The organism is Veillonellaceae bacterium, from assembly GCA_025992895.1.
Classification (GTDB): domain Bacteria; phylum Bacillota; class Negativicutes; order Veillonellales; family Dialisteraceae; genus Dialister.
Map to the genome: position 1 here is coordinate 1476200 of DAJPGA010000001.1, position 115343 is coordinate 1591542.

A 115343-nucleotide genomic window follows, 5' to 3' on the forward strand; every position below is an offset into this window, starting at 1 on the left:
ATCAACAATAATCTTTCTGCCCGTAAGACCGGCATCCCCCTGAGGTCCGCCTATAACAAAACGACCGGTCGGGTTGATCAGGTACTTGGTGCTGTCATCAATAAAATCAGCCGGCATAACAACCTTGATTACATGTTCAATAAGATCTTTCTTGATCTGATCAAGTGAAGTTTCCGGATTATGCTGTGCAGAGATTACAATGGTATCAATATGTACAGGCTTGCCGTCTTCATATTCAACAGTAACCTGTGTCTTGCCATCCGGTCTCAGATAAGCAAGTTCTCCATTTTTTCTGACTTCTGCCAGTCTGCGGGAAAGTCTGTGAGCCAGAGCGATAGGCATCGGAAGGTATTCCGGTGTTTCATTGGAAGCATAGCCGAACATCATTCCCTGATCACCAGCACCGATATCATACTGGTCAGCCTTGGACTCTTTTGCTTCAAGAGATTTATCCACGCCCATAGCGATATCCGGAGACTGTTCATCAATGGAAACGTTAATGCCGACACTATCAGCATCAAAGCCATAATGTGCATCGGTATAACCGATTTCACGAATCGTATCTCTTATAATTTTAGGAATCGGTACATAGGCCGTTGTTGTGATTTCACCAAAGACATGTACCTGTCCTGTTGTAACCGTTGTTTCGCAAGCAACTCTGCCATTTGGGTCCTGTTCCAGGATTGCGTCAAGAATTGCATCAGAAATCTGATCGGCAATTTTATCAGGATGTCCCTCTGTTACAGATTCAGAAGTAAATAATACTTTCTTAGCCAATTAAAATCCCTCCTTAGGATTAAATATAAAGGTAATTGGGTAATAAAAAAACTCTCCTGCAGAAGGAGAGATGGTTCTCTCATCTGTCAGCTGCTGCTGTTGGAATTAGCACCGGTTCTAAAAAGAATGGTTGCTGCGGCTTCCTCGGGCCAGTTCCCTCTACCGCTCTTGATGAGTTATTTTCATATGTTTCTATTATAACGGGAATGTCATTATTTAGCAATAGATTAAAAATAACAATTAGATAACATAATCAAAAGAGACCCTCACTTTTATAAGGAGGGTCTCTTTATTGTAAACGTCAATTTATGCCTTCGGCAATTTTCTCGATAATAATATGTCCCAAATCATCTTTAGTCATTTTCGGATATTGCTCAATATGGCCATCTTTATAGATAAGAGCTGCTATATTAGTTGAAACATTGAATCCTGCGCCCTGCTGCGCAACATCATTAGCTACAAGGAGGTTCAGGTTTTTCTTTGCCAATTTAGCTTTACCGTATTCAATGACATCCCTGGTTTCAGCCGCAAATCCTACAAGGAACTGATGCGTCTTTTTTTGCCCTAATCCGTAGAGTATATCCGGATTCTCTGTGAGTTCTATATTGAGATGATCATGCTGTTCTTTCTTTATTTTATTGTCGGCCCGCACGGCAGGACGATAATCAGATACAGCTGCAGCCATGACAAGTGCATCACAGTCGTCATACTGGGCATTAACTGCCTTTTCCAGTTCCCTGGCATCATGGACATAAATCATATGAACACCGACTGGTTCTGGCAGAGCATGTGTACAACTTACAAGGGTAACATCTGCATCTTCCAGTGCAGCAGCTCTGGCAATGGAATAACCCATTTTACCGCTCGAGCGGTTGCTTATGTACCGGACGGGATCGATATCTTCCTGAGTTCCGCCTGCAGAAACAACAATTTTCTTTCCCTTCAGCAAATGCTTGCTGTAGAGTGCCTTGTAAATGTGTTCCATGATAACATTCAGCTGCGGGAAGCGGCCTTTCCCCGTAACATTGCACGCCAAATGTCCGGACTCCGGTTCAACAAAAATATATCCTAAAGATTCCAGTTTGCGTATATTAGACTGGACGATGGGATTCTCATACATATTAGTATTCATTGAAGGAACAAATACTACTTTCGCCTTCGTTGCCATAATCGTAGTAGACAGCATGTCATCAGCGATCCCATTGGCTACCTTTCCAATGATATCAGCTGTTGCAGGCGCAATTACAAATACATCTGCAAGACGGGCAAGAGCGATGTGCTCAACATCCCATTTATTAATATTTGCGAACATATCAACAGTAACATCATTGCCGGAAAGTTCTCCAAAGGTAATCGGAGTAACCAGCTTCGCTGCATGTTCTGTTAAAATACAATGAACATCAGCTCCATTCTGCCTGAGCTGACTTACAAGCCCTGCTGCTTTATAGGCAGCTATGCCGCCGCAAACACCAACAACTATGTGCTTATCTTTAAACATTATTAGCCCTTCCATCAAAATTCAGGAATAGAAGTCGTTACCACCCTGCTTGTATTATTTCCCGAATGAATAGGTAATTTTTGAATTATAGATTTCTTCCAATGCGATCGTAACAGTTTTTTTATCAGCTGCATCTGGAATCAATGCAGGCTGCCCGTCAGTAAGTTCTCTGGCTCTCTGAGCCGCCAGAGTGACCAACGTATATTTGGAATCTACTTTCTTAATAAGACTGTCGATTGAAGGATAACACATCATTTTAAAGGTACCTCCTTATTTATATATTGCTTGAAAATTGTTTCAATCTGCCCCTCATTATGGCTGAGTTTGCATTTCTCTGCCTCCAAAATAGCAGATGTTTTATGAACTGCGTCCTCTAAAATATCATTAACGACAATATAATCATACTGATGAGCCATTGCAAGCTCGCTTGTTATTTGGGCCAGACGCTTTTGAATCACTTCTTCAGAATCTGTTCCTCTGTTATGGAGACGTCCTGATAAAACATTCAGCGAAGGTGGAACAATATAGATGAATACTCCGGTAGGATAACGCTTTTTTACCTGCATTGCTCCCTGGATATCAATTTCAAGAAGTACAGACTGTCCTTTATCAATTAAATCCAAAACATACTTTTTGGGAGTACCATAGTAATTATCATATACTTTTGCATACTCCAAAAAGGCATCTTCTTTGATCAGTTGTTCAAACTGTTCTTTGGTTCTGAAGAAATAACTTTCCCCTTCCACTTCACCTTTTCTAGGCTCCCTGGTGGTCATTGATACAGAGTAATGCAAATCTGGATACAACTCGCGAATTGCACTGCAGATGGTACCCTTCCCTGCACCGCTGGGACCTGAAACCACAAGCAAAATACCCTTATCGGTTTTCCCTGACATGTCCATCAATTATCATCCATTCCTTCACTGATCGCCGTATCTTTATTCATAAGTCTGTGAGAAATCGTTTCTGGCTGTACTGCTGATAAAATAATCTGACCGCTGTCCATAATCAAAACGGCACGTGTTTTTCTGCCATAAGTTGCATCTATTAATTCGCCCTTATCTCTTGAATCCTGAATCATTCTTTTGACCGGAGCAGATTCAGGGCTGATGATTGCCATAACACGTGCAGCTGCTGCCATATTGCCAAATCCAATATTAATTAAAGAAAAACTCACTTTTAACTCTCCTATTCAATATTTTGTACTTGTTCTCGAATTTTTTCCAATTCTGTCTTAATCATTATAACACAGTCAATGATATCATTGTCATTCGTTTTTGAACCCATTGTATTGACTTCCCGGTTTATTTCCTGCAGGAGGAAGTCGAGCTTTTTCCCGACAGGCTTACTTTCGTTAAGTATTTTCTGGAACTGATCCAAGTGGCTGGAGAATCTGACAACTTCCTCGGTGTAATCAGTTTTATCAGCGAAAATGGCGACCTCTTCCAAAATCCGCCTTTCATCAATTTCCTTATTCTGGTCATCAAATATCTTTTCTATCCTGCTCCTTAAGCGGGTTTCATAACTCTTTATGACATCGCCCTGCCTTGCCACAAGATAATCATGCTTCCCGCGCAGCCAGTCGATCCTTGCCATCAAGTCTTCCCTTAAGTTGCATCCTTCTGTTTCTCTCATACTGACCAGTTCCTGGACAGCTTTTGCAATGGATTCTTTGAAAAGGGAAGAAACTTCATCATCTGAAACTTCTTTTTTCTCCGTTTTAATCCACTCATCCCTAAACAGTAAGACATCAGACAAATCAAGAGGTCGCTTCGACAGCTTTTTATTATGCGCAGCTTTCGATAACACCTTGATATAATTTCCAAGGACATCCTCATCCACATGAATCAAATTTCCATCAGGGTTTTCAATTTCCTTAATGGAAACATAGACATTAAACTTGCCACGTGAAGCATTCTCTTTGATGACTTGCCGTGAAATGTTCTCCAGATTATTTTGATTCGAATAATCGCTTTTGAAATTAATTTCAAGAAAACGGCTGTTTACAGACTTTATTTCCGTAACAATTAGAAGATTATCACTTTTAGCAGTACCTGTGCCAAAGCCGGTCATACTTCTCATAATACAATCTTCCTCCTATGCTCCACTAAACAGCCCGGATTAAAGGCTGATATCCCCTTCAAATACTTTGACTGCCGGTCCCGTCATATACACATGATCCTTGCTGCTTCCTGCCCAGTCAATATGGAGACTGCCTCCATCAAGATCTACGTCGGCGTTCTTGTCAGCAAAACCATTCAAAATAGCTGCTACGACAGCTGCACAAGTCCCCGTACCGCATGCCAGAGTAATTCCGGTGCCTCTTTCCCAAACCCGCATTCTTAAGTGGTTCTCGGAAAGTTTTTGAACGAATTCCACATTGGTTTTATTTGGAAAATGTGCATCAATCTCCAATTGATGACCTTCTCCCGGAAGGTCGATCGCATTTACATCATCAACAAAGATAACACAGTGCGGATTTCCCATAGATACACAGGTAACCTGATAATGTTTGCCTGTCCCGCCATTAATCAACGGCTTATCTACAACCGTCCCATCCCCGAAGCCAAGAACAGGAATTTCCTTCGCTGATAAGTGCGGTACGCCCATATCAACGCGAACATTTCCATCATCCAATAATTCAGGATATAAGATACCCGCTCCGGTTTCTACAGATATTTTCTTTTCGTTGACCAAGCCCAGTTCGAAAGCCCATTTTGCAAATGCCCGTATACCATTTCCGCACATTTCTGCTTCCGAACCATCGCTGTTAAATATGCGCATTTTTAAATCAGCGGTTTCTGAAGGTAAAATAAAAATAACACCATCAGCACCAACTCCGTAATGACGGTCACATATCAATTTGGCATGATCAGAAATCGATTTTATATCAGGATTTTCAGCAGCGTTGACAAACACAAAATCGTTTCCACAAGCCTGCCATTTGGTAAAATACATAATCTGCCCTCCAAATATATAGTAACTGGATATTCTAAAATATTTTCAACCAGTTTTGGTGCTCAGTTAAAATTGTACCATTATTAGCGAAATATTATCAAGGTTAAAATCCCTGTTGATTGACTGATAACTCGATATTCCTCTTATTTTGGCCTGTTTTAAAGACGCCCGGGAGAATTTCTCGAAAATCGGATATTAAGAAGCAAGAAATTATGGATGACTGATGAATTTCAATCCTGGTTCTCCATCCATGATATACTTGTTTTGACGACTCATTACGATTGACATAGAGGAGGAAAATTATGCAAATCGATAGTAGTACTCTTTATCTATATGTGAAAGAATTGAATAAACTTTTAATTTCCTCACAAATACGTCAGATTCATCAGATAGATCAGAAAATATTCGACCTGGAACTATTTCGTCCAAATAGTTCTCCCCTGCATTTGATCATTAATCTTCATACCCCGCCTATATTTTATATTTCATCTAAGAATCGTCGCCTGCAGTATATCGCATCACAAACATTCTGCATGACCCTTAGAAAGTATCTTGAAGGCGCCAGGATTTCATCCATCAAGCAACTGGATATGGACAGGCTGATTACCATATCGGCAGATCGAATTGAAACAGCCGGAGAAATTATTACAAGGACGTTGTATCTTGAATTAATTCCATCAACGCCAAATCTGATCTTATCTGAAAACGATATTCTTATCGATGCCTGTTCAAAAGGGAAGAAATTAAACCGCCGGATCATTCCAGGGGAAAAATATACTCCGCCAGAAAATTCAAACAGATTAAATTTCATGGATTTTTCTGAAACAGAATTAATCAACATTCTGACATATTCACAAAATACTGCCGTTCCTCTGAAAGAATGGTTCTTTTCATCATTCAATGGGTTTTCAAAGCCGCTTCTTGATGAACTGCTTTACCGTTCGGGTCTGACGGAATCAACATTAACTTCCAGCTTGAGCGAAGAGAATATAAGAAAATTGGCGGATGAGCTGATTTCGATTATTTCAGAATTGAAAGAATCGGACACCCTGCATGTATATCGTGTGAACGGAAAGCCTCTTGTATCCCCCATACTTCTCACATCTTTGAACGGGCCTCATGAGGATAAGGATATTGTATCGTGGATGGAATCTTATATGCTGGAAAGCAACAGTACGATTGCTTCCACCTCACAGGAATGCAGAAAACTTCTAAATTCACTGATAAAGAAAGAAACACGTAAAAAAGAAAAAATTTCTTCTGAATTAGAGGAAACCAATCTTACCGAAACGTATAAATTATGGGGAAACCTGCTGTCAATTCATTCCAACGAAAAAGTAAATGGCAGAAAATCCCTGACCGTGCCGAATCTTTTCAGCGATCCTGTTTCCGATATAGACATCCCTCTCGATCCGCAGCTGTCAATCAATCAGAACAGCCAGATCTATTTCAAGAAATACGCTAAAATGAAGACAAGATTCAAGATAGGTATGGAAAAAGTAAACGAATGTGAAAAACGATTGGAATACCTCCAGGAATTGAAATACTTCCTTGAACAAGCCAAAACGAAGGATGACATTTTATCCGTTCAGAAGGAATTGAATGTATTTTCGGGTAAAAGAAATCTGCATAAGGTACCATCCAAGAAGAAAGTTTCAATTAACGAGGATCATTTTACACAGCTGACCATAGATGGTTTCAAAGTACTCATTGGCCGCAACGACACACAGAATGATTCGCTTACCTTTCATAAGGCGTCAAAAACTGATTTATGGTTCCATGTAAAGGATCTGCCTGGATCCCATGTTGTTTTAGTCACCAATGGAGAGACAGTCCCTGAAGATACTATCAATAAAACAGCCTCCATCGCCGCATTCTACAGCAAGGGAAAAGACTCCGGCAAAACGGCCGTCGATTATACATACATTAAGTATGTAAAAAAAATGCCTAACAGTACACCGGGGCATGTCATATTTACACACCAGAAGACAATTATGGCAGAGCCTAAAGAATTTAAATAAAACCTAGTACTTCCAACCCTGAAAGCGCAGGATTCGTCCTGCGCTTTTTTATTTCCCCTGCCGCATGCAATTTCCAATTTCCTGCAGAGCAACTTGAAATTTTAAAGTATTTTCCTCAGAAATTTTTAACTAAATTCATTGAATGCTAGAATAAATTTAAAGAAATATGTGGAGGTGCCCAAAGTGAGCGATACTGAAAATAAAGAGAAAAACAATCACAAATTCAAATCCCAAAATAATCACTTGCCTAATGCTGATAAAGATTCCAAGGATTCACCTCATGTCAAAATGCATAATCACTCTGCTGAAGAAATGCGCCCCTATACCGAGGATGCAGAAAGTGTTAAAAGAAGCTCTTCCGATATAGTAAAAGATGAAAGACGTATTTTTGGACATTTTCATAGCAGCAGCATGCCTCTGGATACCTATAATTCCAAAGGCAGCCCTTCTATGACAAATGAAGAGTGCGATTACTGCGGAAAAGAGCTGGATCAATGTCATTGCGATCTTTTAGACAAGAATCTTTCCAAGCTGGAATATCACTTAAATGGCCTGGATTGTATGGAATGTGCCGCTATTATCGAAGGAAAGATCCGTCAGCTTCCGTTGGTCCTTTATGCAGCCGTTTGTTTTAGAGATAAGGATCTCTACCTGATTGCCAAGGCGCCTGAAGATATCATTTACCCGCAGTTAGAAAAAGTGTGCGCAAGTGTAGATGAAAATATAAAAATCACCAGGCACACAAATGCTGGCAAAGCATCTTATAAGACCAAGACATACGAAATGCCCACACTGGATTGTGCTGCATGTGCTCTCAAATTAGAGAAGTTAATCAATAAGCAGCCTGATGTTATTTCGGCTTCTATCTCTTACGCTACCAAGACGCTTAAATTGACAGCTGAAGATCCTGATTCCTTGATTCCTGAATTAACGGAAAAATGTAACGAAATCGAGTCTCCTACAGTGATCCAGGAACAGCATGCCCAGCTTGAGGAGAATAGTTCCCACGGAATCCTTGACTGGATCAAGCAGGACAAAGTACAGCTTGGAATAGGCGGGATCATTTTCGTAGCAGGAATGCTCCTGAATTACAACCTGATCAATCTGCCTGTCACTCAGGGAATCATTGACCTTCTGTTTGTTATTTCTTACATCATTCTTGGCGGTGAAGTACTGCTTAATGCGGTAAGAAATATCCTGCACGGAGAATTTTTCGATGAAACATTTTTGATGTCAATAGCAACTTTGGGCGCCTTCGCCATTCATGAGTTCCCCGAAGCAGTAGGTGTTATGTTCTTCTACCGTATTGGTGAATACTTCATGGATCTTGCTACCGATCAAAGCCGTGAACAGATTATGGAAGCCGTCGATTTAAGACCGCAGATGGTAAACTTGATTTCCTCTGAGAATAATGTAACTGAGATTCCTGCTGAGGATGCCAAAGTCGGAGATTATCTCCTGATCCGTCCCGGCGACCGTATACCGCTTGACGGCATCGTGGTCAAGGGAGACTCCCAGATTGATACGTCCGCCATTACCGGGGAATCTGTTCCAGTCACTGTTCGTGTGGGAGATTCATTGGATTCAGGCTGCATAAACATGACTGAAACCGTTGTTCTGAAAGTGCAAAAGATACTGTCAGAATCCATGGTAAGCAAAATACTGAATTCCGTTGAAAATGCAGTTGCCAATAAGCCTAAACTGGATAAATTTATAACCAGATTTTCCAAGGTTTATACTCCCATTGTCGTTGTCATTGCATTAATAACAGCCGTTGTTCCCCCATTATTATTCAATCATCCCTGGTACCCGTACATTTATACAGCCCTGACATTCCTGGTTATCAGCTGCCCCTGCGCTATAGTAATATCCATTCCGCTTTCCTTCTTTTCCGGTATTGGTGCTGCTTCAAGAGAAGGCATACTTTTTAAAGGCGGAACGAGTATTGAAAGCCTTTCTACGGCCAAAGTCGCTGCACTGGATAAAACAGGAACAGTAACAGAAGGCTCCTTTAAAGTCAGAAAAGTATTAACAGTACCTGATATTTCCAGAAATGAATTACTGTCATTAGCTGCAAGTGCAGAATCATATTCTACACACCCGATAGCCCGCTCTATCGTAACTGCCGCCGACCTGGACGAAAACCCGCTTGATCAGGTAGATTCTATACAGGAAATCAGCGGATCGGGAATCATCGCATCTATCAAAGGTGATAAAGTTTATGTCGGAAATCATCTTTTACTGGAAACATCCGGAATTGATATTCCATCAAAGTTTAGTACTTTAGAAACCGCAGGGCCGGAAATCTTTATTGCAAAGAACAATAAGTTCTTAGGCAGGATTGTTGTATCTGATGAGTTGAAAGAAGATGCAAAAGAGGGCATCAAAGAACTCAAGAAGTTAGGGATCACCCCTGTCATGCTGACTGGAGACAACAAGGAAGCCTCCCAGTTTATGGCAGATAAGGCAGGAATTTCCGAAGTATATGCGCAGCTTAAACCGACTGATAAATTCGAAATCATGAAAACTCTTCGTGCAAAATTTGGACCGGTTTTATATGTCGGTGACGGGATCAATGATGCCCCGGTTCTTGCAGGATCCGATGTAGGTGCGGCTATGGGCAGTGGTTCTGATTCTGCAATAGAAGCTGCCGACCTCGTGTTCCTTAATTCGTCTGTAGAAGCGATTCCAAAATCAGTCAGGATTGCCAGAAAGGTACTACGTACAGCAAAAGAAAATATTACCTTTGCTATCTTAGTTAAGGTGCTTGTACTTGTAATGGGCCTTCTGGGTTATGCAAATATGTGGTTTGCAGTATTTGCAGATACCGGTGTAACAATCATCTGTGTCCTTTACTCCATCCGTCTTCTCAAGATTAAATTCTAAAAATAAAAAAGGCTGTGGCAAAATGTGTAATCGTTTTGCCACAGCCTTTTTTTATTTCAATTTACTCAGCAGGAGATTCCATAGTCGTTGAGCATTTCTTTGACATGTTCACGTTCACTGTCAGATGGTTCTGCAATTGGAAGCCTGAAATGTCCGCCAGGAAGTCCGATGAGATTAACTGCAGTTTTTACTGGAATCGGACTAGCAACAAAGAACATTCCTTTCATAATCGGATACATCTTAATATGAAGCTGCAGTGCATCCTGTAAACGTCCTTCTTCAAAAGCTTTAACCATCGCAAGGAGATCGTCCCCAATAACATGGCTTGCCACGGAAATAACGCCTACTCCGCCTCCAGCAAGAATCGGGAGTGTAAAAGAATCATCCCCGCTGTAAATCATGAAGTCATCCGGAAGCAGTGTCTTTTCCTTTGTAACCTGATCCCAGTTGCCAGTTGCATCTTTAATACCAACGACATTCGGGCATTCATCAACAATTCTCTTGATTGTTTCAGGAAGAATGGATACACCGGTGCGTCCCGGAACATTATAAATGATAATCGGAAGATCAACAGATTTGGCAATAGCAGTAAAATGTTCATACATTCCCTGCTGGTTGGGTTTTACATAGAATGGAACAATGACAAGTCCGCTGTCGATACCTGTTTCTACAGCCTTCTTTGCAAAAGCGATTGATTCCGTAGTGCTGATTCCGCCAAGATTGCCCATAACAGGAACCTTTTTGCCGGAAGCGTTGCGGCCTACTGCATTGACAACTGCAGTATACAGTTTAATCTTTTCATCGGCAGTCATGGTAGCCCCTTCACCTGTGGTACCACCAACCAGAATTCCTTCGGAGCCATGTTCTACCAAGTGTTTTGCAAGTGTCACGGCACCTTCATAATCGACTTCACCATCAGCGGTAAATGGTGTGATCATTGCAGTTATAACACGCCCAAATTTTGCATTAGCCATTTTTTACTCCTTAGTTTTAATATCCTTTTAGTCAAATGACACACTTAAAGTAATTTTATTTAATAACATCATGTTCAATCATATATTCAGCAATCTGAAGAGTATTTAATGCAGCACCTTTGCGGATCTGGTCGCCAGATACCCATAAGTTTATTCCATTTGGTGATACAAGGTCTTTTCTGATACGGCCGACAGCTACATCTGTTTTATCAGAGGTATCAAGCGGCATCGGATATTTCATGTTCTTTATATCATCGACCAGTTCCACGCCAGGGAAGTTTTTGATTGCTTCTTTAACAGCATCTATCGATAAAACATCTTCCGTCTCAATATAAATTGATTCTGCATGGCTTCTTACAACTGGTACTCGAACGGCAGTAGGAGTAATTCCGATAGAATTGTCATGAAGAATTTTATGTGTCTCATTGACCATCTTCATCTCTTCCTTGGTATAGTCATTATCAAGGAAAATATCAATTTGCGGAATTACGTTATAAGCAATCTGATAATGGATCGGAAGACTGGCAGAAGGAAGAATCGTTGGTTCATAGTGTTCACCTTTGGCAACAGCAGCCGTTTCATTATACAACTCATCTATACCTTCCTTGCCAGCACCGGAAACTGCCTGGTATGTGCTGACAACAATGCGCTTAATGCGGGACAGGTCATGAATCGGTTTCAGTGCCATAAGCATGATAATCGTCGAGCAGTTCGGATTTGCGATGATTCCCTTATTCCAAAGTATGTCTTCCGGGTTTATTTCCGGAATTACCAGAGGAACTTCGGGATCCATTCTGAATGAGGAAGAATTATCAATAACCACTGCACCTCTTTTTACAGCTTCAGGTGCCAAAACCTTGCTGATGTTTCCGCCGGCAAAAAGTGCAATGTCAACATCTTCAAAAGACTCCGGCTTTGCTTCTTCCACAACGTACTCTTTACCGCAGACAGAAATCTTCTTCCCGGCAGAACGAGCAGATGCCAATAATTTCAGAGAGCTGAATTTGAAATTTCTTTCTTCAAAAAGCCGGATAAATTCCTGTCCGACGGCACCAGTGGCTCCTAAAACTGCGATTCTTGGATAGCGATTCATAAAATGCACCTCATTATTCTAAATAATTTTCAAGCCCGTAAACAAAACCATCTGTAGTCATGACCTTTCTGCAAGCCATCATAACTCCAGGCATAAAAGACTTTCTGTCTAATGAATCGTGTCTCAAGGTAAGAAGTTCCCCATATCCTCCAAAAAGAACTTCCTGATGAGCAACATATCCTGGAAGGCGGACAGAATGAATCGTAACTCCTTTATACTTGCCGCCTCTTGCTCCGGGCAGGCTTTCCTTTGTTAAATCTTCTTCAGGTTCTTCAACCCTTGCATCTGCAATTTTTTCTGCAGTCAGTTTTGCAGTTCCTGATGGTGCATCATATTTTTTGTTATGATGCAGTTCAATGATTTCCACGTTGGGCATATATTTTGCCACTTCTGCAGATAACTTCATCAGCAGAACCGCTCCTAAAGAGAAATTAGGAGCGACCAGACCATTTGCATGATGCCTGTCAGCAATTTCAGAAAGGATATCCCTCTGTTCAGCGGTCAGGCCTGTAGTCCCGATAACGATATTAACGCCATTTTCCAGCACGAACTTTGCGTTCTCAAATATAACCTTAGGGCTGGTAAAATCGACTACAACATCCGGTTTATTAACTGCAAATGCCTCTTGAAGCGAGGATACAATTTTAATTCCGTTTGCGCCCGTACCAACAATTTCGCCTAAATCATGTCCTGCTGCGCCCGGATCAACTGCACCGCATACATCAAGGTCATCTTCGCTCAGAATAGAACGAACGACTTCACTTCCCATTCTGCCACTTGCTCCATTTACCAATACATGAATCATTAAGATTCCCTCCTTCAGATAACCCATTGACTTATGCACAAGCATTTAATGCCTTTTGGGGATAGTCTTATAACATTGATTGAAACTATCGTAGTATAAAAATCAAAAAGCGTCAATATCCTATTTCAATTATTTAAGTGAATCCCATATGCATAATAAAAAGGATTCCTGATCAAATATCAGGAATCCTTTTTATTTAGAAATGAAATATCATTTCAGATTTTATTCACCTACAGGATAAACACTTACCTGTCTCTTGTCTCTGCCAAGACGTTCGAATGCAACTCTGCCTTCTGCAACTGCAAACAGAGTATCATCCTTGCCGATCTTAACATTCAGACCCGGATGCAGATGTGTGCCTCTCTGTCTTACGATGATATTGCCTGGTTTAGCAATCTGACCAGCATGCATCTTTGTTCCCAGACGCTGTGCGTTGGAATCACGGCCGTTCTTTGTGCTGGATACACCTTTTTTATGAGCGAATAACTGAAGATCAAATAATAACATAGAATTCACCCCTCTTTACTTTCCAGTTTTAGTTTGTCGGGATACATAGTTTGAATGATTTCTAAACCATGCTGCAAAGTCTTCATCAGTGCCTGCGTCTCATTATCCCTGTATGAAACGAGGGATACGTTTAAGAACCCGCTCTCTGAATGAAAACTTCCCTCTTTATGAAGTACATCTTGAAGTCCAGATGCAATTGTCAGTGTTATTGATGAGATAGCTGCGCAGACAAGATCATATTCACTATCGTCTGTATATCCATCGGCATGGCCTGATACATCAAACTTGTGATAGAACCCATCTGTGTCCAAATACATCCTTACTGTAACCAATTAGCCCTCGATTTTCTTAATCTGAACTTTTGTAAATGGCTGACGATGACCCTGACGACGACGATAGTTGGATTTAGCTTTATATTTGAAAATGCGGATCTTTGCTTCTTTGCCCTGTTCAAGAACAACGCCAACAACCTTAGCACCTTCAACGTTTGGCTTGCCAATCTTTACGTCTTCACCGGATACCAGAAGAACGTCATCAAATGTTACTTCGTCGCCCTGTTCAGCGATCAGTTTTTCAACACTGATTACTTTTCCTTCTTCAACCTGATACTGTTTTCCACCTGTTTTGATAATTGCGTACATATGTGCACCTCCCTCTACTATACTCGCCGATTCAGGTAGCTGTCCTGCAGCATTTTAATACCCTTCTCGTGCGGTTGCGTCATGGCACCTAGTACAATGACTTTACTATTATACCTTCTGTCTTCATGAAAGTCAAAGATTTTTTCATATCAAAGATAAATTTTCAGTTGCACATTTTCCGTATGAGTTTTTTCGTAATACTGCTGAAAAATTCCTGCCCTTCAAATCTGACAAAACGGATAGGTTTGGAAATACCGCGGACACGAAGTATGTCAGAATGCAGGAAATCAAATGACATAGTACCATCGAGTGAAAGCTGGAGCGTATTTTCTCTTTCAGGGACCGTAATTTTTACTATATCGGTATCATTCAAGACCATGGAATATCTTTGCAAAGTATGCGCGCAAATCGGTACTACTGTCATTCTGATATCTGAAGGTCCCAGCACCGGTCCTCCGCAGGACAGCGAATAACCGGTCGTACCAGTCGGGGAAGATACAATCAATCCATCGGATGCGTATTCCTGAATGAAATGATCATTAATTGAAAGCTGTACCCTGACAAGCTGGCCTATTTTATTATGACCGATAACAACATCATTTAAAACATCTGGCAGTATCTCTATTTCTCCATTTGCATGCTCGATTTCAGAATGAAGGAAAAGTCTGGATTCCTTCAGGTACTCTCCTTCAAGAATAAGTTTAATCCGTTCCTTCATGTCATCAGTAGTGATGCTGTTTAAAAAGCCCAGATCTCCCAGGTGAATGCCTGCTATCAAAGTATCATAATCAGAAAAAGTTCTTGCTGCTCCAAGAAAAGACCCGTCACCACCGACAGAGAGAATGCAGTCCGCATGCGCAAGCTCTTCAATAGGTACATAGGAATCGCCCAGGTCAAGGCCTGATTTCTCTATTTTTTGTTTCATCGAAACTGGAAATTTATATGGAGTCCCTAAATCATCTAATATAGAAATCAATCGCTGAAGAACCCGATTGATTCCTTCTTTTTCAAGATTTGGAAAAATGCCAAATATCATACTTGCCCCTTTAAAAGATTATTATGTGCTTCTTCTACAACAGCATTAATATCTTCATCATTAATAAGAACTTGTGGAATACTGCTTCGAAGGTAAGACAGGAACTCAATATTCCCAGATCCGCCCTTAATGGGCGAATAAGTCAGTCCCCAGCAGAAATATCCGGATTCTTCAAATGTTTTTAATGTGTCACGAATAACTTCTTTGTGAACTTCGGGATCTCTTACAATACCACCCTTGCCAACTTTCTCCCGGCCCGCCTCAAACTGAGGTTTGATAAGAGCAGCAATGGATCCGTCAGGTTTCAGAATAGATTTAACAGCTGGAATAATCTTTGTCACTGATATGAAAGAAATGTCTGTGCATACAAAATCAACGGGCTCCCCTAAAGTTTCCAGGGTCACAAGTTTAATATTTGTTTTCTCCATATTAATGACTCTCTGATCTGTTCGAAGCTTCCAGTCAAGCTGATTTGTTCCAACATCAATAGCATATACCTTTACCGCGCCATTTTGCAAGGCGCAGTCAGTAAAGCCTCCCGTAGAGGCTCCGATATCAGCCACAACTTTGCCATTCAGGTCAATTTTGAAAAATTTCAGTGCTTTCTCGAGTTTGTACCCGCCTCTGCCAACATATGGCATTATATGCCCTTTTATCCTGATTTCAGCATCCGAAGGAACTTTTGTCCCTGCTTTGTCAACAGGCACATTATTGACTAAAATTATGCCTTCCATAATATGCCGTTTTGCATTTTCCCGGCTGTTAAAGAAGCCCTGCTCCACTAAGAGAACATCCAGCCTCTCTTTTTTTACCTTTGGATTCGCCACTGCTGCTCCTCCCGTTTCCAATTAATTCGCTCTGTCTAAAACATAATCCGCAAGATCATTTAACCGCTCAAACGACGATCCCAGCTTTGATATAGCAGCCTTGGCCCGCTTATTTTCATCATTTGCCAATTCCTGGGCTTTTCCTTCTCCAGAATTGTAACATATGTGGACTTTAAGCTCTTTTGATCCTGCCCTGGCAGCTTGCCCATTTCCTTTAAACTTCCATGTACATCCAGGAGGTCATCCGTAATCTGAAAAGAGCAGGCCTAAATGAACTGCGAAATCATGAAGGGACTTTTTCATCTCTTCATCGCATTTTGCGATTAAGGCCGCCATGTCAATGGGTGCACAGATCAGGCATCCTGTCTTCAATGAATCCATCTTCCTTAATTCGGGAAGACTGCTGGAATGACCTTCAGAAATGATATCAAGCGCCTGCCCTCCGACCATTCCATCCGGACCTGCAGCTTTTGCTAAAATCGAAATCAGATGGCATCTCGTATCAGGAGAAATATTTTCCTGATTGGATATCAATTCAAAAGCATATGTTAGAAGACCGGCACCTGCCATAGTTGCCATACCCGGACCAAAGATTTTATGATTTGTCAGTTTTCCCCTGCGATAATCATCATTATCCATGGCAGGAAGGTCATCATGGATAAGGGAATATGTATGGATACATTCTATAGCACAGGCAACCTTAATATAAGACTTTGCCTCTAAGCCGAATATTTCCAAAAGCATCAGGAACAAAGCAGGCCTTAAACGCTTTCCTCCTGCAAGGAGACTGTAATTCATGGACTTATACAATTCTGAACCATTATCAGCAAGCAGATGCGCCAGCTCCTTGTCAATGTCCGCTTTCTTTTTGTTTAATAAGCTGCCAATCATTTAAATCCCCCTTTGCCATATCCCATATTTTATAATCAAATTCAAGTAAACCAGAACAAAAACAGTATCTATTCACAGACAGGTGTCATTAGTTCAAATGATAGACGATATTAAATCATCTGATGATCCATATCAGGAGGAAGAATAAATCATAAATGCGCCGAACGCGTTGCCTGAAGCATTATCACTGCTGTACCTGGGCGATGCAAAATAGGGTTTTAACATTTTTTCTCTGCAAATATCATTAACCCGATCCCTTAAATAAATATTTGACATGACACCGCCAATAGATACAAAAGGGGCCCCCTTTTCAAAAGGATAATTCAAAAGTTCTTTTTCCAAAGAATCTCCAATATGACATAAAAGCCCCTTTGCTATATCGGCCTTATTATATTGACTGCTCTCAATATCATGCAGGCATTGATTTTCCTGTCCGGAAAAACTAAAAGCATTCAGAATTTTAGTCATAGGCAAAACATAGTTCTTGTCTTTTCCTTCCATGGCAAGTATTTCCAAATGCTTCCCCGCGGGAAACGGCAGCCCCAGAGCAACTCCGATCCGGTCAATCAGCTGCCCGGCGGTAATATCTCTTGTCGTGATGAGCTCTTGTATTTCAATCTTGTCTTGTTTCCAGACACAACGCAGTACATCCTGAGTACCACCAGAAAGATGCATCAAATAGAAATCTTTTCCCCATAACTCAGGTGCCTCCCTGATTGCAGAGAGAGCATGATTTTCCTGATGGCTGAATTGATACATCGGGATATGAACTGCCGCAGATAGTGATTCCGCCAATCCTTTTCCAACGAGAAAAGCGGGCATAAATGAATCTGCCCGCCTCCTTGGGAATGAAGAAACTCCGATGGCAGATACATCCCCTAAGAATGGAGATATTCTCTACATCAATACCGGTAAATTTCTAACATGTTGATAGACCATATTGGACTGAGACAGTCCACGGCCGCCCATCTTAACTTTAAGGATAATTCTCTCTTCACAAATCAAGCCTTTTTCTGAATCATAAACAGCAAGCGAGGTAGTGTAACAACTTGTGTCAATACCAAGAAACTTACTCATTATTTCTCCTTCAATGCCTGATCCAGCAAACCGTTAATGAAAAGGTAAGAATTTTCACCACCATAGATCTTGGCAAGTTCGACAGCCTGATTGATAATCATATTCCGTTTATCCGGTGCACCCAATTTCAGGTATTCAGCAATTGCCGTTCTAAGAATGTTCTTATCGACTACATTTAACTGCTTCATTGACCAATTGATGAGATGGCTTTCAATCATGTGATCAATCAATTCAGAATGACTCTGGTATTCTTCGACCACTGCTGAAGCGTACTCCATATCCGCTTCGGATAAATCAGCAGTTTCCCCACTGATATTTTCACTTTCGGGATTCAGTTCTTTGGAATACAAAACTTTCAAAGCATACTCTATTGCATCTTTATTGCCCATTGCAACCTCTTTCAATCAACTATTTCAGTGATAGTAATATCAATTCCATAAATCATTTCCTCCGTGCAGGAGGCTAAGACATCTTTCACAGCAGCCTGTATACGTTGAGCGGTTTGATTGACTTTACAACCTGAATGCAGAGATAAGGAGACAGCAACTTCTATTCCCTTTTTGCCATTTCTCCGGATCAATAAGCCCTTATGGCCCTTAAGACCGAAAGCCTGGCCGATTCCCTGCATCAAATAGGAAAATCCCTCAGCAGTAAAAGCGGCAACTTCTGGAAATGAAAGTACTTTCTCTTCGATTCTTCGGTAAACCTCTTCTTCAGGAACAATAGAAACAGAATCTTCTTCTGACATTTTATCGCTCCTTATCAAACACAACCTTTTGAACGTTAACGTTGACTGCAGTTACTCTAATCCCGGCAGAATCCAATATTTCTTCCTTAACAATTTCTTGAAGATTAAGAGCAATAGCAGGAATCCGGTCTCCATGATAAACAGCAACGTATAAATCAACCACTATACTCTTATTATCAATGGAAACACGAATTCCACGAGTTTCTTCATCATTGATGACAGATGAAATTGCATGAGAAAAACGATCATCCATCGCATAGATTCCCTTAACATGCAACGTAGCTGCCTGTGCAATACTGGCGATGACCTGATCTGAAATTCTAATTGTGCCTAACGAATTCTTTATCTCTGCAGTTTCCATGTTAGTCTAAACAACTCACTTTACACGTTCGATATATGCGCCTGTACGTGTATCAATACGGAGCATTTCACCTTCGTTGATAAAGAGCGGTACAGAAACAATATAACTTGTTTCCATTTTTGCCGGCTTGGAACCGCCGGTTGCTGTATCGCCGCGGATGCCTGGTTCTGTTTCAACGACCTTGAGTTCAACAGAGTTTGGAATATCGACGCCGATGATGCTGCCATTGAAGAACATGACAGTGCATTCCATTTCTTCTTTAAGGAAGTTGATCTTGTCGCCCAGCTGCTCTTTGTTCAGCATAATCTGTTCATATGTTTCGGTATCCATGAAGCAGTAGGAACCGTCAGCTTCATATAAATACTGCATCGGCTTGCGTTCTACCTGAGCATTCTGCAGTTTGATGCCGGCATTGAATTTACGTTCAACAACAGATCCTGTCTGCAGATTTTTCAATTTGGCACGAACGAATGCAGCACCCTTGCCTGGTTTTACATGCTGGAATTCCACGCACTGCCAAACCATTCCGTCAAGTTCTACTGTTATGCCTGGACGAAGATCATTACTAGAAATCATTTACTTTTCCTCCTACTAAACCCTTAAAAATTTTTTGGGGAACTTCGTTAAAACTGAAATTCCATCTTTTTCTATTGTGACCGTATCTTCGATACGAACTCCACCTACTCCCGGGATATAAACTCCAGGTTCTACCGTTTCAGTCATTCCGACCATTAAAACGGAATGGTCACGCGGTGCCAGGACCGGCGCCTCATGAATCTCAAGTCCTACGCTGTGACCAAGCGCATGAGTGAAATAACTATCCAAAGAGAATTTTTTCAGGTATTCTCTGGCCAAGCGATCCACATCAGAAGCAGTCTCGCCCGCTTTAAGCAGGCCTTCTATATACTCTACACATCCCAGCACTTTATCATACATGAATTGCTGCTGGTCGGAAATTTCTCCAACGGCAACAGTTCTTGTGATGTCGGAATGATATCCTTTATATATAGCGCCAAAGTCAAAGGTAATGAGATCCCCTGACTCAATCACTTTATCTGTCGCTGTTCCGTGCGGATACGCCCCTCTATAGCCAGAAGCAACAATCGTATCAAATGATTTCCCTTCAGAACCTTCAAGCAGCATGGAACTTTCCAAAACAGCCATCAATTCCCGCTCCGTAACTCCGGGCTTGATATATGGAATCGTCTTCTTGAATCCTTCATCCGAAATCCGGCAGGCTTCTGCAATACACTTAAGTTCTTCTTGTGTTTTTATCTGTCTGATATTGTCCAATGCGCAGACTTTAAATTCTACATTATCCATCACACCAGAAAAGCTCAGATAGGCACTGTATGAAAACGGAGATTCAACGCCTATGCGCTTGACCTTGTGCTTCTGAGCGAGCTCGGCAATAACACTCGGTAACTTCCCTGCATGATTTATAACTTCAAATCCGGCCGCTTCTTGTTTTGCTTGTTCTGTATATCGGCTGTCAGTAAGAAGATAATCGGCATCTTTAGTCAGAAATAAAAAACTGTCTGATCCCGTAAATCTGGAAATATAATAACAGTTTTCATTTTTTTGAACGAAAACTGCATCCAGACCGCTATCCTTCATAAAATCAGAGATTCTATCTTTTAATAACATGCATAATCACTCTTTTCCATTACCCTCTAATAATACCGTATCAAGAACTTTTTGTCCATGAAAATTCAAGGAATTGGAAACAGGCTGAAAACAGGACTCTATGCAGCATACTATTATCATTCCTTCAAATGGCTGACGCCATTGAGCGAATCCAATACATTCAGGCCATTGTTGAAACACTTGATAACAGATACGCTCGCATTATCTAAAGAAAGATTCCATGCTCTGGCTATCGGAATATCTATGAAGGAGCATATAATCATTCGAAGCACTACGCCATGGCAGACGACTGCATAAGTCTTATCATCACCTGACGAAATGAGTTTCTCTATACATGCAGCAGCACGCTTCCTGCATTCTTCGAAAGATTCACCATTAGGGAATTTGAATGTTTCAGTATGTGTGAACATCTTCTCCATGGATCCTGGCCAGCACTTTTCTATTTCCTTAAAGTTTTTTCCTTCCCATTCTCCAAAATCAAGCTCATGGAGATTCTCTTCTATTACCAGGGGGAGATTATGAGATATGGCAACACCTTGTCCTGTTCTGACAGCTCTTTTTAAAGGACTTGAAATTACAGAGTCCAGCTTGATATCTCTGAAATAATCCTCAATTTTATCAGCCTGAAGGATTCCCTTCTCACTGAGCTCTACATCGGCGATTCCCTGATAGCGTCCCTTTTTGTTCCATAAAGTTTCGCCATGACGGATAAGATAAATAGTTATCATTTAGCAAGCACCTCATGTAATGCATTAATGAGTTTATTATTTTCAACATCAGAACGCACGGCTACACGGAAAAATGAATCATCCAATCCCTCATAATTTCCGCATTTCCGGATAATAATTCCGCGGTGAATCAGTTTTGCCTGAAGAGATTCAGCATCCATTCCTTTATCAAGCAGCTCACAAAGGACAAAATTTACCGTTCCCGGATACACCTTGATCTCTGGAAATTCCTTCAGTCCTTCAACAAGTTTTGCTCTTTGCATCTGGCAGAATGAAATGGATCCTCTTATATATTCATTATCCTTGACCGCATGCGCCATGTACAGCTGAGCTAATCCGTTGACATTCCAGGGAACAAGATTCTGATTGACCTGATCATGAATAGCCTGCGGAAGAAAAGCGCAGCCTATACGCAGCCCGGGAACTGCGTAAAATTTAGTGAGCGAAGTAACTACAATGACATTTGGATGCGTCTCACTCAGATTGCGGTAGGAATATCCATCTCCCACAAAATCAATAAACGATTCATCTATCACAAGGAAGCTGGATGCAGCATCCGCAATCCCTATAAGCTCCAAAAGATCCTTGGAGTCCAGCAGCAAGCCGTCGGGATTATTAGGATTCCCAACGTATATCAAAGAATTCTGCTGAATATTATTTTTTACTTCTTCAATGAAAGCTTTGAAAGATGAAACTGGTTCACTCAATAAGCTCAGGACTTTTGCCCCGGATGCTTCTGCGGATAATCTGTATTCACTGAATGAAGGCGCAGGTATCAAAACCAGATCCGGATTGATGATTCTCAGGATGGCATACATCAGCTCAGTGGCACCATTTCCAACCACGATATTGGTTTCATCGACATGGTAACGTTCTGATAAAGCTTTAATGAGGTCTCTGCATTTAACATCCGGATATCGCAAAGTTTCCTTTTCCCAGCCTGCTTTTAAAGCAGCTTTCCCTTTAGGCGATAATCCAAGAGGATTTATATTGATGCTGAAATCCAGGAATTTATCTCTTTCCTTATCCGAAAATCCATAAATATCTCCGCCATGTCTACTCTTTGTCGAACTCATTCGCATCGCACTTTCTGTCTATGATTCCTTGATTAATAATTTCCACAGAATCTAAATATGAAAAATCCTTTCCCATATATTCATTTATACTCTGCTTCATATTTTCAATATCACCATCGGCTGAAACAATCAGTCCTAAAACGGTTCCGCTATGCGCACAGATAATTCCCTTACCTCCAACCTGCATCCCAACTTTATAGAAACGGTTGAGCTGTTTCTTATATAAAATCTTCTGGTTTGCAAAAGCGCTGATGGAGGATGCTCTTCCTATTTCATCAATGGAACCGTTCTGAATCCCCTTCCTGAACAGGTCAAGGGCTATTTTAATATACTTTTCGTTTTTCTTCTGAAGGTCGACCAGATCCGCTCTGGTATTAAAATCGACTGTATCTATCTCTCCGCCGCAGTCATAAATCAATATCTTAAGAGGCGGGCAGTCTCCGATCAGCTGGATGAGCGTACCGCCGCGATGATCAAATCGTACTATCCCGTTGAAAAAAGTGGCGTCACTTGGTTCTATGGAAAGTGCAATGTCCGCTATTTCATGCGCTGTCAGCCTTTTCCCGCAGGAAAGTGCAACAGCCTGAGCGACTGCACTGATATCAGCAGTGCTCGATGCCATTCCTTTTCCAGGCAGGATATTAGATTTCAGCCTTATAGGAATATCACGTTCTTCCTCGCCCAGATAATTCAGCGTTTTCTTTACAGCAAGAGCCGCCTTCTTCGGTAAATGATCTCCCGGACCATCGAATTGGCTCATTGCGTAAGAATATCTGTTAATCGGACAAGTCACCATAAACGATATTCCATCCATATATCCCTGAATAAATTCTCCGCAGGATCCCGGAGAACTGACTATATATGCCATAAGTCCCCTCTAATCAAAAGAACCACAAGGAGCGCTATACCTGCTTCTGTTATTTCTGTAACAAAGCCGTAAGTGTCTCCCGTAGTTCCGTCAATCTTTTTGACAACCCAGTTATTTAAGCCAAGTCCAATCATGATGGAAATCCCCATAATGAATAAATAGCTGAATCCAAAATAAAACGCAGGCAGCATCGAAAAGAAAACTGCCCAAGGCAGCGTGTACTTGGAGTGATAAGCAGCAAAAGCCTTCCCCATACCATATGGTCTGGCATAATTATAATTGCAAATGCTTATAACCAGATTCAGTCTCCCCAATGTAGGCATGGCAATAAGGAGCATCAGCATGGCCTGAGTATTATCCACATATCCTAAACATAGTGTTGTCAAAAAAACATAAATCAAAATCGACAGCATGCCAAAAGAGCCTATGAGACTATCTTTCATAATCTCCAGACTTCTTTCCTTTGACCTCCCGGAAAAAAGCCCGTCAGATGCGTCCATAAGCCCGTCTGTCAGCGTACCGCCGGAAATAAAAATTTCTCCAATCACCAGGAGGAATCCCGTTAATATGGGTGTATCCAAAGGCTTCGTAATCTGAAAAATCAGAATGAGAAAAAGCCCTATAATCCATCCAATCACAGGAAACCACATGACACTTTTACCGAATTCCTCATCTTTCCAGATTGCTTTGGAAGACAAATGAATCCGTGTCAAAAACTGGAGTCCTACAAGAAAAGAATTCATTGTAAATCACCATGTGAAGAAAATAACAATTGACTCGAATATAACAAAGATCGCTGTTGCCAGATACATCATTATGATAGATTTCTTAATATGAAACGCCTTAAGTTCTACCTTGGGATCCCCCATGTACTCTCTAAATTCAGCAACTCCGTGATAGTAGTTATATCCGCCCAGTCTTACATTCAAAGCTCCTGCCATCGGCGCCTCCGCATATCCTCCGTTAGGACTCGGATGTTTGCGGGCATCTCGCCTGGTTATAGCAACAGCATTTTTCCAATCCAGCCTTAAAATATAAGCACTTGCTGCAAAAAGCAAAAATGTTATTCTTGCAGGAATATAATTCAGAATATCATCCAGTCTGGCGGCAATACGGCCAAAATAAAGATATCTGTCGTCTTTGTACCCAAGCATGGAATCCATAGTGTTTCCGGCGCGATACAAAGCAGCGCCAACAGGGCCGAAAAGCATGAAATAAAACAGAGGCGATATAATTCCATCAGTTGTATTCTCGGCAATAGTCTCTACTGTTCCTCTTACGATATCAGCTTCCGACAGGTTATCCGTATCTCTGCCAACGATCCAGCTGAGTCTTGCCCGTGCCTTAACCAGGTCACCGTCTCTCAAAAGATGGTAAATCTCCAGTCCATCGCGGGCAAGGGCTCTGGGGGTAATAGTGACATAGAGAATCAACGCACTCAGCGAAAAATAGAGAAGAATTCCGCCTTTGTGTCCCAGGTACACAAAAAATGATGTGATCAGGCCGACAGTCAAAAGAACAAGACAGACTGTCAGAAAGCCCCTCAGCATTAAATCTTTCGGCGCAGCCGGCTTCTTGGGATACAGTTTGTTTTCAATATAAGAAATTAAGTTCCCTATGAGCACAACGGGGTGATAATCAGATCTAGGATCCCCGTAAACTGTATCAATAATGCATGCTGTGATCGGAATCACAGCATACATTAAAGAATAATAAAAATCACTCACTTATTCATTCCTCAGGATTTCATAAACAGTATCCATATCAAAATGCTTCCTGACTGAGTCTGCCAAGCGGTCATACTCAGATTCTTTATACTCTCTATAACGGAATTGAATCGGAAGTTCACTTAATCCTTTTCTCTTGCGCAAAGCATTAATAATGGCACGTCTCAATTCATCATTATCGAAAACGCCATGGCAGTATGTCCCGAATACATTATGTTTTTCGTTGATATAGCCATCATTCACATCAACATCCTTGCTGCTGCGGCTGGTAATGTGGAATAAAGTCTGGGCAGGTTTATTGAGTGTAGTTTCACCCATATGTATTTCGTATCCCTTTAAATCACTGCCCTTAAACTGCATATCGAGGAATGGCAAATCGTCACAATCAAAATGAACCTGATATGTGTTCTTTACCCCCTGCATAACTGTCGTATACGGGAGCAGTCCCAAACCATCGACTTCATCATTCTGGCTTTCCACATGATCCGGATCGCTGACTTTTTCACCAAGCATCTGGTAACCGCCGCAAACGCCGATTACAGGAGTTCCCTGTTCTGCCAGTTCGCAGATTTCCTTTGCATAGCCTTCCCTCTTCAAATAGAGGAGGTCTTCTGTAGTATTTTTACTTCCCGGGATGATGATTAAATCAGGATTTCCAAGCAAATCTCCCTTTTGTACAAAGCGTACATTGACATCCGGTTCACGATTCAAAGCGTCGAAGTCTGTAAAGTTGGAAATTTTAGGAGTCTGGATCACTGCAATATGGATATCCCTCATAACGTGATCGTCCGGGATTTCCTGCAGGGAAACGGAATCCTCATCATCAATGCCGAGTTTGTTTAAATAAGGAATAACGCCTAAAACAGGTATACCTGTACGTTCCTTCAAAAAGGTCAATGCAGGCTCGAGAAGTTTGATATCTCCTCTGAACTTGTTAATGACAAGACCTTTAACGAGAGCCCGTTCGTCTTCATCAAGCAGTTCCAAAGTACCGACAATAGATGCCAAAGCACCGCCGCGGTCGATATCTGCTATCAAAAATACCGGAGCATTGCATTCTTTAGCAACTCTCATGTTTACTATGTCATTTTTCTTCAGGTTCACTTCCGCCGGGCTGCCTGCACCTTCTATGACCATGACATCATAGTGGGATTCCATATATTCTATGCTTTCTTTTACAGAAGCCCAGGCTTTCTGGCTATACTGGTTCTGGTATTCGGACGCAGAATAGTTGCCTCTGGATGTACCAAGAATAATGACCTGCGAGCATGAATTGCCAGTAGGTTTCAAAAGGACAGGATTCATCTGCACAATCGGTTCAGCACCTGCAGCCTCAGCCTGTGCCACCGTTGATCTTCCTATTTCTCCGCCTGAAGGGGTAACGTAGGAATTAAGCGCCATATTCTGTGCTTTAAAAGGTGCCGTTTTGTATCCATCCTGAGCCAGAATCCTGCAAAATGCCGTAGTCAAAATACTTTTGCCTACATGTGAACTGGTTCCCTGAAACATTAATTTCTTTGCTTTTTTCATGACAGCTCCACTCCTCTGCTTTTGAGCTCAACAGTAATTCCAGCAACCGAAAGGTATACCTCATCCGCTTTTTTTGCAATATACTGATTTGCCAGGCCGACAAGATCCCTGTATACTCTTCCCATTGCATTAGCCGGGATAATCCCCATTCCAAGTTCGTCTGAAACAAAAATAATCTCCCGGTCAGAGACTAAAGATATTTCATTAAACATTCGATCCAGATCATTTTCCAATAAATTCTGAAGCTTCTCCAAATCCGAAACGCCTAAAACCTCAGCATCTATATTACTGATATGATCCATCAATAAATTGCTTACGTACATTGTAATGCAGTCAAATAATATAGAATCTGTTTCATTTAATACAGTGCCTATCTGATTCCCTGCTGTATGCATGATTTCATAAGTTTTCCAATCAGACGGCCGTCTTTCCTTATGAAGGAGGACCCTGTATTTCATTTCTTCATCTAAAATCTGACTCGTTGCGATGTATCCCTTCCTTTTCCCTGTAGAATGATACATCAGCTTTTCGGCAAATTCACTTTTTCCGCTGCGGGCGCCTCCTAAAACAAGAAAGATCTTATTCCCCATGAACGTAATTCACCTCTTCCGGATTTGATATATTTTAAAATTATTTTTAATATTTATATAATAACATATGTCAAATTCTATCGCCAATAAATAGCCTTTTATCGATTGTTGTCTATAAAATATAGGAATTCATTGAATTTTCGTCTTGTCATGTTTTCATGTTTCTGAATTGATAAATCAATAGATAAAAGCACATAATTCTTAAATGCAGGGTTCAAGATACTTGCATTAATATTATGGTGTTGTATTATTATAAAGGATTAAAAAGATAGGAGTGATGATTATGTCAGAAGAATTAAATCAGGATAAATATACCATAGACCTGATGAAAACACTTTGGGAAAATACATTCAGGGGTACGATTTTTGACTATAAAAATCAGTACATCGCAACAGTCAGGATTGTATTCAATATCCCGTTAGACAGGGATTTGGTTCCGGATAATGCGCCGGAGGTTTCTCCTGCAATCATCGTATTAGTAGAAGATACGATTATTAGTCCGATTGATGTCGTTTCTTTTGAGCAGACCATTACTCCAATTCTTGTCAAGAAATTAACGAGCAGATATTTCCAGCCCGACCGCGTAATGTTCTTCTATCCAAGCCCGGCAGAAGGTGCTGAAACAAAAGAACGTTAACTAATGCGGCAATCTATATAAATAATAAAAAAACGGATCTCAGATTTTTCTGAGATCCATTTTTTATTATTCCGCAGATAGGAGCATCGGATAAAGCGGCTGTCCGCCATTATAAATTTCGAAGGTCAAATCTGGATAGTCTTTCTGGACAAGCTCTATTTCCTTGTTGCAGCGCTCTTCTGTCAATTCATCCCCATAATAGACCGTTATGATTTCCGTATCCTCAGTTGTGATATTTCCAATCGTCTTCTCAAGGCAGTCGTGAAGATCATTGGTTGCCACTACTTCGTGATCCTTAACCAGTCCCATGTAATCATCTTTATGGATGACTGTTTTCCCAACAACACTGTCTCTTACTGCAGTGGTTATTGATGCGCTGCGAATTTCCTTCATTCTGTCCGACATGTTTTCCATGTTTTCTTCGACAGATGCATCTTCAGAAAATTCCATGGCAGCTGCAAGCCCTTCCATAGGATTGGCGGATGGAATAATATTCACCTTATCGCCAAGCATTTTCTGGAGCTGCTGGGCTGCCAAAATGATATTCTTATTGTTCGGAAGAACGATATACTTTTCATAATGGCCATTTTCGATTCCCAGGCTGATTTCCTGAACGGATGGGTTCATAGACTGCCCGCCGGAGATAACATCGCAATGCAGCTTTTCATACAGTTCTTTCCAGCCGTTTCCGCTGACAACGGCAAGGACGCCAAGTTTCTTTTTAACAATGGCTTTCTGCTTATCCTTATTCTTATGGAACTGGTCTATCATATTGTCGCATTTAATATCATGCAGCGTTCCCCAGTCAGCAGCCATATCAAGTACATGGCCCGGACGCTGTGCATGAATATGGACTTTAATAAGATTATCGCCCTCAGCTACGATCATAGACTCGCCCCAGGCTTCCAGTCTCTTCCTGACCTCTTTAGCCGGCAGTTTGCATGGGCTGATGATAAACTCCGTGCAGTATGGATATTCAATGGAGAACTGCTCTCCTTTGGCTTCCAGTCTGCTGATGACAGGTTTTACCTCGATATCTATTTTCTCAACTTTTCCGGTCAATCCATTAAGGCATCCCATCAAGAAGAATATCAGTCCCTGTCCGCCTGCATCGACAACATTTGCATCCTTCAGTATCTGAAGCTGTTCAGGTGTCTTGGCCAGAGCTTCATTCCCGCAGGTGATGGAAGCTTCCAGAATCTTGCTGAAATCAGTTTCTGTCCGGATGACTTCCCTTGTGCCTTTGGCAATTCCTCTGGCAACAGAAAGGATTGTACCCTCAACCGGTTTTGTGACGGATCTGTATGCATAAAGTATCCCATACTGGAATGCCTTGCTCATCTGTCCACAGGACGCAGTTGTTTTGCCGTGTAGTCCCCTGCTGATCCCATGAATAATCTGGGACAGGATAACACCGGAATTTCCTCTTGCGCCCATAATAGCGCCGGCTGATGCTTTTTCCGCCATGATGCCGATCGGTTCACTTGGATCCACGTCAGCAATCATGCTGTACATGGATTTAAGTGTATTAAGCATGTTATTTCCCGTATCTCCATCTGGTACAGGAAATACATTCAGCTGATTCAGAATTTCATATTTCTGCTGGAACAACTGATATGCACCTATCAACATATTTTTAAAATAAACACTATCAATTGTAGTATACATAACTTTGGCCCCCATTATTTGGCACTTTCAAAAATAATACCCAGCAGCCCAGGCCCAAGATACGACGCCAGAACCGGCGTCCCGGTCGTAAGAGTTACCTCATTTTCGGGATATAACTCTTGCAGTTTAGCCTGCAGGGATTTTCCCCCCTCCTCGTTTTCAATATGTACAACTCCGATTCTCTTGCAAGGGGAATTTTCTTCCAAATACTTCATCATGGATGCAATCGCCTTTTTCTCAGTACGAACCTTGGCTAAAACATCCACTTCGTTATTTGGATTCAAATAGATAACAGGACGAATTTTCAGGATACCGCCTATAAGGCTTGCTGCCTTGCCAATACGCCCGCCTCTGTATAAATAATCTAAAGTATCTACTGTAAATTCAGTCCGCATGCGGAATGTCAAATCAAAAAGCTTCTTGCATACTTCATCAAAAGCCAGATTGCTCTGTGCGAGTTCTATACCATCCTCAAGAAGCTGGTACATTCCAATGGCAGTCGTCCTGGAGTCCAGCACGCAGATATTTTTGCGTCCGGACTGTCTGGCAGCTAAAACAGCCCCATTATAGGTTCCGCTTACTGCAGACGTTAAGCACAGGACGATGATAGGATCTTCTTCTGGTACATTTGAGAATGCCTGAAGAAAATCACCTGTGCTCGGCTGACTCGTCGGTACGGTTTTCTTATCACGTTCTGAACATTCAATGACCTTTTCTATTGTTACATCACTTTCAGGTAAATATTCCTGATCGATAGAAATAGTCAGGGGAACAACATGTACGTTTTCATGTTGTTCTAGATAACTTTCAGGAATGGCAGAGGTGCTGTCTAACAAAAAATGTATCATATGGCACGGTCCTTCCTATTACTATTTATTCTTATCTTTTTGGGCCTTCTTCTCTGCTCTTCTTTCCTCGAACTCCTTAAGAAGCTGCTGATAATCATCATCATCGTAGCCATTCGTAGCCAGCATGTATTCGCTGATCTTTTTTCTCTGGAGAGCAACATTCATGGCAGACAGTTCAAAGGGATCTAATGAAATCCTGGCAAGCATTTCGCCAGTAGAAGAATAGCCGACAATACCTTCTCCTAAAAGATCTACCAGTTTTTCTTTCTTTACTTCTTCACAAAATGTATGGAAAAAGGTCTCAGCCTCCCGAATCATTCTTGCTTTGATGCGTTTATATTCTTCAGCTTTATCACTGGGTATTCTGAACCCATCTATCTCTGTATATTTTTCTGGTAAATTGAACATGGTATCTCCTAAATGAAATTATATTAAACTATCACAATTTAAATATATCGCCCGAAACACTTTTGGTCAAGTTTTTGTATGGATAAGCAATACTGTTCATTTTCGTAAGAATCTGAATTATCCGGTCCTGAAGCCTTACCATCCTGAAATGCCAGTCAATTAAAAATAGACATCTGTAGCACCGGCACCGCCATTTTTAGCATCTGCTTCATGAAATTCCTTGATGAAATTCAGTGTTCTTAAATGCTCATGTATACCTCTTCGCAAACTTCCGGTCCCTTTTCCATGAATAATGTGAGCAAAAGATACTCCTGACATAAAGCAGTCATTCAGGAAGCGGTCCACTTCCGGAATTGCTTCACTGACCGTCTTTCCTATTACATTCAGGGATGTGTGGACTGTATTAACAGAAGATGTCTGGTGCTGTTTCCGTATATGCCTGGCTGCTATACCGGCTTTGGGAGCATTGTTCCCTTGTGTGAGCGGTTCAAAGCAATGAGCCGCTGATACGCTGACCTTGTGCAGCCCGCATTGTACACTGATCTGGCTGCCTGAAATATTCTTTATTACGCCATCACTATCGAGAGTATCTATAAAGACACGATGCCCAACCTTTAATGTCTTGGGGTCGATCGGCTCTCTCCTCTGATAATTCTTAGGCATTTTCAGCCCATCTATTTTATTCCTTGCTGAAGAAGCGATACTATTAACGTTTCCTCTCTCGATTTCTGCAGCATTCTTTTTCAGATCTTTAATAATGATTTCAGACTGAATCCTGAGATTACGTTTAATGTTCTCGGATTCTTCCCTTGTTTTAGCCAAAATGCTTTCACGTTTGGCATTAAATTTATCGCTTTCCTCCAAGAGCTTGTCTTTCAAACTCCCGATTTCTTTCATTTGGCTCTGAAGATCGGTACGCTCTTTTGATAATTCCCGACTTTGGGCATTGAGCTTGGCCATTACTTCTTCCATGTTATTTAAAGGTGACGTTTTCTTTAAATCTTCCGCTCTTTCTATAATCCCATCAGGAATCCCCAGTCTTTTGCAGATATTGAAGGCATTACTGCTCCCTGCCATCCCTATTACCAGATGGTAGGTAGGCACAAGAGTGATTTCGTCGAACTCAACAAAAGCATTTTCCAATCCCTCTGTCTCATATGCCAATTTTTTCATTTCATTAAAATGAGATGTAATAAGAGACGATACATTCCTGTCATTTAAGTATTCAGTAATCGACTGTGCCAAAGATGCGCCTTCAATCGGATCAGTCCCGGATCCCAGTTCGTCCAAAAGAACTAAATCATCCGAATTGACATTCTTCAAAATATCTGAAAGCTGCGTTACATAACTTGAAAAAGTTGATAAGTTATACTGAATGCTCTGATCATCACCTATGATGGCATAAATATGCTTGTATACGGGAAGTGTTGAACCTTCATCAGCCGGAATGAAAAGACCGCATTGATTCATGACGGAAAGCAGTCCGGCAGTTTTCATAGCGATAGTTTTGCCGCCGGCATTGGATCCGGTAATGATAAGTATGTTGAAATCCCTTCCAAGCGTCAGAGAAACCGGTACAACTGACTTTTCAGGAATCAAGGGATGACGTGCATTCTTTAGGTTCAGTATTCCCTTTGGCGAATATACTGCCCTTACGCCCTTCATATTCAATGCAAGTTTAGCTCGTGTCAGGATAAATTCCAGTTCAGAAACAACTTTGAAATCCTTGCTGATAACATTCACATTCTTCTTTACATTATCGGTCAGGTTCTTCAGGATTATCTGAATTTCCTGAGCCTCTTCCACAGAAAGTTCTGCAAGGTCATTGTTTAACTGGATCGATTCCATCGGTTCCATGAAAAGAGTTTGTCCCGTTGAAGATCTGTCATGAACAATCCCCTTAAATTTATACCGGTATTCTTCCTTTACCGGGACGACATATCGTCCGTCTCTTTGTGTAATAATGGAATCCTGGAAGTAAGTGGAATAATCTTTATTCACAAGAATCTGCTGAAAGAAATGCCGGATTCTCGACTTGATACGATCCTTTTGGGAACGTATCTGGGACAGCCTTGGAGATGCCGAATCCTTCACTTCCCCATGCTCATCAAACACCCTTCCAATCCGGTCAGTAAGACGATCCAAAGGCTCAATGAGCCGTGAGATTTCCTCTAATACCGGATACCTCAAATGTCTTTCCCCTGCGAAGTACAAATTCATGCTCTTATACGTCAGAAGGGATGAATTCAAATCAATGAATTCATTAGAACGCAGGATAACATCTTTTTGTGCTTTCTCTATGATTTTCCTGATATCATGTGTTTCTCCCAAAGGAGAAGACACTTCTCTTTGAAGCAGTATGACTGCTTCCTCCGTTTCTGTAAGCTTTTGATCGATAATTTCCGGCATTGATGACGGCGTTAATTCGGATGCCATTATTTTAGCCATGGTTGATGGGGCTAGTTCTACTAACTTGCTGCGTATCTGATCAAAATCTAAGATGTCTAATACATCCTGCTCCAATTTACAACACTCCTTTGAAAAAGTGACCACGGCTTATCTTACGGCTGTTTCCTCTCTCTGAAGGATCTGGCGGCATTTTATTGCCATTCAGTATTTGCACATAATCACTGCACACATCGCTTACAGATTCATCAATGCCCCTGAAATCCAGACATAATGCGTTAATTCCGCTCTCTGCAAGCTGTGAAATATACGGTCTCATATCCAAAATGCTTGAATTCTGGATATGCATATGGCACCATTCATCAGTTCTTACGGGGAACAGTCTTCCCGTATCGTCCTTAAGGAAATAGCGTTTCTGCTGGCAATATCCCGGACAGTGGGATTTATCGATATCTCCGCAAACTGAGTTGATCACACAATATTCTGACACCATTAATTCTGTGCGTCCATACGCATAGACAGCTAAAGGTATCCTGCTGTCCTTTCTGATCCCTCTGATCTGGGGTATCGTCAGTTCCTGGGACAGCAATACGCCGCTGAATCCCCATCGGGTCAATGTATCTGCTGCTTCGCTGTTAAATATATTCAATGAAGATCCGGCATACACTGGTATCCCTTCATGTAAATCCTTAAGCCATTCAAGTGCTCCTAAGAATTCAACCAGAATTCCATCCGGTTTTACATTTTCCAATATTTTTAAAAATCTCCGGGAAGCCTGCTTTTCGTATTTATCTCTGACAACTCTCGGTGTAGCAAAAATAATCTCAGCATCATTATTTTTGCAGAATTCGGCAGCTTTTATATAATCATCCATCTTCACTGGTACATGATCAAAGGAATCGCCGCCGAAAATAAAACCTTTTATTCCCTGTGAAACAGCTTCCTTTATATGTCTCAGGGAATTCGTTCTTACCCAGATCCGGGCATCCTTCTTTTCATCCAGAGTTTGTGAAATATTCATACCGGTCCAGTGTCCTTCACCAGTCTTTATATTTTCTTCATGCCTTTTTACCCTGATATCCTGCAATTCAAGAATTGCATCCTGTCTCAAATGGTTTAAAACACTTTTAGGCAGCAGACATCCCTCATTGCTGACTTCCAAGTCGTTTAATTCGAACACAGTATTGCCAAGCCTGGATAACTGCTCCCGGACGATGCTGTCCTGTGTAGCTCCATGCATTGCGGTTTGAGCAATATAAGAAGACGTAATTCGGGCAACATTGCCGTCCTGATCACGAATGCTTAATTCCACATTTCTGTCCGGCACGGCAGACAAAGAAGCATCTATTAATACTTTTTGATCCATATCCTTTAATGTGTAGGAATTCTTTTCCGAATCAAGAATCCAAAAAACCTGCCCCTTTGCCATAGGTCTTATTTTTGTTTTGACCTGATAGATCCCTCGGCCTTTCCTGTATACATTTTCCATCGGAACAAATTCAATTGTTCTTTTATTTGAAATAAATGTAACGCCGGTAGCAGATTGTCTTCTTACATCAGCTGCAGATACAAACTCAAATTCATCATGACGGATATTCCTTACGAATCCGGCTTCAATGCCCCGGTTTCCCGGTGCAAATTCCGTTGCCATGTCAGCACTGATATCATCATCCAGGTAACCAGTCGTATATCCGCGGTTAAACTCAGATTTAAGCCGGATGACTTCCGTGCCTTGATCTTTAAATACAGCGCCCTCCTCAGCCGCATCAATTGCTTTCCTGTAGGCAGAGACCGTGTTATACACATACTCCGGACTTTTCATGCGTCCTTCAATCTTTAAAGACTTAACCCCTGCATTCAGCAGCTGGGGAACAGAATCAAGACCGATCAAATCTTTGAGGCTCAATATATACCTGATATACCTGCCCTTTTCCTTATTGATAGTCTGTCCGGAAATATCAACAAGTTCATAAGGTTTTCTGCACGGCTGGGCACATGCTCCCCTGTTTCCGCTTCGTCCGCCGCTAAAGCTGCTCATCAGGCACTGCCCGGAATAGCAGACGCAGAGCGCGCCATGAATAAACACTTCAATCTCGACACTGCAGGAAGAAACAATATTCCTGATTTCCGTAAGTGACAATTCACGTGATAAAACAACGCGCTTGAAGCCTAAAGATTCAAGAACCTTGACACCGGCCAAATTGGAAACCGTCATCTGTGTGCTGGCATGAAGCGGAATATTAGGCGCCAGCTCTTTTATAAGATCAATACAGCCGAGATCCTGTATTAACAAGCCATCAATATTAATGGAGCTCAGGAATACCAGATATTCTTTCAATGACTCCATTTCAATATCACCGATCAGTGTATTCAGAGTGACATAGACGGCCACTCCTCTGGTATGAGCCAGACGAACGGCATCCTGCATTTCTTCAGGAGAGAAATTACCTGCAAATTTACGCGCACTAAAACTCTTTCCTCCAAGATAAACCGCATCAGCGCCTCCATCCAAGGCAGCTATTAAATGTTCTGGTGAGCCAGCAGGTGCTAATAATTCCATGATTATCCTAATTCCTCCATAAAGCTGAGTACTAAGCAGAAACTGTACTCAAAATTGTAATCCGGCATTTAAATTCATTCCATATTAATGGGCAATAGATAATATTCAATCTCAGATACGATTATAAAATAGTAAGAGGAGATATTCAATAATATGAATATCTCCTCCACACAAAATCAATTCTATTTAAGATTACTTTACTTCAGATTCGTATCTTCCCAAAGTAAAGCAAAGATCTGAAAGTCGATTAAGATAACGTATGTCCACTTCATTTACAGGTTCTGATTCATTAAGTCTCCACATTGCTCTTTCAGCTCGTCTGACAACACTTCTTGCTGCGTTCAGGAAACTTTCACTCTTTGTTTCACCTGGAACGAGGAAATGATCCAACGGCTGTAATGATTCTGTGTAACTATCAATCAGACGTTCCAACTCAGTTACGTCCTCTGGCTTGATATTAGGTTCATTACCTACACTGGCAACATCAGCCATGAGCATCCAAAGATCTTTTTGCAGCTTATAAATTGTAGATTTTACATTTTCATGAACTGCAAAAGCCCTTGCCTGCCCAAGAACGGAGTCTGCCTCATCTACCGAGCCATAGGCTTCAACGCGTAAACTATCTTTAGAAACACGCTCTCCGGTATAAAGACTTGTTTTACCTCTATCTCCTGTACGCGTGTATACTTTCGACATAAGATCACCTTATTTCTTTAATTCAGGGAACCAAAGACCGATTTCTCTTTCTGCTGTTTCTGGAGCATCAGATGCATGAACGACGTTTTCATCAATAGAAGTTGCGAAATCACCACGGATGGAGCCTGGTACAGCTTTCAGCGGATCGGTAGCGCCGTTGATCTGGCGGACAGCAGCAACTGCGTTTTCACCTTTGATAACCATAGCGAGTACAGGACCAGAAGTGATGAAAGCGATAAGATCCTTGAAGAATCCTTTTCCTTCATGTTCTGCATAATGTTTCTTTGCCAATTCTTCCGGAACCTGAATCATTTTAATAGCTTCAACTTCCAGGCCTTTTCTTTCAAAACGGGAGATGACTTCACCACAAATATGTTTTTTAACACCATCCGGTTTTACAAGAACAAGAGTTTTTTCAATAGCTGACATAAAACGCCTCCTTAAAAATAATTGTCTTAATGCATTCTTGCTGCGATTTCACGCAGTCTTTTCACACGATCCGCCGTAGACGGATGCGTAGAAAATAAATTTTCAATACCACCAACCGCAGAAAGAGGGTTAATGATAAACAAGCCACTAGTAGCCGGCTTAGCACCGGGCATAACTACATGATGGGCATAATTATCCAGTTTTTCGAGAGCACTGGCAAGTGCAAGCGGCTTTCCTGAAATTTCAGCGCCTGATGCATCAGCCATATATTCTCTGGAACGGGAAAGTGCGAACTGAATCAGCGTTGCTGCCAATGGAGCAAGCACTATTGTAACAATTAATGCTACAGGATTCATACGTTCGCCATTCTCATCACGCCCGCCAAAAATTGCGAACCACTGTGCCATCTGTGCAATATAGCCTATTGCCGAAGCAATAGATGCTGCTAGAGTCATTATAAGTGTATCATGATGTCGAATGTGTGACAACTCATGACTTATTACTCCGGCCAATTCATCTTTATTTAATCTGGAAAGAAGTCCTTCTGTTATTGCTACTGCTGCATGATTTACATTACGGCCAGTTGCAAAAGCATTGGGGACATCTGTAGGAATTACATAAAGTTTCGGCATAGGTATCTTTGCATTCTGGCAAAGCTTTCCAACCAGATCGTACAATTCAGGAACATCCTGAGGTGATACATACTTGGCATCATACTGTGCCAAAGCAATTTTATCACAGTTCCAGTAAGTAATAAAATTAATGCCAAAAGATACCAGAAGCATTGTAAATGCTCCCGATCTGCCGCCAAAGGCACCGCCAATTGCCATTAGGATTACGCTGAGCAGTGTCAGCAGAATAACTGATTTGACTCTGTTCAAATGAAAGACCTCTATTCATTGAAAATAATAAATATGATAAGGTAGAAAAATGGTCGGAACGACATGATTCGAACATGCGACCTCTACCACCCCAAGGTAGCGCTCTACCAAACTGAGCTACGTCCCGACAGATACTACAAGTACTAGAATACACAGAATCTGCGTTTTTGTCAAGTCAGACCGCACTGATCCCGGACTGGTCAAAGTCAAGCACGATATATGAAGATGTTATTCCATGATGCTTGAAAGCACTCACCATGCTTTCACCAACAAGATGTGCTTTATCCGATGGCGAAAATGCAATAATGGTAGGGCCGGATCCGCTTATCGTCGCTCCATAAGCACCAGCTTTTACACTGCTTCTTATGACTTCTTCCGAACCTGGTATAAGACCTAAACGGTAAGGAACATGGACATGATCGTCAAGACCAAATTTAAGATATTCCGGCTTGTTATACATAAAGGCTGCCATTAAAAAAGATACGGCACCTATGTTATGGACAACATCGCTTCTGACATAAGATGCAGGCAAAACCGCACGAGCTTTTTCTGTATGCAGCTCAAAGTCAGGTATAGCGACGACTGCCTTCCATTGAGAGGGAATATCAATACGCTCAGCTACAACATTTCCATTCTCTATAAGAGCCATGCAGAATCCGCCTAAAATGGCAGGAGCTGCATTATCGGGGTGGCCTTCCATTTCAGCCGTTATATCAAGAAGTTCTTTCCTGTTGAAAGGTTCCCCCATCAGCAGATTCGCAAGGAAAACCCCGGAGGCAAGTGCTGCTGAACTGCTTCCCAATCCCCTTGCAAAAGGAATTCTGTTAATCAGGTACATACTGCCGCCAGGAAGGGTGCGTCCTGCTTTGGAAGCGGTAACATCCATGGCCTTAATAATCATATTATCCAGGCCTGCAGTAATCTGATCGACGCCTTCACCTTCTGCATCGATCACCGTATCTGCAAGCTTGACATTCTCATCAGGTACGAACTGTACCACATTATAAAGTCCCAGAGACATTCCCAGTGTATCAAATCCGCTCCCTATATTCGCTGTTGTTGCAGGGACGCGGACTATATATGTTTTACCTTTTGCCATCATCCATTACCCTTATGATATTTGCAACCTGCCTCATGCACGGAAGTACCTGAAGCGCCTTTTCGACATGAATAATATTTTCCCGCGGAGTTTCTTCGGTAATAATCATCAATTCAGCTGCGTCCTCAATCCTGCTCTTCTGGACAACTTCTCTGATACTGATATTGTTGTCGGCATAAGCAGCAGCAATCTGTGAAAGCACGCCTGTCATGTCATCTACAAGAAGCCTGAAATAATATGCATTTTTCAGTTTAAGAGAAGAATAGAAGGGAATACGTTTCGTTTCAGTAAGCATCATTTCGGTTCCAGTTGAATGATTTAAAATATGCTTTGCTGTGCTTATGACATCTCCCATAACTGCGCTTGCTGTAGGAAGGGATCCGGCGCCTCTGCCATAAAACATTACATCCTCGACAATATTGCCAGTGACGTAAATCGCATTATAAGATCCCTTGACAGATGCGAGCGGATGATTTCTAGGAACAAATGCCGGATAGACATTGAGAGCTATGCCGTTTTCCTGCCTCATAGCGACTGCAAGAAGCTTTATCGTATAATTCATCTCGCTGGCATACTGGATGTCTTTTTGTGAAATCTTTTCAATGCCTTCTACAAGAACATCGTCAAATGTGACATTGGCACGGAAACCGATAGATGCAAGAATGGCAAGTTTTCGCGCTGCATCATATCCGCACACATCATTGGTCGGATCAGCTTCGGCATATCCTTTTTTCTGTGCAACCCTCAGCGCATCAGAATAGCTTACACCGGAATCATCCATATCTGACAATATAAAGTTGGTCGTTCCATTTACGATACCGATGATGCTTTCTATCTGATTTGCCGCTAAAGAGTCATGCAGCGGCTTTAAAATCGGTATTCCGCCTGCTACACTTGCCTCACAGGAAAAGTTTACTTTATTTTCAGTGGCCGTATGCATAATTTCCGGGCCGAAGAGGGCTACCAGATCCTTATTGGCACTTACAACATTGATCCTATGGTTGAGAGCTTCAAAAATGTATTCTTTCGCAGGATGGATTCCCCCCATCACTTCAATAATGATTTCCGGGGCGGCATCTATAACACAGTTGAAGTCATCTGTTACGACAACATCCTTCAGGATATCCAAGTCTCTGTATTTTTCAGTATTTCTTACAAGAACATGCGTAATACGAAGCTTGCAGTCAATCTGATCTTCAATAATCTTGCCATTTCTCCGTATTACCTCAGCAACACCGCTGCCTACAGTTCCAAAACCAAGTAACGCAATATTGATTTCTCTCATGTTAATTCTCCTCTTGCCTCAAATATCAGAGACTGGATTCCTTTCATTTCCTTGATCGTCTCCTGTAAATATTGAAGGTATGATAAAGATTCCTCAGTCTTTATTGTTATAGTAACCGCAACGAGCTTCTCTGCAGGGATACCCCTGTTTAGAGAAATAATTTCATTCCGGTCCTTGGCAATTCTTCTAAGAACCCGGTTGAAAACTGCAAAATCATCTGACATTACCAGGAAAAGAACGACTATCTTATCTTTTTCTGTTTCAAATGCAGGGGCAACATGGTCTTTATATTTATAATATGCACTTCTGCTGATATCCACTTTTTTCACGGCTTCATTAATAGATCCGCAAGTCCCGTCCTGAAGCATTTCTTTGACCCGGATTGTTTTTTTATGGCTTCAGGAAGTATTTTAAGATCTACTAAATAAAACTGTTGATCCTTTTTCTTCATAAATACTCCTTGATTTAAATAATTGAATGATGCTCTTCAACATCAAATGCATTCAATATGCCCGGTATTTAACAAATAAAAGGAACTTCAGAGATTATAAGATGAATCATAGATCCCTGTATGAAATTAACTCCACATCCTTTTCTTTGAGCTCGTTCTTTAATCGGAGCGAAAGCAAGGCCTTTAACTCATCCTCACCATGATAACCCCAATGGAATGTTGATTCCATCAATTGCGAGTTTGCAGCGGGATGACACATAAACTCGGTAACACCTGCTTCAAGCTTCCCGGCAGCATCATACATCCGCTGCTCGTAGAAATGCCCTCCATAAAGCATTCCGAAAAAATGATCATTTGATTTGATTCCTGCTTTCTTCAGACTGGCACGATGATTCCTTGCCATCAGAGACAATGCATTTTTAGCAGAAAATCTGAATAAACTCTTTGGCTTGAAAGAAAGGCCAAAGGTAAGACTTTCATCAGGAACACGCATGCAGTGTATCTTGTATTTCTTTGCCAGGCTTAACGCGATGGGGAAAAAATGATTCCACATATGCATATGCTGATGTCCATCAATATGCGTGACCGGAAGCCCTGTATCAAGAATCTTTCTTATCTGGGCATCCCATTCATTATATACATCCTCTGCGCGTATCAATCCCTTCAGATCACGCAGGATCAAGTCAACATAATTATTGCAAAGCACGCCATTATCCCAAGTTATGGAAGGGACCTCAGCCTGAGGCAGCACTGTCTCCAACCCGCCAACAAGAGTCAAATGAATTCCTATCCCTATATCCCCCATTGTTTTGGCCATAGCAACAGCATCATCAAAGGCGCGTCCTCCAGCCATAATTGAAGTACTTGTCAGTATACCCGATTCAAATCCCCGATAAACTGCTTTATTCACAGTCTCGTGAATTCCGAAATCATCGGCATTAACAATCAACCTTTTTTTCATAGCTACTCCAGACCCTGAAAATGTACAGCATCAACCGGTACATTTTCTTTTTTAAAACACATCATGAATATACGTTCCCAAAGCTTTATTTTGTCAATCTTTGAAATGAAACAAAATAATTGCAGATGCTATGGCAACATTTAATGACTCAACACCGGCAATCGGTATATATACATTAAAGTCTGTCATTGCCAGAATTTCCGGACTGATTCCATTTCCTTCATTCCCGAATACAAAAATACAATCCTCTGGAACATTCGCCTCTTTATAAGGCAGCGCATTTTTTAATGCAGTCCCAATGAATGGTATCCCGGATTTCTTCAGACCCTGCAGAAACTCCAGTGAAATATTTTCGTAGACAGGGATTCTTAAAATGCTTCCCATGGAACTTCTGACTGCTTTGTCTGAGTAAGCATCTGTGCAGCCTTTCGTAAGAAGAATCCCCTTTACTTCAGCAGCTGCCGCAGTCCTGATAATAGTACCGATATTTCCCGGATCCTGTATGCTGTCTAATAAGACATATCTGCCTTTCATGGGATTCTTTAAACGCGCGGGATCAGGCACTTCCTTTTTTACTATAAGAAGTATTCCCTGACTGTGTTCCGTAGATGATATTAATTCCATTAATTTATCATCTATAAGCAGTAATTTCCAATGGAGAATTTTCGCACGTTCAAAAAACTGATTTAAACTTGAATCATCTGCATACCGTGCTGTAAAAAAGCATATGCAGTCTTCAATTCCTAAATCATTGGCATCATGAACACTACGGATTCCCTCCATAACAAATAATCCAAATTTGTCCCTGTATTTCCGATGCTTCAGCTGCATCGCGCATTTTATCCATCTGTTAGTCTGACTTGTTATTAATTCCATAGTGAATACCAATTAAGCTTACATAAAAATACTCCAGCCGCTGGTTAGAGCTTCAATATCTCTTTTGCCTTATCGTAAACCGTAGAAACAGCGATTGAACTCATTTTACCATCGCCGGCCGTCAAGATAACACTGTTATCATTGCCATAAGGCCCGCTTCTGTCGGCTTTCGTAGGACCAAACAAAGCAATGATCGGTGTATGCATTGCATTAGCGATATGCATTGGACCCGTATCGCTGGAAATATGCAGCGATGCCATCTTTTCGAGTGCAGCCAGTTCGAGAAGGTCTGTTTCACCAACAAAATCAACTATATATGATGATGTGTAATAACCGGTAATTTTCTCGGATAAATCCTTCTCGTTTTTTGTACCCGATATGATTGTATAAATCCCCAGGGCTGAGAATTCTTTTGCTAATTCACCCCAGTATTCTATCGGCCATTTCTTTTCCTCACCGCGGGTCCCCGGGACAATGACGACATAATCCCCATCGACACCATGCTGGGCCAGCTTTGCCTTCACAGTCTCTTCCTGCTTTGAGCAATCCCTGATCGGGAATTCGATTTCATCACAATTACATCCCAGGTATCTCATTACGTCAAGGAGCTGTTCAATAATATGTCCATGCTTGTGAGGCCCTGAAATCGGTTTGCTTACCAGGAAGCTGCCCTCACGTGCATCATTATACCCAATCCTTGTGCTGCATCCGGAAAGTGCTGCAATAACTGCGCTTTTGGCTATCATTTGAAGATCTATGACCAAATCAAACTTCCTGCTGTGAAGTTCTTTCCTGACAGATAAAAGATACTTTAAATCCTTAATCTTTTTCCTATCAACCAGAAATATTTCATCAATCCAGGGAAGTTCAGGAAGAATCTTTGCAAACGCAGGATGAACAGCCCAAGTTATACGGGCCTCCGGGAAAGATTTTCTCAGAGCATACAAAGAAGGAAGTGCATGAATGATATCCCCCAAAGAGCTCATTTTAACAATCAATATGTTTTTATATGTCTTCCTTGCCATTGTCTTTATATCCTAAACCAGCTAATTTTTGATATACAAAATCTTTAAGATTTGTCCCATCAAACAGGAATCCTTTAATACCAGCCGCTTCTGCGGCTTTAATATCCCTATCGGAATCACCGAAAAGGAAAACTTGATCCTTGGGAAGATTATACTCGTTTATTGCCCTGATAATCATCCCTGGAGCGGGTTTTCTGCAGTCACAGACAACATCGTACTTCTTCACAGGTGCACCTGGTAAATGGGGACAATAAAAAAATTTCGTTATATTCCCGCCTAATTCACGAAAAGAAGAATTCATTTGCTCATGAAGCAATTGAACGTCGCTTTCTGTATAATAGCCTCTTGCTACACCGCTTTGATTTGTAGCGACAAAAAGAAGCCATCCGTCCTCTGTCAGCCTGGCAACTGCTTCACGGGCTCCATCAATCCATTCTAATTCATCCCAGGAATGTATATATCCCTTATCCTTATTAAGTACACCATCTCGGTCAAAGATTATCGCTTTCTTAATGGTGTTCATTGAATTTACCATTCCATATCATCAATAATCTGACAAATAATATGTGCACATAAAATATGCATTTCCTGTATTCTTGCAGTAACATCAGCGGGAACTACAATCGCAACATCACACAAAGATTTCATCAATCCGCCCTCATGTCCTGTAAATCCGATTGTCTTCATTCCCTTGCTGCGAGCTGTCTTTAAAGCTTCATTGACATTTTTGCTGTTTCCGCTTGTCGATATAGCCCAGAGCAGATCTCCTGAAACGCCTAAACCGCTCACCTGCCTGGAAAAAACACGATCGAAATCATAATCGTTCCCTACCGCAGTCAAAATAGAAGAATCTGTCGTCAGAGCTATGGCAGGAAGTGATTTCCTCTCATTATGATATCTTCCAACAAACTCAGCTGCAATGTGCTGAGAATCAGCTGCACTTCCTCCATTACCGCAGACAAGTATCTTATTCCCGGACTGAAGTGTATGCGCGCATAATGCAGCCGCTTCTTCTATAACCGGTGCAAGCATTTTAGTTTTATTCAAAACATTTTCGTGTTCTTCAAAACACTTCAATATCAAATCATTTGGCATCATTATTATCCTCTGTCTTTTTAGTCTTCGCAGTATCAGAATCAGCAGATTTCGCCTTCGAACTCTTCATTAATGCTTCGAGTTCACTCATAAAACTGCCGATATCCTTAAACTCGCGATAAACCGATGCAAACCTGACATAAGCAACCTGATCCAGTTTTCGTAATTCTTCCATAACAATATTGCCAATCATTTCGGTAGAAACTTCCTGGCCAAGATCGCTTCTAACTTTTCGCTCAACAACATCAACAATATTTTCAATTTGCTCCGAGGTGATATTTCTCTTTTCGCAAGCTCTGATCAACCCGCTTCTCAGCTTATTCCTGTTAAAGACTTCACGTGTTCCATCTTTTTTGATAACGCGAAGAGGCGCTTGTTCTACAGTTTCATAGGTGGTAAAACGTCTTCCGCAGGAAAGACACTGGCGGCGTCTGCGAATGGATGCACCATCATCTGTATCTCTGGAATCTGTTACCTTGGTGTCTGCACTGCTGCAATAAGGGCATCTCATGTTTATCTCTCCTTAGATTATAGAAAGTGGAAGAAAAAGCCACACTGCAACCGCGGTGTGGCTTTTCAGGTTATAGCTTATTTTCTGAGGAATTCCGGAACCGCAATACCCGGGTTGGGGCGTACAGAATTACTGAATCTTGGCCCAACAGAATTAGGTGATGGTTTCTTTTTGTCGCCGAAGCCAGTAGCAATAACAGTAATCTTTACTGTATCGTTATCAAGATCCGGATCGACAGATGTTCCCCAAATGATATTAGCATCTGGATCAGCAGCTTCTGTAATAATTTGAGAAGCTTCATTAATTTCGAAAAGACCGAGGTCTTCATTGCCTGTAATATTGATGATAATCCCTTTTGCACCATCAATGCTGCGTTCAAGAAGCGGGCTGTTGATTGCCATGGTAGCTGCATCGCTGGCTCTGTTATCACCGGTGCCGATGCCGATTCCCATTAATGCTTCACCCTGATCGCTCATGATGGTCCTGACATCTGCAAAATCCAGGTTGATGATTCCAGGTACTGTAATCAAATCGGAAATACCCTGAATTCCCTGACGAAGAACATCATCTGCTGTTTTGAATGCATTCTTGATTGATGTTTTCTTATCAATAATACCCATCAATTTATCGTTAGGAACGACGAGGATTGCATCAACATTGTTTTTCAAACGTTCAATGCCTTCTTCAGCGTTCTTAGCTCTAACCTTGCCTTCAAAGGAGAATGGCTTGGTTACAACTGCAATAGTCAGCGCGCCTAATTCCCTTGCACACTGCGCAGCTACAGGAGCAGCACCAGTTCCTGTGCCGCCGCCCATACCGGCTGTGACAAATACCATATCGGCTCCGGTCAATGCCTTGGTCAGATCTTCTCTTGATTCCTCAGCTGCCTGTTCGCCAACTTCCGGTTTTGCTCCGGCGCCCAGGCCTTTTGTTAATTTTTCACCGATCTGAATTTTTGTTTCAGCTTCAGATTTATTTAAAACCTGCAGTTCAGTATTAACGGCAATGAATTCAACACCTTTGACCTGTTCATCGATCATACGGTTTACAGCATTGTTTCCGCCGCCGCCAACACCAATAACTTTAATTTTTGCAATTTCAGATTGTTCCATGTTCGCTCCTCCTCCAGGATATTTTGCGTCATGTATTGACCTAGTTCACCTATATTCACGTCAGTTATATTTTACATTGTACAATAATTTAAGTAAGTTCGCCACATCTATAGAAAACATTCCCAAAAGAAACTAAAAGAATATGAGCTATTTCTTTAATTTAATATAAGGCGATGCAAGATTGGCGTCTACAAATTCGACAGAGAGACCTCTGGCCTTCACATCCCCGACCATATCTTCCGCAAGTTCGGCCTGTTTATCGATCTGCGATCCGTTCCCAAGCCGGACAGTTATACCATCTCTGGTATAAGCGATTATATTCTGCGGATTTCCTATATTGATTTCCGAAAAGTCCTGTACACTTTCAGGTTTTAAATGATTCAAAAACTGCATGGCCTTATCTATTTCATCACCGCTGACATGATCGCCGATCAGCAGATTTCCGAAACGTTTTCCTGTAATCATCGGTACACTGACTTTATGGATGGATTGAACGGTTTCCATAACAAGTCCGGTCTTGTCAATAAAGGCATATCCATAATCATCCTGTACAACGGCCAGAGGAATCCGGTCTGTTATATCTACATCGATTGTAAGCGGGGAGACTCGTGTGACATTGACCTTTTCGACTCTATAGTCATGAGATAATGCATCTTCTATCGCCGATCCGCTTACCCGCAGGGTATTCACAGGAGTCTTTATCTTCGCCTCAAATAAAACATCATCCAGTGTAATCGTATTCGATCCTTTGATGACTATACTCCCAAGGGAAATCGGAAGGAAGAAAAGACTTGCAATAAATACACATATAACGGCAGCAGTCAAAATAAGAATTTTCTTATAATTTAAAGTGCTTCTTTTTCTTCTCCGCCGAGGTTTAGGAGAACTTGCAGTATTAATAGTATTGCTTACGGTCTCCTCGTCTGTCGAGATTGCCCGCTGACGATTTTCGTTACTGTCAGCATAGCTGCTGCGTGTTGTTTCCCTATGCTGTTCTTTGCGAAAATCATTGAAGCTCTTAAAATTATCCATAATCTCGTTTACCCATAAAAAATGCTTAAACTTTGTTTAAACCTGCTTCCAGGAGAATCTTTTCACAAAGTTCAGGGAAATCAATCCCGGCAGCTGCTGCCGCCTTTGGAACCAGACTTGTTGCTGTCATCCCCGGTATTGAATTCGCTTCCAGAATAAAAGGCCGCCCTTCTGAATCCAGTTTGAAGTCAAATCTTACAACACCGGCACACTCCGCTACTTTATAGCCTTTTTCAGCAATGGATCCCATTAAGCCGGAAAGTTCTGCGGGAATATTGGCCGGCACTATATAATCGGTTGCTCCCTTTGTATATTTTGAATGAAAGTCATACTGACCGGAGTGAGGACAGATCTGTATGACCGGCAGTGCATGTCCGTCTAGCACAGATACTGTGAATTCAGCTCCTGCCAGATAAGATTCAGCCAGAATTCGCGGCTCAACCTGGAAAACCCTCTGCAAAGCTTCATGAAGATTTTCTTTTTCTCTTACAATCTCAATGCCGATTGTTGAACCCTCACAAGCGGGCTTCAATACTACAGGGAAAGAAAATTCATTCAAGATTTCCTTTTCTACAGCATCAATACCTTCACTTAGATAATACGCCTGGGACTTCGACATAGGAAGTCCTGCCTGCTTGAATATGCGGCTTGATACGATTTTATCCATAGTGATAGCACTGGAGGTCACACCAGAACCGGTATATGGTATTTTAGCAAGCTCAAGGACGCTTTGAATAGTTCCGTCCTCGCCATACTTGCCGTGGAGTGCAATAAAGACAACTTCAGCTGACAGTCTTTTCAGATCTTCGACCACATGGTCCGGTATATATTCACAAGGTGTTACGTTATACCCTAATGATAAAAGTGCATCTGCTACAGCTTTACCTGTTTTTCTGGAAATTTCGGCTTCCGTAGACGGACCGCCCATTAAAACGACAATCTTACTATTTTTTGTAATCACTTGCTATTCCCTTTTCCTTAATCAATTCTATCAATTTTTCGCCAGCGGTATAAATATTACCGGCTCCCATGGTTATAAACATGTCATGAGGCCTGAGGAAATCATATAACTTTTCCGGCAAATCATTAACATTTTCTACGTAATAAACTTCCTTGTCAGGGAATTTAGCCTTGACAATTTCCGGAATCAGCTTTCCATCAATTCCCTCTATAGGCTTTTCACCGGCACTGTAAATATCCGTAAAGAAAATAACATCCGCATCCACGAACGCATCAGCAAACTCGTCCTTGAGAAGTTTTGTCCTTGAATATCTATGCGGCTGAAAAGCGCAGACAATCCTGCGGCTTCCCGTTTCTCTTGCGCCCTTTAAGGTCGCTTCTATTTCTGTGGGATGGTGGGCATAGTCATCTATGACCCAAAGATCACCAATTTTAGCCTTTGTTTCGAACCTTCTCTTGACTCCGCAGAAATTACTCAGTGCGGCAGCAATCTTGTCAAATGGAATTCCGCAGTATAACGCAGCCGCAACTGCCCCCAAAGCGTCTCTTGTATTGTGAACTCCGGGAATCTGCAGCCTGATGGTACCCAGGTTATCGTTTTCGTGAATCACATCAAAGCAGAAATAGCCGTTTTCATATTTACGGTTGACTGCCATGTAATCAGACTTCACATCGATACCGTACGTGATTATTTTCTTGTCAATGGATGGTATTACTGCACGAATACCTTCGCTGTCATTGCAAAGAATAGCTGCTCCCGAAGCATCATGAATTTTTTCTATAAACTCGACGAAGGCCTTCCTGATATTTTCGATGCTGCCATAATGGTCCAGATGATCATCTTCGATATTCGTAACAACAGTTACATAAGAATTGAACTTCAAGAATGAGCCATCGCTTTCGTCGGCTTCAGCAATGACATAATCACCTTTCCCTAAATAGGAATTACCATTGATATAACTTGCTGATGCTCCCAGAACGATAGTAGAATCTTCTCCAGATTCAAAAAATATTTCTCCGATCATGGCGGATGTCGTCGATTTCCCATGAGCTCCTGCTACGGTAATAGCCTTTCCCCAGCTCAAAACAGATGCAAGTACATCCGATCTATGGAATACCGGAATCCCGAGCCGCTTTGCTTCGACCAATTCAGGATTATCCTCTGCAATTGCGGTTGAAATAATAACGCAGTCAGCCCCATGCACATGTTCAGCTTTATGTCCAATGAAAACTTCTGCCCCCCTGGATGCGATATCTTTCAGGAAATCAGAATTATTCTTATCTGAACCCTTAACGGCAAATCCTTTATCCAGCAGAATTGCCGCTAATGCGCGCATTCCCATTCCGCCAATTCCAATGAAAAAAACAGTTTTATAATTATTTAAATTCATTTTTTTGTCTTCCTTTGTTCCGCCAAAGTTAGAGCCAGATGGGCTATATCTTCACCAGCATGAATCTTCCTCAAACCGGTAACCTTCTGCGCCATATTTTTAAGCTCTTCGGGATTATCCATAAGAAGTTCAATTTTATCAATCAATGCTTCATCCGTTAATTCTTTGTCCAGAATAACATAAGCCGCTCCATTTTTCTCAAACACCCGTGCATTGAATGTCTGATGGTCTTCAGCAGCGTACGGATACGGAACCAGAATTGACGGAAGTTCTCTTGCTGAAAGTTCGGCAAGGCTGATAGCTCCGGCACGGCAGATGATCAAATCAGCAGCAGCCAGCACTTTCGGCATCTGATACTCATACTCAACAATGTGGCTTACTGTATCGTTTGACTTCTCATCCGAATTTTCCAGTTCTTTCAGAACATCCTGATATCCAAGAGATCCTGTAACATGGTAAAGCAGAATATCACGATCTCCCCTTCCAAAATGCTTATGCACGCCGATCATCGCATGATTGATGCTTCTTGCTCCGCGGCTTCCGCCGGTTATGAGAACCATAAATGTATCCTCTGATATTCCCAGCTCTTTTCTTGCATCAGATCTGTTATAAGCAAGAATATCCCTGCGGATCGGATTTCCTGTATAGACGCATTTACCTGCATCAGGGAAACGTTTTTCCGCTTCTTTATATCCTAAGGCAATGCGATCAACAAACCGGCTCAGGATCTTGTTGGTTATCCCTGGAATAACATTCTGTTCCTGGATCAATGTCGGAATCCTCTGGAGCGCAGCCGCCATAAGGATCGGACCGCAGACGTATCCTCCGGTGCCAATGACTACGTCAGGATTGAATTCCTTCAGGATCTTCTTTGCCTTGAATACGCTTTTGGCTGTTACTGCAAGGTTTGCAATATTTTTTACCGTAAACGATCTCTTCAGGCCGTATGCATGGATTGAAGCAAATTTATAACCTTCCTTAGGTATTATTTTCGATTCCATCCCATTAGGCGTTCCTACGAATAATATCTCCGCCTCTTCAATTCTGGAAATTTCTTTTGCGATTGTTATTGCGGGATATATATGTCCTCCGGTTCCGCCTCCGGATAAAATTATCCTTTTCATTACGAATTCACCGATGCTTAAGCTAAACTATTAACGATACGCTTAAAGTCCATTCCACGTTCTTCCATATTATGATACATATCAAAAGAAGAACAAGCTGGAGAGAGTATTACGATATCACCAGGTTTTGCAAATTCCTGTCCCTGTTTGACAGCGTCTGCCATGCTGTCTGCCCTGTGGATAAATGCTTTTGAAACGCCCGCCTCTATTGCAGCTTTTTCAAAGCGGTCAGCAGCTGCTCCTAAAAGAATTAATTCCTTGACATGTGTTTTTACAACGCCCATGAATTCTGTAAGATCTGTGCCTTTATCATATCCCCCCGCAATCAGTATAACGGGTTTTGAGAAAGCTTCCATGCCTTTAATGGCAGCATCCGTATTCGTTGCTTTGGAATCGTTATAATATGATACTTCATTGATTGTTCTTACGAATTCTATTCTGTTCGGAAGGGGTTCAAACGCTTTTAATGATGAAATTATAACTTCCGGGCTGACCCCGCCTTCATTAGCAAGGAATGCGGCAGCCAGGCAGTCTTCCATATTCTGGGCGCCCTTCAATTTCAAATCATCAGAAGAGCAAAGACGAATATCCTTGCCATTACGACGGATTACGAGAGTCTTCCCGTCCATGAATGCGCCTTCTTCCACCTCATGCTTTGTTGACAAAAGACAGACATGTGTATGCTTTTCTGCCTCATCTTTTAATCCGTACACCAAAGGTGATTCTGCATTCAGCAGAAGGCAGTCCGACTTGTCCATATTTTCAAATATGCGCGCTTTAGCGGCAATATAGGCTTCCATTGTATGATGGCGTTCAAGATGATCCGGCGTTATGTTCAATATGACAGCAGCCTTTGGCTTAAATGATTTTATGAATTCAAGCTGAAAGCTAGAAACTTCAGCTGCAATGAGCCCGTCAGAAGGAACCAGTTCCGCCTCACGGCTCAATGATATTCCAAGATTTCCTGCAAGAGCAAAAGGTTTTCCGGAATGGCTTATCATACTCCCCAGAAGTGTTGTTGTTGTTGTCTTGCCATTTGTTCCGGTAATTGCCAGAATCGTAGCTTTGGTGACCCGATAGGCCAGCTCTATCTCGCTGATCACGGGAATTCCCTTTTTTACAGCAGCTGCAACGATGGGATTTTCAGCTGGTATGACAGGAGATACTACGACAGTATCTATCCCATCCAATAAACTCTCCGTCTGTGTTCCGAACACAAAAACTGCCCCGCGTTCTGACAGAGCTTCTTTCTCTTTTTTATCCTGGATCGTATCTTTCAAGTCGGAAATCAATACAGACACTCCATGCTTTAAAAGAACATGGGCCGCGCCCAGGCCGCTTATTCCTGCGCCAAGAATTAAAACATTCCTCATCTAATTCTCCTCCTGTATGATATTTTACATCAAACAGCATTTGATGCAATAGATAATAGCAGGCTTGAACATGCAGCAATACCTTCAACAAGCCAGAAGGCCCAGACTACATGGACTTCGCTCCACCCGGACAGCTCGAAATGATGGTGCAGCGGGCTCATCTTGAATACCCTCTTTCCAGTCAGCTGGAAGGAGGCTACCTGTATAATAACCGATAATGCTTCAATTACAAAAATGAACCCGATAAAAATAAGTAAAAGCTCTGTCCGCGTCATAACGGAAATACCTGCAATGGCACCTCCAAGGGCCAGGGATCCGGTATCACCCATGAAAATCTTCGCAGGGTGGTAATTGAAGAATAAGAATCCGATACATGTTCCTGCGAGAATAATGATAAAATACCCCAAATCATTATTTCCGCTCAAATAGCAATAGACCGCATATGCAGAAAATGCAATGACACAGCATCCGGATGCCAATCCGTCCAGGCCGTCAGTCAAATTAACAGCATTGGATGCTCCTACAATGACCAATACAACAAAGACATAGTAAAATGCCCCAATATAGATATCAATATTGGTAAAAGGAATAGCTATGGAGAACGGTAAATGAAGTGTATCTACAACTCCCCAGCAAAACAGAACTGCCAAAATAATCTGTCCGAGCATCTTCTGCTTAGCTGTCAGACCCAGATTTCTTTTCTTCTCCGCTTTTATAAAATCATCTAAAAAGCCAAGAATTCCATGTCCTAGTGTTAAAAAGAGAAGCCAAAGTACGGCGGGATCCAGAATTTTATTGAACAGCAGGACTAAAACAGCAGAAAGGATCATAAAAATCCCACCCATAGTCGGTGTACCATTTTTAGATCTGTGTGATTTAGGCCCTTCTTCTCTGACAGACTGACGGGCCTTTAATTTTTTCAACAAAGGAATAGCGATAGTCCCCAATACGATTGTTGTTACTACAGCTTCCAGAAGATAAATCAAATAATTCTGTTCCATTACTTTATGTAGCTCCTATCAATTATTTTGGGTATTTCTTCCATATGCATATAATGTGATCCCTTGACAAGGACCGCATCGCCAGGTTTTACAATCCCCATAAGACATTCTGCCGCATCCTCGCAGGATTCAAAGCTGAAAACATTTTCCATCCCGTTTTCTTTGGCGCCCTGAGCCAGCTCATGGCAGAGCGGTCCGACGGTAATTAAACCGTCAAAAGAAAATTGTGCAGCCTTTGCACCCGTCTTGTAATGAAGCTGCTTTTCAAACTTTCCCAATTCGCCCATATCGCCCAGTACCAGGTACCTGTGTTCTGCATTCATCTGGGCAAGCGAAGAAAATGCCATCTCCATGGATAATGGATTTGCATTATAGGAATCATCCAGAACCGTGATCCCATGAATATTCAATATGGTCTGCCGCTGTCCTATCGGTTTGAAATTTTTCAAGGCTTCAACGATATGATCCATGTCTACGCCAAGAGACAGCCCGGCCGCTGCCGCTGCCAGGGAATCATATACATTATGGATTCCTAATAAGTTTAATTTGACAGGATATTCCTTACCCAGATATACGCAGGTATAGCAGGTTGATTCTCCGTCATAAACGACATCCTTCGCCCTGATGCTGCACGCTTCGCCCAATCCATAGTAAACAACGTGATTGCAGAGGGTTCCCATGCGGCGGACAAAGGGATCGTCGCCATTTAGGATGGCGGTTCCATTTTCCGGCAGATTTCGGATCAATTCACTTTTAGCCAATGCAATATTTTCCTGGCTTCCCAAAATGCCGATATGGGAAGTACCTACATTGGTGACAATACCCATAGTAGGGCTTGCAATAGAGCATAGCTGATCGATCTGGCCTAAGCCTCTCATGCCCATTTCTGTCACGCAAACTTCAGTTTCTCCGGTCATGGATAACAAAGTTTGTGATAACCCGATTTCATTATTAAAATTTTTCTGCGTGGACGTTATTTTATAGACAGAAGACAATACTGCAGAAAGCATATCCTTTGTCGTCGTTTTTCCATTGGAACCAGTTATTCCAACAACAGGAACAGAGAATCTCATACGATGAAAATGTGCAAGCGAAAACAGTGCAGATAAAGTATCCTTGACACAGATTACAGTGACAAAGTTCCCCCACTCTTTCAAAAGTGCAAGGTCAGAAACCATTACCGCAGCGGCTTTTCTGGAAACCGCTTTGCTTACATAATCATGTCCATCAAAATTATCGCCTTTGAGAGCGATGAAAAGTTCGCCTTCCCCAATGGTTCTGCTGTCTGTGCTGACACCGGAAACAAAATCTGTATTTCCCTTCTGTATCAATTTTCCATCTGCAGCATCAAGAAGTTCCTGTATTTTAAAAGAAGCCATCATTTCACTTCCTTCAGCGCGTTTCGTGCTTCTTCTCTATCATCAAAATGAATCGTTCTGTCCTTTAGAATCTGGTAATCTTCATGTCCTTTTCCGGCAATAATTACAATGTCGTCATCTTTTGCAAGTGAAACAGCCCGCTTAATTGCCTCGCGGCGGTCAGCAATGACTTCGTAATAGAGATCAGGTTTATTCTTCTTTACCTTTTCTACCCCCACGACTACATCATCTATTATCTTTTCTGGATCTTCCGTTCTTGGATTATCACTTGTCACGATTGAAATATCAGCATGCTCTGCTGCAATGCTTCCCATAATAGGGCGCTTCATTCTGTCGCGGTCACCACCGCATCCAAATACTGCGATAATTTTTCCCTCTGTGATTTCACGCGCCGTACCGAGTATTTTCTCCAAACCATCCGGCGTATGTGCGTAATCGACAACTACCGCAAATGACTGTCCTTCATCAATAAGTTCGAAACGTCCTGGAACTGACTGAAAATCTTTAACCGCTTCAATCGCATCTTCCATGGAAATGCCTTCATTCAAGGCCGCACCAATAGCGCCTAATGTGTTATAAATATTGAATCTGCCTGCAAGACGGGTCTCTATTTCATAGTCATTCCCATGATAGCACACCTTAAATCTGGATGATTTTCCTGTGAATTGGCTGTCATACGCATAAAGTTCAGCCGAAGAATCATTCATACCATAAGTATGAACCGGGCAAACCTCTGTATTAACAGCCTCTATCATGGTATCGGCATACGGATCATCAATATTGATCCAGGCAGATTTTCCAGTTTTATGCTGATTCCCAGAAGAAACCATTTCGAAGAGCATAGCCTTGGCTTTTGCGTAGTTTTCCATGGTCTTATGGAAATCAAGATGATCTTCAGTCAGGTTTGTAAAAACAGCATCATCAAATTCGCACCCTTTAACTCTCCCCAGAACAAGAGAATGCGATGATACCTCCATACAGACATGGGTCACATGCTCATTAACCATCATACTGAGAAGTCTCTGCAGATCGATTACATCCGGCGTTGTATTATGTGTCGGGATTTCCTTATCTCCTATGAGAGCATGTATTGTGCCGATAACTCCCACCTTATTTCCTGCTTTGTGAAGTATATGAGCTGCAATATGCGTCGTAGTCGTTTTTCCGTTCGTTCCCGTCAAAGCGATCATGCGCATTTTTCGTGAAGGATAATCAAAGAAGAAGGGAGCCATATCTTCCATTGCTTCCCTGGTATCTTCTACATAAACAACCGCGATATCATCCGGTACATCAATCGGTTCCTGGGCAACAATTGCGACGGCCCCCTCGGCAGCAGCTTTGGATGCAAAATCATGCCCGTTTACATGGGCACCGCACAGACAGATAAATAAGCTGCCTTTTTTTACTTCTCTTGAATCAGCTGTGATATCGCTTACTACAGTATTTAAATCGCCTTGAATCTTAAGACAATGTGTCTTCTCTAGCAGATCTCTCAGAATCTTCAAAGTACAATCACCCCTGTTTTTTTAGCTAAGCGTTATTTTTTATAATAACGTAAATTGTATCCTAGCACAATAGCGGCCTTATTAAAAGGCCGCTATTGTGCTAGGATTATTAAATTTAGCTCTCCTGGCAACCTTTGGAATTGCTTGGTTATCATGGGATTTCAACTATCTCTTGCTGCATTCAGCCCTGGCGCACTTCAACACCGTCTTCGTGACCGTAAAGTGCATGCGCAGGCAAGTCTCATTCCCAGATTTAATTCCGCAATTTTCTGTATTCTGACAGGAGCTTCAAGTTTTGATACTTCCAGCTTTAAAACTGCATTGCTTTTTGTCATTTCCATAACAGCACTGCGAGATTCAAGCATCACATGTTCTTCCTGCGCATTGATCCCCTGGAGGAACAGCATAAGAACAACCGGCATGATCATCATCAATGCTGCATAGAAAACTCTTTTTATCTGAAGGGAGAATAATGTATCACGTTCACTGCTGCGCCCTATACCTGCATCACTTACAGAATAATCGGCAGCTGCAGTATAACCAAATCTGACCATTTGCGCATTTTGATATAACATAGTACATCTCTCCCCCGTAAAAACAACGCATCAAGAACAATGCGTAAGAAAACTACTTGTCCTCTAACTTTTCAACAACTCTTAAAACAGCACTTCTTGCACGCGGATTATGTTCAAGTTCTTCCTTTGACGGCTTAATTGCCTTCGAAACCGATTTGACAACAGCCTTATGCCCGCAAACACAAACAGGCAGATCCGGAGGACAAATGCATCCTCTCTCCATATCTTTGAAAGTTCTTTTTATAATTCTGTCTTCAAGTGACTGGAATGTGATAACACCTAATCTTCCCCCTGGTAAAAGATGTTCCACACAGTCTTCCATTGTCTGTTTCAATATTCCTAATTCATTATTGACTTCTATTCGAATGGCCTGAAATGTTCTTTTGGCCGGATGAGGCCCTGTCCGTCTGGCATTTGCTGGAATGGCAGCCTTGATGATATTGACCAGTTCCTCTGTCGTTTCAATCGGTTTTTCTTCCCTGAATTTGCATATAAACTCAGCGATTCTATTTGCCCAGCGCTCTTCCCCATATTCCCATATGATTTTTTTCAGCTGACTCTGCTCGTAAGTATTGACTACTTCATAAGCAGTCAAGGGATTGTCCTGATTCATCCTCATATCCAGGTGCCCGTTATTCATGTAGGAAAAACCACGTGAACCGTCATCGAGCTGGTGCGAAGATACACCGAGATCAAACACAAAACCATTGACTTTAGAAATCCCCAGATTATCTAATATGTCATTTATATTCGAAAAATTATCATGAACCAGTTTTACACTGCACTTGGCACCTTTCAGTCTTTCGCCGGCTGCTTCTATCGCTTCTTCATCCTGATCGACCCCGATTAAAAGGCCGTCTGACGAAAGCCGTTCTATCAATGCCAGCGAATGGCCGCCGCCGCCAAGGGTGCAGTCAACGTATATACCTTGAGGGTCCGTTACTATCAGATTGATCATCTCATTGAGCAGGACAGTAACATGTTGAAACTCCATCATAAACTCCTTTTCTGCTTCATTAGAGATCGAAATTCAGTGGCAGATCCAAAGAATCAGCAATCTCAGCAACAGATTCTTCTCCGTTTTCGTCCGCATCCAGCAATTCCGGATCCCAAATCTCTATAATTGCCCCGGTTCCTATGATGCAGACATCCTTTTTCAACTGAGCAAATTCACGTAGATGCGACGGAATTAAAATGCGTCCCTGCCTGTCACAAGATACTTCAGTACCTCTGCCAATCAAATGGCGCATAATTTTTCTTACTTTCTGATTTGTAAATGGGAGTTTCTGCAGCTTTGCTATTAACGAATCCCATTTTTCTTTTGGATATATGCATAAGCACTGATCCAATCCGGGGGCCAGGATAAAAACATTGCCAAGTTCTTCTCTAAATTTGGTAGGAAGAATCATACGTCCTTTTGAATCAATCGTATGTGAGTATTCATTCATGAACATATTCTCTTCCACCTCCCCCATATTTACCCACATTCTACCACAAATCCCCACTTTTACACAATTAAAATGTTCATAATATGCAAATAATATAAGACAGCTGCATCATATGCGGCATTTGACTCATGCAGAAAATAAATTACCGGGCAAGCCAAACGCTGGTCCTTCCACCTGCATGAATAACTGATTCTTCTGAAGCAATTCACCGGTGCCATTATCAGTTTTGATATTAATTTCCGGATTACCTCATCAAATTTCCACTTTTATGATGAATTGCATAAAAAAAGATGCAGCAGCTTTTTGCTGTTGCATCCTAAAAATACGTTTATCCAAAAATATTCATTTTTTAAAAGGGAACTGTTATTGAATCTTTTGTGAGATTTCTGCAAGTTTTAAAATCGATATTCCGCAGAGCCTCAGAAGCGGACATCCTGCACTTGTGACCGGTTCCCCCCGCCAGATACAGTAAAAATCCTATGATTTCTTCTGCTGTAGTACCGCTTTCTCTTAATTCTTTAACAGAAATCCCATGCTGCCTTTTAGAAAGGCGGATTCCCTGCTGATCGACTAAAAGCGGCAGGTGTGCATATGCCGGAGGAGTGTATCCCATTTTACGCATCAAAAGGATTTGATAAAAGGTGGAATCCATTAAATCGTTTCCCCGAAACACATGAGTGATTCCCATGGCGCCATCATCTTGTGAAACAGCAAGCTGATAAGCAAACATCCCGTCAGCTCTTTTTACAACAAAATCATCAAAGCCGGCTCTTAAATGTTTTGATTGCTTTCCTTTCAGCAGATCCGTAAATTCTACCCTGCAATCATCCACCTTAAATCTAAGAGAAGGGGTCTTTGTCTGGGCGGCTCTCTCCTGTTCTGTCAAATTTCTGCAATGACCATCATACGAGGATACTGCCTCATTAGCATGAGGTGCTGAACTGATTGCGTGAAGCCTTGCGCGGGAGCAGAAGCAAGGATACAACTCCCCCTGCTTCAGAAGATCCCTGCAGGTCTCCTCATAGAGATATGTACGCTGGCTCTGTATTGTATCTCCATAAGAGCAGTTCTGGCCAGGTCCCTCGTCAAAATCAAGTCCCAGCCAGGAAAGATCATCTAAAATCCCCCGTATATATGAAGGCTTGCTTCTTTGCGTATCTATATCTTCAATCCTTAAAACAATTTTGCCCTTATTCTGCCGGGTCCACAACCAGTTCAAGAGTGCAATCCAGATATTTCCCAAATGCATGAAACCGGTCGGGCTCGGAGCAAATCTCGTTCTTACCTGCATATGATTAGTCTGGAAGGGACAGGATTTTATCAAATACATCTGCGTCCTGATGAATCTTTTCTTCATTTCCCATTACGCAGATACTGGAGTGATCAATAACGCTCTGGAGCAAAGGCGCAAGTTTCCTAATATCTTCAACTGTGCAGTTGATGATTTCATCATTGACTTTTCTGCGGTTTTCAACAGAATTGCCGTTCAAATAATGAAGCATTGCGCGTTCACCCTTCATTGACGGGGTAAGCTGTATTTCATCTGCAGCCATAGTGCCAATTACGTATTTTGTCATTTCCCTGTCTGATAATTCGAGTGTCCGGATATATTCAGGAAGGTTCTTGTACGTTTCAAGTGTCTGTTTCAAGTTCGGATCTCTGTAAGAGCATAAAATCGCAGTACCATCACTTAAAAACTGGGTAAATGCTCCATACGCTCCGCCCTGGACGCGAACCTTTTTCCATAAATATTCATAGCGCAGAATGGTTTCCATAACCCGGAGTGCGCCAGTATAATTGAATCCGTATTTGCGGAAATCCCCGCCTTCACCAACATACTGGACTTTTCCGGAAGTTAAGAATGCTTCGTTCCTGTTTCCTTCGGCAAAATCAAAGGTATGCTTCTGATATGTATTTCCCACCGGCAGATCATCAGCAATTTCATATAAATGATCTTTGACCGCGCTTACTTCACCAGACCTGCCAATCGTTTCTATAAACAGATTTGATTTTGCAAAAATAATCTTTGCAACTTCTGCCAGCCTGCGGACAATCTCATCAGAATTTGCATCAAAATCACGAACCAAGTCTGACAGGAAATAGTAGTAACTCAATCCAAGCTGTTCAGCAAATGCACCCGCTTTAGAGAAATAGGAAGAAAGCCTTGTCATAACCAGTGAGCTTCCACGGCTGAACACGCTCATATCCCATTCCGATTTTTCCTGAAGAAGGATTTCTTTCAATCTTGCGGTATCTTCGAAAGAAGTATGGCTGAGAACTTCACCAATGAGTCCCATCAGCTTATCGACATTCGACGTCAGAGCTTTTCCACGGATGGCAAAAACAGGGGTATAATCTGCAGAATTATCATACTTTCCGTATGCACTGACATTAAATCCAAGTCCTCCTGTATAAGCATTGGACAGTCTGGATAACTCAATATAGCTATGTTTATCGGTATTCATACTGCATAATATTGACGTCAGCAGATTAGCATACGGGATATCTTCTTCCTTCAGCCCGTACAGTGTAAAGAAGATATTTAAATAAGTGATTCCCATTGTGTTGACTTCATAATGGAAATGACGGATACCATTCAAGTCTTCTTCAATAAGGCTGTCATCTTCGATTTCACGTTTAAGATCTTTTCTTGAAAGAAGCGGTATTGTCTTTAAAGCTTCTTCCGTTTCCATCGAAGCCTGTCTTTCCTTCAAGGCTTTTGTCGATTCAATGATTTCTTCAAGCTGTTCGTGGGAGAGACTGCTCTTGAAAGCAGCCAGTTTCTCTTCTGTCTCTTTATTTTTCTTTTCTGTCAAGCCACGTTCAGGTTTCATTGTAATCAGTACCTGGTGCGTGTTCTTGATAACGTATTTTAAAAGCAGATTTTCAAAATATCCTTTATCCAGATTATTTCTAAGTTCCTTGATATCATCAATGTACTTAAGAGCCTGCATGGGGTCTCTGTCATACAGCCAGAGATCCATTGCTCTTACTCCATACAGAAGTCCTTTCGGTTTTCCCTGGAAATCATTCTCACGCAGGATGAACTCTGTACGGTTAAGTGCTGCTTCAAGCATATTCCTGTCAATTCCCTCGAGGGCAAGATTCCTTAAGACGAGATCGACAGTTGAAATGAACTTCTCTCTCTTATCAATTTCTGAGCCAGTTACTTCGATTGTCCATACCGGCTGTTTATAGCTGTCTCCATACGCACTGGATACATCATTCCCGATTCCTGCGTCCAAAACTGCTTTCTTTAATGGAGCTCCATCCATATCTACCAGCACATAGCTCAGAATTTTGAATGCAAGAGACTCTTCCGTAGTTATATGGTCATTAAGTGCAATATATAAGGCATGTATTGTTTTCTTTTCAAGGCTTTCATTTTCAGAAATGCCGAATGGCGCTTCGACAATCTTTCTTTTCGGAAGCGGAGATTGAGTTTTGACGGCGGAATCAACATTCCTTGCATCAAAATGGCTCAGATATTCTTCATCGATGAACTTCAGTGTTTCATCGATATCCATGTCGCCGTAAAGGTAGATATAGCTGTTGGATGGATGATAGAATCTGCGATGGAATTCACTGAACTCTCTGAAGGATAACGTAGGAATGACTTCAGGATCCCCGCCGGATTCTACTCCGTATGTCGTATCAGGGAACAATTCCTCCATCGCCTTGTCTTCCATGATTGCTTCCGGAGATGAAAGAGCGCCCTTCATTTCATTATAAACAACGCCATTATAGGTCAACGGCGCATCCACATTATCCAATTCGTAATGCCAGCCTTCCTGCATAAGGATCTGTGGGTTTTTAAGGCAGTCAGGATAGAAAACGGCATCCAGATAAACATCCATGAGGTTATGGAAGTCCTTATCATTTCTGCTGGCAATCGGGTACATCGTTTTATCCGGCCAGGTTATAGCATTTAAAAATGTATTTAAAGATCCTTTGGCCAGTTCTACGAATGGTTCCTTAAGAGGAAACTTTCTGGAACCGCAGAGTGTGGAGTGTTCCATAATATGCGGAGTCCCCTTGGAATTATCCGGCGTTGTGCGGAAGCTGATAAAGAAAACCTTGTTATCATCGTTATTTGCGAGATAGAGAAGTCTGGCTCCGCTCTTCTCATGCTGCATCAAATATGCATCTGAATCCACTTCCTGTATATGTGACAGATTTGTAACACGGAAACCGTGTATTATATCTCCATTATTGAATTTCATAGGCTTCTCCTTAAATCAAAAACTCATAAATATCGTATTATAAAGCGAATAATTGGCATAAACTCATAAATAGAAAAAGCGCAGGGACGAGACCTGTGCTTTTGTCTATTAATGGAACAGTTTATCTGCCTTCTCCTGCAGGGAAGAATTCATCATGAATAGCCTGTACCGCTTTATCAAGATCCTTGCGCAAAATAAGGCAGGAAATACTGATTTCTGAAGTACTTACAATATCAATATTGACACCTGCACGGCCCAAAGCGCCAAACATACGGGCAGCAACGCCTGGACGGCCAAGCATTCCGGCGCCAACAACGGATACCTTTGCTGTATCATCATCATAAATTACTTCTTCGACTTTTCCTTCATCTCTCATTGCATCCAAAACTCTCTTTGCGTCAGAAAGATCGGAGTCGTCAATGGTGAAAATGATATCTGTTTTATCATCGTTAGAATTTCTGACACTTTGAACAATCATGTCTACAGTGATATTGTTTTCTGCCAGTACAGAGAAAATTTTGTAAGCAACTCCTGGAATATTTCTTAACCCAAGAACAGCAATCCTTGCAGCATGAGCGTCTTGTGCTACGCCTCTTACGGTGTCATCTCTGGTTTCCATTGTACATACCTCCCGAATTATGGTGCCTTCTTCATCTGAAAACGTAGATCTTACATGAATCGGAATGTGATATTTCATTCCCAGCTCTACGCTTCTCGGCTGCATGACTCCAGCACCAAGCCTTGCCATTTCAAGCATCTCAGTGTTGGTAATTTCCTTCATTTTTATAGTTCCGGTCACATGTCTCGGATCTGCAGAGTATACACCGTCAACATCTGTGAAAATCTCGCACATATCGGCATGCATGGCCCCGGCGAGTGCAACGGCAGTAGCATCGCTTCCGCCTCTGCCTAATGTAGCAATATCACCATTTGGCATCATTCCCTGGAATCCTGCGACAATCACTATATTGCCGGCTTCCAGTTCTTTAAACACTCTATCCGGTTTGACGTCGTCAATCGTAGCTTTCCCATAACCGCCGCCTGCAACTATGCCTGCCTGCGGGCCAGTTAAGGAGATAGCGGGAACCCCGAGTTTCTTAAATGTCATTGCCATTAATGCAATTGACACTTGTTCACCTGTAGAGAGAAGCATATCCCGTTCTCTGGCATAGTTCACATCAGAAACCTTTGCTGCCAAATCTAATAAATCATCCGTGCTGTCACCCATAGCGGAAACAACAATAACGATTTTATCACCAGGTTTCCTGTCACGAAGCACACGATTTGCTATATTAAGCATTTTTTCCGGAGTCGCGACTGAACTTCCTCCGAATTTCTTTACATAAAGTGCCATATACATCCCTCATTGAATAAACAAATGTACCTACAACTTTCAAAATTTTATCATGCCAGTACAAACATGTAAAGAAGATAACTGATATTGCCAGATTTCGCTGCCTCAGTTTAAAATCCGTAAAGTATTATATTGATTTTTAATTGATTTTTATTAGTACGGATCTAATGAATTTCACAGAATAATTTAGAATTCAATTCCTTTCCGGGCTCGGATTCCCTTTTGGAACGCATGCTTGATCAAAGTCATTTCCGTAACGGTATCGGCAGCTTCTATAAGTTTGGGCTCAGCATACCGTCCGGTAAGAATGACGTTCAGCCGGGCAGGCTTATGGTTCAATAATTCCAGAACTTCATCCACATTTAGCATCCCGAAATGAATTGCATAATTGATCTCGTCCAGGACGATTAAGTCCCAATGGTCGCTTTCAAATTCCCGGCACACCATGTCCCAGCCTTCTTTAGCCAAAGCTTTTTTCTTCTGGAAAGTTTCTTCATCCTCTTCCCTGTTATGGAAGACAAATCCATCTCCCATCTGGCGTATCTCAATCCGCTGATCCACCTCATTTAAAGCCTTGACAGCATTGAGCTCTCCATACTTCCAACCGCCCTTGATAAACTGGAGAATCAAAACCTTTTGTCCATCTCCCCATGCACGGATGGCAGTTCCGAGAGCAGCTGTCGTTTTCCCTTTGCCGTTCCCTGTATTAATAAGTATAAGTCCCTTGTTTTCCATATATCCTCCTCTAAATTGATTATTATCAATTTCATATATTTCGTACATGAACCAGCTTTTACAAACGCGACTTTTTATAAGATAAGCATGATTTTATAAAATGATCGGCCGCTTTAGGATTTCCCTCGAAAGAAATGTGAAGATAGCTTGCAAGAACATTATCCTTGCTGTAGCCCTCCAAATGCGGAGTACTCTGGCGCGTTCCCTGAAGTTCATATGCATCCGGATAATCCTCTTCTTTGACGATCATCGAGAAGTGGAATTCATGTCCCCTCAACTGATCGCCCTTCCTGGCAGCTATACTGTCTTTAAGAGCTGTGGCAGTCACATAGCCTACCCGCTGAAGGTTCTTGCCCATTTTGCAGACCCCAGGGATAATGCCTGTTGTATTAAAAGCATTTCCATCAAAATCAACAATTTGACGGCACAAATACATCAAACCGCCGCATTCTGCGTAAATAGGCATCCCCTTTGCTGCAGCCTCTCTGATCGACTGCTTCATGTTTTCATTTTCCTGAAGTTTTTCCAAGAACATTTCCGGGAAACCACCGCCAAAAATCAGTCCGTCAACATCGGGAATACTGCTGTCTTCCAGCGGGCTGAAATCGACCAGTTCCGCACCCATGCTTTCTAATTTTTCTAAGCTGGATGGATAATAAAACGAAAATGCTGCATCCCTGGCAACTCCGATTTTCACAATTTTATGGTTTTCTTCTGCATTCTTATCATCATCAATGTCAAGATCCGGTGAAGAATTGGCGATAGCAAGAATCTGATCAATATCAATATATTGACTGGCCGCCTTTCCGATATCTTCAATCAGATGGCTCGTCTCAATTTCAGTAACCGGTGTCAGGCCAAGATGCCTTTCCGGCGTTTTAAGATGATCATCTCTGTGGAATGCACCGACAACCGGCATATTTATTTTTTCCATAACCTCCCTGACCATGGCCTCATGCCTGTCAGATCCCAGTTTGTTTAAAATAACACCGGCGATATTTGCTGTCTTGTCATATTCTCTGAATCCTAATGCTGTGGCAGCAATGCTGTACCCGACCGATTTGCAGTCCAGAACAAGAATGATCGGAGCCTTAAGTCTCTTTGCTATATCGGCAGTAGAACTTACTCCATTAGCTCCGCCATCATACAGTCCCATAACTCCTTCTATAATCGAGATATCAGCCCCGTCTGACAACTTCGTGAAGTTTTCCTGGAGATATTCTTCCGGAACCATCCAAGTGTCAAGATTATAGGAATCGCGGCCAGCTGCCTTCGAATGGAATCCCGGATCGATGTAATCCGGTCCTACCTTGAACGGCTGGACAAGAAGTCCTTTTTGACGAAGAGCCGCTAAAAGGCCTACTACAATCGTTGTTTTTCCGACACCGCTGTTAGTGCCTGCAATCACCAGCCTGGGACGGTTAAATGCTGTCATTAGTCCTCATCTCTCTTCGCAATAATTGTACTAAGATAATTAGGCTTATAATCAGCCGGCAGACTATCCAAGTCTCTCTGGATAATTTCATCAGGAAGTCCTGCACGGGAAACCATGACAGATCTCTTCATCATATGATGTTTCCTCAATTCTTCCTGTACATAAGCAAAATTCTTATATACCTTCATAATAACAGCGTTATCTGCGGCAGAAAGTGCTGCATCAAATTTTTCCGGTGAAGCGGTAGCGGGAATAATCAATACATTTTCTTCCCATTCCGTCACAGGCAGGTTGATATAAGAAGCGATTCCTAAAAATGCCGGAATTCCGGGAATTGTCTCAATGGAATATTCGTCGGAATCTCTGAATTCGTTAAAAATATACATGTACGTGCTGTACAGCATAGGATCCCCCAGAGTGAGGAATACCAAATTCTCCCCTTCATTCAGCTTTTGAGCAATGATTTTACGATTTTCTTTCCACTGGGCATTAACAGCTTCCATATCAGTGCTCATCTGGAATACCATCGGCAGGATTTCAACATTTTCCGGAATATATTTCTTGGCAATATTATATGCAACGGACCCATCTTTTTTCTCAGTCTTCGGTGTAATAATAATGTCCGCATTTTTAATAATTTCTACTGCTTTCACTGTAAGAAGATCCGGATCTCCTGGACCTACTCCGATTCCAAATAATTTTCCCTTTTTCATAGTATCTCCTCCTAAATAGTTTTAACTAAAATACTCTGATTTAAATTTTAACGCAAATTGAACGTTATAGGAACTCTGGATCTTGATTCAACCGGAATTCCATTTCTACGAGCTGGAACAAATCTCCAATTCTGGACGGATTGAACGGCAGCATTATCTAATGATGAATCCCCTGACGACTGCTCAACCCAGGTGGAAGAAACGCCACCATCAGCCTCTATTATAAACCCAACGACAGTCGTTCCGGTAATCCCGGCTTTTCTGGCGGAAGACGGATAGGCGGGCTCAACCTTAGACAAAATCTGAGGTCCCTCAGTAATACCATCTCCCGAGCCATCTCCGTTGCCACTTCCAGTACCCGAACCTGAACCATCACCAGAGCCCGTTCCATTTCCTGATCCCGAACCGGTGCCCGATCCCGAGCCTGTACCATTGCCATAGCCATTGCCAATGCCTGAACCGGAGCCCGCATTGCCGGAACCCTGTGCAGCATCATCTGTGGATGCCTCTTCTTCCGAGCCGGATTCTATATTTTCCGGATACACTTTATCATCTTCATAAGAAGCAGCTTTGCTGTCCTGTGCTGAATCAATATTCGATTCCCTGGACGGAGCCTGATTAACACTTACTTTATCTGTTCTAGAGCCAGGTGACCCGTGTCCTGAGCCTCCTGAAGAACCTGAGGTTGTATCCACAAGATCGACCTCTATAGGATGATTGTCCGGCGGAATTGGTATAAAAAAGTGCCCAATTGCCAGGAAAAACATTAACAGGAATCCGTGGAAAAGAATTGACTCAAAAACAGCCCTGGACCATTTATGGTTTATATTATGCATGAATTGACTCTTTTCATTTCACAATTAATTTGATTCTGTAGCAATACTGATCCTGTGAATACCCAGCGCTTTTAACTGGTCAAGAACAAAAACAAAATCTCCGTGCTGGGAATTCTTATCTGCTCTAAGCAGGACTTTGACATCATGATTCCTGCTTAATTCAATTTCCATCCTCCGCCGGAAAGATGATTTTGAAACAGCTTCCTTCTCTACGTAGATTGTCCCGTCTTCTGCGATACTGATAGGAAGTTCTTCTGTCGTTTCAATGACAGCTGTCGAAGCCTGCGGCAGATTTAGGCCTATCGATCTTTGGGTTACCATGCTAAGCATGCTCATCATGAAAAAGACCAGAAGGAAAAAGATAATATCAATCATCGGTATAATCATTATCTTCGGCTTTTTCTCATTATCAAATCGTTCAAGTTTCATTCTTACCCTCTCTTCACGAAGGACAGATACAGGGAATCCAGTGATTCAATTTGAGTAATGAATTCGCTGACTCTTTGAGAAAGATACGTATAAGCTAGAAGCGATAATATTGCCACGAACAGGCCTGTTCCAGTGCATACCAAAGCTTCTGCAACACCGCCAGTGATTGCAAAAGGCTGCCCCTGTGCCGTAGAAAGCACATTAAAGGATTCTATCATGCCTATTACTGTTCCCAGGAGCCCCATCAAGGGGGCGAGTGTGACAATGGTATCTAAATAATTCAAATATTTTTTTAACTCACCAACAGCCTTTGATGAAGCACCTTCTATCAATTCATTCTGATTAGCCTCCAGGTTTATGCATTTGATTCCATCTAGTAAGACCGCGGCCGGAATTCCACCATCCTTCTCCAGAGCATCTTCTAACTCATTAAACTTATCATTTGGCAGACATTCCCTAAGCAATTCTGCAATACCTTCTGTATTGGATCTGCACCTTTTATAATACTTATATCGTTCAATGAAAATAGCTACAACCGCAATGGATGCAATAATCAGCGGATACATCATGAATCCGCCTGCCCTAAATAAATGTAAAAAATCCATTTTTTCACCCGCTTCAAAATAATATAATTAATTACATATTAACGTTTTATTAAGATTACCATCTTATGCTGATCAAGTCAATCTTGTATCAGCATGCATGATTTAAGCAGTTAGAATTTTACCGTTTTACCACGCAAACAAAAAAACCGCGGGTACAATACCCGCGGCCTTCATTCCGGACTATTCCAAATCTGAAAAATAAGCAGCTTAATAACCATTTACCTGGCTGACTACACGGAAGTTTCCTACATCAAATGCTTTGCAGATTACATTGAAAAACGGACCTGTCAGCATTGTTCTGTAAATTTCCGACTTAGCAATCAGCATGAGATGACTGCCGTCGTAAGTTACTCTGATTAAGCCATTATTTATATATTTTTCGAAATCCTTCTCTGCCATTTCTTTTTTCAGCTTTTCAAGAGCTTCTCTCGTTTCACCTTCCTGATATTCAGGTCTTTCCATGACTGGCAGGAAGCGTACTTCGTAAATCTTATCATTATATCCCTTAGATTCAGCGGAGTATCTTTTGCCATTTTCCATTTCTTCCATTCTAATTCCTCCTCATAATAAACGTTACTACCCTAATATTATAGCATCGTACTTCTCTATATTCCAAGATAATCAATAATTAGATAAAGCCCCGTTCATTGAGACTCACGTAAATGCCATCTCCTATGATGACATGATCCAGTAATTCCATTTCCAATAATTCAGCCGCTTCCTTAAAGCGCCTCGTAACGTTAATATCCTCATCTGATGGTTCAGGTGAACCCGATGGATGATTATGAAGAATGATTAATCCGTGTGCCTTATATCGGATAGCCCACTTCATTGCTTCCTTAATATCGACAGATACCGCATCCAGGCTTCCCTGCGAAATTACTTTGTATCCCAGTAATTTATTTTTAACATTCAAAAATGAAACGATAAACTTCTCCTGTGTTTCATGACGAAGTTTCTCCATAAAATATCTGGAAACTTTCTGCGGTGAATTAAAATCAATAAGTTCAATCTTCTTATGACGATACGCCAGCCTCCGCCCGAGTTCTATTGCTGCACATATCGTTACTGCCTTGTCTTTTCCAATGCCATTAACTTCAATCAAGTCACGCCAATTAAGATCATCAAAGAAGTCGATACCATCCTGCTCTTTCGCTTCTAAAAAGTCTACCACTTCCTGAGCCACTTCCGTTACAGCTCTCCCCCGTGTTCCTGTGCGGATGAGAATTGACACCAAATCGACAAGACTTACATTCGTAGACTCTGCAAAACGTTCTCTTGGCCGGTCCTCCGGACGCATATCCTTGATCTTCATAAAAACACTCCATTTCGCTGCGCATGGCCGGTATACTTATACATGCTGTCTCCATACCTCAGAGCCATAAAAAACCAAATGAACTATTTAAATTCAGGGAACTAGAAAGGAACGATGTGAACCTTATTATAAAATCTTCTGTTTATAGTTTCTTGTATACATACAGTGATGCGAGAATGCTGAGCGCTGTAATCAGATTCAGCACAATCTTTATACCGAAATGAAGCTGCATAATAAACAGATTGAGCGATATATTTTCGATATTAAGAATTGTAAAAGACTGCGTCAGATACGGATACTGAGATAAATAAGCTCCCGTTGTCAGCACATGATTGACCGCTTCGCTCAGCAAAATTCCTGTGAATATACATAGTACCAGTGGCGCTCTTGCGCCAATCACTTTCATTCTTCTAAAACTCCTCTCCTAAAATGAATTCAATTAAAAGCTAGTTCCCATTGAAATCTTTCCTTCTACACGGTCTGCCAGGGCCTTCCCTGTTGCATCACCAGTTCTGTACTGATAAATCACTCTCCAAACAACACCCTGGTAAGTGAAAATATATTCTCTTACGCTTAGATCTGTAGTTCTGCTTTTATCGGTTTCAGCAAATGTAAAATTCAAAACCTTGGCTTTAGTATCGCCTAAAGAAACGGTTTTATTTTCCACTTTCAAACGGCTGACAGCCGGGTTGTTTTGTAAAATAGCCGGGGCTTCCTTCACCAGTTTTTCTTCATTTTCATCGCTGGAAACCTGATTGCCAGTAACTAAAATCTGCAAGTGTTCATTATGCCCCTCAGCGCTTACTTTCGCTTCACCGCGGCCGACAAGATCCACCTGTTTCCCTTCTGAAATAATTTCAAATGGCGTTGATAATGTAATTGTACTGTTTTCGCAATGAACCCTGTTCTTCCCAAAGATAAATTCATCATCAAGGCTCTCTGTCCCGCACCCGGCAAGGCTCAGACCTATAGCAGACAATAAAACAACCATCAGGACAGCAGATAATTTTGATTTTAGAAGTTTAACCATAATGACTCATCACTTTCCATATATTTTTATTTTTATGCAGATTTATCAGTTATGCCGTAAAACATCCTTGCATTTGATTTTATTCTGACATACTTTTAATATTATAACATATGTAAGCCTCGCTAAATGCGTAACTTAGAAGATTTTGAGAAACATATATGCATCGAATATATTCATTAACCTGCTATTTTTATATACCCCTGGTGCCTTGTATTTTGATGAGGAGTCATCATGAAAACAAATCCTGTAATTGGCATTACGGCTGAATGGAACCCTTTTCATTCAGGACACGCCTCCATGATTAAAGAAATCAGAAAGAGCTTCCCGGACGCTCGTATAATTTCAGCCATGAGCGGTTCATTCGTACAGCGGGGAGAGCCCGCCATATTTGATAAATGGTGCAGAGCGTCCTGGAGCATCTCTTCGGGCATAGATGCAGTTTTTGAATATCCGGCTCTTTATGTACTGCAAAGTGCCGATTCATTTTCTGAAAACGCCGTTCACCTGCTGCATGATTTAGGATGCACTCATATAGCTTTTTCTACAGAATCTCTGGATAAGAATCAGTTATTTGACATTGCCAGATGGATGCAGACAGAAGATTACACGGCAAGGCTCCATCAGGAATTGAAGAACGGTCTTCCCTACAGCCGTGCCGCATCTGCTGCAATAAACAGCTTTTCGAGTAAGCTTTACCAGGAACTGATAAAGCCTAATAATCTTTTGGGGCTGAGATATATCGAAACAGTCTCTAAGTATTATCCTGATCTTGAAGTTTTCATTACGCACCGGGATATGGAACATAATATTTCTGCCTCTGATGCAAGATCGCAGCTTTTGGAAACAGGAAGCAGCCCTTTACTGCCTCCATATATACGAGAAGACGCTGAAAAATTAATGCAGAGCGGGAATTATACAGACTTCAGCCGATATGAAGACGCATGTCTTTTCATGTCCAAAGCTTTGGGAATTTCCGATCTTTCCGATTCAGGACTTTTTACAGAAGGCCTTGAAAATAAATGGAAAAAAGAATCCGAGAAAACGACTTTCCCTCAGATGTTAAGCGGAATCAAGAGCAAGCGTTATCTTTACAGCAAGTTAAAAAGAATATCTGCTTCGCTTCTTTTATCCGGTACCCAAAAGCCGTCTCCGTTTGTCAGGCCTGATTTCCCCAGATATGCCAGGCTTCTGGCGCTCCGCCGGGAAAGCAGTGAACTGATTCATCATATTGCAATTCCCGTAATTACCTCTGCCGCCAAAGCTATGAGGACTCTTGATGAGAGAAGCCGGGAAGCGCTTTCTATAGATTTCCTTGCGACTGACATTCAGGCTTACTGCCGTCATTCTGTCATTTACAGATATTCCAATGAAGATTATTACCATTCTCCCCATATAATGGAATGATATTTTTATGGCCATTTTTACTTACACTGTGAAGTCCGCTTCAATAAATATTTCAACTTAAGAATCCTTATTCTGGCTCATTTCTCTTTACATCTCCGCTCAAATACTTTATTATGATAAAATATACTAAATTGAGAATAACGGTTTCAGGAGGACTTTCACATGGATTTCAACAACAGCTGGCCAATAGCACTAGCTTTTATTCTGTATTTGATTTTAATGATGAGTATCGGCCTTTATTACTCCAGAAGACAGAAAAATCTTTCCTCTTATATTCTGGGAGATCGAAAGCTGGGTCCCTGGCTGACTTCCATGAGTGCTGAAGCATCTGACATGAGCGGATGGATGCTCATGGGACTTCCCGGCTATGCTTACCTGCACGGTTTATCTGCTTTCTGGACAGGCATCGGCCTTATTCTGGGTACGTGGGCAAACTGGCTTCTTGTATCAAAACGATTAAGAAATTATACAGAAGTCGCGAACAACAGCCTGACAATACCTGACTACCTTTCAAACCGTTTTGAGGATACCAAAAATGGACTTCGCTTGATTTGCGCAGTGTTCATTATTCTCTTTTTCGTTATATACACTTCATCCGGATTTGTAGCAGCAGGCAGATTATTCAATACTATTTTCGGAATCCCATATTTCCATGCATTGCTTCTCGGTGCATTCGTTGTCGTTTTCTATACATTCCTGGGTGGTTTCTCTGCTGTTGCATTGACAGATTTCATTCAGGGAACAATGATGTTCTTTACGGTTATTTACGTTCCGCTTGCGGCGACAATTGCGTTAGGCGGCCCGGTTCCAACGATGGACATATTATCAGGTGAAGGAGCGGATTTCTTTTCATTCTTCCCTGCATCAACCAACATGTCGGCATTACTTATTATGCTGGTATCCTCCCTGGGATGGAGTCTTGGATATTTCGGCCAGCCTCATATTTTAGTAAAATTCATGGCCATTGGCGATGCCGATGATTTAAAGAAATCTACACACATTGCTATGCTTTGGGTTTTATTATCCCTTGGTTTTGCAATTGCCATTGGTATTGTCGGCAAGGCCTATCTCAGCACTCCACTTGAAAATGCGGATGCTGAAAGAGTATTTATCATTATGGCAAAATCTCTGTCGACCCCATTTATTACAGGCATTATATGGTCAGCCATTCTTGCGGCAATTATGAGTACAAGTTCCTCTCAATTGCTCGTAACGTCTTCGGCAGTTTCCAAAGATCTTTTCCAGGCATTTCTCTTTAAGAATGCATCAGAGAAAACATTAATCAGAGTAAGCCGCATCAGCGTATTGATTGTCTCTATAATAGCAGTCTATCTGGGTTCCGATCCAGACAGCTATATTTTCCAAATCGTTTCCTACGCCTGGGCTGGATTTGGCGCCTGCTTCGGTGCAACAATACTTCTCTCACTTTATTGGAAGCGCATGACATTAAGGGGTGCCTATGCTGGTGTACTTATCGGAGGAATTACAGTCCTTATCTGGAAGCAATTTGAATGGTTTGGCATCTATGAATTAGTTCCCGGCTTCTTCCTTTCAGCCATTTCGATCATAGTTGTCAGCCTGCTTGATAAAGAGCCGTCTGAAAGCATTCTCAAGACATTTGAAAAAGCTATTTCTCTTTCAAATAAACATAAATAAGAAATTCCATATCAAGCTTTGTTATTCAAGCTGCAAGTAAAAAAAGAGGCTGGAATCCTAAATGGTTCCAGTCTCTTTTCATTTGCGGCGAGCATTCAATAAGCCGAGTTCTGTACCGCTTACGCGGTGATGATTATCTTTCTAGACAGTAAATTACTCTACTGCTCAAGCGACGCAACCCGGAAGGTCAGCGGGCAACCTCAACCCTTCCCTATTCGGTCTTGCTTCGGATGGGGTTTACCAAGCCAGCCGGTCTCCCGACTCCTGGTGCGCTCTTACCGCACCTTTCCACCCTTACCATCATAAGATGGCGGTTTCCTTTTCTATGGCACTTTCCCTAGGGTCACCCCCGCCGGACGTTATCCGGCATCCTGCCCTGCGAAGCTCGGACTTTCCTCACGCCTTTCGGCCCGCAATCATCTTTCCTGCTCGTAGGAGTTAGTATATCATAAATATTTTCTTTATTCAAGAAAGGAATGCCTATTTATACAGTCACAGTCAGCCAGAAGAAATGAGCAGCTTGATTATCCAATGTAGCTGAAAACATCTTTTGCAACAGGGTCTTCTACAACTTCAATATCCCAGTTCTTCTCTTCAAACGTTTTGCGCAGCCGGTTTGCAAGATTTTGAACAACAGGATGCTCTGTGTAAAAATGACCGCCATCTACCACAATAATACCAGACGCATAAGCCTGCTGGGCTTCATGATACTTCAGATCCCCTGTCAGAAAAAGATCCGCGCCAAGTTTTTTAGCATCATGGATATATTCGCTTCCAGCACCGCCAAGAATCGCTATTTTCTTCACATCTTTATTAATATCACCGCTGTATCTGATGACGGGCATTTCCAGTTTTTCCTTGATATAGCTGACCGCTTCTTTGCCCGCCATAACACGAGGAAGAATGCCAATCCTGCCAAGAGAATCCGCATCAGATCCATTTTCAGCAGGGGCAAGCCCGGATACATCGCCTAGAGATAATTTCTCCGCCAATACATCATTGACTCCTCCCTTGGCAATATCAAGATTTGTATGCGCTGCAAACGAAACAATTGATGATCTGATCAGTGTTTCAATGACTTTTCCGCGATATGTGCCTAAATCAAGTTCATGAAGCGATTTAAAAAGAAACGGATGATGCGAAATAATAAGATTGACACCATTGTCAGCAGCATAGGAAGCATTTTCAGCAGTTAAATCCAAAGCCACCAATACCTTCTTTACAGGTGTATGTACGTTCCCGATCTGAAGCCCCGGGTGATCCCAACTTTCTGCGAGACTCTGAGGCGCCCACGCGTTCATGATATTAATAATCTGCTCTGCTTCAATACTCATAACATTCCCTCCAGCAACTCTCTTTCTTTCAATGCGATTTCTTTCTTTTTCCTGTTTCTATCATTTTGATTATCATCAGAAATTGAATGAATGAGAATCTCTCTCTTCTTAATTAGTTTTCTGATATGCATAGAAAAAAGCGGATCTTTTTTATAAGCTTCGGTCACGCCTACCTCTGCTTCAAACAAAGTAATTTCACGTTCAGGTCTTCCGGGAACCACTTTCATAAGCTCATAAAGACGCTCTCCTTCTATTGCCATTCTTTCTTCCTGAATCACAAAGCCATTGTTCATCAGAAAATACTTCAAGTCAGCAACATGATTCTGGGGCTGCAGAACCAGCCAATGAAGGGCATGTGCTTTTTCCGGTGAATCCTTTAATATATCAATAATCATTAAGCCGCCCATACCGGCAATCGTTACACCATCCACCTCGCCATTCTTCAACGGTTCGATTCCGGCTCCCAGTCTTATTTCTACACAATCTCCTCTGTTTTCTTTGATGATATTCTCTTTTGCTTTCACCAGAGGCCCTTTGTGTATATCACAGGCGACAGCATATGATATACGTCCTTCTTCCAGCAAATGCAATGGGAGATATGCGTGATCCGTTCCTATATCTGCCATAATACGGCACTGCGGAACCAAATTTTCAACTTCCTGGAGCCTTGGGGTTAATTTCATTTTTCCTCTTATCATATTTATATAACAAAAAAGCTGAGCAAACGCTCAGCTTTATAAATTCTATTGGTGGGCCCACCAGGGCTCGAACCTGGGACCAGACGGTTATGAGCCGTCGGCTCTGACCAACTGAGCTATGGGCCCGCATCACCAACTTATGCTATTCTAACAGCTAAACCCGAATGAGTCAAGAGTTAAAGCCAGCCTAATTTCGTGAAGCCCGATAATCAGTTGTATCGATCCCTGACAGTTATTTACAGCCCGGGTATGTCATTGATTGATCAATGTCTTTGCTGATTTTTTCAACTTAACCAATGCCTCGCCCTCGATCTGGCGGATTCTCTCTCTTGTTACATCGAAGTATTTACCTACTTCTTCAAGTGTTCTCGTCTTACCGTCTTTCAGCCCAAATCTCAACTCAAGCACCTGTCGTTCCCTGTCTGTAAGAGATTGCAGCAGTTCATCTATCTGCTCGCGCAGTAAAATTGATCCGGCCGCATCATCAGGCGCAACAGTTTCATGATCCTCTATGAAATCTCCCAAATGGGAGTCCTCTTTTTCTCCAATCGGGGTCTCCAGAGAAATGGGATCCTGCGCTATTTTCTTTACTTCTCTGATCTTCTCAACAGAGATTCCCATTGCTTCTGCCAGTTCCTCATTCGTAGCCTCCCGGCCTTTTTCCTGAAGCAGCTGCCGGGATATCCTGTTCAGTTTATTAATGGTTTCAACCATGTGCACAGGGACACGAATGGTACGCGCCTGATCTGCTATTGCTCTGGTTATCGCCTGTCTGATCCACCATGTCGCATAGGTTGAAAACTTATACCCTTTTGTATAATCAAATTTATCAACCGCTTTGAGAAGCCCTAAATTGCCTTCCTGAATCAGATCTAAGAACTGAAGCCCCCGTCCCAGATATTTTTTTGCGATAGAAACCACAAGTCTGAGATTTCTGTCAGCTAATTCCTTCTTGGCATCATCGGCTTCCTTCTTATCCTCATCTGTAGCATCAGGCAGGCTCCCTTTTTCAACCTTTTTGGCCAAAATTATCTCTTCCTCACTGTCAAGAAGCCGCATGGACCCAATCTCTTTTAGATACATCTTCACAGGATCGTCAATTGTAATTGGTCCTTCATGGCTTGGAGCTGCGCTGATTTTCTCAACTTCTTTTTTCTCAGAATTATCTTCCGAATCAAGCATTTCCAAATCATCATCAGAAGCTTCTTCATCAAAGTTGATTTCTAAATGCTTTTTATGCAATTCTTCATATAATTCTGACAGTTCTTCTTCTCCTAAGTTGTTATCGGAAATAATAGCGATAATATCCTTATTCGAGATAACCCCATTCTGAGATTTTTTCTGCAAATCTCCAATCCATTTCCCCATCTGTTTCGCTAGTTCTGTCATAATTGTCATCCCCCAAGCAGAAGACTTATTCTCCCGATCGACTAATTAAGCCCAATAATGAACTTGCATGTATAAATATAATTTTATATCAGTAAACAAGAATGAATTCATATTTATCTGAGCGACATAATTTCCTTGCTAAGCTGGATGCAGACCAGCTGCTCCTTTTTGGCCAGTTCCGGATCCGACCGCATCAGTGTCTGAACCTTTTCAGTATGTTTCCTGTATTCATCCTGCAGGAAAATTCTTCGCAGAGGCAGAATATATTCCTCCCGGGGTACAAGTCCCATCTGTTCATCATTCATTTGAAGGGCCGCCAGTTTCTCAATTCCTTCACGTGTAAGCCCTGCTTCAATCATATCTATAGTAAAAGGCTGCCCATTGAAGCTCTTGAGAAGATCATATAGTTTCTGATTGAATGGATCACAGAAACGATAGGATTCAAGTTCCTCCGCTTCCGGAGGGAAAACCAAGTATTTGATGCAGTACTTCAGCAGCCCATCCTCTAACAGCTTTCGCTTTTTTACAATGACGTCAGAGTCAATTTCCGGAAGTTCCTTTTGTGTTTTCTGGGATATATAAATATTAGAATGGTTCTTTTTGGCATAGGCCAATGCTTCGCTTCTTATCATTCCTTCATCCATATGCATATTTCTGGCCATTTTTCGGATGAAAGAATTAAACTGGAATGTATCGCCTTGTGCCAGTAATGTAGAAAACATTTCATCCAATATATGGTGCTGTCCGTCCAAAGTTGCACTGTCGTACTGCTTGCAGAGGGATTCAAACAAATAATCCAAAGCGGGTTCAGCCCTCTCTATTGCAGCAAGATAAGCTTCTCCCCCATGTGCATTAACAAATTCATCCGGATCTTTTCCATCGCCTAATTGGGCAACCCGAAGTTTCAATCCGGCAGAGCCTGCAATTTCCAAAGCACGTTTCGTCGCATTCTGTCCAGCTGAATCCATATCATAACTAAAAACAATCTCGTCAGCGTATTTTTTGAGGAGTCTGGCTTGTTCGACGGTAAATGCCGTGCCTAATGATGCCACGGCATTTGTGATGCCGTGAGAATGAAGCGATATGGCATCCATATACCCTTCAACCATGATTGCCTGCCGTTTCTTCCTGATTTCCGGCAAAGCCTGATAGAGTGCAAACAAAAGCATCCTTTTGTTGAATATCGGTGTTTCCGGAGAATTCAGGTACTTAGGCTTGCTGTCATCCATGACACGACCGCCAAATGCGACTATGTTCCCTCTTATATCCAGGATAGGAAACATACAGCGGTTCCTGAAATAGTCAAAATAAGATCCATCTTTTACTCCGCACAAGCCCGCTTCAACGAGGATATTCCCCTCTATATGCTTCTTAGAGGTAAAATCATCATAAAGACGATGCCATTCATGAGGGGCAAAACCAAGATGAAAATCTTCAATCGTTTTGGGTGTCAAATGTCTCTTCTCGAAATATTCGAGTCCTGGTTTTCCCATACGTGTTTTTGTAAGACAATTATGGAAATAATCCCCCGCCAATCCAATGACATCGTATAAACGTTTTCTTGATGATTCTCTTCTCTGTTCCTCCAGACTTAATTCCCTGACAGGCAGTTCGATATTAGCAGATTCTGCCAGCCGCTCTACTGCTTCGTTAAAGGAGATATTCTCCATTTTCTCTAAAAAAGATATGACATCCCCGCTGGCATGACAGCCAAAGCAGTAATAAAAACCTTTCTCGGGCGAAACAGAAAACGAAGGGGTCTTCTCCGGACCATGAAAAGGACACGAAGCAAAATAATATCTCCCTTTTTTTGTAAGCTCTACATAGGATCCTATGACATCTAAGATATTGACGCTGTCCTTAAGACGTTGAAGGAATTCATTACTAAAACTTGCCATATTCCTTCTCCCTCCTGCTTAATTGATATAAATCTCTTTAAGATCAGCTATCCATGAAAAGATAGCTGCATGCAAGGATCCATCCCTTATCATTCAATATTTTCAGTCTTCCTGCACTGTGATAATTCCTGCCATCTGGTCTTGAGTATATTCATGTAAATATCAGAACGCAGTCCAAAACTTGCCAGAGCATATCCGTCACTGACTTCAACCAGAAGTGTCCTGCCATCATCGGTAACGCCAAAATCCAGCGCATAGGCTGAAGGGGCTCCTTCATATCGATGAACAGCCTCTTCCATCACAGAAGGGTCCGGGAAAACATCCCAGCGGCCTTTGTAAGGTGTCAATCCGGTTATCGTACCATTTAATACCCATAGACGCCATTCAGATAAAAGCTGAACCTTTTCGCTGCACCAGACATCGATATCTTCAAGACCACCGCCAAGTTTAATCAGATCTTCAGATTTATCGAGAACTGTTCCGTGAAATCTCTTTACATCCTCAATCGGCTTAACAAAGACATGCCAGCATTCAGGATGACTCGTTATAGTAAAAAGTGTAGATTTCCAGATTTTACGTCCGATAAATGATTTCAATGGCGCCGGATAATCCAGCGGAGCCGGTTTTATCCCTAATTTTTCCAAAGCAACTTTGACATCTGAGAATGTACCGATAACCGGATCCATAGGATCATTATCAGTTATAGAATAAACCGCTTTATATTTTACAACCGGAATATGCAAAGCCTCACAGCCGGCAAATGCATTATAGCAATTTATATCATAGAATTCTCCGGTATGTTTTATACGGATGTAAGCCTTCATGGATTCTCCTCCATCTGGTAATAAGATACCTACTATCACATTTTTTATGATACCATTAAATTCATTTTTTTACCAGCCAATAGAAATCATGTAATACGTTCAGGGCAGATTCCTGGCTTGCCATTTAGCGTCTCAATATAAAAAACTGTGACAAAATTTGCAATCATTCAGCCACAGTCTCTTTTTATTGAATTATACAATTAAGGGAAAATCCACGTGCTGCAAAAGATCTGATAAAAGCCAGATGGTATTGCCGCACTCAAGGGAAAGGTTATTCCACCAGCCTTCATGTCGTCCGAGTAAAGGGAAGCCGGCATTTGCCCATTTTCTACAGCCATTTGCAAAGGATTCTACCAGAAATAGATAAATGCCACAATTGCAACAAAAAATCTATAAACTGCAAATCCGGTAAGCGTTGAATTGTTCAGGAATTTCAGGAACCATAAAATAGAAGCATACGCAACAATAAATGCGGTAAAAAAGCCGACTGCCAAAATACCAAAATCACTTGCCTGTAAATAAGGAATGACTTTGATTAAATCGAATGTACATGCAAGAAACATAAGAGGCACTGCCATAATAAAAGTAAAATCAGCGGCTGCTTTTCTGGATATGCCAAGCAGCAGACTGCCGGCTATCGTACTTCCGCTCCTGGAAAATCCCGGCCAGAGAGAAAGACATTGGAAAAATCCGATTTTCAGTGCCTGTTTAGATGTAATCCGGTCGACATCAGTGACAGTAAACTTTTTCCTTTTCTTTTCTGCGAAAATCATAAAGACGCCGCCAAGTACAAGGCCGATAATAACGGTATAAGGGCTGAACAGCTTGTGCTTTATGAAATCATGGAATATAAGTCCCATAAGACAGGCAGGAAACATTGAAATGGCAACATTCAATACAGAAGGCCCTCTTCTCCTGAACCAATGATGCGTATTCAGAATAAACTTAAATTTTTCCCTGTAAACAACCAATACGGACAAAATAGCACCAAGTTGAATAAAAACATCAAAAAGGTCTGCCAATGTACCCTCAAAACCCAGCATATGTCCAACGATAATCATATGTCCTGTAGAGGATACAGGTATATATTCTGTAAGGCCTTCTACGATGCCTACAACAACTGCGCAAAAATATTCATACACGATAATAATACCTCAAAATTATAACGACTGGTTTGACGGCTTAGCATACTGAGGGTTCTTAGCACACATAACGCTGTCCACCTTATCTTCCTTTACATAAACAGCAAAAATATTTTTTAAATCTTTCGAGAAATATATGTATATTACATAGGGTGTCCCATTTCTCAAATCAAGTTCAATTTTATCCGGTTTTCCATAAAGAAGTTCGGCAGTGGTAACATCATCCCCTTTTGACAGGCCTCTTGAAGTCAGCATCTGATTATCTGTTAAAAAGAGTGTCTCAATCAATTTGTTTTGTTTGGTAGCCTTGACGGTGTAGCCTGGATAATACCACATTTCCTCGACCGCATTGGAAACCTTCTTCACCCAGTTTTCCTGATCATCAGAGGAAAGTGCTTCTCCCAGTTTAAGTCCTGCTATATCGAAGTCATTTGCAGAGAGCGGAGACTTTGAATGCGTAACTGAGTACTCGGATGGCTGGATTTCATATGTACCTGGATTTCCGCGGCTAATGTCAATTGAACTAATAGTATCATTGTTGAGATTAAAAGCAAGTATATTATTTTCTTTTTTATATACTAAGCAGAATGAATCATCAGACTTCTTCCATAAAACTTTATCAGGCTTTCCGTACTTTCTAAGGACAGATTCCCTGTTCATTCCGGTTGCAATACCGCGTGCTGTTTTTATTGAATCTGATGTAATGACGATTTTTGAAATTCCTGTATGCCTGATTTGACTGCCTATTGAAAGATCTTTACGGTTAACATATTTATTCAGGAATGGTTTTAATGCTTCGACTGATATCCCCTTCCAATTATATTCATCATAAATTCCCTGACTTACAACGCTGTCGGGATGATGAAGCTTTTCTTTAACTGAATCAACCGTGCTGTCTAATCCTATTCCATTTACAGAAAAGTCAGTGCCAGACAGTATATCTGAATCAACTGGAATTAATTTATCATGATCCATTTCCGATAATGCCTTATCAGAGCCTGATCTGTCTTTCGAAGTTTCCTTATCATTACGGGAATCCATATTCACCAAAGCAGCTGCTGTGGTTTGATTATCAGCATCCGCCGGCTGAGCTGCCAATGCTGCCGGTGCACTCATTGCCAGAATAAAATAAGCCAAAAGAATTCCGCTTTTTAATTTATTCACAGTGCAGCCTCCTTTCTTTCTCCCAAGTCATTTACAAACATTATGCTTTTTGCAATTGATAAATGTCAAGGGCAAGCATTACACAGATGCAATAAAAAAGAGAAGTATCACTTTTCTTGAAGTTAATACTTCTCTTCTTCAAAAACACTTGCCTCACAAGTCAGATGCTTTTCATGGACTTATTTTTTGTATTTGTCCACAAAATGTCCTATTCTCTTTAACGCTTCAGCAATATTTTCACGGCTTGCTGCATACGATATGCGGATATGATTTTCACCTTGATTGCCAAAACATGTTCCCGGAACGACGCCTACTTTCTCTTCTTTCAGCAAGCGGTCGCAGAATTCATCGGCAGTCATTCCTGTGCAGCTGATATCCGGGAAAATATAGAATGCGCCCTTAGGCTTGAATACTGGAAGCCCTATTTTCGTAAGGCCTTCATAAACCATGTCCCTGCGGGCTTTGTATTCATCGTACATGGATTTGACATCAGCATCACATTCTCTTAATGCAGCAATAGCGCCATACTGGCTTGTTACGCTTGCACAGAGAATCTCATACTGATGTACTTTATATACGTCTTCGAGGGATTCCCTTGGTCCGCAGACATAACCGATACGCAGTCCTGTCATGGCATAGGATTTCGAGAAACCATTCATAACAATCGTTCTTTCTCTCATGCCGGGCAGGGATGCAAAGCAGCAATGCTCGCCTTCATATGTCAGATCGCAGTAGATCTCATCCGAAATAACAATCAAATCATGCTTTTGGGCAAAGTCTGCAATCCCCAGCAATTCTTCTCTCTCCATGATAGTTCCTGTAGGATTGTTCGGATATCCGATGAGAATCGCTTTCGTCTTCGGTGTAACCTTTTTCTCAAGTTCATCAACGGTGAGCTTGAACTCATTTTCTGCGTAAGTCGGAACCAAGACAGGTTTCCCGCCTGCAATCGACACGCATGCCGGATAAGCCAGATAGGCCGGATCCGGTATCAGTACTTCATCTCCAGGATTGAGGAATGTGGTCATCACGAGTCCTATAGCCTCGGAAACACCGACAGTGACCATGACTTCATCCTGCGGATCATAATCCAGGCCATATCTATTCTTGAAGAGCTTTGCTATTTCGGTTCGAAGCTCAATAAGCCCCCAGTTGGAGGTGTAGGAGGTTTCCTTGCGTTTAAGACTTTCAATACATGCATCAATAACCTTGTCCGGGGCAGAATAATCTGGTTCACCAACACCCAGAGAAATGACATCTTTCATTGTACTTGCAAGGTCAAAAAATTTACGGATTCCAGAAAATGGAACATTCCTTACATTATCGGAAACTTTGTTATTCCAATCCATAAGCGACTCTCTTTCTTTTCGTAAAATAGATTACCGGGTCCCTGCGACCTTTTTCCCAAGATCTTCGCACTTTTTCAAGGATTCCTTATCCGGATATCCATACGCTAAAAGCGGTTGTGCCGGAATTATAGCACCCGCAAAATGCAATTCATTATACCAAACATTCAGCCATGCACCGCGGCTCCATCCGCATGATCCAAAGATTCCCATAATTTTGCCCTTCAGAAATGGCTTTAGTTTCTCACAGAACGGCTTCATCTGTTCTTCTTCTATGACTTCAACGCCCCAGGCAGAACATCCCAAAATAATATGCGAGTACTCCTTTCCGATTGTCTCGGGATCCACATCAGCTACTGGTGCCAGCAAAACATCTTCTACAACACTTTTGGCACCAATAGAAACTGCTTCAGCCATTGCTTCGGTATTTCCTGTCGCCGAATAATAAATGACAGCTACCTTTTCACTCATATTTACATCTCCCCTTCGTCAAAAACCGGAGATTTAAAATCAAACTTGCATCAATTCTAATTGCTGCATCTGGCTGTAAAAAAGAAGCGTTCTAGTAAGAACGCCTCTTTTACTGTAATTGCAAACTTACGCTTTAGCGACCGTTTCTCCAAGTTTCTTGCAAGCTTCCAGTGCTTCATCATCCGGATAGCTGTAAGCTTTAACCGGATCAGCAGCAAGTTTAACGCCTGCTTCATCGAGTCTGTTCTTCCAGTTTTCAATCCAGTCGCCCTGATTCCATGCATAAGAACCGAAAATACCTACGGTCTTATCTTTCAGCTGTGGAAGGATATCTGCAAAGAACGGTTCGAATTCGTATTCTTCAAGTTCTTCATTTCCCATTGCCGGGCAGCCCAGAATGATGTGATCGAAAGCTGCAACATCAGCAGCAGTTGTATCACTTACAAAGCTCAATGTGGTTTCTGCACCTGCAGCTTTTGCACCTTCTTCAACAGCCTGAGCCATAGCTTCAGTGTTACCTGAACCAGACCAATAAACGATTGCTACTTTTGCCATTTTAATTCCTCCTATAAAAGATATATTAAAAATTAGTATTTCAAAATAGCCTATGTCTCTATATTACTTACTAAAGAACGTATTGTCAATTTAGCTTTATCAGCATGTCTTAAAATACCTGTCGGATACCCTGATGCGCCCCGGACTTGTATTTATTCATATTCCGTCAGAGACGTACCTGCACGGCTTAGCATAGACTCAACATTCTTTCCGGGATATTTCCTGTGCATCACCATTTTCCTGAGCGATTCAGTCACTTGAGTCTGATCTGCATCTGAGTTGATGATTCCCAGCGTCGTAAAGTATCCATCGCACTGAAGAATCACTTGATAAGCTTCATTGTAGACGATCCCCTGCTGCTTTGTCTTGATAACAAATGAACCCGTCCAATAGGAATTCTTGCCTTTTTGAACTTTCACCAGCGGTGTTTTTCCGGAGAATACGGCTCCGTCAGCAATGAGTCTCTTATTCAGGTCTTCTGCAATGACATCCATCTGTTCCAAAGCTGAATCATTCTTATGGCTGATTTCGCCAATATCCAGCAGGTAAGGAATGCCGAGACGGTGCGACATGGCCCATCCATAACTAAAATCTGGAGGGGCGCTGTATGTCATGGAATAATATTCACTGTCACTTGCCCCGCGTTTAATGAAGAAACGTTTGACTCCCCCATCGTTCATGAATGGGAGTGCTTCCTGAGCGCCCTTTGAGAATGTAATATTCTTTGGCACGCTCATGTCCCCTATGCCGCGAAGGCTGAGTGTATCACTGGCAAATGCGGTAGAAGATAAGGACGCAAGAACAAGAAAGAGAGCGCAGGATAAAATCCATTTTATAAAATTACGACGACATTTCATAAAACTGCATCCCCCTGTAATTACTGCTTATTTTTAACCTTTGACCAGGTATCGCGCAGTCCGACAATCCTGTTGCATACCATATGATCTTCTGTAGTGTCCTGATCAATAATGAAATACCCCTTACGGAGGAACTGGAAACGATCCCCAACATGATATTTGCTGATTTCAGGTTCAGCCTTGCTCTTCATGACAGTCAGGGAATGTGTATTTACTTTTTCCATGAAGTCTCTGCCGTCATCATGATCATCCGGCGAAATCAGATAGTCATAGAGTCTTGTCTCAACATCCACGGCTGTATCTGCGCAAACCCAGTGGAGTGTACCTTTCACCTTCCGGTCAGCGCCCGGGGTTCCGCTTCTGGTATCAAAATCAACCGTGCAATGTATTTCCTTGATGCTGCCGTCATCATTCTTGATAACATCCGTACATTTTACGATATAGGCTCCCTTGAGGCGTACTTCTTTCCCAGGAGACATTCTGAAGAATTTCTTGATCGGAGTCTCCATGAAATCTTCCGCTTCAATATATAAGTTCCTGCCGAATGGCACCTTTCTGGATCCCATGGATGGATCTTCCGGATTATTCTCTATATCGACATATTCGATTTTATTTTCATCATAGTTGGTAAGTACCACTTTGACCGGATCGATGACGGTCATGATTCTCGGTACTTTCGCTTTTAAGTCCTCTCTGATGCAGTATTCAAGGAGAGAAATGTCAACTACGCTGTCTGCCTTAGCCACACCTATCAAATCACAGAACTTTTTAAGTGATTCCGGAGTATAACCTCTGCGTCTAATGCCGCTGATGGTAGGCATTCTCGGATCATCCCAGCCATTTACCAGCTTTGCTTCAACCATTTTTCTAAGTTTGCGTTTGCTGGTAATCATTGTGGTTACATTAAGACGGGCAAATTCAATCTGTCTCGGCTTTTCCTTGCCGTCATAAGCCTGAAGGCACCAGTTATACAAAGGCCTTCTTTCCTCAAATTCCAGTGTGCAGATAGAATGGGTTATATTTTCCAAAGCATCCGAGAGCGGATGAGCGAAATCATATAACGGATATATGCACCAGGTATCACCGGTTCTGTGATGCGTTGCTCTCAGGATTCGATAAAGGACCGGATCTCTCATGACCATATTGGGCGAAGACATATCGATTTTGGCACGCAGACATTTTTCCCCGTCTTTGTACTTGCCGTCACGCATCTCCTGGAAGAGCTTGAGGTTTTCTTCTACAGAACGATTTCTCCAGGGGCTTTCTGTTCCCGGATGTTCCAGATCTCCTCGCGTGTTATGGATTTCTTCGCTGGACTGATCATCCACATAAGCAAGTCCCATGCGTATCAATTTGCAGGCAAATTCGTATAATTCCGGGAAGTAATCCGATGCATAGTGAACTGGTTCCTTCCACTGGAATCCAAGCCAGCGGATGTCATTCAGGATAGAATTGACATATTCTTCATCTTCTTTGACCGGATTCGTATCATCAAAACGTACATTCGTTGCACCATGATACTTTTTCCCTAATCCAAAGTTCAAGAAAATACTTTTAACATGCCCAATGTGAAGGTAACCATTAGGTTCCGGTGGAAATCTCGTCAGTACTCTTCCGCCTTCATACACATTATTTTCAATATCTTTATTGATTTCGGCTTCAATGAAATTTGACGCTTCACGTTTTTCTTCCATTTATATTCTCCTTCGTGATGATGTACAAATGAATCAATTGTATTTTTATTATTTTAGCACATTAGCACCGCTTTATAAAAGACAGCAAAACACGAACTTCCTCAGCAGGCAATACAGGAAAGATACCTTAATTAACTCATAAACTATGATATAATACGATTAACAAAATTTATATATAGTCTAAAAGCTTCAGAAAGGTGCGTAATTTTATGCAGAGACTTGTTTCATACAATATTAATGGGCAGCGCCAGTGGGGTGTACTCACAGCAGATGGCAATTATATCTATTCAGCAGAAGACTTGGAGGAGACCTATTTCATTCCTCTCGGAGAGAGTATGGAATCTTTCATCGAATTCGGTGAAGAAGGCCTCCTGAATCTGGCAAAGGTTCTGGAACTTAACAGCAATGATAAAATGATAACCCCGATTCCTCTTAATACGGTTCAGCTCGAAGTCCCCTTTTATCCCAAACGCAATGTATTCTGCGTTGGCAAGAATTATAAGGCGCATATCAAGGAATTTGACCACGCTGATGATCCACAGGCTCCTGGAAGGCCGATTTTCTTCACAAAAGCTGCCACATCAGTCATCGGACCTGAGGAAGAGATCGATGCTTACACGGCTACGACCCACCAGCTCGACTATGAAGGCGAACTTGGCGTCATCATTGGAAAACGCGGAACCAATATCTCTGAAGAAGATGCCTTAAAATATGTCTATGGCTATACCATCATCAATGACGTGACGGCCAGAGATCTCCAAAAGGCCCATGTGCAGTGGTTTAAAGGAAAGAGCTTGGATACTTTCTGCCCGATGGGTCCGACTGTCATGATCGGCGACTGGCCGGTTCCGTTTACGATTTATACAAAAGTCAATGGAGAGCTTCGCCAGGAAGGAAATACACAGGATCTGATTTTCTCCATTCCAAGACTTATCGCTGAATTATCAGAAGGAATGACCCTCCTGCCAGGAGACGTTATCGCAACCGGCACTCCGCAGGGCGTAGGAATGGGATTCAATCCACCTAAATTCCTTAAAAAGGGAGATACCATAGAAATAACAATCGACCCCATCGGAACCTTAAAAAACACCGTAAAATAAAGAAAAACTGATGCCAGAATCATTAAAATGGCATCAGTTTTTTATTTACATAATTTTGGGACCAATCGTTTAATGTTCTCCCTTTTTGATTCTTGAGAAGAACAGCCTGCATCCAAGCAGCAATTGTATGACACCAGCGGCTATATATACCTCCCGGATGCTTCCGGTCATGGAGACAAAAGACGCCAGTATCGGTCCTATCATATTCCCAAACTGCTGCGCCGTATTTGATAGTCCAAAAACGCGTCCTCTAAATGACGAAGGTGTATATTTCACCAGTGCAGCGTTAAGGGAAGGATTAACCCCAATGACAAAACAACCCACCAGGAACTGGCAAATACCGAATCCGATAATTGAACTCGGAATCGACTGTGCAATCGTAATCACACCGGCAAAGGAGAGCGTAATGAACATGGCCTCATAGTATCCGCGGCTTTGGCCGAACTTACCCCAAAGAGCTGTAGTCAAAGCGCCTGCCAGTCCGCCGCTGCTCATAATAAATCCTGAAACAAGCTCCACATCGCTGCTGTCCCCCATTAACTTGCTGACCCATAAAGAGGTGACAGGCTGTATCATCAGGATTGTTACCTGAAGCAGGAACAAAATTGCAAGCAATTCCCTTAAATGATCATTCTTCAATGCATATGATATGTCATCTTTTATTGATGTCTTTTCTCTGACAGTACTTTCCTCTCCCTTTAAAGCAGGTTCATGGACAAAGAATATAACGGCCAGCGATACGATCCATAAGAATGCTGCTGAAACAAAAAAACTTCCTCTCATACCAATAAATTTGGACAAGGCACCGCCCAAAAGAGGACCGCAAATCCCCCCGATTACAAGGGATGTCTGCGCAGCCCCTAAAGTTACGCCTATTTCAGATGACTGGACACTGACAGAAATAATTGCCATTGCAGCTGCCACAAAACCATTGGCAAATCCCTGGAAAGCTCTTGCTGCCAGAAGATGATATTCGTTTTGGCATAAACCGCAGAAAAGATAAGAAAATCCGAGCAGGATTCCTGCACGAACCGCCATTTTCTTCTTGCCACTTGTATCTGCCAATTTCCCCCAGATCGGACCCATGAGAGCTGCGACAAAAAAGCATGACGAAAATACCAGCCCTGTCCAAAGAGTCAGCTGCTCTTCCGGAACTCCCAGCTCGGAAAGGTATAGAGGAAGAAAAGGTATCACCATGGTATATCCTGCTGACACCAGAAACATACTAATAATTAATACAATTACGTTCCGTTTGAATTTCACTCTCTCCAAACTCCTCTAGAATTAAATTTTATTTTCTGGCGGACACCTCATCCATCCATGAAATTGCATCATCCATCATATTTGTCGTCACAAAGTGGCCTAATAATGGATATGTAATTCTTTTTGACGTATGGTTTACCTGCATTAAATTCTCATAGAAATGCGCCTGCGCCCTGGGATCTATCGAGATGTCGCTTTCCCCGTTTGTCATTAAAATCGGGATATCAGCCAGCTGCTTCAGATGATTAACCGGCGATCTGGCATCAACCACATCTTCCAATACCCAGTTCTTACCTACGCTGACCCCGAATCTTGCCTGGATAAACAGATGCGTAAGCCCCCAGTCACCCGAACCGTTAAATGAAACGACCCCTCTTACTTTATCAGGATATTCGCAGGCAATGCCTAAAACAGTCATGCCTCCCATTGAGTGTCCCATGATAAACGGAGCTATCTTCTCTTTGCCCGTAATAAATTCATAAAGGGAATTGTACTCTTCTATATTATTGAAAATAGTATTCCAAAATATGGGATAATCTTCTACAACATAATAATCTTCCAATGGATCCCTTTCGCCATGATGAAGAGCTTCTGGCAGGTACACCGTATATCCATTGACCGCCAGCAAAGCTGCGCGGGACATCTGTGCCAGAGCACTGCTGCTCCAGCCATGATAAAAGATGACGGGGCCCTTTTCTTCTCTTATAGGATGCACTACATGCACGGGAATTTTTCCAATATATATCTTCTCAGAGTCTAGTTGCATGATCATTTCCTTTTTTCAACTCAGGATAAAAACGATCCGTCCATTTCCAGCGATTATGGAGCCAGAACCATTCTTCCGGATACTTCCGTATCCATTCTTCCAGCCTTATATTGATCTTGTCCGTCACATTCTGTATGGCTTCCTTCTTATCAAGTCCTGCATCAGCCTCTATAGGATCCCCTATCACGATTGTATAGTGGAACGGTCCATCCTTGTGAATAAGTGCAGTCATGACAGGAAGTTTGCAAAGAAGAGAAAAATGGGCAGGTCCGGTCGGTGTCAGCGTCTTCTGGCCCATAAAATCAGATAATATTCCTGTATCACCAGGATCCTGATCACATAAGAGGCCGATGAAGTAACCCTGTTTCAGGCGGCGGAGCATATCACGGACACCAGTCTTATACTCAACCGTCTGTCCCGGCATAGACCGGTACTCGCATAAGAACTGGTCGAATCCCTTATTTTTTTGTTTCATTGCTACTGAAAGGAGCGGGTATCCATAAAGGGCAAGTGCAGCCCCTTCAAGCTCCCAGTTCCCGCAATGCGTAGCGGCCAGGATACAGCCCTTCTTGCTTTCTTTAATAGCATCAAGCTTTCCTTTCCCTTCAATCGTTACGTATTTCTTTATATTATCCTGATTGAGAAGCGGAAAGCGAAACATGGATACTCCGATATCGCCAAAACGTACGGCAGCCGCTTTGCTGATCCGGGACGCCTCTTTTTCATTATCTGTTATTCCGCATCGAATAATATTATTAATGGCCAGCTTCTTGCGCTTGGGAGGTACAAGCATCCAGAAGAAAGCTCCCAGATAATTCCCCATGCGCTGTGCATTTTTTTCAGAAAGGCTGCAGGATACGCGCCCAAGAAGCTTCATGAAATTATATGTCAGACTCATAATCATACACCCGTAAAAAATGGTAAAAATACAGGACTCTATATTTCCAATCCATAGAAATACGAGCCCTGTATCCACTGCAAAATATACTTAAATACTACTTTTTATCCTTCTGGGCTTCCAGCTGCTTTTCCAATTTTTTTACTTTTTTCATCAGTTCCGGCAGATGAGAAACCATGACTTCAACCCTGCCCCATTGAGCATGCGTTCTTGCAGGATAGCCCATATAAACGCCTGGTTCAGTAATATTTCCGATAACACCAGTCTTGCCGCCTAAAACGACATTATCTGTAATTTTTACATGACCATTGATTCCAGTCTGTCCTGCCAGGATGCAGTGATTTCCAATCGTAGTGCTTCCTGCAATTCCCGTCTGTGCAATGATAAAGCAGTCATTGCCGATTTGAACATTATGACCTACATGTACCAGATTGTCGATTTTAGTGCCGCTTCCGACAACAGTATCATTCATGGCACCATTATCGACAGCAGAACCTGCACCAATCTCGCAGTTATCACCAATCACAGCCCTGCCCAACTGGCGGATATGGGTATGATGTCCCTGTTCATCGGTTGAAAAGCCGAATCCCTGTCCTCCGACAACAGCATGCGCACGAAGTACGACATTATTTCCTAATATACTGTTTTCATGAACGACCGATCCCGGATTCAGTTCACAGCCATTTCCGATAACTGCATTTTTGCCGATATATGTATATGGATAAATCACCGTGTTGTCACCGATGACAGCGCCATCTTCAATGACACAGTACGCCATGATGCATACATTGCTGCCAATCTGAGCTTTCGGGCTGACAATAGCTGTCGCATGGATGCCCGGTTCAAAATGAGATTCCGGATGGAATAAATCAATCAACTGGCCGAACGAACGGCGGCAGTCAGGGACGACAATAAGATTTTTTGTGAAATGCTCCGGCAGTTCATCGACTAAAATAACGCCTGCATGCATCTCTTCAATATGCTCAGCATAAATTCCATGTGCAAAGGTAATGTGAGACGGTCCTGCACTTTCAGCGCTGCACACATCATCAATCACAAGAGAAGGATCCCCATGCAGAACTCCGCCTACGATCTCGGCCAATTCACCAGCTGTCTTTTTCATAGTCGCCTCACTTCGATGCGGATCCTGCTTTACTGGATCCATCCATCCTCTTTAAAACTTCATCAGTTATATCTACCGCACCAACAGGCACCGCTCTTTGATACATGACAATTCCGATGTTCTTTTCTTTAGCAATTGCACCACACTGCGCCTGAATGAGTGATTCCAGTTCCTTCTGCTTGCTCTGAACAAAAATCATGCGTTCCTGCTGGGCAGCCTGCACTTTCTTCTGCATTTCTTCATCAGAAAGCCCGGACTGCGCTTCCTGATTCAATCTGTTCCGGATTTCTGTATCTTTATCAGTAATCTGTTTCTGAATGTCTTTTACTTTTGGAGATTCATTCTCTATTTTCTGGTAATCAACGACTGCAACTTTACTCGAATTACCACAACCGGAAAATACAGCTGCACACGCAATCAAACCAACGCATGCCAGCTTTTTCCATGTAGAACCTATCATTCTGACTCCTCCTAGCCATTTTCATTTATGATTTTGCCTAAGATATCACTTGTTACATCTACAGCACTGACATTAGCCTTGTACTTAGAGAAGATCATTGTCAGATTTTTCTCTGATGCAACCCACCCGGCATCCTTCTGGATATCTGCCATAATCTCAGCCTTCACAGCAGCCATCTGCTTCTGTTTGGCATCGATTCTTGCATTCCATCCATTATTCCATTCTTCATTATTCGGCAAATTGGCAATCGCAGAATCCGATACACCATTGCTGTACTTCTCAGCCAGCTCTTTCTTTATTTCTGCTGCTGTGGACGCCGCATAAGATTCCAGCTGGCTTTCAGCAGCTTTTTTAGCATCCTGCATCCGCTTTACCTCTTCAGGCGTCCATCCTGTCATATCATTCTTTTCACGCTGAATTCTGGCATCCATCAATTCTTCGAGGCGTGCTTTTACTTTATCCTTTTCAGAACCTGAAACACCCAGAACGGTAAGCTTCATTTGCAAATTTGCCATCTCAGCCCGTTCTTCCGAAGTGAGCCCTTCAAACGAGGTTTCTCCTGATTTATTGTGAGCAGCACTGATTTCTGAATAAAGACCAGCAAGCCCTTTGTTCAGCTCATCTTCTTTCATCTTGACTTTCGTCTTGAGCTCATTCTCAGCCGCCAGCTGCACACTTTGATCCTGCATAGCCTGCTTAATTTTGGCTTGCTGCGCAGAGATTGCAATCAGACGTTTTCTTTCATTCTGATATTGATCCAGAAGATGATTGTATTCTGTTTCCAATTTGAAATATTCACTGTATTTAGGATGCGCTTTAACAAGTGTCTCTAAATCGGCCACTCCATACACTGGAGCCGGCGGCGGAGTCTCTTCCTTTTTTAAACTACACCCAGCCATAATCAGCGAAACCATGACTATTATTATGGCAGCAGCAGAACCCAAACAGTTTCTATTCTTCATTTTATGTATTCCAGTTATTTACTAGCGGAAGCGGCAGATGACTGGGCAGCCGTAACTGACTGATTCAATGCATCTGTTACTTCCTTAGTGATATCAGTACCGCCGTAAAGGACTGCGGATTTATCAACGACCAGGGATAATCCCTTTTTGGAAGCCACAGACTTGACTGCGCTTGTAACCTGGTCTTCCATATCCTTTTCGATGGATGTTCTCTTCTGATTGAACTGCTGCTGCATGTCATTAAAAAGTTTTTCCTTTTCAGCATCGCTCATGCCTGCAGATTTCGCATCAAAGTCCTTCTGCATTTCATCAGCTGTGGATTTGAGTTTCTGCTGATAGTCCATTGCCAAAGTACCATTGCTGGAAATGACTTCCCTCTGATCAACGACACCGATATCGGAGGTAGGAGCTGCATTTGCAGTATCCCCCATGGATACGACTGCCATGGCAGCAACCGAAGCAATAAACACTCCCGCTAAAGCAAATGAAAAAATCTTTACATTTTTCTTATTACCAAGAGTTGTCATCATAATAAAATTACTCTCCTTCATTGATCATGGAATCATAGGCCGTATGGGCCTGTGATTCCATAATTATATTTTCGACTAAAACCGTATCATGCCAGGACCATTTCCCGGCATGATGCATTTATAAAATCAGTATTCAAATAGGACTTAAGCCGCTGAATAACAGCTGCCCTTTTCCTTAGAACTGCGTACCAAAGCTGAAGTTGAATTTGTTTCTATCGCCATGACCATAATCCAGTCTGATCGGTCCGATCGGAGTCTGAAGTCTGATACCAACACCGACAGACCAGTTGAGAGAGTCGTCATCTGTGTACCACGGTATCTTCCCTTCATCGATTCCCCAAGTACTTCCGGCATCAGTGAACAGGACGCCCTGAACCTTTTTAGCGATTGGGAAACGATATTCAAGGGTAGCTGCATACATCTTCTTGCCCTTGAACTGATTATCTTCATAACCGCGCAGTGTATCAGATCCGCCCAAGTCAAACAGGTTGCCGTAAGATACGTCGCCGTCAATATAACCGCCCATCAAACGGAGAGCTAAGATATGGCCGTTTCCAAGAGCTTTGTAGAAACGTCCTTCTGCTGTAAATTTATAGAAATCATAATCGCCGCCAAGGCCATGACCGCCCCACTGTGCTGCAAACGAAATTCTGCGGCCCTTGCTGGCATTGAAATAATTGTCTCGGTTATCAAATACATGGGTGAAAGTAAAACTGTTCGTGGTTCCAAAGTTATCCATGATAGCTTTGTACCAGTCAGAATCATGATAATCAGTTATATTATTCTTAGCCAGATATTTGTCCATAACTTCTCCAGTTTCGAAGCCGTCATGATCATCATAAGATTCTTTGGAACTTTCGAAATTGAAGTAGTTCGTTCTATATTCGTCGGAAACATGGCCCCATGTCAAATTCCAGCCTTTTCTGCGTTTATCATATTCTGCTACTTTGTCCCCGTTGGCATCATAGTCATCGTATTCATAAATACGGTTGAATATGGATGCCCCCAGAGAGTCTCCGTTATCATTGATCCAGGGTCTGGTATAGGAAAGAGTATAGTTCTTGCCATCGCCTGCACCGCCGAATTCCCAATGCAGATTGACCTTATCGCCAGTACCTCTGAAATTGGTATCGCCCAGTTCAATAATACCTACGGTGCCATCAGCATCAGAATAACCGGCACCTACAGTTACGATACCTGTTTTCTGTTCAATGACATCGATTTCAATGATGACATCATGTTCATTGGTTTTCCCCGGGAGCAGCTTCATGTTAACGTCTTCGAAATAACCTAAGTTATACAGACGTTCCATACTTCTGCTGGCAAGGAATTTGTTGAAAGGCTTGCCCTTCTTTAATTTCAATTCTCTTGTAATAACGTAATCCTTGGTCTTTTCGTTTCCGACAATAACAATATCTTCAACAATGCCTTCAGATATATCAATATGAAGAGTCCCATCTGCCGATACCTGTACGTTCGGGATAGACACAAGCATGTATCCCTGCTTCAGATACAGATCTTCAATTTCCTTCAGCTTCTGGTTTACGAGCACGAAGTTCAAAACGCTGTCTTTCGGAATCTGCATAATAGATTTCAGATAATCACTGGTAAATACAGTGTTGCCTGAAAATTCTACATTTTTGACAACTGGATTCGAAACCAGCTGATATGTCAGTTTAACGCCTTCCGGAACGCTGACGAAAACCGGTCTGATCTGAGAGAAAACGCCGATGCTTCCTAAGGATGCCACATCATTTCGGATTCCTTCTACGGTAACAGTGGATCCCACTTTGCTTTGAATCAAAGGAGCAAGTTTCGCCTTTACTTCTTCCGGGATTCCTTCAAAATCAACAGAAGTAATTGTTTTGCCAACCTGTGCTTCAATAGCAGAATCATCATTAGAGGAAAGATACAGCGATGCATCCCCGACAGCTACAGTTTGCTGAGACTGCTGAACCATAACGGCAGGTTCTTCATTAGCCGCCTTATCCGTTTTATCAGTGATTTCCCCAACCTTGCCTGTTGCCTGTCCGCTTTTTACATCAATCATTGAGCTCTGGGACATTCCATTCTGGCTGCCTGCGATGCCCGGAGCCTGCGCATAAGCGGATGCGCCTGTCAAAGAAAACATTAGCGCAGAAAGGATGACCGCCTTTTTGTGTTTTGTTGTAATCATAAAATCCTCCTCTTTTATTTTTAATGATTTTTTCTGTTGATTTCAAATGAACTGACAGTTATTTACTGCTATTTGCTGCAAGGCAGACTGCCTCCCATACTTTTATTAATACCCCAAAACTGATTCCTATGAAGCGGAGCCGTCATACTAGAATTTGAAGCTCCAGTCAGTCCCAATATAACTGTCATGGTTACTATTATACCACGATGAAAGCCCTATACGCGAATTGAGATCGTAATGGAATCCTACACTCTTTTCATCATTGTTGACACCCATCGTAGCAGTGAGCATAAAGTCGTTAAATATATACTTCCCGATCTTTATGTAATAGTAATTATCGTTGTTATCGTTGATACTATCATAATAATCTGTCAGGCTCGAGGTAATGCTGATAAGGTCAAGCCCTATCTTGTCCTGCAGGAAATCCTGCACCCCGTTTCCGAAGATCATTGTCAGACCTGCATTGAACAGTGCGCCTTCCATGGCACCGCTGCTGTCCTTGTCCGGATTCTGATGGAGAGTCAAAAGCATCAGTATTTGTGAATCCGACAGATACGGATCGCTGTGGAATACAGTCGTCATTTCCGTTGCAGGTCCTTCAAGTTCAGCCGTTATATTATAATGACCGACTTTAGTAACTGCATTTGCACGGATGACAGGAATCAGCGATCCTGGCTCACCGCCCCAGATAGCACTGGCCTGATCTACTTTGAAGTCAGTCGTATTGATCCTTACGTCACCTTTTTCCACATTGACACGCCCCGTCACAACCGGTGCTTTAACCGGACCCATGACACTGACGTTTCCTCTGATCAGCATATCGTACAGGAGACTATTGTAAAGCCTTACATTATCGCCGACACTGACATCAACTTTTGTCAGCATATTCATCGTCGTACTGCCTGAACTTCCCAATAAAGCAAATGGAACATCTATAACGGCATCATGGATATTTAAATTTCCGCTGATGCCCATCTGGCCGAACACTTCACCGAGCGTAAAGTCGCCATCAAGGGCTCCCTTGTAATATGTCGATTTTATAGAAGGCGTATGAACATGTGCTTCTCCGCTGTATCCTGTAACAGATGCATTATTCCAGTTTATGCTGCCTTTGGCGCTTGCCTGTCCGCCGCCAAATACAGCGCTCATATCAGCATCTGCCGTCTTGCCATTAAAGGCAAGATTCAAATTAAACGGGCTGATAGGTTCGGACATCGTTGCCAGCGTAAACGATCCATCCTTTATGGTAACGCCGCCAAAGATCATTGGATCATTATATACTCCGGTTACTTTCAGATGGCCCTTGATTGGTCCATTTGCTGAAGTAACAGCTTTAGAGAACAATGCCAGTATATTCATATCTGCATGGTCAAGATTGATATCCAGATCAATCGGAACATCCGAAACTACCGGGAGACCAAACATTGCCCCGGGGATCGTACCCTTCATGCTTGCCTTGTACGCATCTCTGGTAATAAGTGCATTTTGCAGTGTAAATACATTGTCGCTCATATTGGCCATAAGCGAGAAATTATCGAATGAGATATCGCCATAGCTTGGATGATCGACGCCGATGGAAATATCAGCAACAGGCCTGGTCTTATTTCCTGACAGATAAACGCCCGCTGTCAGTGTCCCGCCTATTTTAACGTCTTTCTTGTCAAGTACTGATGGAATCCAGGATACATCCATATCGCGGGCTGCAAACTGGATATCCAGATCACCCTGGCTGTTCATTCCACCCTGGGCAGCAAGCACGCCATTTCCAACAGGAATATTCATTTTTCTTATGGACAGCGCCTTATTCATATAGGAGAAGTCTATTACTCCATCACCTACGCTTATCGTACCCAAATGACCTCCAAGTATATTGGCTTTGAAATCCACACTCGGATTGTCTAACGTACCATTGATACGCATACCGCCTTCTACAGGAATATCAACAGCATCTGTCGGTGCTTTGAAGATACGAAGGATTTCTTTTGCATTCCAGTTCTCAAACTTCAACGTTCCGTCAATCGAACCGTTTTCTACGTTATAGTTTCCTTTCCAATTAAAACTGCCGCCCTGCTGCCTAAACGAGCCTTCATCCAAAGTCACAACATGATCCCTGTAGTGAACGCCTGTGGAAACCACTCTGACAACGCTTCCTCCGACTTGGATTTCACGGCTTGCTGCAGTTCCGTCGAACTGCGGATTATCCATAGTGCCCTTTACTCTTCCCAAGAGCGATACCTTGCCTGTAATTCCGCTCTGCGGCAGCATTCTTTCAATACTAATATCATTAAAGGATGTCTGAAGATCAAGACCGTCTGGTCTTACTACGCCATTGACCATGGCTGTGCCGTCATAGATATAAGCCAGGCCGTTGGAAAGTTTGAGGCCTGAAGAATCATAGTCATATCCTGCAGAGATACTCTGGAAGAGTTCTCCCTTGATGGAACCATCCCAGGCCAGGAAATTTCCTTTTACAACAGGGTGATCGACATCTCCGGAAACAGACATATCATTTTCTATCCAGCCTGTGACCGGGTAATCGAGCTGGGCCAGCCTGAGCAGATCTTCTATACGGCTCTTTTCCGTTTTTATGCTTAAATTCAAATTATGTGGTTCTGCAATGCCTATAGTACCCTTGATCGTATGATTCTCGCTGTCACCCGTCCACTTTGCCTCAGAAATGGTCAGTGTCTTCTCATCCGCAGTAAGCCTTCCCTTCAGTGTATTGAATGCAGCTCCTTTGATTGCTCCATCAGATGCATTGAATACAACATCTGCCTGAGGCTGCTGCGGAGTACCATGAATATCTGCAGTCAATGAAGCTGTGCCGCTGACAGGGACGCCTGCTAATCCGGAAAACTGTCCCATATCAATATTGCCTGCTTCAGCCTTGATATTCATTCCCTGAGCAGAATAAACGCCGGAAGCAGTGAATGCACCATTTCCCATGGTTCCCGTCACATAGGAGATATTCGTAACGCCATTAGTGCTCTCTGCATTGCCGGAAAGCGTATCTACATGGACGCCCTTAGCAGACATATCTCTGGCATAGCCGGTAAAATTCCAGTTTCCGCTGTCATAACTTCCAAATCCGGACACATTGCCGGCTGCATAATCAGTGTACGAAAGACCTTCCCCTTTTCCTACAAAAGATCCTTTATTTAAAGAGAAAGTACCGTCTTTATAGTTTCCGGCAGCTTCAACACTGCCGTTTAATACTCCGGAAGCTCCAATACCAGCAGGAATATTTCCAAGGGCCAAATCAGTCAATACAGCCTCTCCGTTAAATGCACCAGAGGCAAGATCATATCTGCCGTCCCCGGTAATTTCCCCTGCACTTGTTTTTGCTTCCAGAGAAGGAATGATGATCCCGTCGTCCCCATAGATGAACTTAGCTTTGGCCAAGTAGATATCCATATCCTGATATCCGCCGTTTTTCAAGATGACGTCGCCGGATACATATGGATTTTTCAGTGTACCTGATACAAGTATGCTTCCTGTCAATGCCCCGCGGACCTGCTCGTCCGGTACAACCTTTTCAATTTCAAATCCATGGAAATTCAGATTACTTTGAAGCATGATTTCCGGCAGATTCCAGTTAATTCTGGCATCACCAGAAATATTTTGTCCATTGATCTTTGCTGAAACATCAGAGAAGGAAGCTTCTCCATCATAAATATCAAAAAAAGCTGCTCCATCAGCCAGAATGTAGTTTTCATAGCTCAGAGCAGCATTATTAAAATGGCCTTTTACGTGGTAAGCCACAGCGCCATCACTTCTCCAAATCTTTGCGCTCGTCACTTCTCCTGTACCATTTTTTAATTCTATTTTCTTGCTTAAGTCAGGAAATTGATTCAATAAAGGCTGCAGTGACTTCAATGAAATGCTGTCAGCTTTCAAATCCACTTCCAAATTATTCTCATCAGTATACTTAAGTGTTCCATTAAAAGGATTATCAATAAATGTTCCGTTGAAAGATCCATGGATTTTCTGATCTTTATCCCAATCAAAATTCCCCTTTAAATCATTGAAGACATAGCGATCGGAATTAGCGGTATTTACGGCAATTGTTCCGTTTTTGATTGCCACTTTTCCTGTAAATGTCCCGCTGTTGGTGTCATCAGACGGCTTAAGAATATCCTGAATATTCCAGGAATTATCTTTCCCCTGACGAAGATCGATTTCAGGATCTTCAACAGTTACACTTTTAACAAGGGATGCAACTCCGGAATCATGTACCAGGTAATCATACAGAGAAGATACTGTCCATCCAATCGTCAAATAGGACGACTTTAATACAGTATCCCCGTTATTATCTTTCAATTCCAGACCGGCGAATTGAAGATTATAACCCGGATCGAGATCCAGCTGCTCCCAGGATATGGTGCCGTTTACTCTGGCTCCGATCTTTTCGTGCAGCACAGGATCCAAGTTCTGTACAATTATTGGCCGTATTAGTAAGTAGACGAAACAGATTGCCACAAAGATGAATGCGGCAATTCCGTTCAGCCACCACTTGATTCTGCTTTTATTCAAAGTCTGCTCCCTACCAGTTCATATATTTTGAAAATTTCCGTGTATTATTTATTTTCGCTGCCTGCAGCAAACTCTGGATGGATAACAGCAGGAATTCCCATTGCATTTTCCAAAGTTGCCAGACCGATATTGTAGTTATACAAAGCGCTGATATAGTTTGTACGAGCTGTACTCAACTGCAGTTCTGCATCCAGTACATCAAGGTTCGTACCAACGCCGCTGCTGTATCTGACCGCAGCAATCTTGTACGCTTCTTCTGCTTCAGCAACGGAAGCTTCGGTTGCACGGATCTGCTCTTTAGCAGCCAGAATATTCAAATAGTCCTGTCTTACTTCAAGTTCGACGCTTTCTCTGGACTGCAGGAGCTGCTCCTGAGCCACTTTGACTGCAGCGTCTGCTTTCTTAATGGCAGCCTGCGTTGAACCACCGTCCCAGATAGGCCAGCTTACGGAGCCGCCGACGCTCCAGCCTTTATTGGCAAATCCCGGGAAATCAGAATCACTCCAGTTGTAGCCGCTGCTGACAGCTATTGTCGGCATATAGCCTGCTTTAGCCTTGCGAAGATTTTCATTGGCTACCCTTACCTGATAATCTGCTTCAACCAGTTCCCATCTGTATTTCTGTGCCAGAAGGATCGCCTGATCCATGGTAATGTCGAATTCAGGTTCCGGGAAATCCTTATCCAAAGCATTGATCTTCGTATTCATTGGAATACGCATAATGTTATTCAGGTTTGCTTCAGCAACATCTCTTGTATTATCCGCTGCAATACTTGCCTGTTTTGCATTTGCCAGGGATACATTGGAGGTCAATACGTCAAGCTTTGCAACAACACCTGCATCAAACTGCTGCTGTACGTTGGTCAGATGGCTCTGGTAATCGCTGACTGATTCATGCTGTACTTCTGCAAGCTTGATAGCTTCCAGATAATTGTAATATGCCTTGACGGCAGAAAGCTTTGTAGCAGCTTCAGTCTTGTAAACTTCAAGGTCGGAAATATTCTTAGCATACCTTGCCGCATTGATTGCGCTCTCAACAGAACCGCCCGTCCAGATCGGCCAGGTAACCTTCAGCCCGTTGCCAAAGCTGTTATCGATTCCATAGCTGCCAGTCTGTCCTTTGGCTTTTGTTCTGGATGCGCTCCATGTATTCGAGAGTGACGGATTTTTGCCAGCTGCTGCAGCACTGACATCCGCTTCAGCTTCTCTTCTCTGCAGTTCAGCAATAGTGATATCACGATTGTTCTGGATTGCCAGTGTCACTGCCCCACGGAGATCGATATCCAAAGCAGATGCTTTGGGAGCTGCCGTCTCTGCAATGGAATCTCCTAAATTCTTCTGAAGAAGTATATTGTTGAAATTAACATTATTTTCTGAATTTACCTGATTCATCTGCGCCGCAATCGCTTTTTCTGTAATTGCAGGATCGGTTGTCAATCTTGTAGGAGCAGCCTTTGCTTCTGCATTTGCTCCAACAGAAAGCGCAAGCAGAACTGATGTAAGTAACACATGGTAAGTAAATTTATTCATATATTTCCATCCCTTCTAAGACTCATTTTTTATCAGTAGTTATATCCAAGTCCTAAATATTCTCCTCCTCCGGTTTTGCTATGAGGAAGGATGGACTGGCCGATGACGAAAACGTTATCGCCTAAGTCATAAGTCCCGCGTATACGAAGAGCCAGGTCGTTCGGATCGAATAGATCAGCGGAGAATTTCCATTTTTTCTTTTCATAATCTGCACCAATACCGAGTTTATTGCGGATTATTCCCGCATGTACTCCGTAAATTCCCTTCATTCTTCCAAACATGGCATCATAGACAGGATCATTCCCAACAGATTCTATCCCGAACAGACCGTAAGAATCTTTGCCTGCTTTCAGGAAAATGTTTGGTGAGAAATCGTCTTTCTTAGTATTATATAACAATTCCCCGGAAACAGACATACCTAAATCTGCATTTCCATTCATTATATTATTAATTTTACCAGATATGTTCTTTGCATTTCCAGATATTTCCCTGGCATTTTCCGATGTAACTACCAGATTATCCATGATTGCCCTGGCGTCAGCAGCCGCTTTCCCATCTCCATTGAACTGCTTGAGCATCGAGTTGATCTGGCCCGTAATTTCTTGAATTTCTGAAGCGGTCTGTATGCCCTGGGATGTCAAAATGGCAAGATTCTGGGAAATGGCGTCGAAATTACTGATACTGTTCTTTACATTTCTCTGCGCATTAGGATCCGCAACAATTTCATTGATGCCGTTCAGCATTGTCTGCGCTGAATTGATCAGCTTATCCATTTTATCCATCGCCTGGTCAATTCCCGGGCTGGCAACACCTTCTATGGTCATGCCGTTCTGGAGATATCCGCGGTCCTGATGGCCTCCGGAAACCTTAATGAATCTTCCGCCCATGACGCTGCTGGTTTGAATGGTAAACTCAGCATCCTTAGGAATTTTGGCATCATTATAGAAGCGCAGCGATAATACCGCTTCACCGTTTTTAACTGCAATGTTGTCGACCATGCCGACTTCTACGCCGGCATAATGGATCGGGTTTCCTTTTTCGATGCCTTCCGCTTCTTTAAAATAGCCTGTTACAAGAAAACCGCTTCTGCCAAAAATAACCAGAGTGCTTAAATGAACAATGATTATTGTAAACAAAATGATTCCGGCGAGCGAAAAAGCCCCTACTTTCGCCTCAGTTGTCCACTTCATCATTCATCCCCCTCTTTCTCTATATCCGGCGAAGACGGCAATCCATTCATGAATTGTTTTATTCTCGCATCTTTTGACTGGTAAAGCACAGAAGGTTTTCCGATTTCAAGGAAAGATCCTTCATAAAGAAACGCCATCCTGTCAGCTATAAGCTCCGCTGACTTTAAATCATGTGTTACTACAACACTTGTAACATGCAGCTTTTCCTGCATATTTTTTATCAATAAACTTATATCCGTTGAACGAATGGGATCAAGGCCCGCTGTCGGTTCGTCATACAAAATGATTTCCGGTTCAAGGACAATGGCTCTTGCCAGCCCTATACGTTTCTTCATGCCTCCGGACAGGTTTGACGGCATCAGTTCTTCTGTTCCATCCAGTCCCACAAGATGAAGTTTTTCCTTGACCGCCTGATCAATCTCAGGCTCTGACAGTTTTGTATGCATCCTCAGTCCAAATGCAATGTTTTCTTTGACATTCATGGAGTCAAACAGTGCTGAATACTGGAAAACCATGCCCATATGTTTCCGCTGTTCATTGAGCTCTGTTTCAGGCATCTTTGTTATATCTCTGCCATCGATCAATATTTTGCCTGATGTTGGCTTCAAAAGCCCTATCATCATCTTGAGGAGTGTAGATTTTCCTGAGCCGGAGGCACCAAGGATAACCATCGTCTCTCCCTTATTGATCTGCAAATTTACATTTTTCAGAATTCTTCTGTCGCCGAAAGTCTGCTCGACATTAATAATATCAATCATATGCGCCTCAGAACAGTATAGATGAAAGAATATAATTTGCAGCAAAGAGCATAATTATGGAATAAACGACGGACTGCGTCGTTGCTTTGCCTACGCCTTCTGCACCGGCAGTACAGGTCATCCCGCGGTCGCATCCGACCAAAGCGACAATCATTCCAAATATGATGGATTTTATAACACCGATATATAAATCAGACGGAACGCAGAATACACGAATCGAGTGCATAAAAACATAGGAAGACACTCCGTGTGAAAGGGAGGCTACAATCATTCCGCCGCCGACACCGATTACAACGCCAAAAACATTCAGGATGGGAAGCATTGCCATACATGCGACAAGCCTGGGAACGACAAGGTAGCCGATCGGGCTTACAGCCATGCACCGCAGGGCATCAATCTGCTCGGTAACGCGCATTGTGCCGATCTCCGCAGTAATAGCAGCACCGACTCTGCCGGCAAGCACAACACCGCAAAGAACCGGGCCTAATTCACGGCCTATACCGATAGCAACAATAGCCCCGACAGTAAAATCAGCCCCGTATTTTGTAAGCTCTCCTGCAATCTGTACCGAAAGTACCATGCCCGTAAATAAAAGCGTCAGTGCAACAATCGGAAATGACAAAACACCGAGGGACAAGCACTGCTTAAATGTTTCCCTGCTACGAATCGTGCCTATTTCCTTTACCGCCGCAACCAATAAAAGGATAATGGCCCCTAATTGGTGAAATATACTGATCGTTTGTCTTCCCAAAGATTCAATAAATGCCATGTGGAGCCCCCTTCAAAAATTTATATTTCCCCGGCAGTCTATGCCGTGGGATAAGTAGTTATCCAATAGCTGCGGTTTGCATAAATAATTTTGACTTCATCAGGCTTTGTCCTTGCCTGCGCTCTTATCAGAAGCAGGTTCTGAAGTCTTGTCCGATGCTTTTTTCTCGGATGTCTGCAGCGCACTGCTGTCCATCTTCTCAATACCTTTTTCCTTTGAATTCTTGATAAGGATTTTCAGCTTACGGTCTCTGTCTTCAGGCGTAGTTACTTTGAAAGTAAACTGCCCGTCTCCATATATAACATAATCGGTCAGCACAGAGCTCTTGGCTGTCTCCTTGCTCATATCGCCATGATCTGCGCCGTTTCCTTTTCTGCCTTTCAGGTAATCAGGAACATCCGAATCATCCCGGTCAGTAATTTCTGCCTTGGTTTTTGAAGATGATGTCTTGTTATTAATTGTGCTGACTGAAGGATCCAGAATTTCAGCGACGATCTGGTTATTCTGGTCTTCTTTCTGCAGTTTGTCGAAAAGATCGTTGAAATCTTTATACACACGCACACGGTCAAGAACTTCATCCGTCAGATTATACTGCTGCTGCTGAAGAAGGTACGGAAGCGGAATCACGCCGCCGCCTCGTACTTCAAGAATCATGTCTCCAAGCGGCTGGTCGGATGGAACGGTAAATGACATCTCTTTATAGAAAACCTCTCCCCTGTATGGCTGGAGCCTGACACGGATATGGATCGTATCACCTGGGCTGACGACCATCGGATAAGCAGATGCATCTAAAAGCTGCGCTGTTTTCCTTTCGGAGGTCACCTTCATGTCTACATTGATATCTCGAAGTTCATACTTTTCAAACCTGTTCTGTTCAAGAAGCTTGACTACATTATAAATTTCATCAACACTCTTCTCCGCAGCCTCATTCGCTGACCAGAACATGTTGCTTCTTGTAAAAGCCTTTTTATTCAGGTCTTTAGGAAACAGCGTATAGTTTACAGTAACAGTTCCCTGCCCTTTTCTGTCCATTGTCCTGCTTATGGCATTATAGGCAGATGTTGCAGTCAGCGCAGGAAGCATGGATTCATTCTGAATCATGCGTACATTAAAGTCCGTGCTCCTGTTGAGATCAAGATCAAGGACATTGGAATGAAGGCGCACGGAATCCGGAGTGATACCGCTTACCCCGCTGATCCCTGCACCGCGGTCCTGATTGACTACGCCGATTTCCGCTCCTACAGATCCCAGTTTGAACGGAATATTATGGCTTGGCACAATAGTGAGTATGTATGCATTGTGCATGAAGTAACCGGAACTTCCCTTATCAAGAAATGGATGTCCGAATGCGATCATGTGGTTCCCATCTACATAGGTAACAGTCCCTACAGCTCCCAGCCTTAAGTCGCCTGTTACTAAAGTCGCAGCGACGGAACCGCCGGCTTCAAGAGGATAAGGCGCATCATCATTTTGGACCGAGACGGAAGAATATGGCACCATATTGAATTCCTTCATTTTTTCCGTAAGGAATTCCAGCCCGCTTCCAGTATATCCTTCTGCCATAAGCGGCGTATCCAAAGCCACAAAACCATTCGTATCCGGATGATCACTAGTGTTTTGATCCGTATCATTAATGGTCCACAGGCGGATCATATCAGAAATCGGTGTAACCATTCCTATCCGGCCGTTAGACTGCGGAAAGCCATATGATATGGCACCTAAAAGTTTACCGTTTATATAAACAGGACTCCCGCTCATCCCCTGGGCAATCCCGTTCGTCTTGTCAATGACAGGCCCTGAAACCTTCACTAATACTAAATCTCCGCCCGAAGCTCCTTTATGCTTGAGTATGCCCAGAACTTCCACATCGAAGGTATCAATTTGTCTTCCATGAACAACAGTCTTAGCATATCCGTGCATTCCTTCCTGCACGTCTGAAACCGGCAGAAATTCCTGTGCTGCATAAGCCTGACCCATGCCGGAAAGTGCCAGAAGCACTGCCAGCGCGAGATTTTTCAGTTTATTTTTCAGCATCGCTTATTATTTTCCCTTATCATTAATTCTTATTAGTATCGATAACAGCAACTGCCTGCTGTTTATCAATTCTCTGTCCTTTGACTACCAAGACTTTCTGCACAACACCATCAGCATCCGCCCTTGCAGCCGGAACCGGTCCGACAAGTGAATCGACCGTTACGATAACCTGTCCTTCCTTGACAACGGCATTTTCTTCCACAACAGAAGTGACAACGCCGCTTAAGACAGAGCTCTGAGGAACTTGTTCTGCGAAAACGGCAGGACAAGCTGCGCCTGCAAAAATCAGCATAGAAAGGATTCCTGCTTTTTTATTTAATTTCATGATTGCTCACCCTTCTTATCAGAATTCTTTCATTATCCATTATAAGTATTATTCTTTTTATTTTACCATCTTTTATCGTAAAACACACATCAATTTAAAATCCTTGCAGTATTCGGTTTAACATGATGTCATTAAAAACGCGTTGCATATGCAAAAAAGATATGGAATATTTTCCATATCTCCTTTTCATATAATGACGTATCAATGAAGATCCTGAAGCGAATCTCTGAATTCATTAATATAATCTAAAGATTTGCCTGCCCCGACAGCATTAATATAATTAGGCCTTTCCACAACATATGCCCGGAAACCCGCTATTTTGGAAATGAGTATATCGAGTCCCTTAAGCTGTGAGCCTCCGCCAATGAGTTTGATGCCATGTTCTCTGATATCTGCCAGGATGGCGGGCGGTGTGCGCTGGATGACATCTCTGATGCACTTGAAGATGTCATAAAGAATTGGATTGACAGCGCTTGCAATGTCTTCTCCAGTCACTGCAATCTTGACAGGAAGTCCGGATACCAGTGAAAGTCCGAATGTTTCAGAAATCCTCGGAGTCTGCTCCAGATCCCACTGTGCTCCCAAGGCGATTTTCAAAGATTCTGCTTCTTTTCTGCCAATGCGGACATGATATTTCTCTTTTACCAGGTTCATGATGGCCTGATCCATCTTGATTCCCGATCTCGTAGAGAACTGGCTGGCAATGATTCCGCGCGGTGAAAGTACGGATACCTTCGTAGATCCGCCTCCGACATCTACAAACATTGTCCCTTCAGGCGTCTTTCCTGATTCATTCATCCCCATCATTGCTGCCAGCGGCTGGTCAATCAGCACAGTCTTCCTTGCTCCCATGGCAACAGCAGCTTCCAGAAGAGCTCTCCGCTGAACACTGTTAATCCCGTCAGAGACACACATAATGAGGCGTGGATGGAAAAACATGCTCTTCAGGTATGATTTATTGACGATGGAGTTTAAAAGGTATGCTGCACCGTTATAATCAATAATCGCACCATTGCGCAGCGGACGGATGATACTGATCTCATGGGGAGCCTTTCCTTCCATTTCTTCTGCCTTAGTGCCAAATGCAAAGTATTCATGAGTGATCTCATTGCGCGCTAAAACGGAAGCTTCAGAAAATATAAGGCCTTTATACTTTACATAAAGAACAATATTGGAAGTACCAATGTCTACCCCTATATCTTCTGCGCCGAATGAGCCGATCCAGTCCATCAGCGAACTTTGACCGGAATTATCCTTTTTTATTTCTTCCGTACTTTCAGTCTTTGTCGACACGGATGATATCTGCTCCTAATCCCTGTAATTTTTCAACCAAATGATCATAGCCGCGATCAATATGATGCAGTTCCCCGATCTCTGTTTCTCCATGGGCTGCCAATCCCGCTAATGTCAGGGCTGCACCTGCTCTGAGATCTGTTGCACGCACAAAAGCTCCTGTCAGGAAAGGAACGCCCTGAACGATAGCGCAGCGGCCTTCCACCTGAATGGATGCTCCCATGCGCTGGAGCTCACCGACATGCATGAAACGGTTTTCAAAGACAGTTTCAGTAATTTTGCTGATCCCGTTTCCAATTGTCATTAAAGCCATGAACTGGGCCTGCAGGTCAGTCGGAAAACCAGGATAAGGAAGTGTCTTTATGTCTGTAGATCTGATCTTTCCATCACTAACGACGCGGACACTGTCAATTTCCTTTGTCACTTTAACGCCTGCTTCATTCAGTTTGGCAAGAAGCGGCTTCAAATGTTCTGTCAGGACATTTTCTATGACAACATCGCCGCCTGCCATAGCAGCAGCGATCATGAATGTACCGGCCTCGATGCGGTCAGGGATCACTGTATGGGAAACGCCTTCCAGTTTCTGGACGCCTTCAATACGGATGATATTAGTCCCGGCACCTTTAATGTTGGCACCCATGGAATTAAGGAATGTAACAAGATCGACGATTTCCGGTTCTTCTGCTGCATTTTCAATAACAGTCCGTCCCTCAGCCGTTGCCGCAGCCATCAGAATATTTTCAGTGGCGCCAACGCTTGGGAAATCCAGGTAAATCGTAGTCCCTTTCAGACCATGCGGCGCATAGCTTTCTACAAAACCATTTCCGATATTGATTTCAGCACCCATAGCTTCAAAAGCTTTAAGATGCAGGTCAATCGGCCGGCTTCCAATCATGCATCCGCCGGGAAGAGCGATTTTCGCATGTCCCATCTTTGCTAAAAGCGGTCCCATGATCAGGAAGGACGCTCTCATTTTGCTCATCAGTTCATAGGAAGCTTCTGTCTTATTTAATAAGGAGGAATCGAATGTCAGGACATTGTCTTCTTTTTTAACTTTTACTCCCAGCGATTCCAAAACACTGCAGATAGTAAAAACATCATCCAAATTAGGCGCATCTACGATCGATGCAGGTGTTTCCGGCAGAAGCGTTGCAACAATAATAGGTAAAACTGCGTTTTTAGCACTCGAAACGCGCACATTCCCATGAAGGGTCTTTCCCCCATGAATCACTAATTTTTCCAAGCGGAATCACTCCTGTACTTTAAATACGAACTTATTAACCATAATTTCAATCAGTTCCAGACAAATCTGCCTTTTATCCCACCCGCAAAATATTTTCCTAAAAAAACAGGTACGTATTGCCAGTGGAGCAGAGTTCATATATTTTTTTAGATTACACGTATCATAGCATAGCAAATATTATATGTGATTTCAAGAAAATCTATTGCCCCAATGTTGCTGTTACGCGTTTAACACTCTCGGAATCCCCTAAAATGACAAGCATATCCTCTACATCCATTTTCATATCCGGATGAGGATTGACGAACATTTCCCCTTTCCTCTTGATTGCAACAACTGTTATATTATATTTCTTTCTTACATCTATATCTATTAAGCTCTTTCCAATCCAGTCCTGAGGGACATGAATGGAAAGAATCGTGATATTGTCTTCCATTTCAATGTAATCGACGATGCCTGGCGAAATCAGATTGTGTGCTACCCTGACGCCCATTTCTTTTTCGGAATATATAACTTTGTCTGCGCCGATCTTCTGTAGCATTTTGCCGTGCAATGGGTCCAAAGCTTTTACAACGATTTTCTTGACGCCCATATCTTTCAGAAGAAGCGTAGTCATAAGGCTTGCGGATAGTTCCCCGACTGCTACAACCGCTACATCTGCATTACCCGCTCCAATAGCAGTCAGGTTCTTCTCGTCTGAACAGTCGGCACACACTACATACCCCAATGTGTCAGATAAATCCTGCACTACATCTTCTGCAATATCCATTGCCATTACATCATAGCCCATTTTTTCCAGTGTTACAGCGACACTCTCTCCAAAGCGGCCAAGTCCTGCAACAAAAAACTGTAATTTACGTCCCATATCTTAATCCTCATCCCACAATTATATTTTCTTTAGGATATTTAAGCTGGCGGCTGTGATGGCTGGCAAATGTAATTGCCAGTGTCATGACGCCAATTCTGCCTATATACATGGCTATCATCAATACAATCTTGCAAGGTGTGTTCCACTCGCCAGTAAGCCCCATGCTGAAGCCCACCGTACTGAAAGCCGAAACAGCTTCAAACATAACATCTTCAAAGTCAAAGCTCATCGGCTCAAAAACAAATACGAGAAAAGCGGTAATAAACGTAATCACCACTGCAAGAGTAAAGACATTCGATGCTTTGACGAGACAGTCCGGATCCACATGCTTATGAAAAATAACAACATCTTTTTTGCCTCTTATCCAGGCATAAAGTGATAGGAAAAGCAGTCCGATTGTTGTCGTACGTATGCCGCCGCCCGTAGATACGGGAGCTGCCCCGATAAACATGAACATCATAACCAAAAGAACGGTTTGATCAAGCATGGAATGTATATCAAAAACAGCAAATCCGCCCAATCTGGACGAAACCGACATAAATACGGCGCTCTGCCATTTCTCCATAGTCGAAAGTCCGCCAAGGGTCTCCGGATTATTTCCTTCCAGATTATAAAATATAATCGTTCCAAGCGGAATCAGAATCGCTTCCATCAGGAAAATAAGCTTGCTGTTCAAGGACAGCCCGGACCAGCTCCTGTGTCTCAGAAAGTCATCCGCTGCCATGAATCCGACGCCTCCAAGGAACATCGTTACGACAATAACTGTACTGACAAAGGGATCTGCAGCCATTTTGGCAAATCCTGCATTAGCTCCCATAATATCCAATCCGCAGTTAGTAAATGCAGATACGGCATGCCAGTATCCAAGATAGATGCCCATGGCACCAAATTTAAAATAAAAATAAAATGCTAGAAGCGTCCCCGAGATAAACTCAACCAGGAGTGTCATGAATATGATTTTACGCACAAGCATAACCATTCCGGACGGAGTTTGCAGATTGAAGGAATCTCTGATGAGCAAACGTTCCTGAAGGCGGATCTTGCGTCCTGTCGATATCCCTACCATCGCCATGATAGTCATGATGCCAAGACCGCCAACCTGCATAAGGAATAATATCACAAGTTGTCCGAATATAGTGAAATCGTTTCGTACATCAAACATGGACATTCCCGTAACACTGACAACGCTTACAGACATGAACAGCGCATCAACAAAGCTGACCTCTGCATTTCCCGTTCTTGAAAAGGGGAGCATCAGCAAAAGCGCGCCGAAAACCATGAATAAGGCAAAGCCGCCGCAGATCAGTACGCCCCTGTGCAATTGGCTCAAAGCCGAAACAATGTATCTGAACATTATAAAATTCCCCTTTATCCCCCATATGGTCTTTTCCAAGCAATTTATTTTATTATATAAACGCTTCTTTTATTATACTATTTATTTTATTGGGAAACTCGGAAATCCTCAATAAAGAAATAAAAGGGCTGTGATGAAATGATTGAACATCTCGTCACAGCCTCTTTATTCTTTATGTACTATTTTTCCTTATCATTGGCAGTACTGCTGTTGCCTGGTTTTTCAGCACCTTTGTCTTTACCTATTTCCTTAAGGGCTTCTTCTGCCTCAATAGCAGCTATAGCGCCAAGTATATCATGTCTGGTTATAATGCCGACCAACCTGACCGGCACTTTAGCTCCTTTGACCTTGATATCTTTTTTAGGTTTTTCCACAACCGGCACAGTCTTCAAATGTTCATCAACCATGAGCGTAGTAATCGTATCCATGTCGGTATCGGGTGTTACACAACGCACATCTCGCGTCATGATTTCAGATGCAGTCGTTGCGAGCAGTTTCCTGAATGATTTTTCATACCGTCCAAAACCGTAATAATAAAGATTTCCGCCCAGTACATCTACGTACTGAGGAATCTGAGGACGAACCTTCTTATAAAGAAGATCCCCTTCCGAAACAATGCCCAACAATTCATTATCGTCCCCGACTACTGGAATCGCACTGACCGGATGTGTAATAAAAAGCCCGACCAGTTCGTGTACAGTTATGTCAGGAGAGACGGTAAATACATAATTGGTCATAAAATCCTTTGCTTTTAGTGACCTGGCCATCATAACCCCTTCCTTCCAAAATAAAGCCTAAATCTATTATTACTTCCTTCCTATATTATTTTATCCAATTTTAAATAAAGCCGCAATTAATTTTATCTTTTGTTTTCGGATTATAGATTATAAATGATAATGCTGGTTGTGAATAATTTTCATGGCTCTGTAAATCTGCTCAGAGAGTATCAGCCTTGCCATCTGATGCGTCAATGTCATCTTGCCAAATGATATGCGCAGATTTGCCCTCTTCCGTATATTTTCTCCATTCCCATAAGGACCTCCAATCATAAAATAGAAGTGATTGGTCCCTGTGAGCATCTTATCATTCAAACAATCTGCAAATTCTTCAGAGGTCATTTCTTTCCCTTTTAAATCAAGAAGGATCAGGTAATCTTCATCACGAATGTGTTTAAGAAGACTTTCTCCCTCTTCCATCAATATTTTTTCTTTCATGACGGGAGAACAGTTATCGGGCATCTTCACTTCATTTTGCTCTAATTCCTCCCATTTTGAAAATGGTGTGAGGCGCTTCACGTATTCCTGAATGCCTGCCCGCATCCATTTCTCCTTGATTTTCCCTACAGCAAGTATCGTTATTTTCATGAGTTATTCCCCGGAGCAGAGGAAAGAAGCACGTCTGTATTCGTCTCCCTGCCATTGTGTGAATAAGTAAGGCTGATGCGGTCCCCGGGCTGATGACCATCAAGAATATCCCTCATTTCCTTTACTGAATTGATCTTCTTGCCGTCGATTGCCAGGATGTAATCTCCCGGTTTCACGTTTGTAAGGCTCAATGGACTGTTTTCGGCAACTTTCATAACAAGAACGCCGTTTTCATTGTTCCATGTATATCCATACCTCATGGCTATGTCTTTATCAGCAGCGTAAACGCCAAGATAAGCACGAATAACCTTCCCGTGTTCAATCAGCTGCTGCACAATGCCCTTTACCTGGTTAATCGGAATGGCAAATCCCATTCCTTCGATTCCCTCTTTGGAAATCTTCGCACTATTGATTCCTACTACCTTGCCGTCTGCCGTCACTAAAGCGCCTCCGGAATTGCCCGGATTGATAGCGGCATCGGTCTGAATCAATTTAAATCTCTGATCAACATCATCAAGGCTCCTGTTCAGAGCACTGATTACGCCGACGGTTACCGTCCCCTGGAATTCAAGTCCTAAAGGATTGCCTATGGCAATAGCAGTTTCACCCACCTGCAAATTATCTGAGTCGCCAAAGCTTGCAACAGGAAGATCATCGCTGCCATCAATTTTCACAACGGCAAGATCCGTGGCCGGATCGGTGCCTATAACAGTTCCTGATACCGTCTTGCCATTAGAAAGCGATACGTTTACATCCTTGCTTCCTGAAACGACATGATTGTTGGTAACAATATATCCCTTTTTATCAAAGATAACTCCGGAACCGACACTTGTTCCTACCTCGACACGGCGGTTAAATATATCCCTGTCATACACTTTTGTTGTGATTCCGACAACTGCAGGACCAACTTCTTTGACAGCCTGAACAATCGCAGTATTCCTGACTGCCGGCAGTTCCTTATTCTTATCCGGGGTTTGCTGGAACATCTGACTGGAGGATGCGGCAGTACTTGCTTTGGGAACAATGCTGAAATTTCCCATGAAATAACCACCGGCTCCGCCTATGATCAATAAAGCTGCCGCCAGGGCGAACAGTTTCTTTCTTCCTGAGCTTTTATCATCTTTATTTAATTGAATTTTTTTGCCATTCTGTTCGAGCTGCTTATCAAGTTCTTCTCTATCCATACGAATCCCTCATATCTGTCCTTAGACTACTAATTAATACAAGCAAAACAAACTAAAGTTCAATCTTCAGGGTATATCTATTGTTTTATGTATTATAACATGGTAAAAATATAAATCTTTATTCCTGAAATTAAACAAATTATAAAAAGACAGCAGGTTTATGTTCCTGCTGTCTCTTATATAGCTTAAATTACTTAGCGAAGTCTGTAGCTCTTGTTTCGCGAATCACTACGACTTTGACCTGACCAGGATATTGCAGTTCCTTTTCAATACGCTGTGAAATATCATGTGCCAGAATAGTAGCCTGATCTTCACTTACCTTTTCTGGTTTTACGATGACTCTCAGTTCACGGCCGGCCTGGATTGCATAGCAGTTGGAAACACCGGAGAATGATTTTGCTATATCTTCAAGCTTTGTCAGTCTCTTGATATAGTTCTCCAAAGTTTCTCTTCTTGCTCCAGGACGGGCAGCGGAAATTGCATCAGCTGCGGCAACCAGAACAGATTCGATACAG

The 115343-nt window shown here is 42.3% G+C and carries 113 protein-coding genes, 2 tRNA genes, 1 other RNA gene and 1 riboswitch (2 of these 117 running past the window's edge); of the genes, 6 read left to right on the forward strand and 110 right to left on the reverse strand.

Features of this window, described 5'->3' with window-relative positions; genetic code table 11:
- The 7 genes from metK to dapF form a co-directional block, all read right to left on the reverse strand.
- Window positions 1-777 carry the 5' portion of a methionine adenosyltransferase gene (gene metK, locus OIM03_06300; GenBank protein HJI73886.1) on the reverse strand. Its footprint begins 408 nt before the window's first position, so only the first 777 of its 1185 coding nucleotides appear in the window; the start codon lies at window positions 775-777; its stop codon lies off the left edge, out of view.
- Between the two features lie 76 nt (window positions 778-853).
- Window positions 854-955: riboswitch (SAM riboswitch) on the reverse strand.
- Window positions 956-1078: 123 nt separating this feature from the next.
- A complete protein-coding gene (coaBC, locus tag OIM03_06305) occupies window positions 1079-2278 on the reverse strand; it encodes a bifunctional phosphopantothenoylcysteine decarboxylase/phosphopantothenate--cysteine ligase CoaBC (protein HJI73887.1) in 1200 nt (399 codons plus the stop codon).
- A 51-nt stretch (window positions 2279-2329) separates the two neighbouring features.
- Window positions 2330-2527 carry a DNA-directed RNA polymerase subunit omega gene (rpoZ, locus tag OIM03_06310; protein ID HJI73888.1) on the reverse strand — a complete coding sequence of 66 codons (198 nt, stop codon included), beginning with the start codon at window positions 2525-2527 and terminating at the stop codon, window positions 2330-2332.
- Window positions 2527-3177, reverse strand: coding sequence for a guanylate kinase (gene gmk, locus OIM03_06315; GenBank protein ID HJI73889.1), 651 nt, complete (start codon window positions 3175-3177; stop codon window positions 2527-2529). Before gmk ends, rpoZ begins: the two co-directional genes overlap by 1 nt.
- Window positions 3177-3452, reverse strand: coding sequence for a DUF370 domain-containing protein (locus OIM03_06320; protein HJI73890.1), 276 nt, complete (start codon window positions 3450-3452; stop codon window positions 3177-3179). The genes gmk and OIM03_06320 overlap by 1 nt, the downstream gene beginning before the upstream one ends.
- An 11-nt stretch (window positions 3453-3463) precedes the next feature.
- On the reverse strand, window positions 3464-4357 hold the full coding sequence (locus tag OIM03_06325; protein ID HJI73891.1) for a YicC family protein: 894 nt from the start codon (window positions 4355-4357) through the stop codon (window positions 3464-3466).
- A 39-nt stretch (window positions 4358-4396) separates the two neighbouring features.
- Window positions 4397-5233 (reverse strand): diaminopimelate epimerase, encoded by an 837-nt coding sequence (gene dapF / locus OIM03_06330; protein ID HJI73892.1) that lies wholly within the window; start codon window positions 5231-5233, stop codon window positions 4397-4399.
- A 302-nt stretch (window positions 5234-5535) separates the two neighbouring features.
- Between dapF and OIM03_06335 the strand changes: the two genes are divergently transcribed.
- Window positions 5536-7254: an NFACT family protein gene (locus OIM03_06335; protein ID HJI73893.1), complete on the forward strand. Its 1719-nt coding sequence runs from the start codon at window positions 5536-5538 to the stop codon at window positions 7252-7254.
- A 450-nt stretch (window positions 7255-7704) separates the two neighbouring features.
- Window positions 7705-10140, forward strand: coding sequence for a heavy metal translocating P-type ATPase (locus OIM03_06340; GenBank protein HJI73894.1), 2436 nt, complete (start codon window positions 7705-7707; stop codon window positions 10138-10140).
- Between the two features lie 65 nt (window positions 10141-10205).
- Here the strand turns inward: OIM03_06340 and dapA are convergent, their stop codons facing one another.
- The 22 genes from dapA to cobU form a co-directional block, all read right to left on the reverse strand.
- Window positions 10206-11114, reverse strand: a complete 909-nt coding sequence (dapA, locus tag OIM03_06345; protein ID HJI73895.1) for a 4-hydroxy-tetrahydrodipicolinate synthase — start codon at window positions 11112-11114, stop codon at window positions 10206-10208.
- Between the two features lie 55 nt (window positions 11115-11169).
- Window positions 11170-12207, reverse strand: a complete 1038-nt coding sequence (locus tag OIM03_06350; GenBank protein ID HJI73896.1) for an aspartate-semialdehyde dehydrogenase — start codon at window positions 12205-12207, stop codon at window positions 11170-11172.
- Window positions 12208-12220: 13 nt separating this feature from the next.
- Window positions 12221-13012, reverse strand: a complete 792-nt coding sequence (gene dapB, locus OIM03_06355; protein HJI73897.1) for a 4-hydroxy-tetrahydrodipicolinate reductase — start codon at window positions 13010-13012, stop codon at window positions 12221-12223.
- A 222-nt stretch (window positions 13013-13234) separates the two neighbouring features.
- Entirely contained in the window at window positions 13235-13519 is a 285-nt protein-coding gene (gene rpmA / locus OIM03_06360) for a 50S ribosomal protein L27 (GenBank protein HJI73898.1), read from the reverse strand.
- A 5-nt stretch (window positions 13520-13524) separates the two neighbouring features.
- Complete coding sequence (locus OIM03_06365; protein HJI73899.1) at window positions 13525-13851, reverse strand: ribosomal-processing cysteine protease Prp; 327 nt, start codon at window positions 13849-13851, stop codon at window positions 13525-13527.
- Window positions 13852-14160: a 50S ribosomal protein L21 gene (gene rplU / locus OIM03_06370; protein HJI73900.1), complete on the reverse strand. Its 309-nt coding sequence runs from the start codon at window positions 14158-14160 to the stop codon at window positions 13852-13854.
- Between the two features lie 163 nt (window positions 14161-14323).
- On the reverse strand, window positions 14324-15085 hold the full coding sequence (locus OIM03_06375; protein ID HJI73901.1) for an NAD(+)/NADH kinase: 762 nt from the start codon (window positions 15083-15085) through the stop codon (window positions 14324-14326).
- 107 nt (window positions 15086-15192) lie between these two features.
- Entirely contained in the window at window positions 15193-16023 is an 831-nt protein-coding gene (locus OIM03_06380; GenBank protein HJI73902.1) for a TlyA family RNA methyltransferase, read from the reverse strand.
- Between the two features lie 240 nt (window positions 16024-16263).
- The gene (locus OIM03_06385; GenBank protein ID HJI73903.1) at window positions 16264-16914 is read right to left on the reverse strand and encodes a polyprenyl synthetase family protein; all 651 of its coding nucleotides are present in this window, start codon (window positions 16912-16914) and stop codon (window positions 16264-16266) included.
- A gap of 132 nt (window positions 16915-17046) precedes the next feature.
- The gene (locus tag OIM03_06390) at window positions 17047-17736 is read right to left on the reverse strand and encodes a glycoprotease (GenBank protein ID HJI73904.1); all 690 of its coding nucleotides are present in this window, start codon (window positions 17734-17736) and stop codon (window positions 17047-17049) included.
- A 254-nt stretch (window positions 17737-17990) separates the two neighbouring features.
- Complete coding sequence (gene nusB / locus OIM03_06395) at window positions 17991-18380, reverse strand: transcription antitermination factor NusB (protein HJI73905.1); 390 nt, start codon at window positions 18378-18380, stop codon at window positions 17991-17993.
- Window positions 18381-18391: 11 nt separating this feature from the next.
- Window positions 18392-18739, reverse strand: a complete 348-nt coding sequence (locus tag OIM03_06400) for a hypothetical protein (protein HJI73906.1) — start codon at window positions 18737-18739, stop codon at window positions 18392-18394.
- A gap of 1 nt (window position 18740) precedes the next feature.
- Window positions 18741-19100 (reverse strand): Asp23/Gls24 family envelope stress response protein, encoded by a 360-nt coding sequence (locus tag OIM03_06405; GenBank protein ID HJI73907.1) that lies wholly within the window; start codon window positions 19098-19100, stop codon window positions 18741-18743.
- 15 nt (window positions 19101-19115) lie between these two features.
- Window positions 19116-19676 carry an elongation factor P gene (gene efp, locus OIM03_06410; protein HJI73908.1) on the reverse strand — a complete coding sequence of 187 codons (561 nt, stop codon included), beginning with the start codon at window positions 19674-19676 and terminating at the stop codon, window positions 19116-19118.
- A gap of 15 nt (window positions 19677-19691) precedes the next feature.
- Window positions 19692-20747, reverse strand: a complete 1056-nt coding sequence (locus tag OIM03_06415; protein ID HJI73909.1) for a Xaa-Pro peptidase family protein — start codon at window positions 20745-20747, stop codon at window positions 19692-19694.
- Between the two features lie 116 nt (window positions 20748-20863).
- Complete coding sequence (gene cobC / locus OIM03_06420; GenBank protein ID HJI73910.1) at window positions 20864-21475, reverse strand: alpha-ribazole phosphatase; 612 nt, start codon at window positions 21473-21475, stop codon at window positions 20864-20866.
- Window positions 21472-22551: a pyridoxal phosphate-dependent class II aminotransferase gene (locus OIM03_06425; protein HJI73911.1), complete on the reverse strand. Its 1080-nt coding sequence runs from the start codon at window positions 22549-22551 to the stop codon at window positions 21472-21474. The genes cobC and OIM03_06425 overlap by 4 nt, the downstream gene beginning before the upstream one ends.
- Window positions 22532-23311 (reverse strand): GHMP kinase, encoded by a 780-nt coding sequence (locus OIM03_06430; GenBank protein ID HJI73912.1) that lies wholly within the window; start codon window positions 23309-23311, stop codon window positions 22532-22534. The genes OIM03_06425 and OIM03_06430 overlap by 20 nt, the downstream gene beginning before the upstream one ends.
- Before the next feature lie 95 nt (window positions 23312-23406).
- Complete coding sequence (locus OIM03_06435) at window positions 23407-24162, reverse strand: adenosylcobinamide-GDP ribazoletransferase (protein ID HJI73913.1); 756 nt, start codon at window positions 24160-24162, stop codon at window positions 23407-23409.
- A 6-nt stretch (window positions 24163-24168) separates the two neighbouring features.
- The gene (gene cbiB, locus OIM03_06440) at window positions 24169-25122 is read right to left on the reverse strand and encodes an adenosylcobinamide-phosphate synthase CbiB (protein HJI73914.1); all 954 of its coding nucleotides are present in this window, start codon (window positions 25120-25122) and stop codon (window positions 24169-24171) included.
- Window positions 25123-25146: 24 nt separating this feature from the next.
- Window positions 25147-26676 carry a cobyric acid synthase gene (locus OIM03_06445; protein ID HJI73915.1) on the reverse strand — a complete coding sequence of 510 codons (1530 nt, stop codon included), beginning with the start codon at window positions 26674-26676 and terminating at the stop codon, window positions 25147-25149.
- The gene (cobU, locus tag OIM03_06450) at window positions 26673-27266 is read right to left on the reverse strand and encodes a bifunctional adenosylcobinamide kinase/adenosylcobinamide-phosphate guanylyltransferase (protein HJI73916.1); all 594 of its coding nucleotides are present in this window, start codon (window positions 27264-27266) and stop codon (window positions 26673-26675) included. The genes OIM03_06445 and cobU overlap by 4 nt, the downstream gene beginning before the upstream one ends.
- Before the next feature lie 283 nt (window positions 27267-27549).
- Here cobU and OIM03_06455 point away from each other — a divergent pair, with 283 nt between their 5' ends.
- Window positions 27550-27903 (forward strand): hypothetical protein, encoded by a 354-nt coding sequence (locus tag OIM03_06455; protein ID HJI73917.1) that lies wholly within the window; start codon window positions 27550-27552, stop codon window positions 27901-27903.
- A gap of 66 nt (window positions 27904-27969) precedes the next feature.
- Here OIM03_06455 and OIM03_06460 read toward each other — a convergent pair whose 3' ends face one another.
- From OIM03_06460 to OIM03_06675, 44 genes are all read right to left on the reverse strand, one after another.
- Window positions 27970-29586, reverse strand: a complete 1617-nt coding sequence (locus OIM03_06460; protein ID HJI73918.1) for a DAK2 domain-containing protein — start codon at window positions 29584-29586, stop codon at window positions 27970-27972.
- The gene (locus OIM03_06465) at window positions 29586-30407 is read right to left on the reverse strand and encodes a DegV family protein (protein ID HJI73919.1); all 822 of its coding nucleotides are present in this window, start codon (window positions 30405-30407) and stop codon (window positions 29586-29588) included. The genes OIM03_06460 and OIM03_06465 overlap by 1 nt, the downstream gene beginning before the upstream one ends.
- 33 nt (window positions 30408-30440) lie before the next feature.
- Window positions 30441-30827, reverse strand: a complete 387-nt coding sequence (locus OIM03_06470) for a hypothetical protein (protein HJI73920.1) — start codon at window positions 30825-30827, stop codon at window positions 30441-30443.
- Between the two features lie 159 nt (window positions 30828-30986).
- Window positions 30987-33350 (reverse strand): endonuclease MutS2, encoded by a 2364-nt coding sequence (locus OIM03_06475; GenBank protein ID HJI73921.1) that lies wholly within the window; start codon window positions 33348-33350, stop codon window positions 30987-30989.
- 1 nt (window position 33351) lies between these two features.
- Window positions 33352-35580, reverse strand: coding sequence for a DUF3656 domain-containing protein (locus OIM03_06480; protein HJI73922.1), 2229 nt, complete (start codon window positions 35578-35580; stop codon window positions 33352-33354).
- 405 nt (window positions 35581-35985) lie between these two features.
- Entirely contained in the window at window positions 35986-36489 is a 504-nt protein-coding gene (locus OIM03_06485) for a cob(I)yrinic acid a,c-diamide adenosyltransferase (protein ID HJI73923.1), read from the reverse strand.
- Window positions 36490-36498: 9 nt separating this feature from the next.
- Window positions 36499-36918 (reverse strand): nucleoside-diphosphate kinase, encoded by a 420-nt coding sequence (gene ndk / locus OIM03_06490; protein HJI73924.1) that lies wholly within the window; start codon window positions 36916-36918, stop codon window positions 36499-36501.
- 26 nt (window positions 36919-36944) lie between these two features.
- Window positions 36945-37799, reverse strand: coding sequence for a zinc metalloprotease HtpX (locus tag OIM03_06495; GenBank protein HJI73925.1), 855 nt, complete (start codon window positions 37797-37799; stop codon window positions 36945-36947).
- Between the two features lie 50 nt (window positions 37800-37849).
- A tRNA-Pro gene (locus OIM03_06500) sits at window positions 37850-37926 on the reverse strand.
- A 48-nt stretch (window positions 37927-37974) separates the two neighbouring features.
- Window positions 37975-38898 (reverse strand): homoserine kinase, encoded by a 924-nt coding sequence (gene thrB, locus OIM03_06505; GenBank protein ID HJI73926.1) that lies wholly within the window; start codon window positions 38896-38898, stop codon window positions 37975-37977.
- A complete protein-coding gene (locus OIM03_06510; GenBank protein HJI73927.1) occupies window positions 38885-40183 on the reverse strand; it encodes a homoserine dehydrogenase in 1299 nt (432 codons plus the stop codon). The genes thrB and OIM03_06510 overlap by 14 nt, the downstream gene beginning before the upstream one ends.
- Window positions 40180-40512, reverse strand: coding sequence for a hypothetical protein (locus OIM03_06515; protein ID HJI73928.1), 333 nt, complete (start codon window positions 40510-40512; stop codon window positions 40180-40182). The genes OIM03_06510 and OIM03_06515 overlap by 4 nt, the downstream gene beginning before the upstream one ends.
- On the reverse strand, window positions 40509-40634 hold the full coding sequence (locus tag OIM03_06520; protein HJI73929.1) for a hypothetical protein: 126 nt from the start codon (window positions 40632-40634) through the stop codon (window positions 40509-40511). The genes OIM03_06515 and OIM03_06520 overlap by 4 nt, the downstream gene beginning before the upstream one ends.
- 106 nt (window positions 40635-40740) lie before the next feature.
- On the reverse strand, window positions 40741-41595 hold the full coding sequence (locus tag OIM03_06525; protein ID HJI73930.1) for a ChbG/HpnK family deacetylase: 855 nt from the start codon (window positions 41593-41595) through the stop codon (window positions 40741-40743).
- A gap of 93 nt (window positions 41596-41688) precedes the next feature.
- A complete protein-coding gene (locus OIM03_06530; GenBank protein HJI73931.1) occupies window positions 41689-42471 on the reverse strand; it encodes an RNA methyltransferase in 783 nt (260 codons plus the stop codon).
- A 44-nt stretch (window positions 42472-42515) separates the two neighbouring features.
- A complete protein-coding gene (locus OIM03_06535; protein HJI73932.1) occupies window positions 42516-43496 on the reverse strand; it encodes a glycosyltransferase family 9 protein in 981 nt (326 codons plus the stop codon).
- Window positions 43477-44010: an HAD family hydrolase gene (locus OIM03_06540; GenBank protein ID HJI73933.1), complete on the reverse strand. Its 534-nt coding sequence runs from the start codon at window positions 44008-44010 to the stop codon at window positions 43477-43479. The genes OIM03_06535 and OIM03_06540 overlap by 20 nt, the downstream gene beginning before the upstream one ends.
- 14 nt (window positions 44011-44024) lie before the next feature.
- Window positions 44025-44594, reverse strand: a complete 570-nt coding sequence (gene gmhA / locus OIM03_06545; GenBank protein ID HJI73934.1) for a D-sedoheptulose 7-phosphate isomerase — start codon at window positions 44592-44594, stop codon at window positions 44025-44027.
- Window positions 44581-45102 (reverse strand): transcriptional regulator NrdR, encoded by a 522-nt coding sequence (nrdR, locus tag OIM03_06550; GenBank protein HJI73935.1) that lies wholly within the window; start codon window positions 45100-45102, stop codon window positions 44581-44583. The genes gmhA and nrdR overlap by 14 nt, the downstream gene beginning before the upstream one ends.
- Window positions 45103-45179: 77 nt before the next feature.
- Entirely contained in the window at window positions 45180-46214 is a 1035-nt protein-coding gene (ftsZ, locus tag OIM03_06555) for a cell division protein FtsZ (protein ID HJI73936.1), read from the reverse strand.
- Between the two features lie 147 nt (window positions 46215-46361).
- Window positions 46362-47039: a cell division protein FtsQ/DivIB gene (locus OIM03_06560; GenBank protein HJI73937.1), complete on the reverse strand. Its 678-nt coding sequence runs from the start codon at window positions 47037-47039 to the stop codon at window positions 46362-46364.
- A gap of 232 nt (window positions 47040-47271) precedes the next feature.
- Window positions 47272-48207, reverse strand: a complete 936-nt coding sequence (locus OIM03_06565) for a D-alanine--D-alanine ligase (GenBank protein ID HJI73938.1) — start codon at window positions 48205-48207, stop codon at window positions 47272-47274.
- Window positions 48191-49597, reverse strand: a complete 1407-nt coding sequence (gene murC, locus OIM03_06570) for a UDP-N-acetylmuramate--L-alanine ligase (GenBank protein HJI73939.1) — start codon at window positions 49595-49597, stop codon at window positions 48191-48193. Before murC ends, OIM03_06565 begins: the two co-directional genes overlap by 17 nt.
- Window positions 49594-50721 carry an undecaprenyldiphospho-muramoylpentapeptide beta-N-acetylglucosaminyltransferase gene (murG, locus tag OIM03_06575; protein HJI73940.1) on the reverse strand — a complete coding sequence of 376 codons (1128 nt, stop codon included), beginning with the start codon at window positions 50719-50721 and terminating at the stop codon, window positions 49594-49596. Before murG ends, murC begins: the two co-directional genes overlap by 4 nt.
- 17 nt (window positions 50722-50738) lie before the next feature.
- Complete coding sequence (murD, locus tag OIM03_06580; protein ID HJI73941.1) at window positions 50739-52094, reverse strand: UDP-N-acetylmuramoyl-L-alanine--D-glutamate ligase; 1356 nt, start codon at window positions 52092-52094, stop codon at window positions 50739-50741.
- A gap of 29 nt (window positions 52095-52123) precedes the next feature.
- On the reverse strand, window positions 52124-53095 hold the full coding sequence (mraY, locus tag OIM03_06585; protein HJI73942.1) for a phospho-N-acetylmuramoyl-pentapeptide-transferase: 972 nt from the start codon (window positions 53093-53095) through the stop codon (window positions 52124-52126).
- The gene (locus tag OIM03_06590) at window positions 53095-54477 is read right to left on the reverse strand and encodes a UDP-N-acetylmuramoyl-tripeptide--D-alanyl-D-alanine ligase (protein HJI73943.1); all 1383 of its coding nucleotides are present in this window, start codon (window positions 54475-54477) and stop codon (window positions 53095-53097) included. The genes mraY and OIM03_06590 overlap by 1 nt, the downstream gene beginning before the upstream one ends.
- A complete protein-coding gene (locus OIM03_06595) occupies window positions 54474-55979 on the reverse strand; it encodes a UDP-N-acetylmuramoyl-L-alanyl-D-glutamate--2,6-diaminopimelate ligase (GenBank protein ID HJI73944.1) in 1506 nt (501 codons plus the stop codon). The genes OIM03_06590 and OIM03_06595 overlap by 4 nt, the downstream gene beginning before the upstream one ends.
- A gap of 197 nt (window positions 55980-56176) precedes the next feature.
- Window positions 56177-56554 (reverse strand): hypothetical protein, encoded by a 378-nt coding sequence (locus OIM03_06600; protein ID HJI73945.1) that lies wholly within the window; start codon window positions 56552-56554, stop codon window positions 56177-56179.
- A gap of 52 nt (window positions 56555-56606) precedes the next feature.
- Entirely contained in the window at window positions 56607-57548 is a 942-nt protein-coding gene (gene rsmH / locus OIM03_06605) for a 16S rRNA (cytosine(1402)-N(4))-methyltransferase RsmH (protein ID HJI73946.1), read from the reverse strand.
- Window positions 57549-57570: 22 nt separating this feature from the next.
- Window positions 57571-58002, reverse strand: coding sequence for a division/cell wall cluster transcriptional repressor MraZ (mraZ, locus tag OIM03_06610; GenBank protein HJI73947.1), 432 nt, complete (start codon window positions 58000-58002; stop codon window positions 57571-57573).
- Window positions 58003-58351: 349 nt separating this feature from the next.
- The gene (gene gluQRS / locus OIM03_06615; GenBank protein HJI73948.1) at window positions 58352-59293 is read right to left on the reverse strand and encodes a tRNA glutamyl-Q(34) synthetase GluQRS; all 942 of its coding nucleotides are present in this window, start codon (window positions 59291-59293) and stop codon (window positions 58352-58354) included.
- Window positions 59294-59297: 4 nt separating this feature from the next.
- A complete protein-coding gene (locus OIM03_06620) occupies window positions 59298-62225 on the reverse strand; it encodes an insulinase family protein (protein ID HJI73949.1) in 2928 nt (975 codons plus the stop codon).
- A gap of 121 nt (window positions 62226-62346) precedes the next feature.
- A complete protein-coding gene (locus OIM03_06625; GenBank protein ID HJI73950.1) occupies window positions 62347-63579 on the reverse strand; it encodes an aspartate kinase in 1233 nt (410 codons plus the stop codon).
- 186 nt (window positions 63580-63765) lie between these two features.
- A complete protein-coding gene (cobO, locus tag OIM03_06630; GenBank protein ID HJI73951.1) occupies window positions 63766-64314 on the reverse strand; it encodes a cob(I)yrinic acid a,c-diamide adenosyltransferase in 549 nt (182 codons plus the stop codon).
- 58 nt (window positions 64315-64372) lie between these two features.
- A complete protein-coding gene (locus tag OIM03_06635) occupies window positions 64373-65749 on the reverse strand; it encodes a cobyrinate a,c-diamide synthase (protein ID HJI73952.1) in 1377 nt (458 codons plus the stop codon).
- Window positions 65749-66462 carry a precorrin-2 C(20)-methyltransferase gene (cobI, locus tag OIM03_06640; protein HJI73953.1) on the reverse strand — a complete coding sequence of 238 codons (714 nt, stop codon included), beginning with the start codon at window positions 66460-66462 and terminating at the stop codon, window positions 65749-65751. The genes OIM03_06635 and cobI overlap by 1 nt, the downstream gene beginning before the upstream one ends.
- Window positions 66463-66509: 47 nt before the next feature.
- On the reverse strand, window positions 66510-67298 hold the full coding sequence (locus tag OIM03_06645; GenBank protein HJI73954.1) for an energy transducer TonB: 789 nt from the start codon (window positions 67296-67298) through the stop codon (window positions 66510-66512).
- A gap of 24 nt (window positions 67299-67322) precedes the next feature.
- A complete protein-coding gene (locus OIM03_06650) occupies window positions 67323-67727 on the reverse strand; it encodes a biopolymer transporter ExbD (GenBank protein HJI73955.1) in 405 nt (134 codons plus the stop codon).
- A 2-nt stretch (window positions 67728-67729) separates the two neighbouring features.
- Window positions 67730-68332 (reverse strand): MotA/TolQ/ExbB proton channel family protein, encoded by a 603-nt coding sequence (locus OIM03_06655; protein ID HJI73956.1) that lies wholly within the window; start codon window positions 68330-68332, stop codon window positions 67730-67732.
- Window positions 68333-68539: 207 nt separating this feature from the next.
- Window positions 68540-68881, reverse strand: coding sequence for a hypothetical protein (locus tag OIM03_06660; protein HJI73957.1), 342 nt, complete (start codon window positions 68879-68881; stop codon window positions 68540-68542).
- A 79-nt stretch (window positions 68882-68960) separates the two neighbouring features.
- Window positions 68961-69647 carry a DNA repair protein RadC gene (gene radC, locus OIM03_06665; GenBank protein ID HJI73958.1) on the reverse strand — a complete coding sequence of 229 codons (687 nt, stop codon included), beginning with the start codon at window positions 69645-69647 and terminating at the stop codon, window positions 68961-68963.
- A 142-nt stretch (window positions 69648-69789) separates the two neighbouring features.
- Window positions 69790-70053 (reverse strand): DUF4321 domain-containing protein, encoded by a 264-nt coding sequence (locus OIM03_06670; GenBank protein ID HJI73959.1) that lies wholly within the window; start codon window positions 70051-70053, stop codon window positions 69790-69792.
- Between the two features lie 33 nt (window positions 70054-70086).
- On the reverse strand, window positions 70087-70677 hold the full coding sequence (locus OIM03_06675; protein ID HJI73960.1) for a hypothetical protein: 591 nt from the start codon (window positions 70675-70677) through the stop codon (window positions 70087-70089).
- 231 nt (window positions 70678-70908) lie between these two features.
- Here OIM03_06675 and OIM03_06680 point away from each other — a divergent pair, with 231 nt between their 5' ends.
- Together OIM03_06680 and putP are read left to right on the forward strand one after the other, a co-directional pair.
- Window positions 70909-72081, forward strand: a complete 1173-nt coding sequence (locus OIM03_06680) for a nucleotidyltransferase family protein (protein ID HJI73961.1) — start codon at window positions 70909-70911, stop codon at window positions 72079-72081.
- Between the two features lie 162 nt (window positions 72082-72243).
- Window positions 72244-73737, forward strand: a complete 1494-nt coding sequence (gene putP / locus OIM03_06685) for a sodium/proline symporter PutP (protein HJI73962.1) — start codon at window positions 72244-72246, stop codon at window positions 73735-73737.
- Window positions 73738-73821: 84 nt separating this feature from the next.
- Here the strand turns inward: putP and rnpB are convergent.
- The 14 genes from rnpB to OIM03_06755 form a co-directional block, all read right to left on the reverse strand.
- Window positions 73822-74169, reverse strand: an RNA gene (rnpB, locus tag OIM03_06690) — RNase P RNA component class A.
- A gap of 92 nt (window positions 74170-74261) precedes the next feature.
- A complete protein-coding gene (locus tag OIM03_06695; GenBank protein ID HJI73963.1) occupies window positions 74262-75071 on the reverse strand; it encodes a Nif3-like dinuclear metal center hexameric protein in 810 nt (269 codons plus the stop codon).
- Window positions 75068-75754 (reverse strand): class I SAM-dependent methyltransferase, encoded by a 687-nt coding sequence (locus OIM03_06700; GenBank protein ID HJI73964.1) that lies wholly within the window; start codon window positions 75752-75754, stop codon window positions 75068-75070. Before OIM03_06700 ends, OIM03_06695 begins: the two co-directional genes overlap by 4 nt.
- 64 nt (window positions 75755-75818) lie before the next feature.
- A tRNA-Ile gene (locus tag OIM03_06705) sits at window positions 75819-75895 on the reverse strand.
- 126 nt (window positions 75896-76021) lie between these two features.
- Window positions 76022-77158 (reverse strand): RNA polymerase sigma factor RpoD, encoded by a 1137-nt coding sequence (rpoD, locus tag OIM03_06710; GenBank protein HJI73965.1) that lies wholly within the window; start codon window positions 77156-77158, stop codon window positions 76022-76024.
- Window positions 77159-77271: 113 nt separating this feature from the next.
- The gene (gene dnaG, locus OIM03_06715) at window positions 77272-79056 is read right to left on the reverse strand and encodes a DNA primase (GenBank protein HJI73966.1); all 1785 of its coding nucleotides are present in this window, start codon (window positions 79054-79056) and stop codon (window positions 77272-77274) included.
- Between the two features lie 89 nt (window positions 79057-79145).
- Window positions 79146-79880, reverse strand: coding sequence for an ATP-grasp domain-containing protein (locus OIM03_06720; protein HJI73967.1), 735 nt, complete (start codon window positions 79878-79880; stop codon window positions 79146-79148).
- A 350-nt stretch (window positions 79881-80230) separates the two neighbouring features.
- Complete coding sequence (locus OIM03_06725) at window positions 80231-81022, reverse strand: undecaprenyl-diphosphate phosphatase (protein HJI73968.1); 792 nt, start codon at window positions 81020-81022, stop codon at window positions 80231-80233.
- 18 nt (window positions 81023-81040) lie between these two features.
- The gene (locus OIM03_06730) at window positions 81041-82186 is read right to left on the reverse strand and encodes a hypothetical protein (GenBank protein HJI73969.1); all 1146 of its coding nucleotides are present in this window, start codon (window positions 82184-82186) and stop codon (window positions 81041-81043) included.
- Between the two features lie 179 nt (window positions 82187-82365).
- Window positions 82366-83535 carry an aminotransferase class I/II-fold pyridoxal phosphate-dependent enzyme gene (locus OIM03_06735; protein ID HJI73970.1) on the reverse strand — a complete coding sequence of 390 codons (1170 nt, stop codon included), beginning with the start codon at window positions 83533-83535 and terminating at the stop codon, window positions 82366-82368.
- Between the two features lie 30 nt (window positions 83536-83565).
- Window positions 83566-84003: a flavodoxin domain-containing protein gene (locus OIM03_06740; protein HJI73971.1), complete on the reverse strand. Its 438-nt coding sequence runs from the start codon at window positions 84001-84003 to the stop codon at window positions 83566-83568.
- 126 nt (window positions 84004-84129) lie between these two features.
- The gene (locus tag OIM03_06745) at window positions 84130-84558 is read right to left on the reverse strand and encodes a flavodoxin (GenBank protein HJI73972.1); all 429 of its coding nucleotides are present in this window, start codon (window positions 84556-84558) and stop codon (window positions 84130-84132) included.
- 152 nt (window positions 84559-84710) lie between these two features.
- Window positions 84711-85415, reverse strand: a complete 705-nt coding sequence (locus tag OIM03_06750; GenBank protein HJI73973.1) for a hypothetical protein — start codon at window positions 85413-85415, stop codon at window positions 84711-84713.
- A 20-nt stretch (window positions 85416-85435) separates the two neighbouring features.
- Complete coding sequence (locus tag OIM03_06755) at window positions 85436-87109, reverse strand: glutamine--tRNA ligase/YqeY domain fusion protein (GenBank protein HJI73974.1); 1674 nt, start codon at window positions 87107-87109, stop codon at window positions 85436-85438.
- A gap of 209 nt (window positions 87110-87318) precedes the next feature.
- Between OIM03_06755 and OIM03_06760 the strand changes: the two genes are divergently transcribed.
- Complete coding sequence (locus OIM03_06760; protein ID HJI73975.1) at window positions 87319-88209, forward strand: fumarylacetoacetate hydrolase family protein; 891 nt, start codon at window positions 87319-87321, stop codon at window positions 88207-88209.
- 69 nt (window positions 88210-88278) lie between these two features.
- On the opposite strand, the gene OIM03_06765 is transcribed toward OIM03_06760, so the two are convergent.
- The 23 genes from OIM03_06765 to rny form a co-directional block, all read right to left on the reverse strand.
- Window positions 88279-89472 carry an MFS transporter gene (locus OIM03_06765; GenBank protein ID HJI73976.1) on the reverse strand — a complete coding sequence of 398 codons (1194 nt, stop codon included), beginning with the start codon at window positions 89470-89472 and terminating at the stop codon, window positions 88279-88281.
- A 28-nt stretch (window positions 89473-89500) separates the two neighbouring features.
- On the reverse strand, window positions 89501-90244 hold the full coding sequence (locus OIM03_06770) for an alpha/beta fold hydrolase (protein ID HJI73977.1): 744 nt from the start codon (window positions 90242-90244) through the stop codon (window positions 89501-89503).
- The gene (locus OIM03_06775) at window positions 90222-91136 is read right to left on the reverse strand and encodes a lysophospholipid acyltransferase family protein (protein ID HJI73978.1); all 915 of its coding nucleotides are present in this window, start codon (window positions 91134-91136) and stop codon (window positions 90222-90224) included. The genes OIM03_06770 and OIM03_06775 overlap by 23 nt, the downstream gene beginning before the upstream one ends.
- Before the next feature lie 97 nt (window positions 91137-91233).
- The gene (gene lpxD, locus OIM03_06780) at window positions 91234-92259 is read right to left on the reverse strand and encodes a UDP-3-O-(3-hydroxymyristoyl)glucosamine N-acyltransferase (protein HJI73979.1); all 1026 of its coding nucleotides are present in this window, start codon (window positions 92257-92259) and stop codon (window positions 91234-91236) included.
- A gap of 7 nt (window positions 92260-92266) precedes the next feature.
- Window positions 92267-92719, reverse strand: a complete 453-nt coding sequence (locus OIM03_06785; protein HJI73980.1) for an OmpH family outer membrane protein — start codon at window positions 92717-92719, stop codon at window positions 92267-92269.
- 11 nt (window positions 92720-92730) lie between these two features.
- The gene (locus OIM03_06790) at window positions 92731-93681 is read right to left on the reverse strand and encodes a hypothetical protein (protein HJI73981.1); all 951 of its coding nucleotides are present in this window, start codon (window positions 93679-93681) and stop codon (window positions 92731-92733) included.
- Window positions 93682-93695: 14 nt separating this feature from the next.
- Window positions 93696-94151 carry an OmpH family outer membrane protein gene (locus tag OIM03_06795; protein ID HJI73982.1) on the reverse strand — a complete coding sequence of 152 codons (456 nt, stop codon included), beginning with the start codon at window positions 94149-94151 and terminating at the stop codon, window positions 93696-93698.
- A gap of 235 nt (window positions 94152-94386) precedes the next feature.
- The gene (locus OIM03_06800; protein HJI73983.1) at window positions 94387-96387 is read right to left on the reverse strand and encodes a BamA/TamA family outer membrane protein; all 2001 of its coding nucleotides are present in this window, start codon (window positions 96385-96387) and stop codon (window positions 94387-94389) included.
- A gap of 147 nt (window positions 96388-96534) precedes the next feature.
- Entirely contained in the window at window positions 96535-100920 is a 4386-nt protein-coding gene (locus tag OIM03_06805; protein ID HJI73984.1) for a translocation/assembly module TamB domain-containing protein, read from the reverse strand.
- Window positions 100921-100964: 44 nt separating this feature from the next.
- Window positions 100965-102449 carry a TolC family protein gene (locus tag OIM03_06810; protein ID HJI73985.1) on the reverse strand — a complete coding sequence of 495 codons (1485 nt, stop codon included), beginning with the start codon at window positions 102447-102449 and terminating at the stop codon, window positions 100965-100967.
- Window positions 102450-102481: 32 nt separating this feature from the next.
- Window positions 102482-103642: an MlaD family protein gene (locus tag OIM03_06815; protein ID HJI73986.1), complete on the reverse strand. Its 1161-nt coding sequence runs from the start codon at window positions 103640-103642 to the stop codon at window positions 102482-102484.
- Window positions 103639-104397 carry an ABC transporter ATP-binding protein gene (locus tag OIM03_06820; GenBank protein ID HJI73987.1) on the reverse strand — a complete coding sequence of 253 codons (759 nt, stop codon included), beginning with the start codon at window positions 104395-104397 and terminating at the stop codon, window positions 103639-103641. The genes OIM03_06815 and OIM03_06820 overlap by 4 nt, the downstream gene beginning before the upstream one ends.
- A 7-nt stretch (window positions 104398-104404) precedes the next feature.
- Window positions 104405-105166, reverse strand: a complete 762-nt coding sequence (locus OIM03_06825) for an ABC transporter permease (GenBank protein HJI73988.1) — start codon at window positions 105164-105166, stop codon at window positions 104405-104407.
- A 99-nt stretch (window positions 105167-105265) separates the two neighbouring features.
- The gene (locus OIM03_06830) at window positions 105266-107200 is read right to left on the reverse strand and encodes a SpoIVB peptidase S55 (GenBank protein HJI73989.1); all 1935 of its coding nucleotides are present in this window, start codon (window positions 107198-107200) and stop codon (window positions 105266-105268) included.
- A gap of 22 nt (window positions 107201-107222) precedes the next feature.
- The gene (locus OIM03_06835; GenBank protein HJI73990.1) at window positions 107223-107525 is read right to left on the reverse strand and encodes a hypothetical protein; all 303 of its coding nucleotides are present in this window, start codon (window positions 107523-107525) and stop codon (window positions 107223-107225) included.
- 201 nt (window positions 107526-107726) lie between these two features.
- Complete coding sequence (locus OIM03_06840; GenBank protein HJI73991.1) at window positions 107727-108755, reverse strand: rod shape-determining protein; 1029 nt, start codon at window positions 108753-108755, stop codon at window positions 107727-107729.
- 46 nt (window positions 108756-108801) lie between these two features.
- Window positions 108802-110061 carry a UDP-N-acetylglucosamine 1-carboxyvinyltransferase gene (murA, locus tag OIM03_06845; protein ID HJI73992.1) on the reverse strand — a complete coding sequence of 420 codons (1260 nt, stop codon included), beginning with the start codon at window positions 110059-110061 and terminating at the stop codon, window positions 108802-108804.
- A 199-nt stretch (window positions 110062-110260) separates the two neighbouring features.
- Entirely contained in the window at window positions 110261-110923 is a 663-nt protein-coding gene (locus OIM03_06850; protein ID HJI73993.1) for a TrkA family potassium uptake protein, read from the reverse strand.
- A 10-nt stretch (window positions 110924-110933) separates the two neighbouring features.
- Entirely contained in the window at window positions 110934-112280 is a 1347-nt protein-coding gene (locus OIM03_06855) for a hypothetical protein (protein ID HJI73994.1), read from the reverse strand.
- A gap of 179 nt (window positions 112281-112459) precedes the next feature.
- A complete protein-coding gene (locus tag OIM03_06860) occupies window positions 112460-113050 on the reverse strand; it encodes a CBS domain-containing protein (GenBank protein ID HJI73995.1) in 591 nt (196 codons plus the stop codon).
- A gap of 114 nt (window positions 113051-113164) precedes the next feature.
- The gene (locus tag OIM03_06865) at window positions 113165-113599 is read right to left on the reverse strand and encodes a 23S rRNA (pseudouridine(1915)-N(3))-methyltransferase RlmH (protein HJI73996.1); all 435 of its coding nucleotides are present in this window, start codon (window positions 113597-113599) and stop codon (window positions 113165-113167) included.
- Window positions 113600-113640: 41 nt separating this feature from the next.
- Window positions 113641-114828 carry a trypsin-like peptidase domain-containing protein gene (locus OIM03_06870; GenBank protein HJI73997.1) on the reverse strand — a complete coding sequence of 396 codons (1188 nt, stop codon included), beginning with the start codon at window positions 114826-114828 and terminating at the stop codon, window positions 113641-113643.
- Between the two features lie 190 nt (window positions 114829-115018).
- Window positions 115019-115343, reverse strand: partial view of a ribonuclease Y gene (gene rny / locus OIM03_06875; protein ID HJI73998.1) — the end only. It continues 1250 nt past the right edge of the window; 325 of the gene's 1575 nt are visible here — the last part of the coding sequence; its start codon lies beyond the right edge, outside the window; its stop codon occupies window positions 115019-115021.

What these genes read in the sequence shown, in the direction of transcription:
- rpoZ (HJI73888.1), bottom strand. Translation starts at nt 2,527, where the DNA reads ATGTGTTATCCTTCAATCGACAGTCTTATTAAGAAAGTAGATTCCAAA.
- gmk (HJI73889.1), bottom strand. Translation starts at nt 3,177, where the DNA reads ATGGACATGTCAGGGAAAACCGATAAGGGTATTTTGCTTGTGGTTTCA.
- OIM03_06325 (HJI73891.1), bottom strand. Translation starts at nt 4,357, where the DNA reads ATGAGAAGTATGACCGGCTTTGGCACAGGTACTGCTAAAAGTGATAAT.
- dapF (HJI73892.1), bottom strand. Translation starts at nt 5,233, where the DNA reads ATGTATTTTACCAAATGGCAGGCTTGTGGAAACGATTTTGTGTTTGTC.
- OIM03_06335 (HJI73893.1), top strand. Translation starts at nt 5,536, where the DNA reads ATGCAAATCGATAGTAGTACTCTTTATCTATATGTGAAAGAATTGAAT.
- OIM03_06340 (HJI73894.1), top strand. Translation starts at nt 7,705, where the DNA reads ATGACAAATGAAGAGTGCGATTACTGCGGAAAAGAGCTGGATCAATGT.
- dapA (HJI73895.1), bottom strand. Translation starts at nt 11,114, where the DNA reads ATGGCTAATGCAAAATTTGGGCGTGTTATAACTGCAATGATCACACCA.
- OIM03_06350 (HJI73896.1), bottom strand. Translation starts at nt 12,207, where the DNA reads ATGAATCGCTATCCAAGAATCGCAGTTTTAGGAGCCACTGGTGCCGTC.
- dapB (HJI73897.1), bottom strand. Translation starts at nt 13,012, where the DNA reads ATGATTCATGTATTGGTAAATGGAGCAAGTGGCAGAATGGGAAGTGAA.
- rpmA (HJI73898.1), bottom strand. Translation starts at nt 13,519, where the DNA reads ATGTTATTATTTGATCTTCAGTTATTCGCTCATAAAAAAGGTGTATCC.
- rplU (HJI73900.1), bottom strand. Translation starts at nt 14,160, where the DNA reads ATGTACGCAATTATCAAAACAGGTGGAAAACAGTATCAGGTTGAAGAA.
- OIM03_06375 (HJI73901.1), bottom strand. Translation starts at nt 15,085, where the DNA reads ATGAAACAAAAAATAGAGAAATCAGGCCTTGACCTGGGCGATTCCTAT.
- OIM03_06385 (HJI73903.1), bottom strand. Translation starts at nt 16,914, where the DNA reads ATGATTGGCAGCTTATTAAACAAAAAGAAAGCGGACATTGACAAGGAG.
- OIM03_06390 (HJI73904.1), bottom strand. Translation starts at nt 17,736, where the DNA reads ATGCCCGCTTTTCTCGTTGGAAAAGGATTGGCGGAATCACTATCTGCG.
- nusB (HJI73905.1), bottom strand. Translation starts at nt 18,380, where the DNA reads ATGGGCAATAAAGATGCAATAGAGTATGCTTTGAAAGTTTTGTATTCC.
- OIM03_06400 (HJI73906.1), bottom strand. Translation starts at nt 18,739, where the DNA reads ATGTCAGAAGAAGATTCTGTTTCTATTGTTCCTGAAGAAGAGGTTTAC.
- OIM03_06405 (HJI73907.1), bottom strand. Translation starts at nt 19,100, where the DNA reads ATGGAAACTGCAGAGATAAAGAATTCGTTAGGCACAATTAGAATTTCA.
- efp (HJI73908.1), bottom strand. Translation starts at nt 19,676, where the DNA reads ATGATTTCTAGTAATGATCTTCGTCCAGGCATAACAGTAGAACTTGAC.
- OIM03_06415 (HJI73909.1), bottom strand. Translation starts at nt 20,747, where the DNA reads ATGTTATTAAAAGATAGAATCTCTGATTTTATGAAGGATAGCGGTCTG.
- cobC (HJI73910.1), bottom strand. Translation starts at nt 21,475, where the DNA reads ATGATAACTATTTATCTTATCCGTCATGGCGAAACTTTATGGAACAAA.
- OIM03_06425 (HJI73911.1), bottom strand. Translation starts at nt 22,551, where the DNA reads ATGAGTTCGACAAAGAGTAGACATGGCGGAGATATTTATGGATTTTCG.
- OIM03_06430 (HJI73912.1), bottom strand. Translation starts at nt 23,311, where the DNA reads ATGAGCCAATTCGATGGTCCGGGAGATCATTTACCGAAGAAGGCGGCT.
- OIM03_06435 (HJI73913.1), bottom strand. Translation starts at nt 24,162, where the DNA reads ATGAATTCTTTTCTTGTAGGACTCCAGTTTTTGACACGGATTCATTTG.
- cbiB (HJI73914.1), bottom strand. Translation starts at nt 25,122, where the DNA reads ATGTATGCTGTGATTCCGATCACAGCATGCATTATTGATACAGTTTAC.
- OIM03_06445 (HJI73915.1), bottom strand. Translation starts at nt 26,676, where the DNA reads ATGAAAAAAGCAAAGAAATTAATGTTTCAGGGAACCAGTTCACATGTA.
- cobU (HJI73916.1), bottom strand. Translation starts at nt 27,266, where the DNA reads ATGGGGAATAAGATCTTTCTTGTTTTAGGAGGCGCCCGCAGCGGAAAA.
- OIM03_06455 (HJI73917.1), top strand. Translation starts at nt 27,550, where the DNA reads ATGTCAGAAGAATTAAATCAGGATAAATATACCATAGACCTGATGAAA.
- OIM03_06460 (HJI73918.1), bottom strand. Translation starts at nt 29,586, where the DNA reads ATGGGGGCCAAAGTTATGTATACTACAATTGATAGTGTTTATTTTAAA.
- OIM03_06470 (HJI73920.1), bottom strand. Translation starts at nt 30,827, where the DNA reads ATGTTCAATTTACCAGAAAAATATACAGAGATAGATGGGTTCAGAATA.
- OIM03_06480 (HJI73922.1), bottom strand. Translation starts at nt 35,580, where the DNA reads ATGGAGTCATTGAAAGAATATCTGGTATTCCTGAGCTCCATTAATATT.
- OIM03_06485 (HJI73923.1), bottom strand. Translation starts at nt 36,489, where the DNA reads ATGTCGAAAGTATACACGCGTACAGGAGATAGAGGTAAAACAAGTCTT.
- ndk (HJI73924.1), bottom strand. Translation starts at nt 36,918, where the DNA reads ATGTCAGCTATTGAAAAAACTCTTGTTCTTGTAAAACCGGATGGTGTT.
- thrB (HJI73926.1), bottom strand. Translation starts at nt 38,898, where the DNA reads ATGGCAAAAGGTAAAACATATATAGTCCGCGTCCCTGCAACAACAGCG.
- OIM03_06510 (HJI73927.1), bottom strand. Translation starts at nt 40,183, where the DNA reads ATGAGAGAAATCAATATTGCGTTACTTGGTTTTGGAACTGTAGGCAGC.
- OIM03_06520 (HJI73929.1), bottom strand. Translation starts at nt 40,634, where the DNA reads ATGAAGAAAAAGGATCAACAGTTTTATTTAGTAGATCTTAAAATACTT.
- OIM03_06525 (HJI73930.1), bottom strand. Translation starts at nt 41,595, where the DNA reads ATGAAAAAAAGGTTGATTGTTAATGCCGATGATTTCGGAATTCACGAG.
- OIM03_06530 (HJI73931.1), bottom strand. Translation starts at nt 42,471, where the DNA reads ATGGAATTAATAACAAGTCAGACTAACAGATGGATAAAATGCGCGATG.
- OIM03_06535 (HJI73932.1), bottom strand. Translation starts at nt 43,496, where the DNA reads ATGGCAAGGAAGACATATAAAAACATATTGATTGTTAAAATGAGCTCT.
- gmhA (HJI73934.1), bottom strand. Translation starts at nt 44,594, where the DNA reads ATGATGCCAAATGATTTGATATTGAAGTGTTTTGAAGAACACGAAAAT.
- nrdR (HJI73935.1), bottom strand. Translation starts at nt 45,102, where the DNA reads ATGAGATGCCCTTATTGCAGCAGTGCAGACACCAAGGTAACAGATTCC.
- ftsZ (HJI73936.1), bottom strand. Translation starts at nt 46,214, where the DNA reads ATGGAACAATCTGAAATTGCAAAAATTAAAGTTATTGGTGTTGGCGGC.
- murC (HJI73939.1), bottom strand. Translation starts at nt 49,597, where the DNA reads ATGAATTTAAATAATTATAAAACTGTTTTTTTCATTGGAATTGGCGGA.
- murG (HJI73940.1), bottom strand. Translation starts at nt 50,721, where the DNA reads ATGAAAAGGATAATTTTATCCGGAGGCGGAACCGGAGGACATATATAT.
- murD (HJI73941.1), bottom strand. Translation starts at nt 52,094, where the DNA reads ATGAGGAATGTTTTAATTCTTGGCGCAGGAATAAGCGGCCTGGGCGCG.
- mraY (HJI73942.1), bottom strand. Translation starts at nt 53,095, where the DNA reads ATGGAACAGAATTATTTGATTTATCTTCTGGAAGCTGTAGTAACAACA.
- OIM03_06590 (HJI73943.1), bottom strand. Translation starts at nt 54,477, where the DNA reads ATGATGGCTTCTTTTAAAATACAGGAACTTCTTGATGCTGCAGATGGA.
- OIM03_06600 (HJI73945.1), bottom strand. Translation starts at nt 56,554, where the DNA reads ATGTTATATCAAAATGCGCAAATGGTCAGATTTGGTTATACTGCAGCT.
- rsmH (HJI73946.1), bottom strand. Translation starts at nt 57,548, where the DNA reads ATGGAGTTTCAACATGTTACTGTCCTGCTCAATGAGATGATCAATCTG.
- mraZ (HJI73947.1), bottom strand. Translation starts at nt 58,002, where the DNA reads ATGAATGAATACTCACATACGATTGATTCAAAAGGACGTATGATTCTT.
- gluQRS (HJI73948.1), bottom strand. Translation starts at nt 59,293, where the DNA reads ATGCAGGTAAGAACGAGATTTGCTCCGAGCCCGACCGGTTTCATGCAT.
- OIM03_06620 (HJI73949.1), bottom strand. Translation starts at nt 62,225, where the DNA reads ATGAAATTCAATAATGGAGATATAATACACGGTTTCCGTGTTACAAAT.
- OIM03_06625 (HJI73950.1), bottom strand. Translation starts at nt 63,579, where the DNA reads ATGGCACTTTATGTAAAGAAATTCGGAGGAAGTTCAGTCGCGACTCCG.
- cobO (HJI73951.1), bottom strand. Translation starts at nt 64,314, where the DNA reads ATGGAAAACAAGGGACTTATACTTATTAATACAGGGAACGGCAAAGGG.
- OIM03_06635 (HJI73952.1), bottom strand. Translation starts at nt 65,749, where the DNA reads ATGACAGCATTTAACCGTCCCAGGCTGGTGATTGCAGGCACTAACAGC.
- cobI (HJI73953.1), bottom strand. Translation starts at nt 66,462, where the DNA reads ATGAAAAAGGGAAAATTATTTGGAATCGGAGTAGGTCCAGGAGATCCG.
- OIM03_06645 (HJI73954.1), bottom strand. Translation starts at nt 67,298, where the DNA reads ATGCATAATATAAACCATAAATGGTCCAGGGCTGTTTTTGAGTCAATT.
- OIM03_06650 (HJI73955.1), bottom strand. Translation starts at nt 67,727, where the DNA reads ATGAAACTTGAACGATTTGATAATGAGAAAAAGCCGAAGATAATGATT.
- OIM03_06655 (HJI73956.1), bottom strand. Translation starts at nt 68,332, where the DNA reads ATGGATTTTTTACATTTATTTAGGGCAGGCGGATTCATGATGTATCCG.
- OIM03_06660 (HJI73957.1), bottom strand. Translation starts at nt 68,881, where the DNA reads ATGGAAGAAATGGAAAATGGCAAAAGATACTCCGCTGAATCTAAGGGA.
- radC (HJI73958.1), bottom strand. Translation starts at nt 69,647, where the DNA reads ATGAAGATCAAGGATATGCGTCCGGAGGACCGGCCAAGAGAACGTTTT.
- OIM03_06670 (HJI73959.1), bottom strand. Translation starts at nt 70,053, where the DNA reads ATGAAAGTGATTGGCGCAAGAGCGCCACTGGTACTATGTATATTCACA.
- OIM03_06675 (HJI73960.1), bottom strand. Translation starts at nt 70,677, where the DNA reads ATGGTTAAACTTCTAAAATCAAAATTATCTGCTGTCCTGATGGTTGTT.
- OIM03_06680 (HJI73961.1), top strand. Translation starts at nt 70,909, where the DNA reads ATGAAAACAAATCCTGTAATTGGCATTACGGCTGAATGGAACCCTTTT.
- putP (HJI73962.1), top strand. Translation starts at nt 72,244, where the DNA reads ATGGATTTCAACAACAGCTGGCCAATAGCACTAGCTTTTATTCTGTAT.
- OIM03_06695 (HJI73963.1), bottom strand. Translation starts at nt 75,071, where the DNA reads ATGAGTATTGAAGCAGAGCAGATTATTAATATCATGAACGCGTGGGCG.
- OIM03_06700 (HJI73964.1), bottom strand. Translation starts at nt 75,754, where the DNA reads ATGAAATTAACCCCAAGGCTCCAGGAAGTTGAAAATTTGGTTCCGCAG.
- rpoD (HJI73965.1), bottom strand. Translation starts at nt 77,158, where the DNA reads ATGACAGAACTAGCGAAACAGATGGGGAAATGGATTGGAGATTTGCAG.
- dnaG (HJI73966.1), bottom strand. Translation starts at nt 79,056, where the DNA reads ATGGCAAGTTTTAGTAATGAATTCCTTCAACGTCTTAAGGACAGCGTC.
- OIM03_06720 (HJI73967.1), bottom strand. Translation starts at nt 79,880, where the DNA reads ATGAAGGCTTACATCCGTATAAAACATACCGGAGAATTCTATGATATA.
- OIM03_06735 (HJI73970.1), bottom strand. Translation starts at nt 83,535, where the DNA reads ATGGATTGGAATAACAAAGTTTCCGATAATGTAAGGAATGTTCCATTT.
- OIM03_06740 (HJI73971.1), bottom strand. Translation starts at nt 84,003, where the DNA reads ATGAGTGAAAAGGTAGCTGTCATTTATTATTCGGCGACAGGAAATACC.
- OIM03_06745 (HJI73972.1), bottom strand. Translation starts at nt 84,558, where the DNA reads ATGGCAAAAGTAGCAATCGTTTATTGGTCTGGTTCAGGTAACACTGAA.
- OIM03_06750 (HJI73973.1), bottom strand. Translation starts at nt 85,415, where the DNA reads ATGAAATGTCGTCGTAATTTTATAAAATGGATTTTATCCTGCGCTCTC.
- OIM03_06755 (HJI73974.1), bottom strand. Translation starts at nt 87,109, where the DNA reads ATGGAAGAAAAACGTGAAGCGTCAAATTTCATTGAAGCCGAAATCAAT.
- OIM03_06760 (HJI73975.1), top strand. Translation starts at nt 87,319, where the DNA reads ATGCAGAGACTTGTTTCATACAATATTAATGGGCAGCGCCAGTGGGGT.
- OIM03_06770 (HJI73977.1), bottom strand. Translation starts at nt 90,244, where the DNA reads ATGATCATGCAACTAGACTCTGAGAAGATATATATTGGAAAAATTCCC.
- OIM03_06775 (HJI73978.1), bottom strand. Translation starts at nt 91,136, where the DNA reads ATGAGTCTGACATATAATTTCATGAAGCTTCTTGGGCGCGTATCCTGC.
- lpxD (HJI73979.1), bottom strand. Translation starts at nt 92,259, where the DNA reads ATGAAAAAGACAGCTGGTGAATTGGCCGAGATCGTAGGCGGAGTTCTG.
- OIM03_06785 (HJI73980.1), bottom strand. Translation starts at nt 92,719, where the DNA reads ATGATAGGTTCTACATGGAAAAAGCTGGCATGCGTTGGTTTGATTGCG.
- OIM03_06790 (HJI73981.1), bottom strand. Translation starts at nt 93,681, where the DNA reads ATGAAGAATAGAAACTGTTTGGGTTCTGCTGCTGCCATAATAATAGTC.
- OIM03_06800 (HJI73983.1), bottom strand. Translation starts at nt 96,387, where the DNA reads ATGATTACAACAAAACACAAAAAGGCGGTCATCCTTTCTGCGCTAATG.
- OIM03_06810 (HJI73985.1), bottom strand. Translation starts at nt 102,449, where the DNA reads ATGAATAAATTTACTTACCATGTGTTACTTACATCAGTTCTGCTTGCG.
- OIM03_06815 (HJI73986.1), bottom strand. Translation starts at nt 103,642, where the DNA reads ATGATGAAGTGGACAACTGAGGCGAAAGTAGGGGCTTTTTCGCTCGCC.
- OIM03_06820 (HJI73987.1), bottom strand. Translation starts at nt 104,397, where the DNA reads ATGATTGATATTATTAATGTCGAGCAGACTTTCGGCGACAGAAGAATT.
- OIM03_06825 (HJI73988.1), bottom strand. Translation starts at nt 105,166, where the DNA reads ATGGCATTTATTGAATCTTTGGGAAGACAAACGATCAGTATATTTCAC.
- OIM03_06830 (HJI73989.1), bottom strand. Translation starts at nt 107,200, where the DNA reads ATGCTGAAAAATAAACTGAAAAATCTCGCGCTGGCAGTGCTTCTGGCA.
- OIM03_06835 (HJI73990.1), bottom strand. Translation starts at nt 107,525, where the DNA reads ATGAAATTAAATAAAAAAGCAGGAATCCTTTCTATGCTGATTTTTGCA.
- OIM03_06840 (HJI73991.1), bottom strand. Translation starts at nt 108,755, where the DNA reads ATGGACTGGATCGGCTCATTCGGCGCAGAAGATATAGGGGTAGACATT.
- OIM03_06850 (HJI73993.1), bottom strand. Translation starts at nt 110,923, where the DNA reads ATGGGACGTAAATTACAGTTTTTTGTTGCAGGACTTGGCCGCTTTGGA.
- OIM03_06855 (HJI73994.1), bottom strand. Translation starts at nt 112,280, where the DNA reads ATGTTCAGATACATTGTTTCGGCTTTGAGCCAATTGCACAGGGGCGTA.
- OIM03_06860 (HJI73995.1), bottom strand. Translation starts at nt 113,050, where the DNA reads ATGATGGCCAGGTCACTAAAAGCAAAGGATTTTATGACCAATTATGTA.
- OIM03_06865 (HJI73996.1), bottom strand. Translation starts at nt 113,599, where the DNA reads ATGCGGGCAGGCATTCAGGAATACGTGAAGCGCCTCACACCATTTTCA.
- OIM03_06870 (HJI73997.1), bottom strand. Translation starts at nt 114,828, where the DNA reads ATGGATAGAGAAGAACTTGATAAGCAGCTCGAACAGAATGGCAAAAAA.